We start from the raw sequence: 115,343 nt of genomic DNA, 5'->3' as shown, positions 1-115,343 counted from the left end.
TGCTTTACGCACCGGCGGACAGGGTTCTGTTTATAAGGGTAAAAGAATGGGCACCATCATTACGGCGGTGAAAATCATACCTACTCCTATCCATTCTGAAGATACAGAAGATAAAAACTACAGGAACTTCAAAAATGAAGTAGAAAAACTGGAGAAAGTAAATCAGATTCCAAATCCCAATGTCGTGAAAATCCTCAATTCCGGATTGACAGAAAGTGGTTCATTCCCTTTCATAGAAATGGAATATATAGAAGGCCCCGACCTGGAGGATTTACTAAAACCACCGCACAGCCCGGTATTCACCATAAGGGAAACGATTAAACTGGCAGAACAGCTGTCCAATGCTTTGGCACATTGCCATAAAGTAGGTGTTAAACACGGGGACATTAAAAGTAATAACGTAAAGTTCAATGTGTATACAGGCAATTATATCCTGCTCGACTTCGGTTTGGCGATCATGTCTGATGAACAACGAAGAAGCAGTGTGCGGCATGCGGGTGCGGTAGAATTTATGGCACCGGAACAGCACGACGGAGAGATGTTCTTCCAGACGGATGTCTACAGTTTCGGAGTGATTCTTTATGAACTTCTGGCAGGTACGGTTCCTTTCCCGCTGATCAATAAAGCGGAGAACTCGCGCAACTCGGTCATGCTTTCACATATGGAAAAGCCAGTGCCGGATTTATTAAGCCTTCGCCGCAACCAATTGCCCGAAAGCTGGTCTCCTGCTGTGCGCGATTATGAAATGAAAGTGCCGGTATGGCTCCTGGATCTGATCAAAAGATGCCTGGAGAAAGCACCGGAAAAAAGGTTTGCCAATGGCGAAGCTTTACATGATGCCATTGCCCGTAACAACATAGAAAACATGGCGATACCACCAGTCGCGCCAGTAGTTCCCGTTGCTCCGGTATCTACCCCGGTAATAGCCGAAAGTCCTTCTAATGCGGTAAAGGTATCGAAACCATTGTTTACCCTGATGATACTTGCATTGGTAGGCCTTAGTGCATTTACCGGATATGCTTTACTGTTTAAAGATCAGGTGGATAAAGACAAGGCAAATGCGGCACTGCATAAAGACAGCATCAATACCACTAAGCCTGTTCATGAGGAAGTCGTAACTGAGCCCGAACCGGATACCACAAATGCGGTGAAACCGATCATATTGGATACAACAGATCAGCAGACCAATGTGGATTCTCTGCAAAAGGAATATGAACGACAAATGGGGATAGCGGCCAAAGCAGCGGCAGCACCTAAGAAAGAAGTAAATGCAGAACCCATCATCGTTAGTGAAGGAAAGAAATACAAGCTGCCTAAATCAGCGCTTTATTTTTACGATTCCCCAAGCACGGACGCGCCGAGACATGGCGTTTTAGGCTTATGGGTGAATACTAAGTTCACGGTTGTAGATGAGCAGAATGGTTTTATTTATGTGAGTCATAAAGATAATGATGGTCAGGTAACGAAAGGTTGGTTGAATAAAAGTGATTTGAAAGAACAATAGAATATGAGTACCCTTCAATTTAAGGACAAAAGCTTTACAGCTGAAGAGATCAAAGACATCGCAGCACAGAAAAAACTGCTGGGACTTTCCTTTCAAAACTGCCCGGTTACCGATGAGGATATCCTGGTCTTATCCGGCTTACCCAAACTGGTTAACTTATCACTGGAAAACACCAGTATCACAGACCTGTCGCTGGAGCATTTATCCAGGTTCCCTTCATTAAAGTACCTGTTCATTACGGGGGCTGAGCTCAATGGATCTGGTTTCAAATCATTTGAGAACAATAAAAAGATCGATTGCATCTGGGCATGCAGTACGAAACTCAATGACGAAGGGCTTCGTTTGCTGGCGAACATCCCTAAACTGGGGACTGTCCTGATTCGGGATACGGAAGTCACGTTTGAGGGCTTACTTTCCGTGGCTCATAATCCACGGATCAAGGTGGGTACCGGTGAGCTGTTTAGTCCGGAGCAAGTGGCGCAGTTTGAACAGGAACAAAGAGATCAGGCAAAATCAAAAAAGACCTTCATTCCGGAAGAAGTGGAGAAAGCAAAGACGGTACTCCTCTCCTTTTTTGAGGCCATCACAGAATGGGAAAAGTATGCGGATGAATCCTCCTCAGGACCCCGGCCATTTGCCCCGGACCTTAAGCCCAAATGTGAAGCGATATTTAACCGGTATTGTACCGAGAAAAACAGAGCAGGATACAGGCCCACAGGTGTAACTTTCTCCGGAGGACCGGATTATTCCTATGGAACGCAGCAATTTACAGATGTGGAACAGCCTTCAAAAAACAAAATCCTTTTTTACACTAAGAACCATATAGACTTTCAATACCGCTATATTCTCGTAAAAAAAGAAAACGAATGGAAAGTAGATGAATGCCAATGGCATTCTACGGGTTGGAAGAAGTACGGATTGTAAAGCTTAGTTTATCAAAAAAACAACACTATCCTTAACCACTAAACCGCTCATGTTCTGTCCGGTATAAACAATGCTATATTTCCCTGCTTTTTTTATCGGATAAGCTTTTAACACATCCACATCTACTGAAAGACTATCGCCGGGGTTGAGCTTAAGATAGCTTTCTGCCGGTGGCGGCATCATTCTCTTAGCCATAGGCCCCTGGTACCCTATTTCTGCCCCGCTTTCATCTTTTACATCCAGATACTTACTCAGTAATGGCTCAAAAGGCGTATGCCATTTGCAGAACTGTTTTACACTATCCGTCTGGTTATAGACGGTGAATTTCAACTTTACTGCCGCTCCTTCTTTAATCTTTTCATCAACAGACATCCTGGCAAAAAACTCTTTTTCAGCGGCAGGTTTTGCTGCATTAGGATTTGGCACCCTGGTGTTTTGGCTGCATGCCGATAACAACAGGACTGTGGCAGATAATATAGGAATGATCTTTCTCATGCTATAAATGTATTCATTCTACAGAGATTTATTGAAATGATTTTATGGCGCATCATGAATTTTAAGCCGACTGACAATTCCCCGCTTAAATCCATAAATACGAGGGAATAGCTTGTATTTCAAGCGTATCGGAATTTATCTTCATTTTACTTCATAATTAATTAAACATAAATTTATTCTTGTTTTATGAGCTTTATTGTGTTAAATTAATATTAAATCCCTAACGTAAATTCAAATATCATGAAAACAAACAATCAATTAAGGTCCATTTTATTACCTGCATTATTGCTGCTATGCCTGGCCTCATGTAAAACTAAACAGCCTGATTTTGCTTCACCGGAAGATCAGGCCAGGAACTCAAAGCAGTCGGGCGTTCAGGCCATCGCTGCTGCAGATTTTAAGGTCATAGGTTATGTGCCTTCCTGGGCAGGAGAAGTAAACCAGATCCAGTTCAGTAAACTTACCCACATTAATTACGCTTTTATTCTTCCTACCAGTTCCGGAGGTTTTCAGGCTTTGGAAAACCCATCGAAGCTTCAGGCCTTAGTTACGGCAGCGCATTCCAACAATGTAAAAGTGCTGGTATCGGTAGGCGGTTGGAACAATGGAAACGACAGTGCCTTTGAGTCCTTTGCCGCAAGTGCAGGCGGACGTACCAATTTTACCAATAACGTAGTCAGCCTTGTCAACCAATACGGATTAGACGGGATAGACATCGATTGGGAATACCCCGACAACGGAAGTTCTGCCAACAATTATTCCCTGCTTATGCAGCAGCTCAGTACAGCGATGCACAACATGGGAAAACTGCTTACTGCCGCAGTGGTCTCTTATAATGGTGCCAGTATCCAGAATAATGTGTTTGGATATGTAGATTTCCTAAACATCATGGCTTATGATGAAAGCGGGGCCAACCATTCCACCTACGATCTTGCCGTACAATCCCTCAACTACTGGAAAGGAAGAGGTCTTCCTGCAGCCAAGGCCAATCTGGGCGTACCATTTTATGGAAGGTCGGCAAATGAATATGTAGACTACAAAACCATTCTCTCGAGAGGCGGAAGTGCCAACTCGGATTCCTTTTCCGGCATTGGTTACAATGGGATCCCAACCATTAAAAACAAGACCAATCTGGCATTTGACCAGGGAGGTGGCATCATGATCTGGGAATTGTCGCAGGATGCTACGGGCGGAAATTCACTGCTGAGCGCGATTAACCAGGTGGTGCTTTCCCGGACAGGAAACCCAGGTGGAAATATTCCTATCGGAACAACAGTAACCTTAAAAGGTTTCAATGCCAAATATGTAAGCGGAGAAAATGGCTTGCAGGCTATGACCTGTAACCGTACTACCGCCTCTCCTACAGAGACCTTTACCGTGATTGATGCCGGTGGCGGTAAAATAGCACTGAGAAGCAAAGGTAAATTTGTTTCATCGGAAAACGGAACTGCGGCGATCACCTGCAGCCGTACTGTTATGGGCGACTGGGAGAAATTTGACTGGGTAGCCAATGCCGATGGCAGTATTTCTTTCAGAGGAAACAATGGAAAATACATCTCCTGTGAAAACGGTACTCAGGCCATGACTTGCAACCGGACCACGATTTCCGGATGGGAAGCTTTTCGGATTAATCAATAAAAAATTCTTGTTTACGACGAAAGCCCTGTTATGGGCTTTCGTCATGAACCTTCTGAAAAAGAAGGTCCATCACCTATTTCTGCACTGATCTAATCCTGTTTTGGTTTAATCAAAAATACAGTTAATCATTAGCTCTGCAATACCCAATAACAATGGTTTTGTACTACCTGCTTCCAGGTATTTTTAATATGGAAACCCGCATTTTTCGAAATCTTCCATATACTTGTATACTATGCCTAAATGTATCCCTGTCTTTCTAATCCTTCTCATGGCCATGATGTGGTGTAGCGGACAGGTGCCTCTGAATGAGCGTTTCTACCTGGATAGTTTAGCGACTAAGACTCAAAGGGCTGCAACGGATAGCCTGAAAGCCATGGCAAATTTCGAATTGTCGCAATTCTGGGCTTATAAAGACAGCCTCAAATCAGAAAAGTACCTGGAACAGGGAAAAAGGCTGTCCCGTAACTCCCCCTATTTAAAAATCGTTGCTCAGTATTACGAAGCCTATTTGATCGTCCCGACGCAGCAGGACAGGAGCGAAAAAATGTATAGAGATGTCGAAACCCAGCTTCTTCTGTACCCAAAAAAAGACGCCTTCCTGCTTAGGGCGAAGGCCTGGTATGAGTACGGAATTATACAGTTCAAGAAAGACAATTATGATGTACTCACCGAGATTGTATTTAACAAGTGTATTCCATTGGCCCAAAAAGCAGGAAGCAACGCTTTTCTTGGAACCAGTTATTTAATTCTGGCCAATATTTTCAAGAATGTAGCTCAGTATGAGAAGGCAGAAACCTATTGCCTAAAAGCGATCGGTTATTTAAAAAAGGAGAAAGCCAGTTCCGGTGAATTGATCAGCGCTTATCATGCCCTGGCGGAAAACTATACCTTATCCGGTCAGAATCCTAAGGCAAGGGTCTTGCTGGATGAGATCCGGCAGCTGCTGGCACCCTACCCTGAATCAGAATACCTCTTAGACTATTATGCGGCAGAAGGCTTGTATTTCACGGTAGGTGATCAGTTTAAAAACGCCCTGGCGAGCATTGAAAAAGGCATCACCCTGTCTGAAAAACTAAAGATTCCCTATAAAGAACAACGCCTGCTGCTGCAAAAATTCTACGCGAGTTATTACATCAAAGATTTTGAACAGGCGAAATCGGTATTGCAATACCTGATGAAAAAACCGCCGATGATGAAGTTGTCTGTCAACAGGTTACAGCTCTATCACGGAATGGCCATTACCCATAAAAGCCTTGGAAAAATGGTGTTGGCCTATGATTGGCTGGAACGCTACAGCAAACTCAGCGATAGCGTCGCCCAAAGCAAACTGAAAACAGAGGTGAATGCGCTGGAGTTAAAGTATAAAGACACAGAAAAACAAAAGGAGATCAATAAGCTAAAAGTCAACAATATCCAGGCTGCCCTGGCTGCCAGAAACAACAGGCTGATCAACTGGCTATTGGGCTCCGTAAGTCTGTTTCTCTTGATCGTGGCCGCATTTTCATTTCTGTATTACCGGAACAACAGAAAGTTACTGGCCCAGAAAGAACTGAGCTACCGGCAACATTTAAATGAACTGGAACAACAGCAGCAGCTTCAATACAGTCAGGCCATGCTGGAGGGCGAAGAACAGGAACGCCGCAGACTGGCAAGAGACCTGCACGATGGATTGGGAGGAATGTTAGCCGGTGCGAAGATCAACCTCTCAGGACAACTGGAAAACCCACGCTCAGAAAACCAAAGGGAGAACCTTCAGAAAGTCATCGGACAACTGGACAGTTCAGTAACGGAGCTGCGCCGGATCGCCCACAATATGATGCCGGAGAACCTGCTCAATTTTGGTTTAAAAACAGCCCTGAAAGATCTTTGCGAAACATTGATGACCACAAGGACGAAGATCGAATTTCAGGCATTGGAAATTGACGCACCCATTCCCGAGCAGACCCAGATCAACATTTACCGGATCGTGCAGGAAATGCTGGCCAATGCCATCCGCCATGCCGATGCCACAAAAATCTTATTGCAGTGCAGCAGAAACAACGATGTGTTTTTTATCACTCAGGAGGACAATGGCAAGGGCTTTGATCTGGGCTCAGCGCATACAGAGGCCGGAACAGGCCTCCAAAACATCAGGAACAGAGTAGGTTTCCTCAAGGGGAAAATAGAGATAGAATCAACAATCAATGAGGGCACCGTTATTAATATAGAATTACATGTGGACTAACAAAGCAACATTAGCAATCGTAGATGATCACCTGATTGTCCTGGAAGGACTTCAGCGTTTATTGACAGACCTGGAGGGGATAGAAATCTCCGGATGTTTTACCCTGGGTGCAACTTTCATCGATTTTCTGAAGAAGAATAAAGTAGATGTCGTTTTACTGGACATTACCCTCCCCGATGCCAATGGCATTGAATTGTGTAAAGAGATCAAAAAGATCTCCCCAAAAACACATGTACTTGCCTTGAGTAACCATAGTCAGCGCAGTATGATCCTTCAGATGTTACAAAATGGTGCCACAGGTTATATGCTTAAAAACATCTCTTCAGAAGAACTGATCACTTGTATCCATGAAGCACTGCAGGGCCGGATCACCTTTAGCAATGCGGTCAGGGAAATCATGGCCCAGCCTACCCTGAATGAACTTGATACCCCTGCCCAGCTGACCAAAAGAGAAAAAGAGATCTTATGCCTGATCTCCGAGGGACAAACGACACCGGTTATCGCAGAAAGCCTGCATCTGAGTCCCTTAACGGTAGAAACCCATCGCAAAAACCTGCTGCAGAAATTTCAGGTCAAAAATGTAGCCTCGCTGATAAAAGCAGCGATGGAGCAGGGCCTTGTATAACGCTAAAATGTCATTTCTACCTGTTTTCAGGTAGAAATAAAGCCATGTTTTCAGGTATTGTAAGGGCATGAAATACCCGGTATTTTTGAGGTAAGAACCAGTATTAAACCTCTAAAAATAAACCAACATGAAAATTATTCCGATGATGTGTTTCGCGCTGATGGTATTCGGTGGCACATCGCTTAAAGCACAAGGTGTATTCGACAAAATTGATAAAGCATTAAGCAAGGTAGATAAAGCATCAAATGCGGCAGACCGGACCAAAGGAACAGGCGATAAATTATTAGGCTTCTTCTCCAAAAAGAAGAAAACCGCAGATCCCGCGGCCCCGGTAACGGGCGGTACCACCATCACCCTTAACGGAGTCGACTTTATGACCCTGAAAGCGGTCAATGAAAATATTCAGAAATGCACAGGCGTAGAAAGTACCAAAATTAAATATAGTGCAGCAGGCTCTACCATTGATGTTCAACACACCGGGTCCTCTGAGGAACTCTTAAAACTCATCCAAAAATCAGCTGCTAAAGATACTTTTGCAGATAAAAATCTGGAAGGCCTGGAAGATGGAAAAATTGCAGTTACCGTTGTTAAAAAGAAACCATAAATCTCTCCCTTAACTAATCTTCTTTTCAATTTTGTTTAAGCCGTGTGCGCTGTTTTAATTCCCCCGATTAGAACAGCGCATATGGTTTTTTTCGTGTATTCTTTGTGAGAAAGCAGCCGTCATCCCGATCCCGCTCAGCTGGCAAAAAGATGACCACAGGCACCTTAGAACAAAATAAGCTGATTGAATAGATGGGAATGCCCCTTCTTACCGCAGGTATTGCTCGATAAAAGATTTTCTTGGGATGATGTGCAGGTAAGCATAGTCTCCCGACAGCTGTCTTCGCTGTTTTAACTGGTATAAGAAATGACCACCCAAATCTACAATGATGGGACATTTTGCTTCAAACCATACCCGATGCGGATGTTTCCAGCAAAAGGAATAATAATATGATGTTAAGGGGATTCCTTTTATTTCCGGATGATAGAAGTTTAAAATCTTTGGTTTATCCTGGATCAGGTCCGACTTACGGATCATGGAAAGGTGATCACTATGGCAAAACTCGTATGCGGAGAGCCGGGGATCATCTACATCCGGCAGGCTTTTAAGGACCCGGAATCCTTTAAACTTTTTACCATTGAGAATCCAGACAAGGTTCGGATAAAAAGCCTCCCTGCTTCTGAGTTCCTCCATAGAAATCGGGGAATTCTGAAACTCCAGTGTCGTTCCACAAGGCGTATGTACGTCGGCCCGGTGAAGTTCGCCGAATGTTGCATCCACAAAGCTGACCTCCCGGAAAGCCGGAGGAAATGCTTTCTTCCAGTTGCGGTGCCAGGGTGTTTCTCCAGGATAAAACCTCAATAAAGGAGAATTAGATTCCATATTATAAACTCAATCGAATTTTAGCAAAAACAAAATTATACTAATATAATTAGTAACCAAAAAATAAATAATATTCCCAGAATATTATTTATGATCTTGAATTTTTTATCGCTTAAGCCAGTTTTATCCACTGGAAAGATGGCAAGGCGGTACCTCTCGCCAAAATCAGCGTTCACATTACCGGGATCTTCCTGAAATAAATGTCCTGAAAGTTTTAAGAGGGTTGCCTGCTGAGTTGCTGAATGAAAGCATTGAGGTCATCTTCCTTAGATAGCCCCAGTTTTTGTTTGATCCGGTAACGGCTCATCCGGACACTCTTGGCTTCTACATGCATGAGCTGTGCGATTTGACGGGTATCCATATTGAGGTGCAGACAGGCGCAAAACCTTAGGTCAAGTGGCGTCAGCTTTTGTTGGGAGCGCTCCGTTAACAACTGGAAAAAGTCGGGATGTACCTGTTGGATCTGTAATTTTGCCTGTTCAAAGTTGAGGTCCAGCATCGATTCCGATCTGAGTATTTTCTGCATGTTGATCGGCTCACCCCCATTTAACTGTGTTTTAATGTCCTGCAACATCTGGTTTTTATGGTCCAGTTGCAATACATTGGCCATTACTTCTTTCTTCAGTTGTTGTTGCTCCGCTTCCATGAGCCGCTGCTCTGCGATCAGTCGGGCCTGCGCTTCCTTTTCCAGTTTTACCTGCATATCGGATTCCTGTTTTTCCAATTGTAATTGTTTTTCCAGCTGCAGGGAATAACGCAGTTTAAAATGGTAGGAACGGAACAAAAAGATCAGGCCAACGAGGGAAGCAAGTGCAATACAACCATATAAAACCGATTGTAAATGCCGACTGCTTTCCCGTTCCCGCAGTACGAGCATTTCATTGTTTTTTTTTTCCGTATCGTATTGGATTTCTAACTTCTGGGCATTTGTTGCCTGTGTTTTGTCGAAACTCTTATTGTTATATTCCGTAATCTGTTTTTGAAAACTCAGCGCTTTTGCATATTCTCCTTTCTTCTCATACGCATCTGCCAGTGCCTGCACCACATTGATCAGGGTATGATACGTTGGATCTTTTTCCGTTTTCATGATCTCATAGGCCTGAAGAAGGTAAGTCTCCATCAATCCCAAATCTCCTTCCCTCCTGGCATACTCACTCAAAATTCCCAGGCCATTGGCGATGATCGACTGATTTCTCAAACTATGCTCCATCACCTTCCTTGCCTTATTTGCGTATAGGATCCCGTTGTTTTTTGCCGGTTGATCGCTTTCCGGGAAATACTTAAGGTAATAATTGGCCGTATTGATACAGGCAATGGCATAGGTATGATCGGCTACCCGGCCGGGATGTTGCTGATAAAGTGCTTCCGACCTATTCAGGTAAAACAAAACACTATCCAGATCTGCCGCCTTTTTCGAAGCCGCATAGTTATATTCATAAGCCACCGATAAGCCGGTATAGGCATTGCTTAGGGCATTGTAATCTTCGGCTTTCAGTGCATTTTCCATTGATTTCCGGGCATACAAATTGACTTTGGCCACATTGTTCCAGCCTGAGTTCACCGCATAAAGCTGATAGTAAATCTTGGCAGAGAGGTAAGGATCGTTTAGTTTTTCCAGGGCTTTCAATCCCAGCTGGCAATGCTTTACAACTTCGTCAGCATTGGACAAGGCTTTGTAGAACAATACCCGGCCATACCAGGCATAGGCCATGGCTTCGGGAGTGTTGTGCTGACGTGCGATGACCATCGCGGAGTCACTAGCGGTTTTCATCGCTGCAAACTGCTGGGTAAGGGCGTATATATTTGTGAGCACCACCTGAGCTTTTACGGCCTCTGTATAATTGCGGTTCTTCAATGCGAAGCGGACACTTTCTTTCCCGGTTCTTATCCCCGCCTCATCGTCTTTATTTAACCGGTAAACTTCCGACAAACGGGTCAGTAACCTTGCTTTTTCCTCAGGAGTGATAGAGGGTACATTCAGGGCGGTCTTTAAGCTGTCTGATAAGACAGACTGGGCAGAAGCATTAAGCATCAGTAAACAAAGAAAACTGCAAATAAATAGTTTGAACAGGGAGGATTTCATATCCTGAAATTACTACAAATTGATCAGAATCGATGCAAAATGTAAACATCTTGAAAACCTGTAGACATATTGTAGTCGAGAATCCCTTCGTTGGTAGATGCTATGTAGGATAGCAACCTTGCGAAATCATCATGGAAGAATAAGACCTTTATGGTATACCCCCTTTGCTGCCGCCAGGCCCCTACCTGGTGGTGGCTTTTTAAAACCGGAAATCAATAATGCAGCGCTAATGTTTGGTTTTTTTAAAAATAAATATGACAACCCTGCTTTGCTGGAAGAGATCAGCCGGACGGAAGAAAAATGGTTTGTCTTTCTGGACAAACTGGAAATGCGCCTCCAGCAGTTGTGTTCCGACGCGCTTCCCGAACTTAGTGCCGTATTTAATGAGGACAGCGATCCTTATAAGCGTTCGCACAGCTGTATGCTCAGTGGATTAATCGGACAGGTTAACCAGATCCGGCAGAAAGCCATAGCAGCAAAAGAAGCCCATATTATTCCCTTTATCTATACTTCAAGGATTACCCTGCCTGATTTAATTTCCAGCTCCGGACGTAAGTATCACCATCGGCTTTATCGCTTTCAAATGGCTTGTTTTGAGCGTCATCATCAATTTGAAGGCAAAATAAATGAAGGAATTGCCAAGTTAAGAGCTGTGGAAGGAACAATATAAATTAATCACTACTAACTATAAAAAACATGTCTGAGAATCCATTATTAGCACCCATTCAGGGTATTACTTTAGAAGATTACAGCGCTGCATGCGCAAAAATGGGAAGCGGTCTGAGCGAAGAGCAGGTCGCAAAAGCCCTGGGTGTAGCAATGCCGGTATGGCAGGAAGCCAATCTGGGCTGGCAGGAGCGCATGAAGGAAGATGCTACTTATCAAATTGTTACCCTTTTTGGTCAGCATTTCGGTACCGCAGATCAGCATCCTAAATTCAGCAATCTGCAAGCGGTGCTTTCTCCGGAAGCCACAGCTTATGTAGAGAAAATTAAAACAGATAAAGACTTTTATCAGGAACTTGAAGTGGCCAGGCAGGTGGCTTATGACCACGGTCTGGACGGCGCTGGCTGGGTTGCAGATCAATATGGAATCTCTATTGGTGATTTTCAAATCGCTGCTTCTATATGGAATGAGCAGATTCATCAGGACATTGCTGCCGATTCACAAAAATATGTCCGGACGCAGGACGCTTATAAAGAGAAATATAACCAGCATTTTGCAAATAACGGAACCGGGGATGTTGCCGGCGACATCGAATTTTAAAAGCTCAATTACCTCCTCTTAACGCATTGTTAAGAACCGCACCAATATAACTGCCCCCTCTCTTGCTTACACTCGTGGTAATTAAGGGATACGGGGCAATTGGTGGGAATCCTTTATCGGCAACAACAACCGGCAGGTGATAAAAGACATTCTGCTCATGTTCAAGATCAATGTCCCATTTCCCACGCAGGTTTTCCCGGAATGTTTCCCCAACATAACGGCTCACCAGATCTAAGGTATACTGATGTTCTGCCTTTAGAATTTCCTCTCCGGAGCTGAATTTGATCAGCAGCCATTCTTCTACGTCATTGATGGACTGTGGGCTGTAACTGAGTTTTTTACTCGTTTCCTGTTCAAAAAAAACAGCAAACTCTTCCAGCTTATCTGACATTGCAAATAGCCATTCTTCGAAATCCTCCCGTGTTAAATTTGCGCGCATAACCCAGCTGATATGATGCTTTAACTTCGTGCCAAAACCATGTGGTAAGTTAGGTAATAAATTCAGTTATAAGAACTAAATCACTCATTTTGTCCATGCAAAAAACAACGAAATGTATTAAACGCACAACCGTTGTACGAAATGCTTTTTACTTCGTCCTGCCGGCCTTTTTTTCCGCGTAATCAGAATTTAATTTGTTCATTTTGTTCATCTTACCTGACAGATAACTGATCGTATAAAATCGCATAAGTTAAATCAAAGCCGAATAGGCAGCTAAATCCGAATTAAATTAACATTTATGAACTATTAGTGAACATTATAGAAAACGCCGATTGTTCGTATTTAAAAATGAAGAAACTAATCTTTATTCTACAAAAGCGAAATTCAAAATAGATCAGATCGATAATATCGTTATTCTGGAATAAAAAGAGTTATCTTTAATTACCTACTCTCTCTTAATATGACGCTCTCTTTGTTTTTTACCAGTATTGGCTGTTTCTTTCTCCTCCTCTTTTCCCTGCATTTGTTTTTCGCAAAAAGGGGGATTAAGCTGTTAAACTATTTGCTTGCCCTTCTTTTCCTTTCGAAGTTTGGGCAGGTCCTGATCTCTTTACTGATCCATTCTAATCAGAAGGACATATATCCCGTCTTATATCAGTTATTTACACCGCTATGGTACGTAGCCCCGGCTTGTTTTTATCTCTATACCACCAATTTCATCCAGGGGAACCAGCGGCTCCGTAAACTTCAATGGTTACATTTTATTCCGGCAATTCTCGTCCTTGTCCATTTATTTCCCTGGAATTCAAGCCTTGCGATCAACTGGGCCTCAATAGCTGCACAGATTGAAGAAAATAAGCAGCTGTTTATTACCGAAAGAACAGGATTGTTTTCTGCTTCATTCTACTCCCTGCTGAGACCTGTTCTGGTGCTGGCCTATCTTTTGTCTACCTGGCATGCCGTGTTAAAATCAAACATCCTTGATAAAAACTCAGGCCATTCCGGTAGAAACTGGTTGTTGTTTTTCCTTAAGACGGGTACATTCTTCCAACTGGCAGGCTTTATTCCACTTATTTTCTGGAATATGGATGCGCCTTATATCAATACCATATTCATTACGCTCAATGGGACCCTGCTTTTAGTCATCATGGTTTTTGTATTGCACCAGCCAAGGTTGTTCTATGGTTACCTTTTTGTTTCTGTTAACCTGGATATGCAGGATAAAGAAATCAAACCGGAAGTTCCGGCCCTGGTAAACACGCCAAAAAAGGTAAGCCTTTTGCCGGATCAGCTGGTAAACTACTCGAATGCGATGAAGGAAGTGATGGAAAAGAATAAACCATACCTTCTGGAAGACTTTCAGATCGTAGATCTGGCCGGAGCCCTTAACATCCCTGTGCACCACTGCTCCTTTGTCCTCAATAACCTGATCGGGAAGAATTTTCGCGACTGGATCAACGAATACAGGATTCAATCCTTCATTGAACAATATCCCATCAAAGCACAAAGAATGACGATTGAGTCTATTGCTCATGAGTGTGGCTTTAAAAGTGTAGCCACTTTTTACAATGCCTTTAAAAAAGAAACGGGCATCATGCCCACTGCTTATTTCTCCCGGAAGAAGGTCTCTTAAGGGCTGTATTTTTTACAACTATTGAATGGTTAGACAACTGTAACGTCAAAAACGGGCTTTTAGTATAATAAGCCTGATAACTTTATATACGAAACGTGCGATCTCTCGAGCTATCTCAATTCAGTCATTCCTGAATTAGTTGAAATACTGAACCACTCCTGAACAACAGTAAATCATACATATCTAAATTAATTACCTTTTATTCGCTCATTTATGAAAAAAGTAACTTTTACTCTATTGGTGTTATTTTTATTTGTGCTTAACAGTTTCGCACAAGTCCCACAAAAAATTAATTATCAGGCGGTGATCCGGAATGCTACCGGACTGCCTGTACCCAATCAGGCAGTAGGAATGCGCCTTACGGTGCAAAACGGACCGGTTGGTGCCGCAATCTATACCGAGACCCAGTTGCCCACCACCAATCCCTTTGGTTTGGTCAATCTGCAAATCGGAACAGGAACAGTGGTGACGGGTACATTTGCCCTTATTCCCTGGGCTACCGGCAACAAATACCTTAAAATTGAAGCGGATATCTCCGGAGGTTCTGCTTACGTTTTAGTAGGTACAGTAGAACTGGTGAGCGTTCCTTATGCTTTAAATGCTTCCACTGCAATCACCAGCAACGATAACCGCTGGACAGCTGCGGGCGCAAACATCCTGAACAACAACGTTGGCGGTGTCGGAATCGGTCCCGGATCGGGTACATTCCCCGCAAATGATGCGGTATTGGACATTTGGTCTACCACTAAAGGAATCCTGATCCCAAGGGTTGCCTCTGCTGCTGCAATCTCCTCACCAAGTGATGGCTTACTGGTTTACCAAACCAACGCACCTAAGGGTTTCTATTATTCAAAAACAGGTTCATGGGTAAGACTTACCGATGCCAATGATGCATCCGGCGGTTCTAACGGCGGTGCGATTATTCCTTTCGCCTCAGGTATTCCTGTGGCACTCACCACCATCGCCGGTGGTCTTGCGGGTACACCGAGTTTTGTCGGCTTTGGCAGCAGTGCACCCAGTGTTTCGATTTTAGGTTCAACAATTGACCTCACCGGAGCCGCAGGTACACTTTTAAACTTTGCCTTTTCTATGCCAAGAAGCGGAACGATAAAAAGTATGACTGCTTACTTTAGTACTACAGCGGCATTATCGCTGATCGGCTCCACGGTAACTATCACTGCTCAGCTTTATTCCAGCACTTCCCCAGACAACAGTTTTACTGCTGTTCCGGGAGCAACAGTTACTTTAGCCCCTTCTTTATCAGGTATCATCAGTATCGGTGCCATATCCAATGGAATTACAACAGGACTTAATATTCCCGTAACTGCTCAAACCCGCTTTTTATTGGTGTTCTCTACTCAAGCTGCAGGAATAAGTCTGATAACTACCACAGCTGGCTATGCCAGTGCCGGATTAAGCATTGAGTAAATAAGTACAGCTGTTCATTAAACTTATCATCATGAGATACCTTAAAACAATTATATTGTTATGGGTCGCGATATTGGCTGGCTTAACTGCAAATGCTCAATCCGCGACTAGCCATACGACGAGTGCCGCTGGTGGCAGCCTGGCACTGCCCGGTGGAAATACCATGGGCTTTACCGTCGGCGAACCAGTGATTGCCACCATAGGTTCGAACCCCAGGCTCACACAGGGTTTACATCAGACCTTACTGTTCTTCAATGTAACAGATGTAAACTCCCCGAATACCGTTCTTCTGTATAAAGAAGGAGGAGTAGTTGTCGTAACGGTCACTTTTAATCAACCCGTTGTGGTAACAGGTATTCCTGAACTTGCCTTAAATAGTGGCGGAAAAGCCTTTTATGCTTCCGGATCAGGAACGGAAACCCTGAGCTTCACCTATACCGTAGCGGCGGGAGAAACTTCTGCAGATCTGGATTATGCTGCAGTCGGATCACTTACCCTGCCAGGTGGAGCTACCATACAGAATGGACTCGGTGCAGATGCACCGCTGACCTTACCTGCGCCTGGAACCCCAGGCTCATTGGGTGCAAATAAAGATTTCGTTATCGATACCACTGCACCAAATGCGCCTTCAACACCGGTACTGGCTTCGGCAAGTGACAGTGGCATCCCCGGGGATAACACTACCAATGTCACCCTTCCTGTCTTTACAGGCACTGCAGAAGCAGGTTCTACCGTCACCTTATATGATACGGATGGAACAACTGTCCTCGGAACCGGTGTCGCTACCGGCGGAAACTGGTCAATTACTTCCACAGCGCTGATTGAAGCGGTACATACGATTACGGCGAAAGCAACGGATCCGGCGGGAAATGTCAGTGTTGCTTCAGCAGCACTTGCAGTAACTATAGACCTCACCGCTCCTACCCTGATCATCACGAGCAACGTACCGCAATTGAAGTCCGGTGAAACGGCAACCATCACTTTCACTTTCTCTGAAGATCCCGGAACAACCTTTGCCTGGGATGGCACAACCGGTGATGTCGTGGTTACCGGAGGAACGCTTGGTGCAATATCAGGAACAGGCCTGACCCGCACCGCGACTTTCACGCCAACGGCTGCTACCAATGCAGGTACAGCAAGCATTACTGTAGCCGCGGCAACTTATACTGATATAGCAGGCAACAACGGTGGAGCAGGAACCACTCCGGCACTGACCTTTGATACCTCTGATCCGGCAGCACCATCTACACCGGTTCTTGCTTCAGCAACAGATGCGGGCCCTTCTAATACAGATAACATTACCAACCAGACTACGCATACCTTTTCCGGTACTGCAGAAGCAGGTGCAACGGTAAGGTTATATGATACGGATGGAACCACCGTGCTTGGAACAGGGATAGCCACAGGTGGCAACTGGATCATTTCGGCCAGCCCGCTAACGGCAGGTATACATAACATTACTGCAAAAGCAACTGATGCTGCAGGAAATGAGGGGGTTGCTTCAGGAGTTTTAGTGATGACCATAGACCTCACCGCTCCTACCCTGATCATCACGAGCAACGTACCGCAATTGAAATCCGGCGAAACCGCCACGATCACCTTCACTTTCTCTGAAGATCCATCCACAACCTTTACATGGGATGGCACAACCGGTGATGTCGTGGTTACCGGAGGAACGCTTGGTGCAATATCAGGAACAGGCCTGACCCGCACCGCGACTTTCACGCCAACGGCTGCTACCAATGCAGGTACAGCAAGCATTACTGTAGCCGCGGCAACTTATACTGATATAGCAGGCAACAACGGTGGAGCAGGAACCACTCCGGCACTGACCTTTGATACCTCTGATCCGGCAGCACCATCTACACCGGTTCTTGCTTCAGCAACAGATGCGGGCCCTTCCAATACCGATAACATTACCAACCAGACTACGCATACCTTTTCCGGTACTGCCGAAGCAGGTGCAACGGTAAGGTTATATGATACGGATGGAACCACCGTGCTTGGAACAGGGATAGCCACAGGTGGCAACTGGATCATCTCGGCCAGCCCGCTAACGGCAGGTATACATAACATTACTGCAAAAGCAACTGATGCTGCAGGAAATGAGGGGATTGCTTCAGGAGTTTTAGTGATGACCATAGACCTGACCGCACCAACCCTGGCGATCACAAGCAGTGTTCCTCAATTGAAAACCGGTGAAACGGCAACGATTACCTTCACTTTCAGTGAAGATCCGGGAACAACATTTGCCTGGGACGGAACGACCGGTGATGTCGTAGTTACCGGAGGTACACTGGGCGCAATTTCAGGCTCAGGTCTGACCCGCACAGCGACTTTCACGCCAACGGCTGCTACCAATGCCGGCACGGTAAGCATTACCGTTGCAGCAGCCACTTATACAGATGTTGCAGGTAACAACGGCGGTGCAGGAACAACTCCGGCATTAACCTTTGATACTTCGAACCCTCTTGCACCATCTGCTCCTGTACTGGCTACAGCGAGCGACAACGGTTTCTCAAATACAGACAACATCACCAATGTGGTTACCCCTGTATTCACCGGAACAGCCGAAGCAGGTTCAACAGTAAATTTATATGATACCGACGGCGTAACCGTGATTGGAACAGGCATCGCTACCGGCGGAAACTGGTCGATCAATGCATCCACCCTGGCACCAGGCATCCATACCGTGACCGCAACAGCAACAGATGCAGCGGGTAACGTAAGCCCGCTTTCAACAGGTCTTGCAGTAACGATCGATACCACTTCACCAACATTGGCGATCACCAGCGATGTTCCTCAATTGAAATCAGGGGAAACCGCAACGATTACCTTTACCTTCTCTGAAGATCCGGGAACAACATTTGCCTGGGACGGAACGATCGGTGATATCGTAGTTACAGGTGGTACACTGGGTGCGATTTCAGGCACAGGCCTAACCCGCACAGCGACCTTCACACCAACGGCCGCTACCAACGCAGGTACCGTAAGTATCACTGTAGCAGCAGCTACTTATACAGATATTGCAGGCAACAATGGCGGCGCAGGAACGACTCCGGCACTGACCTTTGATACTTCTAATCCAGCTGCTCCATCTGCACCCGTTTTGGCTACAGCGAGCGACAATGGTTTTTCAAATACGGACAACATCACCAATGTGACTACCCCTGTATTTACCGGCACAGCCGAAGCCGGAGCTACCGTAAACTTATACGATACTGATGGCGTAACGGTGATTGGAACCGGCATCGCTACCGGAGGAAACTGGTCGATCACGGCCTCTACCCTGACTCCGGGCGTACATACCGTTACTGCTAAAGCAACAGATCTGGCAGGCAACGTGAGTGTGGCCTCTACAGGGCTTGCAGTGACCATCGATACGACTTCACCAACATTGGCGATCACGAGCGATGTTCCTCAGTTAAAATCAGGAGAAACGGCAACGATTACCTTTACCTTCTCTGAAGATCCGGGAACTACTTTTGCCTGGAACGGAACTGCGGGTGATGTAGTGGTAACAGGCGGTACACTGGGCGCGATTTCAGGCACAGGTCTGACCCGCAACGCAACCTTTACCCCTACCGCAGGTACCAATGGAGGTACCGCGAGCATCACTGTAGCAGCGGCTACTTATACGGATATTGCAGGTAACAATGGCGGTGCGGGAACTACTCCGGCACTAACCTTTGATACGTCCAATCCAAATGCACCATCTGCACCGGTTCTGGCTGCAGCAAGTGACAGCGGAGTATCTAATTCCGATAACATCACCAACGTAATCACTCCGCAATTTACCGGCACAGCTGAAGCAGGAGCTACCGTAATGTTATATGATACGGACGGTATAACGATGATTGGAAGCGGTATTGCTACCGGTGGAAACTGGTCAATTACTGCCGTTACCCTGACTCCAGGCGTACATACCATTACCGCAACAGCAACAGATGCTGCAGGTAACGTAAGTCCGGCTTCAACAGGTCTTGCAGTAACGATCGATACCACTTCACCAACACTGGCCATCACGAGCGATGTCCCTCAGTTGAAAACGGGTGAAACGGCAACGATTACTTTCACTTTCAGTGAAGATCCCGGAACTACTTTTGCCTGGGATGGAACGACTGGTGATGTAGTGGTTACAGGTGGCACACTGGGCGCAATTTCAGGCGCAGGTCTGACCCGCACAGCGACTTTTACACCAACAGCAGGTACCAATGCCGGAACAGTAAGTATTACTGTTGCTGCGGCAACTTATACAGATGCTGCAGGTAACAATGGAGGCGCAGGAACTACTCCTCCGCTAACCTTTGATACTTCCAATCCAAATGCACCATCAGCGCCTGTTCTTGCTTCAGCGAGTGACGCCGGTTTTTCAAATACAGACAACATCACCAATGTGACTACCCCTGTATTTACCGGAACAGCAGAAGCAGGTGCTACAGTAACGTTATACGATACTGACGGAATCACTGTACTTGGCACAGGAATCGCCACCGGCGGAAACTGGTCGATCACTGCAACCACCCTGACTCCAGGCGTACATACCCTTACTGCAACAGCAACAGATGCAGCAGGCAATGTAAGTCCGGCTTCAACAGGTCTTGCAGTAACCATCGACACGACTTCACCAACACTGGCGATCACAAGCGACGTTCCTCAATTGAAATCAGGGGAAACCGCAACGATTACCTTTACCTTCTCTGAAGATCCGGGAACCACATTTGCATGGGACGGAACAACAGGTGACGTAGTCGTTAGCGGAGGTACTTTAGCGGCGATCTCAGGCACAGGCCTGACCCGCACAGCGACCTTTACCCCAACAGCAGGAACCAATGCCGGTACTGCAAGCATTACGGTACCAGGGGCTACTTATACGGATATTGCAGGTAACAATGGTGGCGCGGGTACAACTCCGGCACTGACCTTTGATACTTCGAATCCTGCTGCCCCTTCTGCACCGGTTCTGGCTACAGCCAGCGACAGCGGAGCATCCAACTCGGATAACATCACCAATGTGATTACCCCTGTATTTACCGGAACAGCAGAAGCAGGTGCAACGGTAACTTTATACGATACAGACGGAACAACAGTGATCGGAACAGGAATCGCCACCGGCGGAAACTGGTCAATCACCGCTTCTACCTTAGCCCCGGGTGTACATACCGTTACTGCAACTGCAACAGATGCAGCAGGTAATGTGAGTCCGGTTTCAACAGGATTAGCGGTAACGATCGACACGAGCATTCCGGTGATCAGCAGCATCGCCCTGGCAGATCCGAACCCTACCCTGGCTACGAGTGTAACCTATACGGTAACTTTCTCGGAACGTGTATCCAATGTAGAGGTGACAGACTTTAGTCTGGCAACTACAGGCGGTACCGCCGGAACAATCGCAGGCGTCAGCACATCGGATTTCACCGTTTACACAATTACTGTCAATGCCATTACCGGCAGCGGAACGATTGGACTGAACCTGAACAACTCAGGAACGGGAATTATCGATGTCGCCGGAAACGACATTGCAACCGGTCTGACTGGTGATTTCTATACTTTTGACCATACTGTACCAACCTTAAGTGCGGTAAATATCGCATCGGACAACAGCAATCCGCTTTTCGCGAAAGTGGGTAACACTGCCACCCTGACGTTTACAGCGAGTGAAACTTTACAAACTCCGGTGGTTACAATCGCAGGTCATGCGGTAACTCCTACAGCTGCAGGCAATAACTGGACGGCTACTTATACTTTTACTTCAACTGATACTGAAGGATTAGTGGCTTACAACATTGCTTTCACTGACCTGATCGGAAATGCAGGTGTTCCTGTTTCCACAGGTACAGGAAGTGTGACATTCGATCGTACTACGCCTACATTAAGCGCAGTAAACATCGCGTCTGATAACGCAAACCCAGTTCTTGGAAAGGTTGGCAACAGCATTTCTCTAACCTTTACCGCAAGTGAAAGCTTACAGGTTCCGGTGGTGACTATCGCAGGTCATACCGTTATCCCAACAGCAGCAGGGAACAACTGGACAGCAACCTATACCCTTGCATCTACTGATACAGAGGGTTTGATTGCTTACAACATTGCTTTCAGTGACCTTGCAGGAAATGCAGGAACTCCGGTTGCTACAGGTACAGGCAGCGTAACCTTTGATCAATCTATGCCGACACTGTCTGCAGTAGAGATTTCATCGAACAATGCCATTCCTTTCCTTGCCATTGTTGGTAACACCGCAACCTTGACCTTTACCTCAAGCGAGCCTTTACTTACTCCGGTGGTGACCATCGCAGGACATACTGTAGTTCCAACAGCGTCAGGTAACAACTGGACGGCTACTTATACCTTTACTTCAGCAGATCCGGATGGTCCGGTTGCTTACAACATCGCTTTCAGTGACCTTTCAGGAAACGCGGGCACACCGGTTTCTACAGGTTCAGGTTCGGTTACTTTAGATAAATCTGTACCAACCTTAAGCGCTGTAAATATTGTTTCAGACCATGCCAATCCTACCCTGGCAAAAGTTGGCAATACAGCAACCTTAACCTTTACCTCAAGCGAAGTGCTGCAAACACCGGAAGTGACCATCGCAGGTCATACGGTAACGCCTACAGCTGCAGGTAATAACTGGACAGCGACTTATACCTTCACCTCTTCAGATCCTGAAGGATTAGTAGCCTACAACATTGCTTTCAGTGATATGGCAGGAAATGCAGGAACTCCGGTTTCTACAGGTACCGGCTCAGTAACATTTGACCGTACCGTTCCTACTTTATCTGCGGTAAACATTGTTTCTGATTATTCGGTTCCTACTCTTGCCAAAACAGGCAACACGGCTACCCTGACCTTTACAGCCAGTGAAACCTTGCAGACTCCTGTGGTGACCATTGCAGGACATGTGGTAACACCTACAGCTGCCGGCAATAACTGGACAGCTGCCTATACCTTTACTTCAACAGATCCGGAAGGTCTGGTAGCCTATAACATTACATTCAGTGATGTGACAGGCAATGCAGGAACTCCGGTTTCTACAGGTACAGGTTCAGTAACCTTTGACCGGACAGCTCCGGCTATCCCTTCCGGCCTGGCAGCAGTATCCGGTGATACGCAAATTGTCCTGAACTGGACCGCCAATACGGAAACAGATCTGGCTAAATACCGGATCTTATACGGAACAAGTCCTAACCCAACTACCTTCCTGGCTGATGTTCCTGCCGGAACAACAACCTTTACGAATGTTGGGTTAACCAATGGTACGACGTACTACTACCGCATTCAGGCCATTGATCAGGCAGACAATGCGAGTACCTTAAGTGCAGACGTTTCGGCAATCCCTAAAGCAAGCCAAAGCATCAGCTTTATCGCGATTGCAGCTAAAACCTATGGAGATCCTTCATTCACCCTGGGCAGTGCAAATTCATCAGCAGGACTTCCGGTAACGTATACCGCAACTGATCCTTCCATCGTTTCTATCGCAGGCAATGTAGCCACGATCTTAAAAGCAGGAAGCACAACGATCACTGCAAGTCAGCCTGGAAATGCATTCTTTAATGCAGCGCCTAACGTACAGCAATCATTAACGGTAAACACCAGAACACTAACGATTGTCAACAACAGCCTTTCGAAAGTCTATGGTAATGTACTGACCAATACTGACCTTACCGGAACCATTACGGGAGTTCAAAGCGGGGACAACATTACCCTGACCAGAACCAGTGCCGGTATCGCAGCAACAGCCAGTGCAGGTACATACCCTATCGTTGGAACATTAGCTGATCCGGATGGCAAACTGTCTAACTACACAGTGAACAACCCGGATGGAATATTGACAGTAACACAAAAAACCCTGACCATTGCGGCTTCAAACCTGAGCAAATTCTACGGTACCGCAACTGTCTTTACCGGTACAGAATTTACTGCTACCGGATTGACCAACGGCAATACAGTTACTTCACTGAGCTTAAGCAGTACCGGTGCAGCCGCCACGGCAAGCGTTGCCGGTTCTGATTACGACATCATTCCAAGCGCGGCAGTGGGAACAGGATTGAGCAATTACAGCATCGTTTATACCAATGGTAAATTAACGGTGAACAAAAAAGGCTTAATCATCACAGCAGATGCCAAAGAGAAATTCTTCGGTGCTGCGAACCCTGCATTTACTGCCAGTTATTTAGGCCTGGCTAACGGAGAGACTAACTCTGTATTAACCACTCAGCCTATATTCAGCACAACTGCAACTACGAGCAGCCCGGTTGGCACCTACGACATCAATGTGAGTGGTGCTGTGGCAGACAACTATGCGATCAGTTATCAAAAAGGAACATTAACGGTTAAAACTGATGCGGTTACCGACATCAGCCTTGCTGCGGTACCTTTATATGAAAACACTGCCGCAGGAGCTTCGGCCGGAACACTGAGCAGCACTTCTGATAATCCTGCTGCCACCTTTACCTACTCACTGGTATCAGGCACAGGAAGTACAGACAATGCTTCGTTTAGCATCAGTGGTAACCAACTCCTCAGCACAGCAAGCCTTGATTTTGAGACAAAAGCTGTTTATAAAGTGAGGGTTCGTTCTACCACGCAAAACAACACTTCGCTGGACAAAGAGCTGACGATTAATTTAACGGATGTTAATGAGATCCCTACCCTTACCGCAATAGGCGACCAAACTTTGTGCGCTACTTCAGCAGCACAGACGGTGGCTTTAGCAGGCATCAGCGCCGGACCGGAAACCGGTCAGACGACTACCCTGAGTGTAAGCAGTACCAATTCTGCTTTGTTCCAGTCCTTAACAGCAAGCGGTAGCGGTGCTACAGGAACCTTAAGCTATACGCTCAGAAGCGGTGCTTCAGGTACTGCCACAGTTACGGTGATGGTGAAAGACAATGGTGGAACCGCTAATGGTGGTGTAGATACCTATACCCGCTCATTCCAGATTACCGTTAATGCTGCACCAATCGTATCGATCAGCAGCAATAAAGGTACTCAGGTGAGTAAAGGAGATGTCGTAACACTGACTGCAACAGGAGGAACAACTTATGTTTGGGCCAACAGTGCCGGTATCCTAAGCGGACAAAACACCGCGGTGCTTACCGTAAGGCCACGTGAAACGACTACCTATACGGTAACGGCAACCAATGCCAACGGTTGTTCACAATCGCAAACCTTTACGCTGGGAATCCTGGACGATCTGGCACTCATCAAGGGTACCAACATCTTGTCTCCTAACGGCGATGGTTTTAATGATAAATGGATCATAGATAACATTGATTTCTATCCTAATAATGAAGTGAAAGTTTTTGATAAAGCCGGACGTATTCTCTACAATAAAAAAGGATACGATAACAGCTGGGAGGGCACAGTAGATGGCCGTCCGCTAGATGAAGGAACCTATTATTACATCATCGATTTCGGAACCAACAGACTTAAATTCAGAGGATTTATCACTGTAATCAGAGAAAATTAACATTTAAGAAGCCTGCATAAGCCCTTTCAAAAAGGGAATGCAGGCTTCATCACAATTACGCAGAGACATGAAAATCGTACACAAAACATGCTTACTGATTGCCTTTATGGCGGCAGCAGCAAATTCAGCAAAAGCGCAGTTAAACCCCTTGTCGGCACAGTATTATACCAACCAGTATGCCATCAATCCTGCTTTCGCTGGTTTTTCACAAGGCATCAGAATAAATGGTTCTTACCGCAAGCTTTGGGATAACGTACCTGGTGCACCGCTTACCCAAAACCTGACCGCAGATTATGGCTTCAGCAGAGTTGGGATTGGCTTAACGCTGAACCATGAAAGCGCGGGACTGCAAAGACAAACCCGGGCCCTGGCCTCCTATGCTTATCACCTGAAACTGAATCAGAACGGAGACGGGCTTCATTTCGGGGTTTCTATGGGGATCTTAAACCAGCGGCTGGAGGATACCGATATTTACGGGAATCCAAATGATCCTATGGTTGGCCAGTACAACAACCGTAAGACCTATCTGGACGGAGATTTTGGCATCGCCTATACCTCGAACAGATTAACTGTACAGGCTTCCATCCCCAACCTCAAAAGCTTCCTCAAAAAGGAAACGATCAAGCTTGCTGATGTGGGTACCTTCTATTCTGCTGTCAGTTACAAATTTCCGATCACCAAAGGGGCTGAAGGAATTGATGCAGAGCCCAAAGTTGCCTACCGCGGCGTTAAAGGATTTGACAACATCTGGGATGCAGGTGTTCAGGTCGGAATTGCCAATCAGCAGGTATTTGCCATGGCCATGTACCATAGTTCTGAGAATGTTACTTTCGGATTGGGAATGGACTTTAGACACAAATATATGATCAGCGGATCCTATAGTACACAAACTTCCGCACTGAGTGCTTATACCAATGGCAGCTTTGAGCTGAACCTGAGGCTAAGCCTGGGCGGAGATAAATAGGCAGGGGAAAAGAAAGGTCGTAACAAGGAAGCTGTTAAAGCGTTCTTGTTACGGCTTTTTTTATTGGCCAATTTCTTCCTGTACCTTCTTTGGCAGGCTCCTGAGGATCAGTTCGTAAGAGTGGTCTATCTGTTCGTTTAACTGCTTCCTTGTCAGGCGGCCATCCATAAACACGGTATTCCAATGCTTCTTGTTCATGTGAAAACCGGGTGTGATCTCCTCAAACTGTTCCCGCAACTCTATGGCCCGTTCAGGGTCGCATTTGGCATTAAAACGATTACCGGTAACCAGGCTGGTCAGCAGGAAGATCTTTTCTCCAACCTTAAAAACCAGGGTATCTTCTCCAAAAGGAAGACCTTCCGTTGCACCTGGCTTCTGCAGGCAATATTCCCGTAATTCTTCTATATTCATATCAATCTCAAATATAGCAATTCGGCTTATTCTGGCGAAACAGATTTTAACACATAAGCTTTAGGGAAGCCCAGTGGCCGGATCCGCTTAATGATGGCTTTCGCTTCCTTCCTGTCTTTAACATTCCTGATCTGGATGTTGTAGTAGACCCATTTGGTAGGAACAATAACCACATTCTGATAATACCTGGATAAAATAGCCTGACAAACCTTAGCCATTGGAAGTTTAAAATGCGCGGCCTGAATGGTAATCGAGCCAGGTGAAGGCGGCCCAACCGGTTCTACAGGAGGAACAGGAGCAGGAACAACCACAGGGGGTGCCGGAACCGGGGCAACGCGGGGAGATGGTTTGGCCGGAATAGCCGGTTTCAGGACATAAGCATCGGGGAAGCCGATCAATTTGATCTTTTTGATGATCTCGTTCGCTTCTTCCAGATCTCTGACACCCCTGATCTGAATGTCGTAATAAACCCATTTGGTAGGAACAATGACTACATTTTTATAGTATTTTAATAAAATACGCTGTGAATTCCTGGCCATTGGAAATTTAAAATGTGCAGCCTGGACTGTCAGTGAACCAATTGGATAAGACTCCGGTTCTTCAACAGGTTTTGCCGGTTGCTCCGGCACTACTTTAACTGCAGGCACAACAGCACTGTCTGCTTTTGATGGTGCAACCGGAGTAGTCCGCATGTCAAGGTTGTTCACCAGATCACCGTCTATAGTCCTCACAATCACAAACGGAATTGCCGGAGTTTCTCCCTTCAGGTCCATCAGTCGCAATTGCGCGGGATCCATTTCCACTTTATACTTACCCGGAAGCAAGCCGAGATAAGAGAAATAGCCATCGGCCTCAGAAACCGTTTGTCCTACTTTTTTAGCATGCTCGTTGTAAAAGTTTAGAATCACATTCCCCTGCCCTGTTTCCTCTGCCCCATCTTTCAGGGTCACCCTTCCAGAGGCTTCTCCAAACACGGAGATGGGAACTTCTACATTCTTTACATAGTTCGGGTCAATCACTACCGTATAATTGGCTTTAGGGAATTTCCAGGCCAGCCTGTCAAAACCAGAGCCATCCAGCTCAATGTTGTAATTGGTATAGGCTTCCAGATCGGTAATCTGAATGGTCGTGTCTTTTACCGATTGTTTGATCCGGCCGCCATTGATCCTCACTTTCAGGCCTTCCGCTTTAGGTTCATCTTTATCGCGCCTGCCGTTCCCGTTCATATCCAGATAAGGAATCAGCAGCACAGCGCCCTTACCTACGCTTGTATAATTGTTAAAATTGGTGAATCCTGATTTCCCGTCATGAATCAGGCTTCCGCTGATGCCTTGTAAAGAGCGGATCAGGTCGTTGCTTTTCCGCACAGATACCCGGGTTTGTGCAAAAGAGAAATCATACCTCAAACCGAGTTCAATATTGGTGATGTCACTGGCAAAATTCTTTTCATAGGAAAGGTTCAGGTAACCACTTCTGAAAACCCGCTTTTCCAGCTCTGTTTTTACACCAATCACTTTGTTGCCCGTATATTCATATTGCAGCTGTTGAGTGATCAGCAGGTTCCTGAAGGCCCTTAACGCAAGGGAATAATTGGTATACACATAAGCATCTGCTCCTTTAAGAAATACAGAATAGGTAGCTGCACTGGCATTGATGCTGCCAACCGCGGCAGAGAGCATCCAGTTGGCCAGTGTATACCTGGTATTCTCGAGCAGGATCTGCTGTAAACTGAGCTGGGTATAGGCCGAAAAATGCCTTCCGCGGATCGGAAAAGAAAGCGCCAGCTTCCGGTCTTCGACAAAAGTATTGTTAATGGCTGTCTGCCCTTTCTTATACCAGCTATTGTTCAGTTCAATCTGCAGGCCAGAAGGCAGGTTATAGCTCAAGATCGCTCTGGAACGCACATCATGGTCGTACTCTGCAGAAAACAACAGATTGGACAGTAAACGAACCGAGGTATTGACAAAAGGGATCTTAGAACCCGAAGTAACCGAGGAAAGGTATTCAATTCCACCTCCAACCGTGATGCTGCGACTCAGGCCGTAATTGGTGCTCAGACGGGCAAACTTTGCATGTCCTGCTTCTTCCAGGATTCCGGAACTCGCCGTATATTCAAACTCCTTCTCCGGCAAAAAATTAAAGGGAATGCTGATGTTCTGTTCCGTAGTACGTTCTTCCCCGTAAGGGCCATAATAACGTAGCTTGATCACGGTATTGCCATACACCAGGGGCACATTAAAGGTGAAGAATCCGGAAGCATCCGCCTTGACATAATTGATGAGTACACCATTTACATAAAGCTCTACCATCCAGTTGGGTTCTGTCTTGTTATTTAAAGTATACGTACCGAAAGAACGCCTATAGGTGGTCGGCGCATTGGTAACCTGGACCCCGATCACCGGTGAGTAAATGGAGGAGATCGACTGCCCCTGAATCTTACCCGCCAAAAACTGTTTGGCATAACGCATGTCGTTGTCCACATACCGCCAGAGGTAATATTGCTGGCGACCGGAGAAGCCCTGATTGTTATGGTAATTCAGCACCACATTCGTTTCCCCTCCGGCCACCATTCCGCCCAAACCCAGGCTTACCCTGGCATCCTGAGGTGTGCCCTTATTTCCCGCCGAAGTCAGTGCCGAATAGTCTGCTGTACCAAAGTAAAACAACGGATAATTTCTGCCGATCACGGTATCTGCTTTAAATATGCCGCTCAGCCTGTTCAGGTTATTCCGCATCTGTTCCTGCCGCATTTCTCGAAGTACGGGTAATTCCAGGTCGGTACTTAGCACTACCGAGAGGTTTCTAAAGCTGAATACACAGTTTAAACCGAATAGCTTAGCAAAAAGATCCGATTGCAGATAAAGTCCGCTGCTGGTTTTGATTAGTTCTCCGGGTTTTAAATCATAATGTTGTTCTCCATATAGGATGACCTGATTCTTTCGGTCGATCAGGTATTTGGAATCAGGGCTGATGAATGTTCCGGAGATGGAATCCCTGCTTTTAGAAAGCTCATACCGAATCTTCAGAAAATTAAAAAGCTCCACTACCGGCAGCCAGACTTTATCCTCCTGAATCACTGCCGGGATTTCCGCAGCACCTACACGCTGTACATTCAGAAAAACAGAAATTTCTTCCTGATCCTGACTCAACTGAGCAACAGCATGACCGGCCGTAAAAGCAAAAAAGCCGAATACCAAAGCACTGAGCTTCAGGAACTGCTTTGTTCTTTCTTTACATATATTGAGGTCGGCTCCATACATAAATCAGGGTTGAATAAAAGTCACAGAAAAAGTACCGCTATAATTTCCGGGTGGATTGGCCAGGGGATTGGTCAGGGTCAGCGTCCCTCCGATTCTGATTTGTGTTCTTCCCGGCGAAGTCTGGGTGGCGATGAAAGGGCTCCCGGGATCGGAACTTCCGATGTGCAGGGTGATGCTCCCACCGTTGCTTCCATTCAGCGTCACATCCGGACCATTAACAATCGTCACGAGTGTACCGGGCTCTGCATCTACCTCAAAAATTGCAGGTGAAAAAGAGACGCCCTGATTGGTCTGAATCACACTTCCCGTTGTCGACCTCGATCCGTTGGGATAAATGATCACCGATCCGCCCGTACCTCCCTGGTAAAAGGCGCCAAACTGCAGGCCCTGTGCCGGATTTACATAGATCACCACTGGTCTCGGAGGATTTTCCGGACCCAGTGCTGCAAACTTGCGCTGTGCCTTTGAAGATACAGCGGCCAGCAACAAGCCTGGTAAAACGATACTGTATATGGTTATTCTTATCTTCCTCATTTTCCGGTGATTTGCACTTTAGTGGTATGTGTCTTTTTAGTGGTAATAAAGCTAACGAGGTAGACGATATTTGGTGTCAGCTGTTCCAGCGGGTACACCCCGTTTCCTTCTATTTTTTTACGTGAGATGACCTGTCCTAAAACATTACTGATCAGTAAATAACCCGATTGTTCGTCCATGAGTTTGATCCTCAGAAATAAACCGCCGTTGGAACCGAAAACGGTATAGACATCTCCACTGCCGTCAATTACATCTTTAGCGGCCATGGTGCGTAAAGAGAAGCGGTTCTCCAGCACACCTTTCTTCAGGCTTACCGTATATACCGGATTCTGCTGCAGGTTCTGGTTAGTTCCGGTTACTGCATCCCTCAGGTAAAGATTTAGCCCCGCAGGCCAGTTCTCCAGGTTCCGCAGGTTAAACACTACATTTCCATCTCTATGGGTTTCTATGCCCAGAGGGATTACTGTGCTGGTGTCCACACCTTCCAGCGCTTTCACGACCAGTTTGGAAGCATCGGCACCGATGGAATATACATTTGGCAAGAGCTCGTCGATGTTCATCAGTTTGATGGCATCGCGGGCTTTGTCGAAGTTGCGTCCTGCGCCCTGGTTTGAATACAATACCAGCGGATCGGAAGAATTGCTGTGGTCAGCAAAACCGGCACTCAATCTTAGCAACATCCTTGGAACGGAATTTTGTGCGTCCATACGGGCGGCCATAGATTTATGGAAAACCGGCGACAAGTCATTTACCCTGACATTGTTGTTCATGGCCAGCGTTCCGGTTACCGGATAGCTGCCATCAGAAACATGGACAAAGAATCCCTGCATCGAGGCAATGACCGGTCCTGCAATCCCATCACTGGATACGCCGTTAATATAAGTGCTGTAAGCACCAGTATATTGACTCACTGTACCTGAATTAAAGAAGTAGACTGCATTGTCGATGTTTGTCTTCGTTAAACCCGAAGCAGCATCCCAGTTGATGGGTGATGGATAAGGATTTCCGACAAGGTTAAAACCTTTGGTGTACAGCTGATTATGGTTGTACAAAGTAGCAGACATGGTTCCGTTATTTACCGGACCGCTTATGCTCACTGTTTTTGGGGCCATAGAAGAACCAAAATCGGCGGCATAGCCTTGTAAAGGAACCAAAGGACTTGAAGGATTGGTATAGGATGTAAATCCGCTGCTTACTTTATCCTCAATATAATTGTAGAAATTCGGGAATGTCGCATTGAGGTCTACTGTCGAAGCAAAGCTATTCACCGTTGCATTCTGTACAGGCGGACTAAAATATTTATAACCAAAACCGGCAATCAGGTAACGTTGCATTGTTACATTTCCGGATACCGTGCCTGTCCCGCTTCCATCGATCAAAGCCGTTTGAGTAGCAGAAGACAGTAGTGTCAGGTTGCCTGCAGAGGCAAACTGCCCATTGCTCACGAGTAAAATATCGCTCAGGCTTAATGGCCCGCCCAGATTCACGCCCGCAGCATTGTTGATCTTTAGGTTTTTAATCAGGTTTCCGGTAAAAGCCGCCGCAGGAATACTTTGCAGCGCTGAGCCGTTCATCTCAATCATTCCATTGCTCACGATAAAACTTCCGCTGTTGCTGATGTTCCCACCTATTTTTAGAGTTCTTGTATTGATGTCCAGCGTTCCGGCAGTTACCGTTACGTTATTGCTTACCGTTAACGCAGATTGCAATGGCACAGTGGTATTGCTGCTTCCTACCGTCAGATTATAGATCGGATTCAGTGCATTGATGTTCATTGTTGTGGCCGCGGCAGTAGATCCATTGCCCATTTGTAAGGTGCCGCCGGTAAAACCTGTTCCTCCTGTACTGAGGTTGGTATAGCCCAGATTCTGACCAGCCGTACCTCCGGAATTCTGGATCACCAGCGTCCCGGCCGACATACTGAAGGCAGCGCCTGCGGCATCCATCTGGAAAGGCGCAAGCCCGGCAGTTGTACTTCCTGCGGTATTCAGCGTGGTTTGTCCTCCCTGCATCTCATATTGCCATGCGGCTGCCGGATTTCCAATGGCAGCGGCAATGTTGAGGTTTCCACCATTTACCGTAATCCTTGCCTGGTCCAGTGCCAGTGCATTGTTTCCGGCTGTAGTTCCGATGTTCATTGTGCCTCCTGTTACCTTAACCTGTCCGGCAATGGTCCAGTTCATATTGGCAGAATTAATCGTTCCTGCATTTACCCACAAGCCGGAGCTGGCAGGAACCAGGTAAGGAACATCAGTAATATCGGCTAAAAACGGACTGATGGTTAATCCGGAGTTGTTCAGGTTAAATGAACCGTTATTTAAAGTCAGAAAACCATTAGGTGCAGAAAAACCTGCCGCAGTTACTTCCAGCGAATTGGTGTTTACGGATCCCATATTGGTGGTAATGTTGTTGAAGGAAGTCACCGCTCCTGCTCCTGAAATCGTCTGGTTTCCATTTTTACTGAAAATCACATTACATAGGCTGTTCGCATCCTGGCGGAGGTTAAAGGTTCCGCTGTTAACTACATTGCCCCCTATCGTTAATAAGTGTGTGGCATCCGAAGAAGCGGAAACGCCAAAGGTTGCGCCACTGGCAACAGACAGGTTTCCATTTACGGTAATTTTCTGTACGGTAGCACTGTTTCCCATGCTCATTGTGCCACTGCTTACCGTCAGGTTATTGCTCAGATTCGCATCCAGCAAGGTTAGCCCTGCCGCATTTGCGCCATCCAGATTGTAATAGTTCATGGACAGCACTGTCTGGGCCGAAGTCCCGTTATAGCTGATGGTTCCGGCATTTGCTACTGCATCTGCTGTGGCTGGCGGACTTATCGTTATGGCTCCCGCAATGCCCGTTACACCGGAAGAAAAGGATTTCAGGCCTCCTGTACTTAACGTTAGCTGGTTGTAAACAGAAGCCGCCACATTTTGTGCCCCCGAACCATTATAGTTAACCGTACTACCTGTAACCGTATAGGCATTTGTTCCGGGACTAAAAGTATTAGAAATGCCGATGGTTCCGGTTGAGGCCAAAACCCTGGCCCCGGTGCCGCTGCTGCTCAGGTTATAATAATTGTAGGCTGGAATGGTCTGAGAAGAAGATCCGGTAAATCCAACCGTTCCGCCCGAAAGGTCGATCAGTCCGGTGACTGTTGGAAATGAAGCTGCCGTATTGAAGGTTCCTGCCGCGAGTGTCATATTTCCCGATACCGACAACGAGTTTCCGGCATTGGTGGTCAGCAAAAGCCCCGGATCACTCAGGATCAGGTCTTTGGTTACTGCGGCAACATTGATGTTGATGGTATAAGGTCCGGTGAGCTGCACATTGTCCGTTGCCACCGGCACCCCGTCAGTATTCCAGTTTGCGGCATCGCCCCAGTTGGCAGTTCCTGCTCCGCCATCCCATGTTTTGATGGAAATGGTCAGCTCTCCAATTTGAAAATCTCCAAATGCGGTTAAACCGGAAGCGGTCAGACTTGTGGATGTAACCGAGCCCACCATTGGATATACCCAGGCACCGCCAGCGTATCCACCCAATACAAAAGCATTGGTATTTGCACCTGCATCTACATCAGCCGCCAGGTAATTCAGTGTGACATTCACCGTAGTAAAAGCGATTCCGCTGTTGCTCATCGTCCAGTACCGGTTTACACTTTTTGATGCGTTGATCCTGGAATTGCCGATACTCGGATGATCCCCGGTAATGGTCGATACGGTCAGGTCTCCGGCGACACTTACGCCTGTAAAGCTCAAAGAAACCGGAAGGTAACTCGATGCATTTCCAATCTCAAAGACCCTGCTGGTATTACCGGTCGCTATGTTTTTCCGGAAATTCCCGTTAACCCATCCGGTCAGTTGTGCCGCTCCGCTAACCGATCCGGAAGCAGGCTGAATGACCACAAAAGAACCTGTTTGTATTTTTCCAAGTGTAAAGGTCAGGGCATCATTTACTGTCACGTTTGAAGAGATGCTCACTGTTCCCCCGCTATTGTTGAGTGTCAGTTTATAAAATGCTGAAGGAGAATAAATGTCCTGAACCGCCGAACCGTTAAGGCTAAAAATAGATGTTCCTGCGTTTATCGTGCCGTTGTTAATGATGTTTCCGGCAATCAGATAGGTTCTGGTACCAGCATTGAGGATGGCTCCCGTGCCGATGCTCAGGTTATTGGTCAGCGTCCAGTTGGAAGAAGGGCTGATTCCGGCGGCATTGGTATTGGAAATCAATACATCTTTCATGCTGCCCGGAGTTCCGGCCATGGTCACTGCTCCCGCTCCACCAAACACAACGGTTCCGGTGCTGGAGAAATTGGTTCCCAGGTTGAGCGTTGCAGTGGCTGGAGGAATAAAATTCAGCGTTCCCGAACTGGAAATGGTTCCGTTATTCGTTACTGATCCCTGAAAATTATGTGTGGAGCTTCCGCCACCAAATAAGGCACCCGTGCCCACGGTAAAGCCAAGTTGCACGGTCCAGTCTACACTGGGGAATACCCCTCCTGTATTGTTGATGTTTAAAATCCCGAACTGTGGTGTGGAGGTAGAATTCAGGACCGGGGAAACGGTTCCGTTAAAGTTCACTGTCATCGCCACCGTTTGCACTGCATTGATCAGGTTCACCGTCTGCACCACATTTCCGGTAAAGGTCGTGGTACCCAGGGTGAATAAGGTGCCGCTGTTGATCAGGTCACTGTTCATCGTGGTATTGATGGTCGATCCTCCACTCAATGAGCCTGTACTGGTAATGTTCAGCAAGCCGTTAAAGGTCACATCATTTAATATCGTATAACTGCCCGGAACGGTGGCCTTATTGAAGGTGGTATTTCCGGTAATATTTTTGGTTGTTCCGGTAAAAAGCACCGTACTTGTGGAAGGCGTAAATGTGCCGTTATTGAGCCAGTTCCCATTTAGGCTAATGGTATTTGATCCTCCGTCCAGTGTTGCCCCGTTATCTATCTGTAAAGTGCCTTTTATCGAAATTGGGGTCAGCAATGATTTAAGTCCGGCATTGCTGAAAGTAATGTTTCCATAGACCAGTCCCGGCAGCAGCAAATGCTGAGTGCTCAGGCCATTGAAAATGACCGTACTGCTGGTACCCAGCACATAATTTGCAAACTTATTGGGTGCATTGTCTGCTCCGATAATCAATGTTCCGGCATTGGCAATCGTTGCCGTTCCACCTGCCACATCCCTGTTAAAGAAAAAGGACTTGATGTCCAGCGTTCCCGAAGTTCCTGTCAGGTTTCCCTTTAAAGTCACATCTCCGGTGAGGACAGCCAGGGAACCCACTGGCTTATTGATTTCCAGATTATTGAAAGTACTGGCAGAAATCGACTGGGTTCCTGTTCCGTTAAAGACCACACTCGTTCCGGAAGCGCTGGAATTATAGGTGCCTGCATTTGTCCAGTTTCCGCCCACCATTAAGGTGCTGTTGTTTTGAAGCGTAGCAGAAGCTGCAATGCTGACATTCCCGGCGATGGTCATCACCGCATTGTTGTCCAGTTCTCCGGCGGTCACTGTCAGGTTTCCATTTACGGACAATGCACTTCCCACGGCAATGTTGGCCGCGCTTTTATTGATCGTGAGGTGGTTGTAATTTACAACCCCGAGTACCTGGTTGGCCGCACCGGAATAGGTAACCGTACCCGTTCCTGCGGTAAAAGTTCCGGAGCTGTAATTAAAATCACCGCCGATACTCAGGTTTCCGGCACCGTTAAAAGTAATGTTTGCCCCTCCGCTTTCGGTCAGTGATCCGGATATCGTTACGCTTCCCGTACCCATGCTCAGGTTAATGGCATGTCCGCTGGTGCCATCGCTCAGTGCCAGATCGCCCCCTATCGATACCGTCTGATTTCCCGCATCTATGCTATGTGTGGCATTTGCAGACCAGGTTCCTTTTACAGCGGTAGAGCTGAGCGAACCTCCCGATACGAGCGAAAGTGCTACTGCTTTTACACTTCCAAAATTGATGTTTCTTACGGTAACGGCAGTATTGATCACCGGCTGATTGGTAAAGGTTACTGTTCCCAGGTTGACCACATCTGTGGCCGCCGGAGGCCTGGATGCAGAACCCTGGGTTACCGTCCAGTTTGCCACCGTATTCCAGTCGCTGCTTACACTGCCGTTCCACTGCACCACATTGGCACTTGCCGAAAGTGTCCAGCGGTTCGAAATATCGAGCAGTAAAGCTTGTTCTACATAGTTCGCTGTTGCATCGTTACCGGTCTTGCCGCTGGAGTTCCATGAGGAGCCATTGTAGCGCCACAGTGCCATGGTTGCCTCCGCATTGCCATTCAGTTCTGCATCTTCATAATGAAGCCTTAGCGTAGCCCCTACATACGTACCTGAAGGCACAGTGATGTTGTAGACCCGGCTGATGGAGCCACCGAAAGGGAAATCGCTGATGGGACCTGTAGCCACAGATACCGTTACACTGTTTATTGCAACGGGAAGGGTAAAAGTGATCAGGTTGTTGGGGCCTTCAAAAGCATAGGCCGTCAATGCCGCAAACGCATGGTTTCTGGTAATGGTTCCCAGGATAATGCCGTTACCTGTACGGGTAGTGGTAATCGTTAGGGTATTTGTTCCGGTGAGGAGCGTTCCGAGCGTCATGTTCACGGTTGCCACAGAGACATTGCTCAATAAGGTCACCGCTACTGTGGCCGCCGAATTGTTCACCGTAAGGATGTTAAAAGTTGTTGCCCCGCTGATATTGGAATTCTGCACCCCCAGAAACTGAACGGTACCTGTTCCGGCCGTGAACGTGCCGTTGTTGTTCCAGTTGTTATAAACCGAATGCGTAAAGTTTCCCGAAACAAAGGTCGTCCCGGTGCCAATGGTGATGTCGTTATTTACAGTGACCCCGCCGGCAGCTGTTTTAGTTCCCCCGGTAGAAAAAGTTAAATTGCTATAAGTGAGCGCATTGATGCTTTGAGCCCCGCTTCCGTTGAAATTCACGGTATTCGGTGTGGAGCTGACATTTAATGTTCCTGCGGTAAGGGTCAATGCCCCTGCTACGCCCAGAACCGCATTTGCCGACAATTGCAATGAAGTTCCGTTGATCGTGGTATTAAAAAGATTTGCCGTACCGCTCAGCGTGGAAGTTCCGGTAAAAGTGGCTGTTCCTGCGGTTCCCGTCAGACTTCCATACACGGTAAGTCCGGAGGCAATACTGAAACTGACCGCTGTGCTGACCGTTCCGGTAACCGATAACATGTAGAGGTTTTTACCACCTGCTCCGGAAATGCTTTTTGTAGTTCCGCTCATGGTGATGGTCCCGGCGCTTGCGGTAAAAGTGCCGCTGATGCTAAGATTTCCTGTAAGAATGATAGATGAAGCTGTCGTAACCGTACCTGTAATGTTCAGGTTGTCCGGTGAAATATCCGTTCCGCTGATGGTGGTTCCGGTTCCGCTCATCGTTAAAGTCCCTCCCGAAGCCTGGGTAAAAGACCCGGCCCCGGTAGTGGCTAAATTTCCCGTTAAGCTCAGTCCTTCGGCAGAGAAGGCCACCATGGAAGCCGCGATCGTCAGGTTATTGAAATTCTGCGTACCTGCACCGCTTACGGTGGTCCCTGCCCCTGTAAAGACCACCGTTCCTGTATTTCCGTTAAAGGTTCCGGCATTTGCCCAGTTTCCGCCTACATTGTGACTAAAACTTGCTCCGTTAAAAGTGGTCCCCGCTCCTATAGATACATTTCCGGTTACCGTTACAGCAGCCGCTGCAGTATAGGTCACAGAAGTACCTGCGCCTTGTACACTAATCAGGTTTCCAAGTACCGTCATCGCCGTAGCGGGAAATGTTTTCACCGCCGCTCCGGAAGAGCTGCTCAGTCTGAGGTTTCCATAACTTTGATTCGATACCGTCTGGCTCGTTCCGGAATATTCTACCGTACTTGCCAGGACCAGGGTGTTTGTACTGTAATTTGTTGGATAGGTATTTGTCCCGCCAACTTTTAGTATCGCATTGTTTGCTACCGTAAGGATTCCGCCAGCTGTGGCACGGTTCGCGGTAAAAGCATCCAGATCCAGTGTCCCGGTGCTGACCGACAGGTTTCCGCTGATGATCTGGTTGATTCCTAAGGTCACGGTGCTTCCTGTATTGAGGATTGTGAGGTTATTAAAGGTAGTTGATGCCGTTCCGGCGATGCTTTGCGCGGTACTGCCGTTGAAGGTCACCGTTCCGGTTCCCCCGGTAAATGCGGTACTGTTCACATTGTTGATCCAGTTTCCGGTCACCGTAAGGTTGAAATTATTGGCATTTAAGATTCCCGCAGCGATGGTCAGGTTGTTGCTGACCGTGGTTGCCGCAGGCAAAAGCAGTCCTGTGCTGTTGCTGGCGGTCAGGTTAAAGAATGAGCTGATGCCGGCGAAAGTCTGCTGTCCGCCCGTTCCGTTAAAGTTAACCGTTCCGGTATTGGTAAAAGTGCCGTTATTCGTCAGCGTTCCGGCTACGTTTAAAGTCCCCGTTCCCGTGAGTGTCAGTGTAGCCCCGCTGTTGATCGTCAGGCTTCTGCTGCTCACACTCGTGCTGATGTTGGGCATTCTCGTTGCTCCCGAAGTGATGACGACATCTGTTGTGGAAGTTGGCAGCACACCATCACACCAGTTTGCCGCATTTGCCCAGTCGGTGCTGATATTTCCTGTCCATTGTCCGGAGGTTCCCGTAGACAAGACCCGTACATAGGCAACGGAAGGCACTGCACAACCCGGGATTGTTACCTGCACCGTATAAGTTCCGGCAAAAGCTGCTGAGTAAGTGATCACTGGATTTTGTAAGGCAGAAGTAAAACCATTTGGCCCTGTCCAGGCATAAGTTGCTCCGGAAACCGTAGTTGCGGTCAGGTTCAGGGAGGATCCGGCACATACCGGCGCATTGCTGCCCGCACCATCTGCCGAATTGTACAAGACTCCGATCTCTGACGCGCTTAATTCTCTCTGATACAATACTGCATCATCGAGAGTTCCCTGGAAAAAGTCGCTCGAAGGTTCTGAGGGCCAGGTGCTGATGTCATCATGCCCGATTCTCCAGTAGCCGGTATAACTTTCTCCCGTTGTCACTGTCGGATCATTTGCCGCCAGACTGCCATCTACATATAACCTCATTCCCCCTGCGCCCAGGGTCGCTGTGGCCATATGCCAGTTGCCATCATTATAGGCGGCAGTCGTATTCACATATTTTTTTACCGATCCCGGAGCCAGTCCGAAATACAGCACTCCTGTGCCTGTCATGTAAATTACCCGATCTCTGTTGCCCCCTGTCCCGGTTTGTAAAGAGGAGAAACCACCCAGGACACCACCGATGCTGGTATTCGTTTTAAACCAGATGGAGATACTAAAGGTGTTGGGATTGGTGTAAGCTGTAGTTGTAGAGATGTAATTCGTTGTTCCGTTTAAGGTATAGGCTTTATTGGTAATTCCGTAACGGTCTGTGGTTTGCACCGGAGTTCCACCCTGAAAGGTGCCGCTATTGCTGCCTGCCGCATCATTCGCATTGCCTTCAAACTTATAATAGGAAGTTAGTCCCGAAGGGAACTGCGAGATGACTGGTCCGTTACAGCTCGTAGCCTGCGTTCCACTCAATGCGGTACTGAGCCCTCCTTCTGTGATGGCGTAAACCCGCCAGTAATAAGTTGTTCCTGTAGTTAATCCCGATTGTACCGAGCTTGTGGCTCCGGCGGCAACCTGAGTTACAAAAGAATAATTTGTTCCATCTGTAGAACGGTAAATGACAAATCCCCGTTCATTGCTGGAAAGGTCCGTCCAGTTCAGTGTCATCGTCAGGTTTCCTATTGCTGTAAAGCTCAGGCTACCCGGTGCTATAGGAATGGGAGGCGTAAAAGTGTAGGTTCTTCCCGTGATTCTTTTTGTCGTCACGCTTGCTTCGGCCGTAGAACTCACGCTAGTTCCGGGATTATTTACCGAGAGGTAATTTCCCGAACCTGTTGTTGTTGCGGTGAGCCCTATCGATGCGGTGGGACTCAATGCCGCCAGGGCATCCGAGCGGTAGACATATTCCACTTTACCACTGCTCTCATAAAAGTTCACCTGAAAGGAACAGACCGCACCCAGGGCAAGGTAGTTCCATTTTACATTCAGGTATTGCAGGGTAAAGATTCTGGAACCCGCTGTTCCGGAAGTTTTATAGGTTACGTTTGCGGTTGAAACGATGTCCAGATCGTCCCATAAGGGCGCGATGACAGGTCTGGGAGAACCCCCGGTAGACAAGCTGTTCGTATATACAAAATCTGTGGGAACGCTGCCCATGGCTACCCATCCGTTTGTACTTGCAGATACATTGGTATACCTGACACCCATATACCAGAAGTCGAAACCTATTGGAATCAAGGCCGATACACCATCGTCAGTAGAACCCGTCCAGGTGGTCGCATTCGGGCTCGTTAAGGCGGTAAATGTGCCATTCGTGCCTGCAAAAGTATAATTGGTTACGGATTGAGCACCTGCCTGAAAACTGAGGAAAATGAGCACAACACAGGCGATTACTCCCTTATAAAGTATATTCTTTTTCATTTTCTGAGCGCTTAGGGCAGATGTAGAGAATCGGTTTTACCAGGGCCTTTTATTGCAGGCTGATGGTTGACTCTGTAATGATCACCGGTTTTTTGTCAGAAGAGGTGGTATAAAGTACCTGTAGTTTTCCTTTATTATAATTTATAGCGGTATTTTGAATCAGATTGAGCGTAAAAAGGCGGGTTAAATTGGGGGTGTAAATGGCAAATCCTTTCGCTATGCCTACCTGCGTGGACTTTCCCTGATCAGAGATATAGTTGACCAGGAGGTCGCCATATACCGATACATTTCCTGAACGTGTAAAACCGAGGTTTACCTTTGGAATGCCGTCAGCTCCTGCATCAAATTCAGTTTTATTGATGGTTACCGTCGTTTTTGCAGCACCTACCCTGATGATTACCGGAATGGCAATCCCAAAAGTAGGCACCAGATGTACGGTCATCGTTTTTGCAAACTTCACCGCAGTTTTATCCTCTGGTTTTTCTTTCGCTACCGCTCTGAAGTATAAATGTGAGCGGTATTCCCCCGATTTCAATTCAGAAGTATTGATCACCTGTACCTTTACTGTTTGAGATTCGTTGGGTGCCAGAACCACACTTCGGGGGAAAAACCTAAAATTCTTATCTGCAAAGTATTGTCCTGAGTCTGGCGTCTGGATCTCTTCAAAATTTCCATTTTCCAGCATTCTGTACTGAAGAACAGAGATCAGGTATTTGGCGGTATCCTTTCCGGTATTCGCCACATTAAGTTCCTGTGTTCTTTTTGTCCCCTCAAAAGTCACCCTTCTCGGCATAATGATCAGGTTTCCCTGAGCTTTAACTTCCGGCAGGCCCCAAAATTGTCCTGTTAAAAAAATGGCAACGGCTATTAATAAACGAGTTCCGGCTTTTCTAATCATAGGTACGCCCGATCTTAATTATAATTCACTGTAACCGTAAAAGGAGTTGCCGAAGTATAGGATCCTTCTGCCTGTGATGCTACTAAATTCAGGGTCGCTCCTACTTTAATCACTTGTGAACCTGCTGTCAGTGCACCGGTAGTACTTGGTGTACTGGTAAAAGTGTTCACGATCATGTTGTCGGTACCGCTGGTAATGGTCACAGAACTAGGCAAAGTGATGGCATAGGTATACGATCCCGAACCAGATACGGTAAAGGAAGCTGCAGTAACTGTACCCGTTGTTGCAGGCAGTGTCACACCTCCGGTAAATGATCTCGTTCCTGCCGGTGTCAATACCACTGTACCCACTGTACCATTGGTTGCTACATTACCGAAATCCATATCCGCAGTTTTGGAAATACTAATCGGCGTAACGATTGTTGCAGAAGCATTTGCTGTTGCAGAAGCCTGAGCGAAAGCAGAAGATGCGATAAAAAGGGCTGAGAAACAGATGCCCGCAGAGATAATTAACTTTTTCATGATGCTATATATTTGGTGAACTGTTACTATTTAATCATCAAGCTCCGTCATATGCCGGGTTTGATTCATCATAATTGTTCAGAGCGGGGAAAGAGTCGTTTTCAATTGGGTTCAGCGGAGCACTCTGATGTTATTTCTTGTATACCCTAATATACGTTAAATATTAGGATTCAATATCCTTAAAATTCTTAAATTTTTGCTATAATAAAATTAAAAAACTAAGATTTCATTCATTCATCGTTAAATGTTATTCATTGAAAATAAATATCCCAAATATTGCATTTGCAGTAATTAATATGAATTTTTCCTCAACTGGGACTTATAGTCACATTTGTTATTTTTCATCACTATTTTTCAACATCTGCCCCGGACTAAACATCAGGCTGAATCTTAGGGTATTTGACAGCGGACTATTCTTTGTTTCTGCGATCATATAGGCCAGATCTATCCTCATCGACTGGTAGTTAAATCCTCCTCCGAGGGTAAAGTAACGGCGGTCACCCTTATCAGGATGTTCGTAAAAATAGCCGCAACGCAATGCCAGTTGTTTATTATAGGTGTATTCAAATCCTGTAGCGATGCTCATTTCCCTAAATTCCTCTCCTATGCCTCCCGGTGCATCCGAAAAAGAGCCGAAGATTCCGGCCGGAACAGATACATTAGGGTCTTTACCTTTTACAATCTTTCCGTTGCTGTCGTATATCGGTTGTGTGGGCACCAGGAGTTTATTCAGATCCAGGGCCACTGTAAACTCGTTCAGGTCATCAAGTATAAAAGTAGAAGCTGCCCCTAATTTAAGATTGCTGGGCAGAAAGAACTTTTCTACGTTATCATTATAGCTCATTTTGGTTCCGATATTGGAAATGTTAAGGCCAAAGGCGAGCAAGGCATCTTTGCCGAAGAAGTGAGTTGGTTTGCGGAGATAAGCGGAAGCATCCACGGCAAGTGCATTTCCTGCTTTACTATTCTGACTGGAAGAGAAATTCCCCGATGAGAGATTGGAACGGATATACCTCATTGCCGTTCCTAAAGAAAAGCTCTCGCCAAACTTTCTGGAGAAAGTAAAATCAAAGGCAAATTCATTCGGGCTGTAAAATCCCAGGTCCTGCTGGTTGTTGTCAAACAGCTGTACTTTACCAATAGAAAAATACCTTAAAGAGGTGCCCAGTGTATTCCGGTCGCTGACCTTGTAATATCCGCTCAGATAGGCCAGGTTAATGTCTGCTTTCAGGCTATTTAACCAGGGACTGTAGGAACCGGCAATTCCGTATTGGTTTTCTAAAAACGCCAGTTTCGAAGGGTTAATGGCCATTGAATTTACATCAGGCAGGCTGGCTACCCCTGCATCCCCCATTCCACCTGTCCGCGCATCAGGGACAATCAATAAAAAGGGAACTGCAGTAATTACATTTGTGGTCTGGCTTCCGTTGGTCAGCACCTGGGGATTCACTTGTGCCCTTAGCTCAACTGTTGCGGGATTTACGATCAAACTAACACCAAGAAGAGCTACTAAAGACTTGACATTCATAGATTTTGAGCATTAACTTATTCTCTTATCAGCGTCTGTTTTCTTCAATGAAGAAAGCTTCGTCGATGGAAACCTCCAGTAATTGCGCAATCTTTATGGCCAATTCCTGGGAGGGCAATACTTTTCCATTTTCCAAGCTACGGAATTTATATGGTGTTAATTGAAGTATTTTTGCAAATCGCAATTGCGTGAACCCTTTTTCTTTTCGATAGAGCCGTATGCGATTTTTCATCATAAAACTTCTCATGACCAAATATATATACAACAGTATTTACCTGTATATCGACAGGAGGCTTTCCCGCATAATGAATAAAATGAATAGGCTAAACGATGTTTTGCATGATGCTTCTAATGGCAAGATCCAGCTCCTGAGCTGATGTTTTTAGGTGTTTTACGCAATCTTCCCTGTCATTATTTACCGGAAAATCATCCAATAAGTCTATCAAACCCATGATTCTTGCTAATGGAGCACGGATTTCATGCGACTGAATCCATGCGATCTCTTTCAGGCGGGCATTTTGAGACTCAATGGCGTGCAAATGTCTGTCTCTTTCTGTAATGTCCTGCATAGATCCGATCATTCTGACCGGTTCTCCGTTCTCGTCAAATAAGACAAAGGAACGGTCCAGGACCGATTTATAGCTGCCATCTTTGCAACGGAAACGATATTCAATCTGTAACCTGTTTTTTTTATGCCTGATGACCAGTTCAAACGCTGTTAAAACTTGCTCAAGGTCGTCGGGATGGATCTTTATACTCCACCAGTCGCGTGAAAACGTATTTTTAGCGTATCCGAAAATGCCCTGAATTCCTTTATTCCAAACAGTTTTTCCGGTTAGCATATTCCAATCCCAAATGACATCACTTGTGGCCTTGGAAACGATATTATACCTGCTGATGCTTTCTTCCATTTTGATCTTGCTTTCGATCCGTTCGGTGATGTCTCTGGAATTACAGATCATCCCTTCAATCGCCGGATCGTCGATCATATTGGTGATGATGGTTTCGATCCATCGGTATTCGCCCTCGGCATTTTTAAACCTGAACGGAAGCAGCTGAAGTTGTTTTTGATATTTCAGGTGTTGAAAATCTTTGAGGGTTGCTTTTTTATCCTCGGGGTGCATCATATCAAATACATTTTTCCCGATCAGGTCTGTGGCTTTGATGCCCAATATCCGCAAAGAAGTAGGACTCACATATTTATACTTCCCTGCCGTATCAATAATCGCAATTAAGTCAGAGCCATCCTGTACCAGGGCTTTAAATCTCTGTTCGCTGGCAACGAGTGCCTGCTCTACTTTGATCTGTTCGGTATGATCGATTACCAAAACCAAACGGGCCTCTCTATCTTCAAACCTGAGGGAATTGCCCTCTACGGTTACATAAATCAATTCTCCGTTCTTTTTGCAATGTCGTACGGCAACACGGTTGCTGTCTCCCAGGTTGATCTTATTGCTGAGGATCATGCGCAATCTGTCCAGGTCTTCTGCCGGACGGATGTCATTAATGGTCATCTGTAAAAATTCGGCCCTGGTATATCCATAATGATTTATTGCGGCTTCATTAACATCCAAAAATGCTAAAGTTTCAAAATCATACACCCATTGCGGTAGCGGACTCAAATTAAACAGGTCGAGGTATCTTTGTTTTTCTTTTTGCAATTGTTCTGTAGCGAGTTTATGTGCGGTGATGTCTTTAAAATAGACGGACAAACCTTCACCCGAAGGAAAGGCAGCTACCTCTATCCACATTTTAAGGGGTTCAAAATATTCCTGAAACCGCACTGCGACATTTTCTATTACCGCACGGTGGTATTCTGTATAAAATTTTAACGGAATTGCTTCCTCATAAACCTCCCAGATATTTTTGCCTATCATGTCCTCTCTGGATCTTAGCAGAAGACGCTCTGCCTCTTTATTCCAGTAAGTGACCACCCAATTTGAATCCAGCTCAAAAAAAGCGTCGGTAAAACTCTCCAGTATATTGGAAATTCTACGTTTATAGTTCTGCAGTTGTTTTTCAAAACTTAACTCCATAATTGATTAATACTATCCCCCATTTTGTTTAATCATTAGTACATAATATTAAACCAGTTTTTCTGTTTTTTGTTTCAATTATAATTATTAATGAGAAAACAACTGATGTTAGCTTAGGCGATAGCTTTAGTGCCAATTGACCGATTAGGGCCTTTTATTGCAGTTCTAATCAGGTTCATTGCATTGCCTGGCAAAAGATCCAGGCCCGGAATGGGATCAGCGCAGGAAATAAAAAAAAATATCAATGATATAATGACAACCTTTGACAACAAACGAATATTTTAAATCAATCAAAATTATGAGAGTACCTAGAAAACAAAAGAAAGAAGCACAAAAGAAAGCTATTGTTCTTGCTGCACAAGAAGTAGCACCAGTTGCTAAAGCTAAAGCGCCTAAAAAAGCGACGAAATAAGAAAAGAATAAATGACACATCGAACGATGTTGTCTGATAAAGCCCTCATTACTAGTGTTTTGTGTTAGTGTTGAGGGCTTATTAGTTATTTTAGCGCTGCCGGCAATATTTTTTCAATAATTACCTGTTGCAGCTTTTCCGGTTCACTATTGAAAACCGTATGTCCGGATTTTTCAAACCAAAACAGTTCTTTCTTTGGCGCTTTTAGAAACTTATAATAATCCTCCACAATGTAATGAGACTTTTGCTGGTCGCCGATTCCTTCAATAAAGTAAACCGGACATTTTAAAGCAGGCAGGGTTTTGAAGAGATTACTGGTTACTGAATTCTTCCACATCGGAAACCAGACGGCCAGCCATTCATGATATTTTGCTTTAAATCCATCTTCCTTTGCAAAATCAACACCATTATGTACAAACAGCCATTTTTGAGAATAGAATAAGTCGTCTTCCTTTTCAAAAGGTAGATTTACCATGGTCAGCTCTTTTATAGCGGTTTCATTCTTTGTTTCACCTGCCCATTTCACCAACATCTCCATCGTTAATGTCGCATTTTTCTTTTGATCTACGATCGCACTGATCGGAATGAAAGCATACAGCAATTCAGGATGTTTTTCTGCAATGTCAAAACCTAACATGGAACCAAAAGAATGAGAAACCAGGAACAGCTTTTTGCGTTTAAACCTTTGCAACAGGTATTTCACCACTTCATAAGTATCTTTTTGCAATAAGCCGAGAGAAAGCTTTTCTGTGGAATGGTTTAATTTTAAAGTTTCACCAACCTCTCTTTGATCCCATTGAACCACCACAAAGTTCTCTTTAAGTTTATCGGTGAATTTATCGGCAACCGGGATGAGTGAAGTCCCCGGGCCGCCATGAAGAAACAACAACAATGGCTTTGTATCGTCTATTCCCTGAAGCTTTATAAATTGATTTATTCCACCGATTTTAATTACCGCTGTTGTATCGATCTTAACTGCGCCTTTTTTACCTGCCAATTCCGCTTTCCCTATTGAAATTGAAAGAACAACGAGAATAGTGGTCATTATTTGCTTCATATTTACTTATGGTTAATTACCTCGCCGGAAATTTATGCAAATAATATTGGAAATAGACGGTGTATTTACAAGAAAGGAATATTAAATTATTAAAAGGACATTGGTTCCTGACGATTGTCCCAGAAGAAAAGTATTTCAATTCTATCGGACTTAATTTCATAAAATACAGAAGACATTTTTTTAATTAACGCACATCTTGATGTTAGCATCATAAGAAGTTGCCTTATATGCCAGAGGAGAAGAACTAATAAGATCTAGTGTTTTGACTGTATTTCTCTTAAAACCTTTGACTGACGCAGGTCCTAATCTCCGCAAAATCTGTTCGCAAATTGCTTCAAAGCTTTCAACTGCAGTTTCTGATAGGATAACTGGTAGGCTCACAACGCTATGAGATTTTTTTCTTAAATTCGTCTAATGTAATACTACGTCCAGATTTAATGTCTAACTGACCTTTTTCAATACTAGTCAATACATGAGCAGGAAACGATTTATCTGCCTTTTTCTTTTCAAAAGGAACCCCTAAGGCTTTAAGAAAAGCTCTTAGCGCTTTTTCTTGTAATTTATCTGGATGTACGATATAGGTTTCCATATTTATTTAATTTGTGGCTATCAAGTACCGATATACAAATCTACAGAATATCTTCTGTAATTGCCGCCATCTTCTGTAAATGCATTTGGAAGCTTTTTCTCTCCCTTCAACTTGAAGTCGCATTCTGCGACTTCAAGACTGCAAATCCATCGTCCCGAAAAACTTCATCCAGAATAACTATAGCCCCTCACATCAAATCAATTGATTATCATCGACATAAGGAGTTAATTTTATATTAAAATTTCAAGGTAACCGAACCGATAAATCTGGCTGGTGCCTGAGGGGTTAGTCTTACCGACCATGCTTTTTCGCTCGTCAGGTTATCTACCTTAAAACCTACACGGTATTTTGGCTGATCGTAGAAAATGCTTGCATCCAGCATGGTATAAGCAGGAATCGTAATTTTTGTCGTATTGGTATTGGTATGGTAAGATGAACTGCCATAATTACCACCAAAACCCAGTCCCAGACCTTGTAACTGGCCATAAGGAACGCGGTAACTCATCCAGAAGTTTAAGGAATGTGCCGGTCCCGATAAACCCGGACGTAAACCATTGATATTTGCATTTGCTTTGGTCATCTTGCTGTCGTTGTAGGCATATCCTGCTACCAGGTTAACACCTTCAAAAGGATTGGCGGTTAATTCTACCTCTACTCCTCTGCTCAATTGTGTTCCGTCCTGAATCTGATAAGCATTTGTCGGATCATTAGGATCATTGCGCAACACATCTTTCACCTTGATGTCGTAATAGCTGATCGTTCCTACCAGTTTGTGGTTGAATACATCTCCTTTAACCCCAAGTTCCAGCTGATTGGCTTGTTCCGGTTTAACAGCACTACCGTCGGCAGTGACACCGCTTTTATTGAAAAATCCACTCATATAGTTACCAAATAAGGAAACATGGTCTTTGGAAAGTTCATAAACCAATCCGAATTTCTGTGATAAGGAAGTTTGTTTGTAAGGACCGGTTTGTAATCCGGCAGTGCTCAAACCACCTGAAGTTTCTCCTTTAGTAATGTCGTAAACACCTTGATTCCGGAAGTGGTTTACACGTAAGCTCAGCATCGCCAGAAAACGATCGGTAATGTTGATCACATCCGAAGCATAGGCAGAATAGGCATTGTCTCCATTGCTTTCTCTCCTCAGCGCACCTTTACTTGTTAGTGAATCCACTTTAAAGCGGCTCAGACGATAAGTTGCAGGGGTATTCACAAAGTCTACCGCCGGATAGTTCACCGTTACCCGGTCAAAATCATTGGAGTTGTTATAATAATCCAAACCTACCACCAGGCGGTTGCGTAATTTCGCGATTTTGAAATCACCGATAAAGTTCTGCTGTAAGTTAGTGGCAATAAATGCGGTACTTCCGGTAATGATCTGAGGACTGATTTTGGTTTCTGCCGTTCCTCTTAATGCCGTGATATAGCCGTTTATTGAAGAACGGGCACGGGAAATGATGGTCTGTGAAGTCCAGCTTTCGGACATCTTATAGTTTGCCTGCGCAAAGATGTTCAGCATTTGGGTCTGATAAGGCAAATCGTTTCCTATAAAAGTCTTCTTATAAGGAAACTGTAAGTCTACAATTGATTTTTCAGACACGACTGTCGGGCTCACGAAAGGATTAAAACGAACTACTGAAGTTCCTTTCGCCTGACCAAATTCTACATCAAACAGTAAGGACAACCGATCTGTTACCTGGTAAGAGAAGCTTGGTGCCACACTTACGCTATTGGTAAAGCCTTGATCCTGAAAGCTTTTTTCAAAACTTGTTGCGCCATTTAAACGGAACAATACGGTTTTATCCGCGTTTACCGGTGTGTTGACATCTACTGCGATCCTGTTAAAGTTCCAGCTTCCACCAAAATAGCTTACTTCTCCGCCAAAGCCATTATAAGGTTTCTTGGTAACACGGTTGTACAAACCACCATAACTGCTGGCAATATTGGTTCCGAACAAAGTGGTTGAAGGTCCTTTGATCACTTCCACCCGCTCGATATTTGCGGGATCTATAGAAGAGAAAGCTGCCCCTGCCACCCCATTACGCGCATTGGGCTCGGTATCAAAACCTCTGGAGCGGAAGGTCACCCTACCCTGATTGGCAATCATCGGAACGCCTGCTCCGGGAACATTTTTAGCGATGCTCCCCAGATCTGTAGCCATTTGCTCCTGAATTAATTCCTTTGGAATGGAAGAATACACCTGTGGATTTTCCAGGTTTTTCAATGGCAACCTGGCGATGTAAACGCTTTCTTTCTTTGAAAAACGGTTTACTGTTCCTGCAATCGTCACTTCCTGCAAAGCGAGGACATTTTCTCTGGTCAACTGGTAGTCGGCCATTGCTGTTTGTCCGGCAAGTACGTTTACCTGCAGGTCTTTCTGTGCCGCACCAAGGACCTGAATCCTTACGGTATAGCTTCCAGGTTCCAGGCTGCTGAATGAATATTTCCCCTTTTCGTCTGTAAGTGTTGTTTTCTTTGTTCCTACCAGGGTTACCGAAGCGGAACCGTAGGCTTGTCCGTCGAAGAGTGTGATTTTGCCCGAGATCCCTCCCGAAGACTGGGCAAAAGAACTGAGATAACCGAATGTAAATAAGGTCATCAGAATAATACGTAAAGATTTCATCTATAATCTAAATATGAGTTGTTGTAAAAAATACAGCGACAAATATAGAAGTATTATTTATAATTAATCTAATTAAGTACATTACCTGTTGCGCACAGCTTATTTCAACGAGGTTATTCGATCAGAAGGAAATAATTACAACGGTGTCGGACGGCGACATAGGAAACACCTTTATAATTTCCCGCCCGCGGATCTTCCCAATCTTCCCTGATAATATATAGCCCCTTCATCGTTGCCTACCGGAATCCGGTTCCCCTCTCCGTCAACTACCGAAATTCTGAAATCCCCGGTAAGGCCCAGTTCTTCTCCGGTTTGAGGCTTTCGCTGCCCATCTTCCGTAATGTTACCATAATATATGCTGATCAGCACCGGTTAATTGACCTTTCCGTTTCCTTTTACATGCATCCAATAGCTGCTGGCCCGGCTAATCGCGGGCAAAATTAACAGCAAGACTATAAAATAAACTATTTCCCGCTTTCTCATTCCAGATTGTTCCTTTTGAGCGGCTAAATTAGGGTTTATTCCCTGGAAAGAGATGAGAATTCTGAGGCCCGGCCTAGTGATAGAAATCCAGTTCTTTGATTCCGGTTGATGCTGGTTTCTGCTGGAATGAATTGATGTAATGAATAATTTCTTCAGTAGATTTAGACAGTCCGCTGATGTCTATTTTTTTCAGAGAATTGTTGTAGCTCATTTTAATATAGATGGAATTGAACAACCTTCGGTCTTCATCGAACTCTTCTGCACAAACCAATTCCTGTATGTTTTCCCAGGCGAAACAGGAATTTCTGTAGGTAATTCCGGCTTTGCTGATTCGTAACAATGGTTTTTTCAGGAAATTGTACTTATAATTCCAGATAAAGATCAGCAACAGCAGGAACATGTTGAACGAAAACAAGGCCAGCATGCTGCTGTCAACGAAATAGAATATAACGGAAAGCCCTCCCATGATCATCACTGGCCATGAAAAATTCGCTTTTTGAGCAAACACGATTAATTCGTCGTTTTGGGTAACCGATGAAAACTGAGCGTATGACTTGATTTCAATCTCCTTGTCCAGCGCAGCGATACTTATTTTTGCAGGGTAATTTTTCAATTTATTTTACTGACAGTTCTATAAAAACTCAGTAGGCAAATTTATCATAAAGGCTTGGGCGGTTCAACTGAGTAAATACACATATAATCTGCTTTTCTCTGGCAGAATTAAGTTAATCGTGTTCGCTTATGAAACATATTCATCAGATTGAATATTACGATTAACCTCAGTAAAAGTTTTCCTTCTATGAGTATGCCCATTCTATAATCTGCTTTATGGCTTTCTTCATTTCGAACTTGCCTTCTGCGGTATTGATATCAATGCCGCACATCGTTTCTCCGCTCATCTTTGCCTGGAGGGTCATGTAATAGATCCCTCCTACCAAAATGCCTTCTATAGCTCTAAAATTCTTGCCTTTGTCTTTAAAATGATCGTCTGTAACTCTGGTAAAAAATACTTCTCCTAACCGTTCGCGCTCTTGATTTAGTTCTACCAGCGGTTTGAGATTTTCACTTAGCCCCCAGTTAATTATTCTACGCATTTCTTCGTTCTCCATAAGGGCATCAAACTGATTCTCCAAAAGCGTATACGCCATTTCTCTGCCGAAATCTGCCTTACTTGCCTCCATAATTTCATCGATCTGGCTCAGGCTGACTTTAAAATAATCCTTACTGTTCAAATATTCCTTTACCAGATTTTCCATCCCTCCAAAATAATCATAGATCAGTTTTCGGTGGACATTGGCTTTTTTTGCCACATTGCTCACATTTAAACCGGTAAACCCGTCTTTTTTTAAAATGCTGCCTACGGCCGCCAGGAGTTTCAGTTTAGTTCGCTCTTTATCTCTTATAGGTCCACTGGTAACTTTTCTAATCATTCTGTTACGTTTTAAATGGCCAAATTGCATTTTTTAGGATACTATTCAAAGAGATTTAAACTTTTAATCATTCCGGAGATTGGAGGGAAACTGGCTTTCTCTTCAATCTGATGGCGATATTGGTACGGGAACTGCTTATTTTGTGGGTTTGAAAACAGTTAGTTATGCGTAACTTTAGTACAAGAGTTACCTCAAAAATTAATAAATAAAACTATGGCAAAAAGCAAATTATTACGGATGGACAATATGGGCATCGTTGTAGAATCTCTCGATGAGGCCATTTCTTTTTTCACTGAGATAGGCCTGACGCTCGAAGGACGGGCCAGGGTTGAAGGAGAATGGGCCGGTCGCATTACCGGACTGGGCGATCAATCTGTAGAGATTGCGATGATGGTTACACCAGATGGCCACAGCCGCCTCGAGATTTCACAATTTCTAAGTCCATCTGTTATTTCAGATCACAGGAATGCTCCGGTAAATGCGCTTGGTTACCTGCGCGCAATGTTTACCGTTGAGGACATTGATGAGCTGATATCCAGGCTCATCAAACAAGGCGCTCAACTGGTTGGTGAAGTTGTTCAGTATGAGAATTCCTATAAACTCTGCTACATTAGAGCAAAGGATGGATTGCTAATTGGTTTGGCGGAACAGCTCAGTAATAAATGACATCCCATATTCCTTTATTGCTTTTTGTTTCAGCGGATTTGTACTCCATTCCTCCCATTCATTGGTATAAGGGCTGTAGCCACATTTTAATGGTTTAGAGGTATCAAGCCCCGATTTATTGATGTGGGTTTGTTCTGTATATGCCCTGCAGTCTGTGCAGACATGACGGAACTCACAATCCTTACATCCTTCAATTTGATCTTTGGTCAGGTTCCAGTATTTTTTAAAATCGGGATGGTGTAATGCTTCTTCCAGAGTCGTTTCCTTGATATTCCCAAAACTCTGCGGCATCGCAGGACAGTTTTTGATGTTACCATTGCGGTCTATACCGATTTTTTTGTGAAGACAGGAGTTGTGATTAACAGCCTCCAGTACTTTCGTAAGATTGGTGCTAAAATACTTCAAATCCACTTTTCCGCAGCAAGATATTTTTAAATCCTGATCACTGAAGTTGAGGGTAAATCTAAAAATATCTTTTACTTCAAAAGGAGCTTTTTGGCAATTGTAAAAAACCAAACTATGGATTCTTGCTGTTTTTAGATTCAGGTTTTGAAAAAAGGCTTCATTAACATTGGTGTTAAATGAAGAAAAGATTTCAATACTTTCTATCGCAGAATCTTTAAAATGATTGTCGATCTCGTAAAAATCATCAAAGGACAGGTCTTTGCTGCAATAGATTACAATGTGCTTTATCTTAAGGTTGATTATCGCATTCTTTATTTTATTCAGGACGGATATGTCTTCCAGTTCTATAAAAATATCAGATATGATATTGTAATCATGAAAATCATAGGAAAGTGGTGGAAAGTTATGGTCCCAGTTGCCCGAAGTAATAAACCCATACTCCTTTTCCAGTAAGAAGTCCAGATATTCCTGAGCGATTTCTTTGGATTCATTGTCATAGAAGCCCAATACCTCTTCAATAGCACTGGTTTTTAATTCTTCGATGAGTTCATGTAACTCCAATGAGTGTAGTTCTGATACATTTCTTTGTAAATCAGAGATCAAAATCCTGCTGGCACCTTTTGTGATCAGGATATCGCTAAATAAATTAAAATACCTCATAACATCCTGACAAGGGCTTTATGTGGTTTTACCTGCATGAGAAAATCCGTTTGATACTTTTCACATTTTACATAAGCAGTCTCCTCAGTATTTTCATTGGATTTTTTAGCTCTGTATTCATCTACAAATTTGAATGTAAGCGGTAATTTGTATTTTTCTTCTATTTGATATCTCATAAATAATCGGCTATTTCTTTTTCTAAAGCATAATTACAGACAGTGGAGACTCCTAAAAATTGCCCTACAGTGTTGACTTCTAAAAAGTAATATTTATCTCCACTTTTGATAAAATCGATAGAACCACAATTGATGTCTAATGACCGCATCAGCTGACGTGTTTTTTCTTCAACATCCTTGGGAAGATTGTACCGCACGTTTCTGTTAGGCTTTTCAAGATTATATTTTCTGAAATCTATTTTGGTTTGCTCGTCATTTTGAGAAATGATGGCTGTTGAATATATTTTTCCGTCAAGATAAAAGCTCCGGATCTCAAAGTCCTTTTCTATTTTTTCCTGAAAAAAAGAGATGAAAAAATCATTGGGCTCTTTCTCTTCTATCACAGAGGTATACATAATGCTATCTGCGTAATCGCGAAAGCCATTTATTGTAATATTTCCCGTTATGGGTTTTGTAATGGTTTTGTTTAAAATGACATCATTTGTATGTTCTGCAAGAAAGTATTCAGGGACGTCTAAGTCTGCTTTTTTAGCCTGTTCTAATATCCATAATTTATTAACATGACTTGTGCTTTGTTTATTGATGTGCTTTTTAGATTCTATTGTTTTTATAATATAATCTTCCAGCCAATGCTGATGCTCATTCATGTGAATGTCAACAGAAGGATGATCATATTTAAAACGTTTAAATTTTAATCCTCCTCTCCTATACCAGACGCTGGTTATTTCATCAATAAAAAAGCAGTTTCTCTTGCTTTCTATATAAACACGTTTTTCTTTGGTTTTAATCTCAAAAAATTCGTCTTCATGCACGCGGATAAATTTCTTTTCCATTGCCAAAAGCCATTTGATCACCTCATTGGTTGTAGTTTCCTGGTTTTTGGAGAGGATTAATATCATTTTTATGATTTGAGCAAATGTATCAGACTAGAGAATTGTATACTTTTTCAATAGCAGTACCAACATTAGGTTCTGCCGATGGCACTGATATTTAGATAGCTACCAAACATAAATCAAAAAACAAATAAACGCAAATTTATATCACATATTTGTGATATAACGAATAATGCCGCTATTTTGAGATTACATTTTTTACCCGTGTTTAACCCTTTTTAATAAAAAAGCCCCAAGATTGGGGCTTCCAATTGAATATCCCTTATAAAAGACCTTTATTGGCGAAGCTGTAATAACCGCTTTCCGTCACAATCAAATGATCCACTACTGCGACATTCAGCGAAGCTGCTGCTTTTTTTATGGTCTTTGTTAATGCAATATCCCGCTCGCTGGGAAATAATCTTGAACTGGGGTGATTGTGCGCCAGAATAACCCCACTTGCTTTTGCTAATATGGCTGCTGTAACTACTATTCTATGATCAACGATCACTGAATCCATGCCCCCACTGGAGATGTTTATCACGCCTAATACCGCACTCCCCTTATCTAACACGATCATTTTAAATTCTTCAATCAGTTCAATCTTGCCCTTGTCCCAGCATTGCATAAAAATTCCATATACATCCTCCATACATTTTATGACCGGCCGTTCGGATGCTTTCACTTTAGGTTTATATGTTAGTTCAATCTGCGATACATTATATAAGTTGTTTTTCATTTGGATCGGGTTCATTAGGAGTAATCGGATATATTTTTTTGATTTGAGCCGCGGAAGGAACCAATGCTCTTTGTAACTGTGCAATGCTCAGGAAAGAACTGTCGAAAAACAGATCCGGATCAAGTTCATTTTTTAAGATATGGACACAGTTCATGAGGTGAATCAGGTCGAACTGCAGATCCTCAATAAAATCATGTTCATAGTTTTTGAGGTGATCTATTTCAATTATTATTTTTTGGCTTTCTATTTTGACCATAACATGGCGTTTAAATGGTAAATACGATGTTTTTAGGGATATAGCGTACGTATTTGTGGCCCATCAAACTGGCGCTGGAAATTTAATTCCAGGCACTTTGTTTCTTAGCATCGAAGGATCGATAAATAAGGTAGCTTCCAGTAGATTGTTTCTTGATTTCATGGCTCATAAAGTTTAATGAGCCTTATAGAAGTGATCACAAATAAATGTGAGGACTACCAACCACAGTTGTATTATAAAGTATCTGACACCTTACGCAAAATGGAATTACAGCAGCCCTCACATCTACCTTTTGGGACGCGCAAATATAGCACATCTATATATAATAGATATAGCATTCTACTGTCTTACTTTGCGGTGTCAGATTTTTACAACTGCAAGACTCGTTTAAATACTTATTGTTATGTCTAATATATTTAATTTAAAATAAAATAACAAACTTATTAATTAATAATTAACACTGTTTGATTGAATTTTAGCTAAGAAAAAAAATCCTGCTGAAATCCGGTTGAAATGCTTTGTATATGCGTTATCCTCCTATTGACCGTCATATAACCATCAACAGGTGGTTGATAGGTCTATTATTGGTTTCTAACACCTTTGAACGATGTTTCCAAGGTCAAGCTACAGTTTGTCCCAGGATAACACATATTAACACGATATGAAAAACATTTCGTAAATTGTTTTCAATCAATTAAATAATTAATTAAAAACATGAAAAAAAGATGGGAACATTAAGAAATGGGTTATTTGGCGGATTCCATGGCAGAGTCGGCAACCTGGTTGGTTATACCTTAAAAGGTAAACATGTCATCAGAATGATTGGCAAAAGCAATAAACCGCTTACCCCGGCAAGAAAGGCAAACTGTGAAAAGATGAAGGTGGTCAATGAGATCCTCAAGCCATCCCTTCATGCGATCCGTATAGGATTTCGCCTTGCCGTTGCGGGAACAGACAGAAACGAGTACAATGAAGCGGTTTCTTACAATAAAAAGAACGCAGTTCAGGGCGAATATCCAAACATCAGCCTGGACTATACCAAAGTATTAATGAGCATGGGAACACTTCCTGTGGCCGCTAATCCAACCGTCAGCCAGGTGGAGGAGAATATCACCTTTAGCTGGGATAAATCAGACATCCCGATGAGCCAGTATGATACAGACCGTGCCATGCTGGTGATTTATTTCCCTGATTTAAAGGAGACCAGTTGCCAGTTAATCGGGGCAAAAAGAGTAGAAGGAAAAGATGTAATTGCGATCAGTTCACAACATATAAATGAACGTATGGAAGCCTATATCTCTTTTGCTAAACAGGATGGCAGAGAGATCTCCAATAGTGTTTATGTGGGCTCTTTGAATTTAGACTCTAAAGCAACAATTGCAGCCGAAAGTACGTCTGAGGTTAAAGATATCCCTGAATTTGTTCATTTGCTGCAGGATGAGCTGAATCAAAAAGTAAGCGGAGATTGCGGGTTAAAGCTCAGTGAACATGACGCGCGTATTGCGGAACTCAGCATCAACTCCTCTCCTGGGGAAGAAGCAAATGTTAAAGAAACGCTGTCTTCGACACTGACACTTTTATTTCAAAAAGCACAGGTTAACCGGGTTGTTGTGAAGCTAAGTACGCATGATAAGGAAATGATCGGGTTGTTAAAAGATCTGGGCTTTAAAAAGGAAGGTTATTTTGTTGAAAACCGCTTTGTAAATGACAGCTGGGTCAATGAATATCAGTTTGCGATACTGAAATCGGAATGGAACATGTTGAACTAGTCGTTTAGCAGTACAATTTTGATTGTTTTATCAGGTGTGGTATACCAGGAGATCTTAAGAATTTCCCCTGGCTGAAATTGCTATGGATGGACCCAGTGAATATTGCTGTTTGTATCAATCCCTTTATTTTTTGCCAGCCGGGCTCATTTCTTTTAAATATGCTTCCAGTTCACATTGACCTGTTCCAAAATCAATTATTCCGTTTTGGTTGTCCCAATAACAGGTTTTAGATAGGTTTTTGCTATTCAGAATGATCAGCCTATCGTAATCTGGCGCAAAGAAAATATACTTGTTTTCTTTTTTTACATTCCAGTATAAGCCGTTATCTGTATTCGGGTTTTTTGTTCCATTGCCGTAGGTTTTGATCAGCAGTTTCTTTATTTCGCTTTTGCTTTTTGGGTCTTCAATCTCTGCCCTGAAACCAAAGATTTCATTGCTAATGTTTTGTTTTTTCAGTTCGCTCAGATTGTTCAGAAGTTGTTCTTTCGTTTTGAAAATCGTTCCCTCAAAATGTCCGCCTCCTAATTTAGAAAGGCTGTCGTTGTTAATTTTGGCCGCTAAAAGAAAATAAACCCGTTTGACAGGAATATTTAAGAATGTAAATTTTTTAGGGTCGGTATCTTCTACCAAAATCGCAAATGGATATTCTACATTATCTATTCCAATACTTTTCCTGGAGGTTTCACTCATGAGCTGCTCAACAGGCTCATTTAAATTCAGTTTAGCAAGCTCTGTTTTTTCCTGCCCGTTGCAGGACGTTATAAAAGGCAAAATTGCAAGTAATAATAAATAGTTTCTCATCATATCTTAATTGTTAACGGACCCTGTTATACTTATCCCATTCAGTTACAGCTTTCGTTAAAGCCATATTTTCAATATGAAATTCCATATCCTGAAAATTCCAATTGCGCTTTCCATCCATAATTTTAGCTAATTCCACTTTCTCTACTGTAACCTGTTCTTTATCAAAGCGGACTTTTAAAAAAGTCTTAATTGTTGGTGTAAAAAGTTTGGTCTGTTTTCCATGATGTCCTTCACCGGTTGTCGTGCTGATTATTTCCAGAAACAAAATATCACCACTAATATGATAATTACATACATATGCCCTTCTGATGTCAGATTCCTGAACAATTTCGGCTTGCCCAAACAATGTAAAACGAATGGCATCATGCGATGAATTTTTGCCTTTATACCAATACTGGTCTGTAGTTACTCCCACTCTTCTGCTCATCGTAATCAGCTTGGAACTGTCATTTCCAAAGGAAACCGTCAATGTTGTATCATTTAGGTTTTTCAGTTCTATTTTATTCGATGTTGGTTCTGTTAAAGCGGTTATTTTACCGCTAACTTCCTTATCGGTCTGTAACCTGATTTCTTTGCTTAGGGAGTCGTATGTATATTTTCCCTCGCTGGAATTTACAGCATATATCCCACCCGAATATCCATTGCTGTAAATAAACCGCCCATCATTACCGAAGTAATAATTTTTAAAATAAGGGCCTTTAGACCAGGACCAATATTCATTAGAAAAATAAGTATGCTTCATTGCTCCTGTACTTTTGGACTGTCCATAGGCGGTGATACTTATTAGGAGTATGAGTTTTAGTAAGCCAATTTTTGTAGTCATTTAGCAATTAGTTTGAATGTCTACTGATAAAGCCTGATGGGTTAAATACAAATATAGTATATATCACCAAATGGTGATAAAAAAAAACATTAAATTTAAAAAATGTTTTATCACACAGCATGTAAGCACTAATGGAACGAAAAATTGTAGAAGGGGTTGTCAGAAATAAGGAAAAAAGCAAGGAAAAGTTTTTGAATGCTGTAGGGAAAATACTCAGAACTAAAGGTTTCTCTGCCCTAAAAGTCAATGATATAGCCGCAGTTGCCGGATTGGACAAGAAGCTGATTTATAATTACTTTGGCGGTACGGACCAGCTGATTGATGAGTACATCAAATCTCAGGATTTTTGGAGCAATGTGAAGAATGAGCCTGATTTAGATATTAATGACGGTGGACAGGGGCTTTCAAAAGCGATGCTGTTATGGCAGTTCGATTACGTTTTTAAAAATAAGGAATTGCAGAAAATCATTCTTTGGGGCCTGCTTGAGAATAGAAGTTCACTTAAAAAGCTTGCAGACGACAGGGAAGAAAGTGGAGATGCATTGTTCAAAAACATTTCAGATCCACATTTTGGAGAACACTCATGGCGGTACCGCGCAATTATGGCTTTACTCATTTCGGGCATTTACTACCTGGACATTTATGCAAGTACAAATGACAATACATTCTGCGGCCTGAATGTCAAAACTGAAGAAGGACGAAAGGAAATTGAGGAAGCACTGTCTTTTATGATTGATAAGGTTTACGAAAGTAAATAATCCGCAAGCTGATGTGCATTCCGTTTTTCATGTTCTTATAAGATTATTGTTATAAGACAGGAATAACGTTAAAGTTGCTCAAAGGCAAGGCCTAGATCCTGGATCAGGTCATCTGCATGCTCTACCCCTATACTTAGCCTGATTAGATTATCGGCTATGCCGATTTTCAGTTTTTGTTCTGCAGGTAAAGAGCTATGGGACATGGTTGCAGGATGGTTGATCAGCGATTCGACACCTCCCAGCCCTTCAGCAACGGAAAACAGCTTTACTAAAGACAAAAACCTAAAAACTTTCTGGACATCTGCTTCAGCCAATGTAAAGCTTACCACCCCGCCAAAGCCCCTCATTTGTCGCTTTGCAAGCTCAAAGCCAGGATGGTCCTCAAAGCCGCACCAAAACACTTTCTCAACCAGGGGGTGTTGATGCAGAAATCGGGCGATCTTTTCCGCATTTTCACAATGCCGCTGCATCCGGAGATGCAATGTTTTAATACCTCTTAAGACTAAGAAGCAATCCTGTGGCCCAGGCACTGCGCCACAGCTATTTTGAATCGCATGCAGCTTTTTGTACAATTCTTCTTCCTTCAATACCAATGCACCGAGCAGCACATCGCTATGACCACCAAGGTATTTAGTTGCAGAATGAACGATGATGTCGGCACCGAAATCGATTGGGTTTTGCAAATAGGGACTTGCAAATGTATTGTCTACGCACAACAGCAGATTGTTCTTTTTAGCCAGTGTTGTTAAAGCAACAAGATCGGTAATTGTTAATAGCGGATTGGACGGACTTTCTGCCCAAATCAGTTTTGTGGCAGGGTTAATATGTGCGTTAACCTCATCAGGATCATTCAGATTAACGAAATGAAATCTAATGCCAAATTTCTGATAAATGGTGGTGAATAACCGGTAACTCCCCCCGTAGATCTTATCGGACGCGATCACTTCATCGCCGGATTCCAGCAATCTGATCACCGCATCAATAGCTGCTACACCACTACTGAATGCAAGCGCCTGGGTACCATTTTCCAAACTAGCCAGTGCATCTTCCAATGCCTTTCGGGTTGGATTGGCAGAACGGGAGTAATTATAGTCCTGTGGCTGTCCCGGGCATACCTGGACAAAAGTTGAGGTCTGATAGATGGGCGTCATAATTGCACCGGTCAGCGCGTCCGGTACGATCCCTGCATGGATCATTTTCGTATCTAATTTATAGGTATTCATCTTTTTGCTGTTAAAATGGTTCTTCCAATGTTCATCACCTGCTTACAAAGAATACGGATTCGAGTCCAGGGTTCGCAAGATCCAATACTCTGTCTTTCTGATCAGTACTGCATCTTCCGGAACAGCTGCAGTTATTTTTAACCGGGGACCGATCACTACCCGGTTTCCGATATGTATGTTGCCAAGTATTTCGGTAAAGGCGCCTACCTGGACGTCATTTCCTAAAGTGGGATGCCTTTTACCATTACCATTTCCTGCGATCCCCCGGGCACCAAGTACAACTCCGTTAAGGAGACAGCACCTTGAACCAATTTCGGCAGTTTCGCCTATTACTGTTCCCCAGCCATGGTCGATCATAAAAGGCGTTTTAATCTCAGCGGATGGATGAATCTCCACCCCGGTCATCACTTTTGCCTTCTCCGATAAATACCTGGCATACTGAAAAAGCCTGTCGTCATTTTGCGCTGCTGCAATCTTCACCAGATGGTGTGCAATTCTGTAGGTGGCCACCGCCTGAAAAGAGAGGTAGGCATTCTGAACCAGCTCGGGAGAATTGCGTGCCGCAGGATCGCATTTTACATAAAAATCCAGATCTTCAACAATCTGAGCTTTAATGAAGGCTACATCCTTTCTTCTAAATATCTGGTTAGACCTCTGGCCAGGTATTGTCCTGATCAGGCCGTTAACCATTTTTGTTAAACTGTGGCTATATTTCATAAAATTCTGGAATTTGATAGTCTTTAAATGTAAATGAGATGCGCTGCATTGACCTGCCGAGGCTCTTCTTTTTAACACTGACAGTACCGATATAGCCCGTTTCTGTCAAATGGCATCCGCCACAAGGGATGATGTAATCATCCATTTGCCAAAACCAGGCTTCGGGTTCGGCAGCATGCTGATAAACAAACATTTGTTTATTGAGCAGGATTTGGTTCTGCACAAAATCCTGTACAAAACATACATCTTCATCCGTAAATTTCTGATCGGTGGAAAAGTCAAGCCTCGCCCCTTCAGGTTTAATACTGCATCCCCTGATAGCAGAATAGAGACCTGGATATTTTGCTTCTAAACCCATCAAAACCAAATGGATTCCACTATGGGAGATGGTCAGCAAAAGCCTTCTCTGAAAGTCTACCTGCACTTTTACTTTCTGCCCAACGTAGAATTTAGACAGGTGTTCCGGACTAAGCTGATGGTAAGTTGGCGTTTGAACAGGTATCGCCGGAAAATCTTTCAAAAGCAATAATCTCCCCTCTCCTTTTTGGGTATCATGAAAAGGCAGTTCTTTGTTCGTATTGCCGTTTTTAAAGCTAATTTTACCCTGATCGCCTAGCTGGCCGCCGGATTCGGCATATGCTACGCTTTGGTCCAGAACGAGACCCCTTATCTGATCAATGTGAATCACTTCAGCTTCGTTCGAAAGCAGGAAAGGATGAAGGTGGTGTAATTTAATAGTTTCCATAATGTGCATTTTTTTGATTTAAATAATTAGATAAATAGATCTGGCCGCCATCAGGTGCCATGGTGATCATTCTCTTATCATATCCAACTTGTTCAGAGAGTTTTTCAGCGGCAAGAACATTTGCACAAGCCGAGATCCCCAGAAAAAGCCCCTCTTTTCTAACCAGGTAATGCCCCAGCTCCATCGCTTCCTCATAATTTATGCTGATCACCTCATCGACAATTTCGCGCGAGAAGACGCCGGGGATCAGTCCCACTGCAGTTCCCTGGATCTTGTGAACTATTGCTGTGCCCTTCAGGATGTCACAGCCTTCCGGCTGGACCGCCACAATTTTAACTTCAGGGTATGCTTCCCTGATGCGGGTACCTGTGCCGCTCAGTGTCCCGCCCGAACCAACCACGGAAACAAAATAATCCGGAGATTTCAGCTGCCTGATGATCTCCTTACCTGTAGTCAGGTAATGGGCCAAAGGATTTGCCGGATTGTTCAGCTGGTCAACGTAATAATGCCCCGGAATGCGCTGGATAGTGGCAGCCATTTTAAAATGGCTGTCATTGCCTAAGGTATGATCGCTTAACAGCACTTCGGCACCATAAACGGGCAGCTGCCTGATCCGTTCCGGATTGTAGTTGTCTGGCAGCACCAGCTTTAATTTATAGCCCCTTCTGGCGGCGAGAATAGCTAACGACACGCCCATACTTCCTCCGCTTGCTTCAATAATGGTGTTGCCTTTAAAAGGTGTCAATGCCCCAATTCTTTCGGCTTGTTTGATGGCCTCTGTGGCTACTCTCATTTTGATAGTCCCTCCATCCTGGAAGTATTCCAGCTTCACCCATATGTTTTTATGGGCAAAGCGGGAACTTTTAAGTTTAACTATCGGTGTGATTTGTGTTTTCATGGGTTTACATCTTTAAATTATGACCAGATAATCAATTGATCGCTTTCTTCCAGGTGGCCTACAAAGCCCCCTAAAGTGTACCTTCTGCCTTCCACAACAGGCTCCACGGCATGGAAGCAGGTACAGTCAAACAGGATCAGTGTACCGATTTCACCTTTAAAGATTACTTCCGGATAATCCTCTACCACTACTTCATCATAAGAGTAGCCGTCTTCCTGATTGAAGTACTGTTCGTCTTCTGTCTTCCACTGGCGTGGGAACCAGCGCGTAGTTCCTCCAATACAGCTGGTTAATTTCAGCACAAAAGCATACTGCCTTTTTACGTCCCGGATCGGCACCCAATTCGCCGCTTCGCGATAAGCCAAGTCATTATGTAACTTTAATGAAGACAAAAATTCACGGATGATTGCCGGGCAATAAGACTGTTTCCTGTTAGGTTCGTAAGCAACGCTTACCTGCTTCCCACTCGATTTCAACAGGTTGATGATGGCATCTATCCCTTGTAAAAGTGCATCTTCCTTTAGCAAAGGATGAGTAGCTGCACCGGCAAAATAATCATCAGGCCTGTCCTGGCGATTATGTTGACTCTCGAGCACCTTAGCCGCCTGGTTATGGAGATAAGTCGTATCCAGCGGGTAACGTTGAACCGTATTTACCAGCTCCCTGCAAGACTCCGGGCTTGCAAAATTTGAGATTTCCAATGCCATCAAATTGCCATTGATCAGCCGAAAGACAGCTTCGTTCAGTTCAGAAGAACTGAAGTCTATTTTTTTTACTTTTACTTCCTGCAGGCTGGTCTTAACCAGGTCATTGCTTTTTTTACTTCCTTTTTTCATTTTGAAAAAAATTAACTGTTACACCCTCCTCCTTTCCTCTCTTCCCAAAATGCGAGGAAGGAGTTTACCTCGTATTTCAGATCTGATGTACAGGCATAAAAAAAATGCCTCTATATCCTGATTGATATAGAGGCAAAAAAAGTATATAAATTATTTACCCTTGTTTTCCGTTTTTAACCACCGAATTTCTGCAATATCTCTTCAATGTGTTTTTTTAACTCCTGAGACAGTGATTTATAGTCGGCCCTCAAATTAGCGTCGTCATCGATTTTAAAATCGGATAAATGCTGATAGATATCTTTACGCAACTCGCTGTTGCTGTTCATTCTTGCTTCCGAAGCCAGCAAGGAAATTACTTTTAAAGCTGATTTTTCATCAAATTCAAAGGCATTACTGACGACCTGCGTATAATCATTTTTAAAAAAACGTTTTCTATTTTCGGTTTCTTCGATAACGTTACAGAGGATGCCATATAATAAGTTGCAGAAGTGTTGGTTCTCTTCAAAAAATGATTCAAACCTTTCTTCGCGCAGATCTGGATGTCGTTTGATCCACTCCACCTCCATATCAAACAGTTCGTTGTATTCCAAGGTAAAATATATTTTCTCGTCTGTTGATTTAGGCTTTTTAGGTTCCGTATACTTTGTGCTAAAACCAAGAACAGAACAATATGAAGTGGCATCAGACATTGGCTTAGTCTTCCAAAAAGGAAAATCTATATAGGACTTCTTAGGATGATGCGCATCCTTATAGGTAACGCGTTGATTATTGGCATACTGAGAAATCAGCATCAGCCGGTTGATCAATAACAGCTTTAAAAAAGATATTTCGTGACGGCCTTTGATATTCTCCGTTTTTCCAAAACTTCCGTTTATAGTTCCGGAGTCCGGATCATTCCTGCAAGATTCAACAATTTGATAAACGTCATTCCACATTTCTCTGAAAACTTCCGGTTGTGTTTTCTCCAGCTCGAAATAATAGATGATCAATCTGCCATCTTTCGCATTCCAAACCGCTTTATCAGGGCCCGGATGTCTTCTGAATATGCTTTGCTTACGAATTCCCTGATCCAGTCTCGATAGTAAATCCGGCATCAACTGTTCCATTCCGAAGTTTTCAATCAGAGATTTGTGCAGGATATCTACGTAGTTTAGATCGGGCAATAATTCCCTAACCCCTTTTCGGGTAAGGTTGGTAATGACTTTAACCATAATATGCGGGCGATTTTCACGGGCATAGTCCAATACCTCGATACCTTGTACCGGCTGCCAAAGCATGGTTCCTTCCTGCAGCAAAAGTAAATCACAAATAAGGCCATCATATAAATGGCCTCCAATTTTAAGTTCTTCAAGCGCTTCTGCACCATCGGTTATTGGTACCACCTCATAATAGGGAGTAAACAATTCCGAAAGTTTACTTAACGTTTCGCGTTCATCTTCCAGCAAGAGTAATCTTTTTTTGGCCTTGGTTTCTTTTTGTTTATACACCACGGTGTTATTGATTGCGGTAAGCCGTTCCACGGTGAGTTGCTGTAAATCTTTCAGGAACTTTGTCAAGAGAACAGGAGTCATCTCCTGAACCTGAAAAGATCCACAATAAGCTAAAATATCAGCACCGGCAATCTCAGTTATCCCCAGAAAACGTTCTACTATTCCACGTATTTTTTTTAACTGGGTCTCATATTCTATTTTGATTAAATTTTCCAGGTCATGAAGTAAAACATCCAGAATTCCTGATGTTGTCAACAGGTATTTTTTTAGGTAAGACCATTTTCGCTTGTTAAAGCGATCAATATTTGGCTGAAAATCCCGCAGATCATGGTGCCGAAAAGCGGCTATGAAGCTATTGGCAAATGCGGATTTATATTTCCTTTTATACAATATTTCCTGATTGTCGACAGACACGAATTGAATGTTAGGTGTGTAGTCACCTGAAACATCCAGCATGATCTTCTCTGCAATGTCGTAACCATTAAATTCTAATTTGTTTTCTGTCCAGTATAGTTCTGATAAGATAAAGATCAAATCAGGAAGGTTATCTGTTATGTTGTATAATTTTAATTCCCCTAAGGATCTGACCAGCTCAATACCGGGTTTCTTCACTTTACCTCTTTCTAATTCCAGTTGAATAGGAACACTAATTGCCTCGGCAATATATTCATTGGTGATGATAAGTGTTTTCATAAATTAAATCATTTTAATTCAGAGAGTTTATCCAGATAATTAAACAAATACTGCCATTGGCGGTCACTACCAGGTTCAAGTTGAATGTTGGTCAAAATTCCATTAAGCTCATTCTTTTGAGCAACTGATAAATAGTTGCCTGACAGAATATGTTTATGTATCCCGGAAGTATCCAATAGTGGTTTGGCTTCTAAAGCCACTAGTTTTAAAATATTGATAAATTTCGATCTCTCAATATTTGTTCGGCTATTGAATAGTTCTGCTATCAATTGATCCAGCCTTAGCTCCCTGCTTAGGAAACGATGTATAATTTCAGATCTTCGATCAGCAATGTGATTATTGAAAGGTACCCAATCGGCGATTTGATTTCCAAATCGCTTTGTGAAAACCGTTTCCCATTCAGGCATGCTTTCCTCGTTGGCATGACAACATATACAAATCTTCGCCGTTTTGGAAATTGCCTGTCTCAATGTCCGGCAAATATCAGTACGATCGATTGCCCCTTCGTCAATTCCATCGTAAACAAGCAGCAGGCCATCCGAAATCGTCTCGGGAAGATAATCTTCATGATCAGAATCCTCGTTATACAGTATGGGATCTTCTCCATTAGCCTTAAACAAACAGAAAACGAAACCATTTTGGAAAAAATTGGAATCCCTGACAATTTCCAAATTTTTAGGATAAAATATCGGCGCACCTCTATTTAGTAAAATAACAACTGTTTCATCCATATTATAACAATTTTAAAGTATTTACCAATTCGTATTTAGAAGGTCTGTTGATCAGTACCCTTTGTAGCGTGGAAAGGTTAATGAATAAATGATTTTTGATGTTTAAATCTTTACGTACGCTTCCTGAACAAAAAACGAGTTTGTTAGGATAAGTTTCGGTAAGCATCTTCATATAGTCTCTTATATTTATTTTTTCGGGGATAATTTTCTCAAATAATGAGTAATGAATGATGACATAGTCGTCTTTGATCATTCTGCTTTCGAATAAATCACGAAACCGGTCTTTATATCTGGCATCTATCTGGTCAAGATCTATCGCGTCCATCTCATATTTCATTTTTCTCCAGTGCGGTTTGACAGGAATGTATATTCCGCCAAGTTCATGAATGTCACGTAAAGTTAGGTTTGGTTGGTTTTTCCAAACTTTACCAGAGTTGTTCTGAATCCGTTCGTCGAATACGGAAACCTTTATTAATGCGGTCTCCTTAAGCCGGAAAGGGAGCAGACATTTATTCTCGCCCCCAAAGGAACTACAGGTAAGCACCGTTTGCGGAAATGTTGGCATATCGCTCGACTGTACAAAATACGCATCATAGCCAGCTGACTTTATGTCTTCCATTCCCGAGTTCGCGAAGCTTCTTCCATGGTCATCTACCACTACGTTAACCTGATTTCCCGATAAGGTAGTCTTGACTGGCAGTTGAAAAAAAACTTTCAGGGGTTTAGGAGACAATTGATCTGTATACAATTTCCAACAATGTTCCATCAAAGCCCCGTATTCCATGTTTTGATCGAGTAGTGTCCTTACGACCCGCTGATTGGTTGCCGGCAGCTTTTTGTTGGTCACCAAAATCTCATGGTCGGTACGTTCCAATGGGATGTCATCTCTTTGGTCATAGCCGTAAAACCTTGGCGATATACCACCTTTGGAATTTCGGATTTCTGGGTTTTTGTTAAACACGTTTGTATCAATTAAGAGATTCTTTACTTTTTTAAGGTAAAAGCGAAAACCTAAATTGTATTGCATCTCATCTGAAGCTTCTTCGGGGCTTGAGAAGCGTTTCATTTTTTTACTCTGTGCGTCGAAATTATAATAACCAACCTCCAGTAATTTTGCGGGAAATTGTTTGGAGCCGGGATCGGAATCCAGGTTAATCAGGGGATAGTTGATCAGAAAGCAGGCTGCCGCCTTCATTTCAATAAAACCGAGCCCGGTTGTCCGAAGTCGTCCTGTATGATCAATAACCGGCTGGTCAATGTAAGATTGCAACTGCTGTATCAGACTAAATTCCCCTGAACCGTCGATATCTGCTCTTCTTAATTCGTTTATCCCACCATGAAGGTCACAGAAATCAATACACCAATAGGATTTTCTGAGTGCCTCTTGCTCTGGTTCAGTGATTTCCAGATTGAATTTATATCTTCGGGAAGCTACTTTGTTGGCATGCTTATAGTAGTTCCGGAGGATATTCTCCATAATAAGATAAAGCGCGGAAATCCCCAGCTGACCTCCCGGAATCAAAACAGGGTTTTTGTTAGATTGATAAAATATCTTAATGGCAACACCACTTTGCTCTTTTGTGTGAAAAGCATCAAACAAGCCAAGCCCCGCTCCGTGAAGATACTCTTGAAATGGTTTCAACAGGTCCGTTTCCAAGACAAATGCAAATGCAGACCTCGAACTTTCTGATAAAGTGATATCAGCGATGAGCTCCATCCGGTTTTGCAGAAAATCCAGAAATGTAACGATATATCCGCGGCCGGAATCATCAAATGTTTTTAATTTTTTAAAATAATTTCTGATATCCGGCAAAATGTGACTGCCATGGTAATGACTTAACGATCTGGCTAAAACGGATGCTATTGCGGATTGCCGGGCTTCATTACTTAGGTCATGAAATTGCTTTTGCAATACGTTTTGATTGTAGATTTCCCTAAATTCTATCTCCCCTAAAATCTTGACCATCAACTTATAGTTACTAAGTAAGCTTTTAAATTCGCTGTGTGCTTCAGGACATTCACCCATCGTGGCGTAATTCCTTCCTTCTGCAGTAGCATCCCGAAACAAGCCCAAAAAATAGCCTACATTTTCATATAACCGTGCTTTCTTAGAATAGCTATTATCGTCAAGTAAACGTTGTTTGAATGCAGTAAATGCAAATAATCCCCTGCATGCAGTTTCAACTTTCCCATCTCTTTTGCTGTACCTCATAATGAAATGCACGGGAAGTCTAAACCGGCAGTCTCTAACGAAATCTTCTAACAGTTCGTCAAATGAAGTACCGGTGCTTTCATATTTATTCAACAGGCTGAACAGCCCTTCTATATCGTTCACTTTATGGTCTGGCTTGATCAACAGGTAAGCTTTTTTAAAATCAGCATTTACGGTAAACAGGGCATCCTCCGTATCCTTCGTCAGGAGTTTTTGCAGCCAGTAAAACATAGCCTCACCTCGTTCGGTTAAATTACCATTGTCAGTAATGCCGAATCTATCCATCCAGATGCCTAAGGTTACTGGTTGTTCTTTGAAAAAAAAGTCGACCTCCAATTCTTTGGGACATTCTTCAATTAGCAAACTTCTGATATCGTACCGGGTAGTAAGATTTACGGGACTTCCTTCATTGCTTCTACGAATCAGTAATACCAGCCACTGCAGGAGGCAAAAATCGAATTCCCCGCTCGGAACATAATACAGTTCATTTTCCCGCTCAAACCGGCTCAGTCTAGCAGGATCATTGATGTGAATAAAAAAGTCCTGCGAGGTAGCCGGAAAGCGTGACCGATCGTCCAGGTTTACTTTCAGGAATTTGTCAATAAATTCCAGCGGTTCCGGCTTGTATTTTTGCTGATTATCCTCAAGCTCATAGTAATGTGGCTGAAGGATAAAAGAGGGTTTTTCCTGGGTATGCTGAAATGCATCCCTGTTACCCAATAAGTAAAACGGCCCTCCTTTGAGGTCAAATGGATTTCGAAAAATAAAGATGCCCAGTAAAAGTTTTAACTTCTCTTCCTGATAGGCTATAAATTCTTCAGAAAGGATGAAATTATGCAATTTCAACAAAGGATCCTTTGAATTGTCAACTATATGCTTATAAGATACAGAACCAGGGATCCGTTCTTTTTCTTCCAGGCTGGCGGGATTTAGCAGTGCTTCGAAAATGCCGGTGTATTTATCTTGGAGGACTGACATATTACTTTTTTTTGATAATGTGAAGGGTATGAAACTCAATTGCTGCAGGCTGATCAAATCCCATCAGATAGGTTTGTAATACATGAAAGCCATTCTTTTCAAAATGCATGTTCCAGTCTGATGGTGTCCCAAAATTGTAGGGAACATTGATGTTTTCATTTAAAAAAATGCGGTTATAGAGCCAGTCGAAGAAAATGCCATACAGCATTTTGTCATCGTCATTCATCGCAAAGTATTCCAGTTGGTCATCCTGTATATTGCCTTGCTGGTCGAATAAGGTTTGGTATGGGATCACCATAGACTGCAGGTGATTTCTCACTTCAGCAACACTAACTCCAACGCATGACTCTACTACCATTAAAACCGCACCGGGCGCCAAACGGTCTGCAAGTGTCGAAAACACTTTCAGGGGCTCATCACAATGGTGTAAGGTATTGGTGATGATACCTATCTGGTACAATTCATCACAATCAATTTTTTCGAAGGGCGGTTTGAAAAGCCTGAAATCCATACCTCTTGTATGTCTGACGTCGGGATAGCGGTAATCAACCACATCGGTTAAAAAAGCATATTGCAGTTCCAGTTCATCTTTGAGCATTTGAGCAACCACTCCGGAACCAGCGCCGACGTCGATTAATTTGTCGCCAGGACTAAAATGGAGACCTAAATCTTTGATTCCTGCCATCAACTGGTCCTTGATGCGAAAGCATCTTTCACGAAGCCTGTTTTGGATGAAGCCATTATGATTCTGACTGTAATGGATCTGGTGTTCAACTGCCAGTTCGACATCAAAGATGCTCCTGCCAGTGGTATTGCTCAATTCATTTATAGCAACCCGGGCAATCTCGTCAAACATCTGATATTTATCTGCGAAAAGATATTTTACAGCATCTTCCCGGATTTTCTTTCTGAGCGTCTCTTTACCTGGAGTAAATACTGTTAAAGGACTGAATCGCGGATAACCGAAGCAGTTGGGTGTTCTTGTAAGTTTGAATCCGTTTTCCATGGTTATTTCTCCTGGTAATTAAGGTTTACGCCGAATGTTTCTTTCATTAAAAAGGCAGATAGTATGGATAAAGAAGTGCAAACCAATCCAACTGTCATTGCTGAATGGACTGTCCCCAGCCTGCTCTCAAAAAATGTAAAGCAAAGGGCAATAGGGATAAATGCAGAACGGATAAAATTCGGCACCGAAGTGGTGACCGTAGCGCGAAGATTAGTACCAAAAGATTCAGCTGCGATGGTCACAGTCAGTGCCCAGTAACCTACACTAAAACCGAGTATCGGACAGTAGATATAATGGTATTGCCATGCATTCTGAGGTGGATAATACACAAAAAGCAGTACCGCAAACAGGTTCAGTGCATTGAAAATATAGAATGGTTTTTTTCTGCTTTTCATTATCTGGCTTAAGTAATTGCAGACGAAGTCGCCCAATGCCAGAAACAAATAGCACATCATGATCGCTATGGGAACAGAGGTCCCTGATATGTTGAAAGCTGCCCCGAAATTGGTAGCAAATTTTATGGGAAGCCCCACAACAAAATAAACAGGTAAACCCAAGCCGATACATCTTATAAACTTCTTAAAACGCCCGGAATTGGTAAACAGTGAGAGGAACTCCCCTCTTGCTACATTTGTTTCCGGTTGGTTCAAATACAGGTCTGATTCGATTACGCGGATGCGCAAAAGCAAGAGTACAAAGCCTGAGATTCCGCCAGCGATGAACAAAGTTTGCCATGATATTTCAGTGTAGGCGCTTAAGAAAGCAGCGAGTGCACAACCCAACAGTCCAAAACCTGCGATGATCATAGTCCCCAGCCCACGTTTTTCTGCTTTCATCGCCTCAGATACCAATGTTATTGCTGCGCCAAGTTCCCCTGCGAGGCCTAATCCACTAAAAAATCTCAACATGGAGTAGAAAGTCAAGGTATGAGCTCCGGGAGTCAGCAGGCCGTTTAACAGATTTGCGGCGGAGTAAACAGCGATGGAACCAAAAAGTACTTTTAACCGGCCCAGACGATCCCCAAAAACTCCCCAAAAGACACCTCCAATCAGCAAGCCTAAGGCTTGCCAGTTTTCAAGGCTAAGGCCTACATTCTTAATTTCTGCAGGGGTTTCTGCCAATTTCAAGGCCACTACACTGGTGTTTCGAACCGCGCTAAACACGACCAGATCGAAGGCATCGACAAAATAGCCCAGCGAGGTGACCAGCAAGAGAAACACTGGAAAATTGTTGCTTAATTTTTTCATGATTTTGTTTTTGCGGAAAATAAGTGATAAAAAAAATTTCCCTTATTTTCCCTTGAAAACGATACCCTAAATCATGTGTTGATCAACAACAAATTCCAGCACACTGTGCTGAATAAAAATTACATAAAAGACTTACTGAGAGTGATGAGAGCGCTGAGTTCATAAACGTTTTTTTGACTAATATAAATATTCTTTGTTAAAAACAAAATCGAATCACACTAAGGTAATACTACTGATAATGAGCACTATCGACTAGTGTGCTTCGAAGGGGAAATTCGGGAAAATTAAACAGCCTGCACCTTTGCAAGTAATAAATTCACACCTACTAAACTAAAAATCTATGTCAAAGTTCATCGTAGAAATTCCAAATGAGATGACCACGGTCATCAATGGTTGTGCGGCTTCGCTTGGTGGCGTCGGAGCATTTTCCGGCATGATCGGCGCGGGGACTGATTTGGGCATCATTGGTCCTGTATGGGTCGGAATGACCATTTCTTTAGCCAACAAGGCTGGTTCAGATCTGTCGGAACAGGCGCTTCAAAAAATAGCGATTGCAGTATTTACCGGCGCAGGAAGCTTCATTGCAGGTGCTAAAATCGCGTCAGCAGGTCTTGGCTGGATTGCCGCTGTATTCACCGGAGGTTTGTCACTGGCAGCGAGTGCAGCAGCTAATGCTGCGCTAAATGTAGCTTTTACCCGTTCGTATGGCAGGGCTGTCGCCCGGTTTTTCCTTGCCAAAGAACCCATCAGCAGCACTGAGATTGTAGTTAAAATGCTGATTGCGTTACTTGGCGCAGATTATGGAATTAAGACGTCTCATGATCATCTGCTTTGCTAAGGAACTTTTTAAACTAAGCACTAAAAGCTCCTGGTATTTAGGAGCTTTTTTTCGTCCCATGCGAATACGCGCGGTATCAATTCGATTTGAAAAGTGTCAGCAGGGTTATCTTTTTGAGTCATTGCGTTGAAAAAACAGCATTCAAGTAGTGTCTGGCGGATGTTTTTAGTAAAAAAGACAAAATTTTTCTCCCTATATATCAAGAGATTAGAAAGGAAATTAATTCCGGTTTCATTATTTAGTAATCTGAAAGCACAATATTTGAGAAAAAATTATACTTTTGCAACCCCAAACAAGGGGAATAAATGATTCCGTAGCTCAGCTGGTAGAGCATTACACTTTTAATGTAGTGGTCCTGGGTTCGAATCCCAGCGGGATCACGAAATGCCTCAATGCAAATTGGGGCATTTTGTATCAAAAGCTATATATAGCTAAACAGATTATTCAAGAATGGATTTCAACGTTAAGGCCAGGATATATGCTTTGCGCATTGATATAATAAAGCTGATAAAGCACCTCCTCTGGTAGATGAATCCCCTTAAATGTACCATTTACCTCTATGGATTCACATTGTTTGTTTGTTGTGAAATACTTCCAGTCATTAATTAGAGAGCTTGTCAGTTTCTCAGGATTGTTATAGGCGTCCGTTCCATACATAATGCGATCAGCATATTTAATAAAAAAATTACGCACTCCCTCATAATCGTTAACGGACTGCATCTGCAAATGTCCTAAACGCGAAGATAAATCAACGTAAAAGTTAGAATATTGATCAAAACGTTTGGCAAGCTCTTCATAACTCCATTCTAAACTTCCCAGATGAGCACCAATCAATGTCAGATCCGGATATTTAGTAATTAAATAATCCCTTGCATCTATCTGACGTTTATATGTGGGAATCTCAGGATGTAAATATGCATGGAATTCCGGATTTTTGATGTAATAGGCCTTATTTCGCTCAGAGGTCATTTCTTCAATAGGTAACCAGCAATTCTTCGGTTCTCCCAAATGTGTGAGCACAGGAATCTTATTTTTACTTAAATAGACGAAGAGCGGGTCAAAAAATGGATCGTCAATCATTAAATATGATTGATCATCAGGTTTCAATATCTCCATTCCAATATTTTTCCAGATTTTAACACCAACTGCTCCTTGATCAATCGATTTTTTTAAGCGCTCGAATACATCGCGATACCAATTCGGGTTCTCCCAACCTTGCATTTCAAAACTGGCAATATAGGCGAAGTGCACAGGAGCTCTTTTAACATATGCAAAAGCCACATTTTCCTGAATTTCCATACTAGGGAAAACACCTGCATTTGTATTGATATTGATGTATTTTACATGATAATCGTTCGCTATTTTTTCATACAAAGGATCATAAAAAGTCGAGTGAAAATGCGCATCTATTTTCGGGAAAGTTTCAAGTCTAAGCATAAGAATCGGTACTTAAAACCATTCTGTAAACATTGGTCTCCTTTGGTTGGAAACCGGCTTTTTTGTATAAATTATTAGCTGCGACTCTAGCAGGAGATGATGTTAGGTTTAAAACATCCACATTATGCCGCCTGGCGAACTGGATAGCAAATGTTATTAGATTCTCACCTATACTTTGTCCTCTAAAAAATTCATCAACGGCAACATCTTCAATCCAAGCTTTCTTGCCAGTTGGCGACTGATAAATTCCTATCGTCAACATACCCATACATACATCTTGGGCATTAGCAGCGAGAAAAAGATAACTGTTCTCAGACGCTATTATTTCTCTCAACTTGTGATCGGAGATACCGCTGTCGCTACCTTGTAATAATTTCAGTAAATGCTCAACTGAATTTTTTATTTCATTACTATAGTTCGTAATCACTTTAATCTGTAAATCCATTTTTAATTTAATAGTTTTGTTTGCAAATTGTTTCGGACAATAATAACTAGGTTAAGCCAAGACAACGCTTAATTTAAAATAATGAAATGAAGGTACAAAACAAACATTAGTAATTTCAACGCAAACGATTGATCAATTTCTGATCTTCAATTCGGCAAGAGAAATAACAACAATAAGCCCGACGATCAATATGTTATATTGTTTATTCGCAAGAATACTAGCCAAGATTTAGCTATCGTCTTGTAGACGAAATTGGTATGTCACTGCCATTCGAGGTATCCAATTGATACTGTATAGCTATTAAATTACACCCTGATGCTTTGAAAAATTTTCACGAAAAAGTAGTTAACTGAAAAGTTTTTTTTAATATATTTTGTTTGTTTATGAATATACATATTGGTATATTAGAAGATAGCATTTGCGGCTAAATGTATTAAATAAAAGGTGCGTGATTCGGGGAGTTGAATTTTAAAACCTATCCAGATATTGTCTAATCGCTATTTTTCTGACTAGGTTCGAACCCCAGCGGGATCACCAGAAAAAATACAAAGGAAAATTAAAAACCTGCAATCATTTGATTTGCAGGTTTTTTTGCTTTTACGGGATATATAAAAATATGCAATAAATCGCGGATAGCGGAATCCCTGCCCGATCCAGCGATATTGACGTCTTTATCATTCCGGGGTAATCGTCATAAGTGGTCAAATCTATCGTAGGCTGTAAAACCTGGCTGTGGGGATTATATCTGTTCCGTCTGATAAATTGCAAAGCCCGGTGAACGTATTGAGGGCTGTTTTTTTACATGATAACTTGATTTAATAAAGGGTAATGGGCTAAAAAAATAATTCGTTAGAATTAATTAGTACCGGCATATACAATATAATTTACGGCATAATAGGGCTGCATGTTGTTGTGGGATGCGGTGGTACCCGGTGCGGTTCCGGCGACGGAGCCATTGTCTACTGAAATTGTTGGCACCGCCGGATTTGCCTCTGCATACTGGCCGCCTGCGAAGGTTGATCCAAAGAGGCTATTGTCGCTGTCAGTATTATGACTTCCTGTATAGCCCTGACCGCTTGAGTAGCCGGAAACACCCCAGTTGTTCCCGCCATGTTCGCCCCAGCCAAAGTGCTGGTGTGAGGGAATTTGCTGGATGTTAAGAGTTTGGTTATATTCACCGCCGGTATAGTTCATGGGCCAATTATTTGCGGCGTCGAAGTTTGGCGTCGTACCATCGTTTTGCGTTGTATTAGACGGGATTCCCGTCCCTATTAACGTACGTCCGGCTAAATTCGGCGTATTACTCCCAAACAAGGCTTTTAGTTGTCCGTATTGCGCGGGTATTGCCGCGCCGTTACATAACAACCAATCCTGTGGTGCAGACGTGCCTAAATAGGCTACAACAGTTCCAATCTGAATGGTTCCTCCAACCGGAGCGGCTCCCAGATCTGTGTGCAGATCCGCTTTTTCTTCATTTTCCATTTTTTTTGAGTTTGATTTAGATTTATTTATTGATAAGTGAATTACAGTGGATGTTAACTCCAAGAAATAACCGAAAGTCCTAAAGATAGGATTTTGGTCATATTTGGAAATGGACATGGTTCCATTCTCAGGCAACTACTGGAAAGCTCACCAGAATATGAATGGGTAGAGTTTGACAAACTAAAATAAGCTGGATATGATGAGATATTTTATAATAGAACAAAGATTAAACCATCGCATCAGCGACTAACTGGCTAAAAAAATTATTAGTTTCAAGTAATTTTGAAGGCGTACCATTAGCTGTAATTATACCATTTTCGATTACGTAAATTCTATCAGCAATTTTAGCAGTCTGCATTTTATGCGTAATCAAAACAATGGCCATTTCATTTTTTAATTGATTTAACAGCTGTAGAATAAACTTTTCAGTATTTCTGTCCATTGCGGCAGTAGCTTCATCTAACAATAACACCTGGGGTTTGCGATATAGGGCTCTTGCCAACGCCACTAGTTGTTTTTGCCCACCTGATAAATTGATACCTTCTTCGCCAACTAAAGTGAAATAGCCCTGGGGCATTGTTTCAAAGTATTTGTCAAAACCTTTTGCATTGCAAAAATTTACAATTGCTAAGACCTCTTCTTGGGTATTTCCAATGGCGATGTTTTCTATTAGGGTGCCATTAAACAACTTTATTTCTTGTGGTACGGTGGCTACAATATTACGCCAGGTTGGGGTATATATACATTCGATCTGTATATTATTTACCAATATTTCTCCCTTTTCTGCCTGATAAAATTTCTCCAAAATTGCTATTGTTGTGCTTTTACCACAGCCACTTTCTCCCAGGATAGCAATCATTTCACCTTTGCTAATCTCAAAACTAATGTTGTTTAAAATTGCTTTACGGCCGGCAAAGCGGAAAGAAATATTTTTAACGTCTAATCTTTGAAAATCAATAAAAGTAATCTCCTGCTTATCAAATTCAGGCTTAATCGAAGTGAAATCGTACATTCTATCAAAGGCAACCTTAGCTTCCTGCAATTGCAAATTAATTTGCGAAAGCCTGGCCACGGCAGGAATCAAGGTGCCGGCCAAAGAGATAATAGCCATCATTTCCCCTACTTTTAGTTGCTTGCTGAGCACCATAAACGAGGCTATGGTAATTAGCACAGTACTTAAAACGACACTGATTATATCTGTGGTTATGGCAAAACGGTTACCCAATTTACCCAATGAAAAAGACTGATTTTGTAAGTTACCATAAACTGAATTTATTTTGTTTGTAAATAGGCTTTCTTGACTATGCGCTTTAATTACCATGATGCCATTAATGGTATCTATGTAGTTGCTCTCGTTTAATGCACTGGCTGCCATAACAGCCGATTGATGTTTTTTTATGGGTTTGGTATAACTTAATATAACTAATGCCACAATTGGTATAAAGGAAAATGTAACCAACGCAATTGTTAATGAATAGTTGATCAGGAAAAAGGAAGTGGTTAATATGATAATGATATCAATAAATACGGAGCCGGAAATATAGGCAATGTTTTTCTGAATACGGGCAGTATCGTTCATCCTTGTTATCATGTCTCCTGTTTTACGGCTATCAAAGAAAGATTTGGGCAAATGAACTAATGCTTTAAAGAAACTGCCAACTATCCTATTATTAAAATCTTTGCTTTGCAATAATAGAAAATGCTGACGCATAAAACTTAGGCCTGCTCTAATCAATAAGACTAAAAACAATAGAATTAAGCTGATTATTAACTTTTGCTGATCTCCGGATGGCAATATTTTATCGATTAGTTTCTGAGAAAATATAGCTGTAGCTAAGTTTAAAATTGTAGCCAGCACGCCTAACACCATAGTTATTGTTAAGATATTTAGGTCACCTTTGATTAATTGTTTAAACCAAAGCCATTTGGCATTTTGTTGCTCATTTTTAAATACGAAACTGTTATTGGGTTTGAGCTGTAGCAGGGCTTTGCTTTGCCAAATGTTTTCAAGTTCAGTTTCATTTAGTTCGATTAAACCTTTGGCAGGATCACCGATAATAAATATCCCTGAATAAGCATCATAACCGTAAGAAATTATATAATGCTGTAGGTTGCCCCCTATCACAACATGTAAAATACTAGGTTCATTTAATGTTTTAAGGTTAGATATATCAGCTTCAAAAGCTTCGGCAGTAAAACCAATTTTATTGGCACATTGATACAAACCTAATAAAGTAGTACCGGTTATGTTTGTCCCGCTTAACTCACGTAGTTTTTCTAAGGTATTTATACCTTGGTGATACCTAACTACAGAGAGCAGACAAGCAACTCCACAATCACTTTGGTCCTGCTGTAGGGTAAACGTTTTTTTTATGGTGTTTGTGGAAAGCATTTTTAGATAGGTGTTTTTAAAATATTAGGCAACATAATTACTGCCTATCCATTTTATTGGTTATTATGAATTGAACTAAGAACAAGAAATAAGTTTTTACAGATGTTTTGTAATGGCTTCTATTTTAGTTTCGCCATGGTATTCTTTTACTAAATCGTGTTTTGAATTGTAAATAAAAACAGCGGGCACATTTGTCTTACCAAACCACTGCTTAAACTCGTGCTTAGGGTCTTGCAAAAAAGTAATATTGGGATAGATGAGGTTGTATTCTTTTTTAAACTGCTTAATCTCTTGTATGGAATTGAAGCTTACCATTACAATTTGAGTCCTTTTAAATAGCACTATATTTTTGTTTATCTCTTTTGCCCCGTACTGGCAATGTTCACAATCTGCATTAAAATAGAAAATGCAAATAGGTTTGTCTTTTGGTATAAAATTATTGGTTGTAGCAATACTATCTAAATTGTAAAAAGTAAAATTGGGTAAGGTTTGTTTAGTTGCAATAATATTGGTTAAATATTGCTGTTTCTTTACAATTTTTGTGAGCATAAATACACTTGTGCCTAACAAGAGGAATATTGCAAAATACAGGATGTTCTTTTTCATTTTAAGCATTACTAATCTGAATAAATGTTGCAAATATTAACCATAGCAGTAACGGAAGCCCATAAGATAAAATTACCAAGCCAAATGATTGTAACATTGAGCGGTTCAGCATTTCTTTTAGAAGATAAGCCAAGATCATCATGTATAAAATTTCCCACAAATTCGCTGTTGTAGCAGCATAAAAAAGATATGAAGGAACGTTTTTAAGGAGATTATAAATGGAAAAAGATTGGAAATCAATAATCTCAGTAATTGTAAGTTGTTCTTTGTGGCTAAAAACCCAAACCAAATCAAATATACTTTGTAAAATAAATATAAATTCAGCAGATATTACAACATATAGTATTCGGGTAAAATGTATTTTTACATTGATTAATTTTAATAATGCACTTAGCAATAGACTTACAACTAAAATAGTTTTGGTTAATTGAAAAGCTAAGAACAATGCACTCTTAAAGTTAAAAACAGACACAGCCAACTTCTCTTTATCATTGCTATGTTTAATTCCATAAAGCCAGCTATTACCAATGAAATTAATTAAGAGGGCAGTTATCAGAAGCAAAAGAAAAATCAATAATGCCTTTGTAGAATAATTCAAGCTTCTATTTTCTTTCATTGCAATACCTCAATTCCAAATTGTACATTAACCTTATAACAATTTAACCCCGCAAAAAACATTGATAGGTAAATAAATGTTTTTATAATAATTTTAAAGCCATGGTTAAAACCATGACTTTTTACTTTAGCTTACCCCTTCGTAACAAAATCTTCCATCTTCTTCACTACTTACTTTAATTCCAAGCACCCAGTACTCTTTATAACCAACAACAGCCCATCCAGATGCGCAATTAGGGTCCATTTCCCATGAAGAACTATATCCAGTACCCCAAAATTTGCCACCCTCAATCACTTCCATTTGTTCTAAATTTAATGTTTTCATCTTGTTTTAAATTAGGTTAAAATTTCTGTTAATTACATACTTAGTTTCTCGAGAACTTTGCATAGTCTAATTTAGATTAGCTATTATCCTGTTACAACAACTACAGGTTATAATTTCATTTTTGTAATTGTTGTTTAAATCCATTATTTTTAGAGTAACAAAATTGTTATGAAAAGAATTGGAGAGACCATCCGAGATATTCGAGAATCTAAAAAAATATCACAATATGCTGTAGCCTACTCTATGGGTATATCACAAGCAGCTTATTCTAAAATTGAACGGGGAAAAACAGAGGCTAAGGCCAGCCACCTGTATTTAATTGCAGATATACTCAACGTTTCTATTTACGAGCTTTTACCTCCTTCATCGACGAACAATGGAATTGACGGTCGTGATTACCTGTTAAAATCCCTTGGCTTTTTGGTGTTTGGCGAGTTATTTCTACTATGTTGATCTTTAATCTTTCATGAGTTTGAAAAACGCTTCTTTATTTGATCTTGAAATGGGTATAGAAACCTGATCTGACATTTGTACCATCCCTTCCCTAGAGTAGCTGATGATATAGTGGGTGTTAATAAGATGAGATTGGTGTACTCTGAAAAAATGTGGTGGCAAAAGAATTTCTTCGTATTGCTTCAAGGTTTTGGAGACTATAATTCTCTTTTCATTCGTTAAAAAAAAAGTGGTGTAAGAACCCGAGGTTTCGCAGCGAATAATGTCGTCGATTTTGACAACGTGCATAGCTTCCTGTGTGGGCAGTACAATTCGTTTGGGCATTTTCCCAGGGTTCAAAGCAAGTTGGCTGGGCTGGGTCTCTAATATAAATTGTTGCTGCCGTTCGGCAATGCGTTCAATTGAATCTTTCAACTCTTCAGCGTCTATGGGTTTAAGCAGGTAATCAATGGCATTAAACTTAAAGGCGCGTATGGCATGCTCTTCGTAGGCTGTGGTAAATATCAGATGAAATTTTTTATGTGCAATTTGATGTAGAATATCAAATCCGGTACCTCTTCTCAACATAATATCCATAAAAACCAAGTCAGGTTTTAACCTGTCAATAATTTTGATCGCTTCGTCAGCATTTTCGGCATAACCCACAATCTGTATTTTATCGGAGGCTACAATTTCTAATAAAATAGAGAGCGCTTCTCTCAGGTGGTATTCGTCTTCTACAATAATCGTTTTGTACATAATTTTCAAATAATGGGGATACGTAGTTTAATCAGGCAACCGGAAGTCTCGGTTTTTGGGTTGCGGTTAATCACTTCCATGCCGATGTGCGGATTATGCTCAAGCATAAGTGCCAGCCGTTCGTCCGTTATTTTGGTCGATAGCGAATGGTGTTTGGTGTCTGTTTTTCGATTTTTTGATTCTTCGAGACCAATTCCATTGTCAAGGATACTGCACTCCAAAATGTTAAGATCCCGATCCCAACGCAGGTATATATCCAGTAGTCCGCGTCGCGTATCTGAAAATGGTTTCAGGCCGTGTTCGATTGCATTTTCTACAAAAGGTTGAATGAGGAGCGGTGGTATACGGAGGCCAGCGTCGAGATCATCCTTATAGTCGATTTGATAGTCAAAGCTGTTATTCAATCGCAGTTGCTGTAATTCGATATAGTTTTTTAATGTACTTATCTCTTCTTCTAAGGTAATATGCTCCATACGGGATTGTTCAAGTACCTGCCGGGTTAGTTTGGCAAATTTGCCCAAATAGGATACTGCGATTATACGATCATTTTGAAGAATCATACTTTGTATACTGCCTAACAGGTTGAAAATAAAATGAGGATCCATCTGCGACTGGAGTAGTCTCCTTTCGAGTGCAATTTTTTCGGCAAGGGTTTCTAATGTTTCCCGCTCCATTAACTCTACCTTCAGCTCGCTGTTGGCTTGTTGTTGCTGCAGTACCTCTTCCCTATTTTGGTAATACCGCTGCCTGTAGTAGTAAGACCGGTATATGAAAATGAGGCCGATAAGTAACACGGCTGATATTCCATAACTTAGGAGTTTATTTTTTTTCTGAAGTTTGTTTTCCTTTTCTAGCTGACTGATCCGGGAAAGCTTTTTCTCGGATTCAAACATGGCATCCGTATTTTGCAATATTTGCTGCATGTTTTCATCGTACTTTAACTTATTGTATTTGCTATAATGTTTGTCGTATTCATAGTAAGATTCGTAATCCCGCCTCCGGGCAGCGAGGTCTTTCAGGCAACCGTAAAAAGTAGCAAAAAGATCGTTGTCTTTGTATGGGAGCGTGTGCTGATAAGCGATACCTTCTTTGAACAGGCTTTCTGCAATGCGATACTGTCCTTTTTGGACAAAAAACTGACCCCGCAAACCCAACGAACTTCTGTATATGTTGCGCAAACTATACTTTTGGCCAATACTGGTGGCTTTTTGCAGGTTAACCAGGAAAGCCTGTTCGTTAATGGGTTTTGGGCCATTCATATAAAGCACGGCCAGGTTGATGTGTGCAATGCCGATGTTGCTCTTGCTTATAATGCGGTCTCCGGCGTTTTCGGCTAAGGCAATACTTTGCTTAAAAAACTCAAGAACGTGTTGCCAGGTAATCTGTTTTCCTGACGACAGATCGTCGGACAGGTAGCTGCCCACTGCCAGCCTTGCGTGTAGGATGCTTTCGGGATCTGCTGATTTTTCGGCATAGCTAAGGGCTTCGTCAGCATATTTTTTGGCCTGGGCACCAGACGAAAACAGGTACGATATATCTGAGCCTAATTTGGCGCAATGTTCGTATTCGTGTAGTTGTTCAAACAATCTGTATGCTTTTAGCATATAGTTTAATGCTCCGGATCGGTCGTCGATATAAGATCGCAGCAAACCCATTGCCCAATTGGCATAGGCAGTAGCCCTGTTGTTTTGCGTTTGGTTTGCAATGTCGTATGATCTTTCGGCATAACGGGTAAATTCTTTAAGGTGTAATAAACGTCGGTAAGTCATGGCCAGGTAGGCATAACAAATGGCCTCGTCTGGTTTGTTGCGTTCTTTTTGCGCAAGTTGAAGTGCTTCGCGTTGTGTTTGCAGGCTGGCAAGCGTATCGGTAAATCGCTTGGCATAGCCTTGTTTGGCTTTTTTTTCTATAGCTGTACTTTGCTGCGCCCATACCTGGCTAATGGGTAGCATAAACAATAGCAATAACCGAAACAAGTGGGTATGATTAGATCCTTCCATCAGGTTAAATAAAAGGCGCAATTTAGTGAAAGGAGGCGAGAAGTTGGAAGAGGGTGTTGTAAGATGCCCGTTAATTTTAGCCATTCACTTCTGCTTTTAGCACTGAATTTACCAAATACAAAGCCAGGTACCCCAAATGCAAATTGAATTAAAATATCGATAAACAAATCTTTAAGATTACTCAATAAAAAAATACATCTATGATTACTTTTGTGAAATTCAAAACCCTGATTTGCGCCATTATGTTAACAGGCGCAACCTTTATGTCTGCCAGCGCACAGCAAGCCGATAACCAACGGATGGAAATGCAATTCGTTGTAAGCAATGGTACAACACGCGTTGTTTCAAAATTGATTAACTTTTCTCTATCCTACAATAAGCCGATAGCCGCTGTTTCTACAGATGAAACTGCGAAGTCTGCTAGTGTAGACGATTACAAATCCTGTTATGTTGTCATCAGTTTTGAACGCTTAGACATCCCCCTGTTAAAAGCGTTTACAGAAACCAAAGCAAAACTTGATGCTGAAGTTATTACAACGGATACTTATCACAAGCTGCCTACCCGTAAAATTGAACTCAAAGGGATAGTGATGGACGGGATGAACGACCAGCTTACGGGCGATTACAGTACGGCTTTCATGAATTTGAGCTGCAAAGAACTGGTTGTTGATGGTGTAAAACTTAGATGAGATATTTCATCAACATTCAAAACAATGAAACAAAGCGAACTTATAGCCCTATTGGGCTTGCCATCTACAGATTTGAAAATGATTGAAAGCAGTTTCTACTGCGCTAACGGCCAAATTGGAGGTGTATAACAAATTAAAAATAGAATAACCTATCCTGAGAATTTGGGTTTACGAATTTATCGAAACCTTAAAACAACTACATGATGAGAGAACAAATAGAATTACAGGCAAAGGAAGCATTGTTGCAGGGTAATTATGCTTTAGCTGCCAAAAACTGGATCCAGGGCAACTGTATGCCTACAGATGAGGACGAATTGAAGGAGATTTTTGAACAGGTTAATAAGCTGAACGAGGCATCGCCAAGTCCTGATCTGTGTGCAATATTAGGACTTATTGCCTTAGACAATAACGATGTTTTTAATGCCAACCGCGAAGAAGCACTGATACAATGTGTACAATGGAGCCTGCTGGGGATCAAAATAGACCCTGATCATTACAACTGCAACCGGCATGCAGGATCTGCACTTTATTGGTTGGATGATTGGGAAGCTGCAACAAAATATTACGAAAAGGCTGCACAACTTGCTCCTTCTCCTGTTTTGCAGATACGCCTGTTTAACATACTCAACAAAGGGGCTAATGAACCCGATTTTTCTGCCCTAAAAATACAGCCAGAGAGCGATACTGCCATGGAAGCCTATAATGCCGGTGTAGAGATCAACCGCCTTTTGGAATGGCACGCAAGCATGCCGGCTGTACAAAGTGAAAGATTGACTGCCCTGAAACGAGCGTGCTATTCGCATGCCTACAAGCTTTACCGGGGCGCAGTTGTAGAGAAAAACGGTGATTTGCTCAATTACGACCCACATACATTTTCGATGTGCTGTAACAACTTTGCCAAAGAGGCAATAATGCAGGGCCAGTACGAAAGCGCTATTGCCATTACCACAGAGGGTATGGACTACAGTAGTTTCTTGTATATTCTGCAGAACAGGTTTGGCGCTCATGTTGAGGCCGGGCATATAGAAGATATCATTGAAGACGGTACACGGCTGATTGATGAGTATGCTGAGGAAATGGATTTATTGACCTATTTCAATATAGTAGATCATATCTGTAACGCTTGCATGGAGTTAAAAAGCTATGAAGAAGCACTTGAATGGATAAACCTGGGACTCGAGGTATATTACACCCTGGATCCTTCAGATCCCTTTACTCAGGAGCAGGAAGTGATACGTTGTTTTACCAATTTCTTTATCTATAAAGCTAAAGCCGAAAATGCTTTAGGCATAAAGCATCCGCATGAATCAACTTCTGAGAACACCGATCAGCTTTTGGAAAAAATGCCCGATAACCCAAGCATACTCATCAGCAGAGCCAATACATTTATAGAAGCTGGTAATTTCGAAAAAGCAGAGGAATGTTACCAGTATGCCATTCATTTCGCTTCAGAAAAAGGAATGGACAGGTCTGTTCAGGTAGCCTTTTATAACCTGGGTTATATGCAGATTGTACATATTCAGAATACCGGGCATGCATTAGAAAGCCTCGAACAGAGTATAGCTGCCGGAAATCAGGATTTTTGGTGTTATTACTGGGTATTGCACTGTGCTTATCACCTAAGTGAAAACGACCGTACCATACACTATGCGAAACTGGCCTTACAGGCTTTAGTTAATCAGGAGGGTATAACAGGAGATGTAATTGGCGAGATATACGAACATATGGGGACCGCTCAATTGGATATGGAACAGTATGATGATGCTATAGAAAATCTGGAGCATGCATTGCGATACCATGAAATGAAAACGGCCAGAGAGAATCTCATAACTGCACAGGCAAATAAAAAATCTTCAACAGGTTTCCTTAGAAAATTGTTTGGATAATATGGAGATGTGAGAATGTCTCACATCTCCTGCTCAAAACGATCTGTATAAGTAAACAGACTCACTTATCATTCTCAGATGTAAACAAAATCACAAAATATATTGGGTATCAAAATAAAAAAACTATGTTTGTAATAACTTGACAACTCAAATACTTTTCAATGATTAGTGAAAACTTAAATTCAGCTTTAGCTATTATAAAAACTCAAGCAATTCTTTCAAAAAAATTTGATAAACTGAATATTCATGGTCTGGGCCTGAGCGATTTCATCATACTTTATCTTTTGAAAAATAGCCCTAACAACCAATGTCGGAGAATTGATCTGGCGGATAGAATGGGTATTACTGCATCTGGAATTACAAGGTTACTTGCTCCGATGGAGAAAATAGGTTTGGTCGATCGTCAATCCAATACCAGGGATGCACGGGTAAGCTATGCGGTATTAACTAACGTTGGTGAACAGATTTTTGAAGAAGCTAAAATAACCGCCGAAGAAGTTGCCGAAGAAATCTTTTCATCGTTGAAAAAGAAAAATCAAGGCATACTGCTGGATGTTTTAAACGATTTGATTGCAAAGTTTAATTAAAATACAATGGATAAACAGGTAAAAAAGAAATATAGAGAAGACTTTGAAAACAAAAAAGTAGTGATGGGGATTCTTGCTATAAGAAATAGTCAAAATGGAAAAGTATTTTTAAAACCTACCCTTAATGCAGAGGCCTGGATTAATAAAACCAAGTTTATGTTGAAACACGGGCAATTTGAAAATACTGAACTCCAATATGACTGGAACACCTTTGGGGAAGATTTGTTCAGCTTCGAGATGCTTGAAGTACTAAGAGAAAATGAAAATCCATTTTTTGACCATCAAAAAGAATTGAGTAAAATGAAACAGGCTGTGTCTGAAAGCTTGTTGAAAAGAAAGATTGAACATTATTAAAACCCTAAAAAATGCCGATTGCCGAGCTAAATAAAATTGACCTCTTCTATGATGTTATGGGGGGAGAAAATTCTGAAACTGTATTGTTGATTTCAGGATTAGGAAGTCAAATGACGAGTTGGAGCCATTCATTTTGTCAGGAATTCGTAGATAAAGGATTTAGAGTAATTCGTTTTGACAATAGAGATTCAGGTTTATCTAGTTTTATTGAATATGACATAAAGAATGTGACTGAACTGGTAGGCCTTCTGCAACTGGGAAAATATCCAAAAAACTCTTACAGATTGGTAGATATGGCTAATGATGTTATTTCTCTATTGGACGAATTGAAAGTCGAAAAAGTGCATGTAGTGGGTCGTTCTTTAGGTGGAGTAATTGCACAAATCATCGCTTCAGATTTTTCAGAAAGGATAAAAAGCTTAACGATTATTATGTCAACTTCTTTAAATCCAACTTTACCCCAGCCCAAAGCCGAAGTAATGGAGTTAATGCTTCGTCCAATGCCTGATTTTAAAGAAAAATTGGATTTATATTTAGGTCAGCGGCTGGAATTTGTTAAGGCCATAGCGGGAAGCCGTTTTCCAATTAACATAGAGGAAGAAAAAGAAAATATTTTAAAAGACTTGCAAAGGGCACCGTCAGCCAATATTTTAGGCCAAATTTGTGCAATGACATTAACATCTTACGATTTAAATCAATTGCAAAAAATCAAAACACCTACATTAGTAGTCCATGGATCAGAAGATTCTATATTTCCCCCGGCCTGTGGCAAAGACATCGCCAATTCAATCTCGAATGCACATTTTATGGAAATCGAAGGAATGGGACATTCTCTGCCTAATGAACTGAATACTGTAGTAATAGATGCATTTATGAAGAATAATGTACCCTATAAAATTTAAAAATCAATATCTGATCGAAGCAGAAAATATCTGTTTATAATCTTTTTTTGGCCGTATTATTTGATATTCTTTAGCCACTGCTCAGCCAGCATTTCCACATAATCTACAAATGTCTCTACATCATTAATGGTATGATAGGTATATTCAGGCTGCCCTGGCAGAAATGTTACGTTATCAAAGCTGTGGTCATGGGAAAACAAATAAACTTTTCCATTCTTCCCGTCATACATCATCTGTGCACCGTTAGCCTCTTTCGCAAAAACCATAAAATTCGAGCTATCAATTTGATCGAAACCTGTTTCTTCACACCTCATTTCATAATAACCCTCATAATCCCGGAGCCCAAGAGAACATTCCGATCCAAGAAACATCCACTCCTGGTTATCGCTCAATGCTGAAGCAGATAAGCCAAAGTTTTCCTTGATTCCTCCAATGCATCGTACCAGTACCTCATGTTCAGCACTCAACTCACCGGAATAGCTTTCCGGATCCTCTACGCTATTGAGCCAACCACAGATCCTGTCGCTTTTTCCTTCCCAGTCGAAAAGCAGGTAATTAACACCATTAATTTCAAGACACCTGGCTCTTGCCTTTTGAATTAGAGTGGTCAATACTGGAAATATCGATTTAAATTCTTCGCTCAACCTCGGACTTTCTTCGTTAAACAGCATCTTTAAACCCGGCTTAAAAAGCCAGGGAATCTCCTCTTTAAAGATGTCCAGATTCCTGTTCTCCATTTCCAGATTCCGTTTTAAACTACCATCGATATTGATAAATCTAAACTCATATTCCTCTAATACCTTTCCGCCCATGGTCACAAAGTTAGACCATATCCCACGCCAGTCTTCCGTATCCTGAGGCCTATCTGTATCCCATCTGATTAAACCAAAAAGCCCACCTTCAAAATCCTGTAACACTACACCATATTCTCCGTTTAAACAAACGATACTGCCCGGCAGAAAATCCTGATTGCGCTTCCAGCGATCGACTCTTTTGTAAATGGATTTCCCCAGCTCAAGTCCTCTCCTTCCCATCAACCTGTCCCAATTTCCATCCGGACTGAACCACAACCAGACCTTAGAAAAATCAGGGTAGTTCGCCCATTCAAGTTCTTCCAGTTCCTCGATAAAGCAATCCTTAAAAGCGATAAACTCAATGTGAGTATCATCAGTTTGCCCGAGGGCAGCACTTACCATATTCAGATCATCGAAAAGTGCGCTCAGTTCCAGCTCCTTCCAATCATCCACTTTGGATAGAACAGGCTTAAATTTTTTCTTACTGAAGAGCCAATTAAACATCTAGCGTTAATATAATAGATAATAAGCAAATAAAAGATCAATATATTCTATTTAGGCAGCTAAAATTATACCTTCCGGTATTCATATTCTTATCATTTAATGCGTAAATTTTTCCATACAGTAATACCACCTGCAGGCCATTGGCTGCCAGATGTTACAATATCAAGATCACCATCATTATCAATATCCTGCAGTTCAATATTAGTTAAATCTGAAACGGGGAATAAAGTTTTTGGTGTAAAATTCCCTGACTTATCGTTGAGCAAACAGACGATTGAATATTTATAGCTAAAAGCTATGTCTTTATTATATCCTTCCGCTAAGGTATATTTATTTGCCAAACAGATCAGATCATCGTATCCATCTCCATTGATATCTCCAACTCTTAGCATATTAATTCCAAAATCATTTTGGAGCGCTTTATCTTGCCATTGTTCCTTATTATTATATTCCAACCATTTGAGCTTACCACTTGAAAGCACCAGGTAGTCTGGCGAATCATTGTTATCCAGTTTTGCCTTATAAAGGCCATTAATAAACCGATCCTGAAATGGACTAGGTCGTTTCTCCCATTTTTCATTTCCAATATAGTTGAACCAGTTTCCTGATCCGTGATCGATGAGGTCGTCGATCTTGTTTCCATTCACATCACATACATCGAGAACAGGAAATGAATCTGTGGTTTCTGTAACCATAGTTCGGGTCTTGCTAAAAATACCCTTTCCGGTATTTTTATAAATATAAAAACCACGGGTTTTGTCGTTCCAGTAATTTACAACCACATCTTTATTCCCATCGTTGTCATAATCTAAAACTTCAAAACTAATCAGCCTTTCTTTTTCATTGTGAATAACGCTAAAAGGCTTAAATTTCGGACCTCCTTCATTTTTATACCATCCCAGTTTTCCATTGTCCCGATCATCGGAACGTATCAGCAAATCATCTTTTCCATCATTGTCAATATCGGCACATTTCAGGTTTTCAATTTTAAATGGACTTTTTAACAATTCTACCGGTTTAGAATACTTTCCCTTGTTATCTATTAAAATATAGAACAACTCATTGTTGTAATACCCCACAAGATCTTTAGTCCCATTTTTATCCAAATCAGTCAAAACAAAGCCGGAACAATTAGATTTTATAAACCAGGTGTTCTTTTCTTTTATCTGATTGTTCTTTTGCTGTAAGGCTATGGTGTATCGTGGCCTGATTTGTTCTTTATCGTCTTCATAAAAGAGAACATCCTTTATCTTGTCGCCGTCGAAATCTTCGAAAACAAATGATTGAGATTCTTTGATATTTGGCAATAAGCTTTTCTGACTTTTGACAAAGACGTTTTTCCCTTTATTTTCAGCCCACTTGATGAAGGTGTATTGGTTTTGCTGAGTAAAATATGCCAGGTCAAGGTCTCCGTCTGAGTCAAAATCTCCAAGTTGAAAATCCTCCAGGTCAAGCGGACTAATTAAGGTATGGGTTTTCCCAAAACCACCTTTACTATTTCTTTCTATCCAAAATATACCATCATTTGAATAACCATCTGAATACACCAGGTCCTGATCCCCATCTTTATCCATATCTATTAACTTCATATTAGTTATTCCGGCACTTGATAGAAGAATAGTCTCGATAATTACATATTTATTGCCTTTGAAAGAATAAACATTCAGGGGAACCTTCCCTCCTTTTCTATTTGAATAATCAGGCACCAGCAGTTCTTGAATGCCATCTTTATTCGTATCAATTCCCAGTACATCACTTAAACGGGGAAAAGATCCATTGAAGGCATTAAAATAAGTGAATTGCTGATTACTAGAGCCGGTGTAAGCAATTGGAACCCCTCTCAGGCCAGAAATAATAATGTCACAAATACCGTCTGCATTGGCGTCATATAAATACAATTTTGCGTACTCGGACGGAAGATAAGTTACTTTATTTTTTTGCTCTTTCTTATTAAAACCCTTGGTGTCATTAATAAAGACTGCTATATCTCCATTTTTATATAATACTACAATATCTTTATCTTTATCACCGTCAATATCTTCAATACTATAGCTTTCGTATTCTTTTTTACTATCTCCTATGACAATCATTTTTTCTTTTCTGCCATGACCGTCATTAAAATACAGATATGGAAAAGATAAAATATCCAGGTCACCATCACGATCGGCATCAAAAGTTTCAACAGGGGCATATCCAAAACCAGGGCCGTTAATAGCTTCACCACGGTCAAAAGTTTGGGCAGAACACAGGTTATTATAACCTAATGAAAAAAGAAAAATGAATAAATGGTATAAAGTGATATTGGGTAACTTCATGTTATTAAGATTGCGTTAATTAAGTTTGTTGTGTTTTTTTGAATTGCAAGAATAAGATAAATTTTTAGTTAAACTGCAATGCCCTTACGTCGAATTTTATCATACCATCAATAATATGTTTCCGGTTTTTACCTCCTAATTCTCCTCTTGCGATATCTTCTTCAATTACATCATCCTGTGGGGAGTAATAAACAAACTCAAGAACGGAAATTTTATCAATCACGATGGAATAGAAGGATAAAGTCTTGTTTATATCGGCCGTAAACGCTGATTCTTCGATCAGTTTTTTTAGCCTTTCGTTACTTTTATAATCAATTTTTTCCCCAAACTGATCAAGATATTTTCTGGTAATACTCAGCGATAATTTCTTAAATGACCGCATAGACATCTTAATTTCTTTTAGTCTGTTTATCTTATAATCTTTCGAAATGAAATTCAAAATAGATCTCAATTCTTTATGCTGCTCTTCATAAGACAATTCTCTGTACGCCTTTTTTATACTTTTATGTTCAGAAACTGCACTCGTATCTGTTAATGAAAAGGAAGTTGCTGTTTTCCTATCTGGTGAATATTCGAAACGCATTGAAAGGTATTTACTAATCTTGTTTTCAGAGAGGATACAGGAAAAACCTGAAGTGTCATTTTGGTTAATCAGAAAATATTCTCTTTCCGTATAATTTTCAGACGATAACTCCTTTGGTATATTGTGCACTGCAACCAGAGCATCATTCTGGCCTCTTTTTGTAGATGCCGAAATACAACCTAATAACTGTGACCATATTAGTAAAACAAAAAATGTTTTCATTTTTGACGGCAGCATTTAAAAACGGTTTAAATTATGATTAGCTTCCATTTTGTATCGTTTTTTAAACGCCAGCAGCATAGATTCTTATCGTAAAAAAGGAGAATAAAAGCGTGATATTATTGAAAATCAGTGCAGCAAAAATAAGTGATTAATTCACATAACAAAATTATCATTACGTTAATGATTCAATAAATTAAGTACAGGGATACACTCCTTATTTCTTTGCTACGATCTTCATATTGAATTCAATGGAATCCGACATGGTTTGATCAGCCAAAAGATCATAGAACTTTCCTGATTTATAACGTACATCCCATTTTGTCCGGTCGATGACCAGCCTGCCATTCGCCTGGACAACTCCGTTCTTAACTTCTACCTTGGCCGGAAAAGTAACCGGATGTGTGACTCCTTTAATGGTTAAATTTCCTGTAATTTTTTTATACGCTGCATTTGTTGATTCGGCCCTGATAATTGCGATCATAGAAATGGGAAATCTCTTAACATCAAAAAAATCAGGATCTTTTAAATGCTTAATCAGTCCGTTATTACGCCCATGGGTTTCATCTTCAATTGTATTCATGTCGACTTCAGCTGTACCACCTACAAGCTCACCGTTTTCTATCATCAGTTCTCCTTTTGATATATAGACGTAGCCTGTATGAAAGTTAGGTCCGATTTGCATAGCACCTTTCCACGTTACAACACTTCCCTTCGTATCAATGGTATATTTATCACCGGTAACGTCTCCCGGGGATACAAGGCTTGCCGATACATTATTTTTGTTTTCCTCTTTTACAGGTCCGCGACAGCCGAAGAACAGAGAAGTAATGATTAAAATTAAGCAGGTGATTGATAGTTTGTTGTTCATAATACAGAAATAAATATTGATTAATAATAATTGACAAATGATTTTAAAATCAGCGATACACGCTATTGCTTACCCTCTTTACTTTTTAAGTCTGTGATGGTCTTTCCATCGTAACGATACACACCGAAAAAGGATCCATACCAAATACTGCCGTCATTAGCTTCTAAGATCCCACAGAGCATTCCTTTTCCTCCTTTATATTTTGACTTTATTTCGGTTATGCTGGGGGTTTTATTGTATAGGGACTTTTGATCATAGCGGCTAAGTGCCCAATCCCCGTTGGGTATTATTTCACCGGTAGTCCAGATGTTTCCTTTTTTATCTTCGATTATTGCAGAGGCACCTCTCTGCGCTATCGTAGTAAATGTACGGCCGTCATAGCGCCAGAGGCCATTATTGCCACCAAGCCAGATATTGCCTTTTTTATCTTCGGTGATACCCCAAACGTTTTCAAAAGTCTTTCCTTTATGGGCTAATGCGGTAAATGTTTTTCCATCATAAACGAAGGCCTCTCCCCTTGTGCCAATCCATAATTTCCCGGTTTTGTCTTCAATGATTTTAGTGATGTCATTATTCAAATGTCCTTCTTTCGTTGTGAAATTTCGAAAAGATGTCCCATCATAGCGACTTACCCCAGTTCCGGTACCGAACCAAATAAAGCCGGCTCTATCTTCATAAATAGACATCACACGATTATTAGCCAGTCCCTCCCTGGTTGTAAAATGTTTAAAGGATTTCCCATTGTAATGATAAACACCTGAATCAGTAGAAGCGAACCAAAGGTTTCCGCGCCGGTCTTCCAGAACATCCCAGAATCTTCGTGAACCTATTTTACCTGTGAGATTGGTAAAAGATTTTCCATCGTATCGAAAAACACCACTAAATGATGCAGCAATCAAAATGGTGCCATTTCTGCCTTTTTTTATATTACGAACCATTGTGTTAGGCACCTGGGAAGTGATTGAATTCCCGGTTTCGGACTTGATATTATTCTTAGGTACATTTGTTTGGTTTTGTCCACAAGAGCTGCAAAAAACAGAGATTAGGAACAACGCATATAGGTGTGTGTATTTCATCATTTATTTAATATTGATAATAGCTGCAGGGATCAGGATATCTTATTTTTCATACGATATCAATTTGATTCAGCGAAATTACTTTGATATCTTTCAGCGCGGGGAATCTGGATTGTAAATTAAAATGTAAACTTTGTAAATTAAACGTCAACGTTATGCGCAACAGCCAAAAACTCCTCTTCGGGAAATGGAATTACCTTAACGTACTCCTACTGCTATCATTTTCCTTTGTGATTTGCGCAGCCTTCAGCATGGTGGACAATGACGATTTTGATCTGGCAAGGAAAGAAGTGTTGCTCCGTAAGATCGGCCACGAACTCCTTTTACAGTCGGGCGACAGCACATCAAGGGTGCTTCCGGTACAGAAAATTGCAGAGAATGAATACCTGATCAGGTTTGAGCAGAACTTTACTTTTCAAACCGACTCCCTGGTAAATACGACTCAGCGTTTGTTAGCTAAAGACCCGCTGGCAAGTGATTATGTGGTGAACGTACTGAACTGTGGCGATGCCAGTGTGGCTTATGGATATGCGATATCAAAAAATAAGAAAGATGATGTTGTTGCCTGTATAGGAAGAACGCAACCCAGCGCATGTTATATGATCAACATTAAATTCAAACCGACAGGAATAAACACAGCAAAGAATGGATATCTTCTGGGCAGCCTGCCATTTCTGGCATTTGTCGGTTTTATTTTTTTCAGATCGGTTAAGCCGCGAAGAAGTTTGCCAGACGCTCAGCATACCGGTATGTTCAGTTTGGGCTCAGTGTTGTTCGACACGAACAAGCGGACGCTAAGCATAAATGGAGAGAGAATAGACCTGACCGGAACGGAAACCCGTGTATTGCACATTTTCGCGTCCTCTCCCAATGAGACTATAGAGCGAAGCCGATTGCAAAAAGAAATATGGGAAGATGAAGGCGTGATTGTGGGGCGTAGTCTGGATATGTTCATCTCAAAACTTAGAAAGAAACTGGAATTTGATCCAAATATCAAAATCGTTGTGATCCGCGGAAAGGGATATAAGCTTGAAATTAGTGCTTAAGGAGTATTTTTGCATCAAGACGCAAAAATCTCCATTTTTGATAGCAAGTACTAAATATTTACCCGATCTCCATGCGACATGGGTTCAGATATGACCAGAAAGCTCAAGACTTCTCCTGTGTCATTCTTGATCAGATGTTTTGTCTCTTTGGGAATATGAAGACTTTCCCCCGCACTAACGAGATGAGTTTCATCCTCTATATAAAAAGTAATAGAAGCAAATGAAGATCTAAAGATCGCTACACAACCTCTGGAACACCGTGTTATCAAAAAAAGCATTTGCTTTACAAGTTTTCGATTTATTTCCTAAATTGCCTTAGATTAACCGCCTCAGTCTAAATTTAACATCCAAACGAAAAGATTCTCTTTCGTTAAGATATGTCTTATGTTCCTGTTTACAGGTAAAACTCTGCGCAGTAGTCGGCTATAAGTATTCTATTTAAACTAAGATGAAGATACCAGCCGTATGTATAAAAAATCCGGCCTCGCTTGAAGGAAGCGCTGGGATTGACCTTACAACCAAACCGCTTTGTCCGACAGAAATCTTTGCAGCCACCGGAGCTCCAAGACCTGAAAAATCAACCATTTTTGAAGAATTGTGTCAATCCTGCTACCAACATGCTACGCGGCGGCAACAGACCGTCTGATTCAATAACATAAGTGGAGACCAGCAACCATTTCAAAAACGGGGCGATACCGAAAAGCCATACGAGTAGGAAAAATTAGACTAAAATTATAATGTCAGAAACCAAAATTAACGCTCTTAAAAACCAACAAAAAACTATTTTGAATAGTAAATTGATTGCCACTGTTAACGTAGGTGTGAATCCTACGGCAATGGCAATAACATCTGATTCGGCTAAATTGTATGTGGCAAATGGGAATAACTATGGTATCGCTGGAAGCGATACTGTGACGTTGATCGATTTAAAGACCTTGATGCCAATCTCAACAATATCCAGCGGAACATTTAATCAACCCTACACCATAACGTTATCCAAAGATGAAACCAAGGCTTACGTTACCAATTCAAATGCTTCAACAATTAGCATCATCGACACTGCAACAAATAAAGTTACCGGAACAATTGATGGATTTAACGGGCCATCAGGCATGGTAATTACTCCTGACGGGACTAAAGCTTATGTTAACAACTATGGTGCAAGTACAGCAATTCCATCCGGATCTGGTAATACTGTTAGTGTAGTAGATTTAATAAGTGAAAAAATTATTGAGGAAATCACTTTAAATGAATATGGACCAGCTGCAGCGCCGTCTGCAATCGCGATTAATCCAAAAGGTGATTTTGTTTATACCGCAAACTATGTAAATGGAGAACCATGGCAAGGAACATTGTCAAAGATCTCAACGCTTACGAATACTGTTGTTGATGTTATAGGAGGATCTCCTTTCTTTGGAAAAGTTCCTCTCCTCTTTGGGATATTTTCAATAAAGATTGATGCTTCCGGTAAATTTGCATACGTCACTAATTTCGGAAGTAATAATTTTGCACCTTACGGGACAACGGTCTGTGTTATAGATCTTGAAACAAAAACGCAGTTTGGATTGATTGAACTGGGGATTCAACCAGCCGGATTTGCGATCACTCCCGATGGGTATTATGGCTTTGTTTCGAATTACAACACATTATACAGCTCGGGTGCACCTAATTATTCCGGTTTAACTGCCGGACAAGGAACGGTGAATATCATTGATTTATCTACAAATTTGTTGGTTCCGATCACCATTAATGTAGGGCAGTCTCCGGGATCCATAGTGATGAGCCCTGATGGTAAATATGCTATTGTTTCAAACTATACCGCTAACACAGTTAGCATTATTAGTTTATATGGGGAATAATTAAGTTCGAATCTCAGCGGGATCAACAGACCCACCGAAAAATAAAGCCCTGGAAACTTAATGTTAACAGGGCTTTGTTTTAATGGTACCAAAAAATTACACTATTGTGTAGCTTTAAAAGATATTTTTACATTCACTTTTATAGAAATAAATCTCATAATGAAGAAACTATCAGAATTAAGCTTAAATGAATTGGTCAGCAGGAAATCAACGATAAAGGCCTGTTTGATCGCATTTGCAATATTGGGTGTGTTGGCGACTTTAACATTAATCTTCCTTAAAGCCAAACCGATCCTATTTGTTGCTTTAATCCCGCTCCTTATCACATGGTTGCCAATACTTATTTCATTAAAATCGATAAACGATGAAATAAAACTCCGTAATTCAAAAAATCCGGTAACTCAATAATGACTTACGCTACAAGTGATTGAGCAAATGTAGCTCCTTAAAAACTGATAAGTATTAAGTTTTTTTTCAAAATCATCAGCATATCTAATACTTAATCTGCATTAACCGTAAAAGAGAGAATGCCTTAAGGACATTCTCCTTCACATAAAGTATGTAAATAGTCCCCAAAAGCATTATTTAATATTTTAATTTATGGCATGCTTATTGTATGTAAATTACTGAGAGCGTTAATTTAAGATTGAGGTCCTGCCAACCCTGGCTAGGGCCTCTTTCGTTTTCTTATCTATCCACAAACTGTTCAGTCGGGCAGAACCAAAGCACTGGCCTTAAAGGACACCTCCTCTATTTCTACTTTACCGGGTAAAAATGAAATGATATGTGGTTTTTTTTCCCCAGGCCTGGACAAGGAGGATTGCCAGTAAGTTGTTATACCCTTATCTTAAGTATCGCAAAGGGATTTGATACCCATTTCACTGATGCCATTATGTTACCAGAAGAAATTCAGTATCTTTAATCGAAGATCTCATAAAATTAATATCCCTAACTGTAAACCATAACTAAACGATGAAAAAATTAATTCTCTCTCTTCTTACCGCTTTTTTTTCATTGTGCGCGCTGGCTCAAATGGACAATAAAGTGACCATTGGAACAATTGACAGCATCCAATCGAAAATTCTGAACGAACGAAGAAAAATCTGGATCCATGTACCAGGTAGTTGGAATGCTGATTCTAAACAGCGATACCCTGTATTATATTTATTGGATGGTGACGCACATTTTAATTCCGTAGTAGGCATGATTCAACAACTCAGTTCGGTAAATGGCAATACTCTTATCCCCGAAATGATTGTAGTCGGTATTCCAAATACCGACAGAACCCGAGACCTGACGCCAACACATGTGGATACTGATCCTCCTTTTATCGATAGTGCATTTGCAAAAACATCAGGAGGCGGCGAACGTTTTGTTTCCTTTATTGAAAAGGAACTGATGCCACATATTGATTCTCTATATCCAACCCAAGCTTACAAAATATTAACCGGACATTCATTTGGAGGCCTAACAGTGATGAATGTGGTCATAAACCATACAAAATTGTTCAACTCCTACATTTGCATAGATCCAAGCATGTGGTGGGATAAAATGAATTTTTTACATACAGCGAAGAAATCTCTGAAAGAGAGAAATTTTTCAGGTACCGCTTTGTTTGTAGGAATTGCAAATACCATGGATGAGGGCATGGATATCAATAAAGTCCAGAAGGACACCTCTGGTGATGCCAGGCATATCCGTTCGATTCTTGATATGGATAAATACATTAAAGCTCAAAAGCAGAACGGGTTAAGGTATGAAAGTAAATATTATAGTAATGATGACCACGCATCTGTACCCTTAATTACAGAATATGATGCTTTGCGTTTCATTTTTAACAAGTATCGTTTTAAACTTGCTCCTAAAGACCTTACAGATCCGAGGGTAGACCTGGTCAATAAATTCGAAAAACATTATCAGGAAGTTTCAAAATTGCTTGGTTATAAGCTTTCCCCACCCGAAAATGTGATAAACTCTCTGGGATATGAACTTTTGCAGCGAAAGCAATACACCAAAGCCGGCGGGGTATTTAAATTAAATGTTGACAATTATCCCGAAAGTTTTAATGTCTACGACTCTTATGGCGATTATTTTCTGGCAATTGGCGATACATCAAAAGCGATCGAATATTTCAAAAAGACTTTGTCTATAAAAGAAAATCCGGAATCCAGGAAAAAATTAGACAAATTATTGTCAGGAGAATAATGGGTTCTACAACCGGGTTTCTCCTGTTACTTTCCGATTAAAATGTTGTAATCGGCTGGAATTTGAACTCCCTGAAATCGATTTGTCAAACCATAAAATATCAACAGTGTTAAGACAAGTCCAAATATAAGAATGGACTTCGCCTGCTGGTTTGGTGTCAAATAAAAAATACGGTACTTCATTTTTTTATGGTGAACAGAAGCGATATGTCCAAAAAACGACATGATTGCCAGGCCGTAATAGGGAATAAAAAAGAGATTAAACGGAAAGGAATTTAGTCCGGCAACGCCAAAATAAAAATTCGTGTCGAGATGTAAAAAAAACCGTCCTGTAAATACGGCACTAAGATGAATAGTAAGAAAAATTGCCAGATACAATCCTGTCCAAAGATGTAATTTTTCAAAGCCGGTAATCGCAGTTTTCCTGCTTCTTTTAAAAAGTGAAATCCCTGAAATAATTTGAATGAATACTGAAAAAAGTAATACTGTTTCCACAAAAGGGTTACGATAGAAATTTCGCAGCATCGTCATTACTTCGATGTGCTTGTCAGCACTAATAATACTGTAAAAATGATTGGACAAATGTAGTCCTATGAAAATTGTAAGTATTAATCCTGATATGTAATGGATAGGTTTCATTTTAACCGATTTTTTGTAAAATTGAAGTTCCAGAATTGAGGCGTTGCAGATCTTGCTATTTTATGCCTAAATGATAGAAAATATAAGCGAGCAGTATTAAAACCATCCGGAAAGAGATCGTCCCTAGTACACAGCATATTAGCGATTTAACATAATTTATAAGCTGTCTTTCACCAAAAAACTGTCCTATTGACCAAAAAACATAAAAATACCCTATAAAGGTTCCAATTAATACGAGTGCATTTATTTTAAAAGCGAAGGCCAGTAAAGCAAATAAACTCATGATCAATAATGCCTGACCAATTGAATAGCAAAGTAAAACTGTAATTTCAAAAATGTTATACTTATGCTTTTTAAAAAATATTCTTGTCCATAACGCGATAAGGAATCCTATAGCAAGTGAAGTATAACCAATGTGAGCATTGACCCATTCACTAATTGCTTTCTTTTCTAAAAAGCTGTCAATATTCCCTATCTTTTGATTTAAAGAGAAGAATTCATATTTGACATGAAAAAAGTGAAAAGTAAGCGTTAATAATGCCGCTGAAAATATTAAAAATATCACCGGCTTTGTAATTTTACTTCTGTCTTCAAAAATGAAACTCCTGACTAATTTCCCCGGTTTAAGGAGCAGCTGTTTTACAGTGAATAAAAATCCACTTTCCAGGTGTAAAAGGTGCTGTATTTCATGAATTATATAAGATGAATTGATTCGTTTCAGTGTTTGATTTTTCTCAGTAGGATCAAGCCCGTTCATGTAATTATCTGCTTTTGCTTTGTAAATTTTACTGTTGCGTTTTACAAGTGGTTTTACCGCCTTTTATGTAGCATAAATACTTGAATTGAGCGTAGTATGGTTGTTCATTTAAATCGGCACAAGATATTAATTTTCATTGAAAGTGGAAGATCTAAAATTCAGCTGGCCTCAAATACATTTCTTGCAGGTCTTTTTGTTCAATTTATTCATTTTTCATCCTTTAAATGGCCCAGATTAACATATTGCTATCTTAGTTAGATGAACGCAATCAATGTCATTGCCTATTTTAAGGAACGGTTTCCTCCGGTTCACATCATGCTGTTTGCAATTGTTTTTTTTACAGCCTACTCTGTGGCCTCCTACTTTGCCATTTCCCCCAGTCCTGTCAGTATCAGGGAATTGCTGGGTGTCATAGCCGCAATCTCCTTCTTTTTCAGGCTCCGGGTATTTGATGAAGTAAAAGATCTCCAGATTGACAACCTCAATCATCCCGGCCGGGTATTACAGTCGGGCCGCATTACCTTAAAACAATTGTTTATTATTTCGGCAGTCCTTTCCGTATTTGAACTCCTGTGGAGTTATTGGAACGGGCCTGCGACTATTATTTGCTGGCTGGTAGCCCTGGCTTACAGTGTACTGATGCGTTATGAGTTTTTTGTCAGCTCCTTTTTAAAGCCCAGGCTATTTTTATACGCCTGTACCCATATGTTGATTATGCCGCTTATTATGTTGTGGGTATGGTCTGCCTATAATCCTGACCTGCTACATCCCTCTTTATTTTTTTTAGGGGGATTAAGTCTGTTTGGCGGCTTTTGCTTTGAACTTGCGAGAAAGATCCACGCACCAAATGCCGAAAGAGCAACCGTCGACTCCTATTCTCAATCGATAGGTTATAAAACTTCCATTGTCTGTGTACTCTTATTTTTGCTTGGAGGTGTTTTTGTTCAGTACTATTTGCTCCACAGTATTCAGGCAGCCCTTTGGGCTTACCTCATCATCTGTTTGTTGTACCTGCTTACCTGTATCCTATATGCAAAAATGGTTAAACATCCGGTAGAAAAAAACCTCCGGCTGGCCGAATTATTTGTGTCTTTATTTATGCTGGTCAGCTACCTGTCTATTATTATAGAAACACAATTCACATGACGATCCTCTATCCGGTAAAAAGAGACAGTGGGCTCACCATTGGCGGTAAGGCTAAAGGCCTGGTCAAACTGCTGGAGACAGGAATCAATGTACCCGATTTTCTTGTCATACCTGCTGAAAATTTTAGTCCCCTGATTTCGCAACAAGGTTTAGCTGTGAGTAATATCAAAGATGCACTGCTTCAATTTACACTTCATGAAGAAGATCAGCAAAGACTAAAAAAAATATTAGCCGGATGGGGCTTTCCAGAACAAAGCGTGATTGTGCGTTCCTCCATTGCTGATGAAGATGGTGCACAGGATGCTTTTGCCGGTATCATGAGCTCTTATCCCAATCTCAGGGATTTTAATGACCTTCTGCAGGCTATTGCACACTGCGCCGCAAGTGCCTACTCACAGGAGGCGATTGCCTACCGGGCGCAGCGGTCATTGTCAAACCTGGCCCAACCTGCCGTAATTGTACAAAAACAGTTAAATTCAGATTCAAGCGGCGTGGTTTTTTCCACCTATCCACAGTATCCCGAAGAAATGGCAATTCATGCCGTATGGGGTTTAGGTGAGGGTTTGGTGGATGGGGAACTGGATCCGGATGAGTTTTATTTATTAAAGAAGGACGGTTCCGTTACACATCAAATTATAGCCGTTAAGGAGCAACAATTTAAGCTTGACCAGCAGCGAGGTGCTCAGTTGGTGGATGTTGATCCTATCCGGAAAAATATTCCATGTCTTACAGATGCACAACTGCAGCAGTTGTTTACGGTCTCAATAGCGCTGGAAAAATGGAACGGCCATCCACAGGACATAGAATTTGTGATAGAGGACAATGAACTGTACTTTGTGCAGTCGCGCCATATCACTCAGGTTATTCCCCAGATTATCGTTTACGATAATTCAAATATACAGGAGAGCTATTGCGGCGTGACTACACCTTTAACTTTTAGCTTCGCCCAAAGGGTTTATTTTACTGTATACCAACAAACTATGATCTTGCTTTCTGTGCCGGAAAAGATGGCCAAAACCTATCAGCCTGTGTTGGAGAACCTGCTCGGTCTGGTGAAAGGCCGGATCTATTATAACATCAACAACTGGTATCGGGGCCTGCAGGTTCTGCCCTCTTTTAAGCAGAATAAGGAAGATATGGAACGCATGATGGGGCTGGAAGATCCTGTAGATTTCATCAGTGATACTAAAAAATCATTTGCCGAAAAGCTGAAATTAATGCCCATGTTTTTGACAAGCTTATCGAGGCTCCTGCTTGCCTTCAGAAAGCTGGATAGGCTCGTAGTTATCTTTCACGATCATTTTAGCGCTTACTATGATCTTTTTTACCAGCGGTTACCGACCTGGACCAAAGGTTCGGAAATAGTGGAACAGATAAAAGCGCTGGATGAGGCATTGCTTAAACACTGGACCACTCCTATTGTGAACGATTTTTATGTCATGATGATGAACGGGAAGGTACGGCGAAAGTTAATCAAAGCGGGAATCCAGGAGCCTGAAGAGTTTGTAAGCAGGTATTTTTCCGGTAATCAGCAAATTGAAAGTGCCCAGCCTGCTGTGGTGATGCAAAAAATTGCACTTGAAGCGATGCCGCAACCTGAGTTGAAGGCACTGATCATTCAACTGCCGGCAGATGTACATGAGTTAATAAAAATGCAATTCCCAAAGTTTTACGCTACAGTAAATGATTTTATACATACTTACGGCGACAGAACCGTAGGTGAATTGAAACTAGAGACGGTGACCATGCGGTTATCGCCCCGCATCTTTTACAGTTACCTGCGCAACTACCTGAGTACCGAAAACACCTTTCAAACATCCGCTTCAGCGCACCTGCATGAGTCTGCAGCGCGGGAACTGGAGGATCTCCTGCAAAACCGGTCCTATTTCTTAAAGCGGGGCCTTCACCGCAGTTTACGCAAGCTGCAGGAAGGGATCCAATACCGGGAAGCGATGCGCCTGGAAAGGACCCGTATGTTTGGAATGTACCGTACACTTTACCTGAAAGCAGGAAGCCTTCTTATGCAATCCGGCGTTTTATCATCAGCGGATGATATTTTCTACCTGACAGAACCTGAAATCCATACGTTGCTCCTTCATGAAGAACTGCCTCAGACAGCAGCTGTTATAGCGGAGCGAAAGAAAACATTTGAGGGCTACAAGCTTGAAGAAGTACCTGCGCGTGTTATTGTTCCGGCTCCCCGCAATAAACTGGTTGAAGTAATTGATGATGATCCATATACGTTGCGTGGAACTGGCTGTGTACCTGGAGCGGTTACTGCCGAAGTGATCATTATCAGAGGGCCGGAAGATGACCTGGATGTGAACGGAAAAATTGTCTGCGCTTTACGTACTGATCCGGGTTGGGTTGCACTTTTTCCCACATGTAAAGCGGTTCTGATAGAAAAAGGCTCTGCGCTTTCACATTCTGTTATCCTGCTCCGCGAATTTGGGATCCCTGCAATTATCAATATCCCCGGTCTGACCAATAAACTAAGCAGCGGACAGCGCATCAGCATGAACGGAACATCTGGTATCATAAAAATAATTGATGATGAGCCGAATTGAGCGCATTGTATATCAAGACAGTATCCCGGATAGCTTTTTTGAGATCCCAGAGAAAATTTATGGAAAATCATTGGTAAAACCGATGGAAGAAGCGGAAGCCATCAGGTCACTTTTTGAGATGGAGGCCGCTCATCATGACATTATTATATATACCGATCATGAACACTTCAGGTTAACGGGAATCTTCCCAAAGAAAGCAGCAAACGCATATTTTGGCTTTTGGGAAAGTATGGATGATCAGAAACTGCACACTGAAGCATTCGGTTTATTGAAGAATGATGCCTTGAAAAAAGGAAGCCTCAGTCTGACTGGCCCAATCAATTTCAATACATTTCAGCCTAATCGCCTGCGTGTGGGAGATGTACCGAGCTGGGGAATGTTTGACAAGGAACCGGTTAACCCCGGCTACTACCCTGACCTTTTATCGGCCATTGGTTTCCGGGAGAAACTGACCTACGAAACGCGTCTGATCTTCAGAAAAAACCTGCCTGCCCTTTTTGCCAGTAAGGATTCATTTGTAAAGACAATTGGTCAGATCCCATTCGATTTTATAACTTTGAACCCGGAAAACTGGGCATTATACGCGCATGATATCTTTGAATTGATGCACCTCATTTTTAAGGCAAACCCTTTTTATAAGGCCATTTCTTATGAACAGTTTCAATTGATCTACAGCGATCAGTTTTCTGAAAAATTATGCCCACACAGTTCCCTGCTCGTCAGAGATCAGGAATCCGGGCAATTGGTGGCGATCAGCTTGTGCCAGCCGAATTATCATGCTTTATATCCGTTGATAAAGGAGCCTCATTTTATCAGGGATTTTGAAAAACTACCTCATAAAACTTTAATGGCCAAGACCTTTGGTGTACATCCTGATTTCAGGAGACAGGGATTATTAAATTACATGGGTGCCTATGGAATGACCTCACTGATAGAGGGGATTTATGAGGATGTCCTGGTTTGCCTGATGCGCTCAGATAATTATTCAGCTCATTTTTCAAATCATGTCCCTTATGAATCTGCTAAATATGCCTTGTACGAAAAAATACTTAGGGATTAACGCCCTTTCATTTAGGTTACTATAGGTTTTACCCTTTCAGGGATACATTCCAGCCGGATGATATTTTTAAAATAGAAACTGCTTTCGGGAGATAAGGGTCTCCTTTTGATTAGGATGTGATTATCGATGGGCTGCCGGCCTTCCCCCTGACCATTCAGCAGGTTCCAGAATACGATCCGAAGATGATCTTCCCGTTCTTTAGCCAGCGCTCTGCAAATACAACCGAACTCTTCCTGACTGATGTATTCAAATATATTGGAAAGTGCAGCCTTATTGATGGCTCTACCGTACTTAGAGAGCAGGTAGCCCATGGCTTCCCCTTCAATCACCTGCATTTTACCAAGCTGTTCTCTTAAAAATGTATAATTTACCCTTTGGTAACAGGGAGGCAGCAGCTCTTCGGGTAGGTTTTGCTGCCCAAAGAAGAAAAAACGAAAATGGAAATTATCCCTCACTAAGGCAGATTTGACCTGTTTTAAAAGCCGGTCATAAAAAGTTGGCCCTATCGGTTCCGAAGCATATCTCAGTAAGGTTGAATCACGCCCCTGCTGTAAATTCTCGTCGCTGTAATAGGTGATGAATGCAGATTTAAAAGCACTGTTATCCAACTCGGCCTTAAAGAAGGTGTATTGCGCCTGAATATCGTCGAAACGAACCAGCTGCTGAAGCTTCTGCCGGAGGTTCTCATCAAGTGTATCATAAAATGAGGTAATGTATTTTTCAAGCTTTCCGGAAGTCAGCAGGCCGTCTGGATGTTCCTCAAAGAATGCGGACCAGAATGACCTTTCGTCCGGAGCCAGCGTTTTCAGTAAGGCATTCAGGGCATCATTCAGGGCTGTTTTACCGGCGAAACCCAATAAGGCATAAAACACCTCGTAGTCATGGTTTAGAATGATGTGTGTTTTTAACAGCAGCAACTTGTTTTGAAAAGGATTCAGATCGATAGCAGTGACACTGGCGGGTCCTTTCAGCAATGTATTTAACACATTGCATCCGGCAGAAGTAATCACCAGCAGATGGTCAGCAGGGTCAATTTCGAGTGCATCATACAAGGCACAACTGTCTTCCCATACGAGGGAATAACGAATGAGATCCAGGTTGAGCTGTGTAAATTCTGATTTCATTTATTTCAGTTTATGGTAAAGCACTTTGGAATAATGCCTGTTGTCCATTGGCATTTGGGCGATGAATGAGATACTTTTAATAATTTCCGGCGAAAAATGTGTGTATAGAATTTGTTGTATTTCGACCTTGCCAAGTTGTCCCTGGACAAAGATTTTGAAACCCTCTTCCTCAGCTATTGCAGCAGCCTGATGTACTCCTGTCTGTATTACCAGCAGGTGTTCAATCTGGAAATGCATGATCCCCTGATGTGCTTTTTCGTTGCCGATCCTGGCCGTGAGGAAAAGCTTATTTTCCGTACTGAGATAACCGATATCTCCTGTACTTAACCAGCCTCCTGCTTTAGTGGTGGCTACATGCTTCCCTTTTACTTCGATCTCTCCTGCACTAAAAGATCCCGCGGGTGTTTGTATGTTAACCGTCCTGCAAATCCTGAACTCCAGTTCTTCAACAGGCGTACCAACTGCGTAACCGTTCAATGGATCTTCCGGCAGTGCGTTTACCTGCCTTATCGCAATAGGTTCGGCTTCGGAGGAACCGTAAACGATATAAAACGAAGCCTCAGGAAAGTATGGGCGCAATGCAGGTATAAGGTCTAAAGGCACCGGAGCGCCACCGATAACCACTGTCATTACGGAAGGAAATGACCAGGTTGCATCTTTTAAAAAACGGAGGAGATTTTTTAAATAGAATACGTTACCTGTGAGCCGTTCGATCCGTTGAGATTCGAGTTGTGCAATGATCCTGGCCGGATCTAATGCAGCCATTTGGAATCCTGGTATATCCGGTAAAATGCTCACCAGACCAGAGGCCAGATTGTGCAGGATTACATTAGGAAATAAGGGGAAATCACGAAGTCCTTTGTCGGCAGGAAACAGTTTTTTGATCAGCAGATGCTGGGCAGAAAATACCTGATGGCTCCGGAAAATCCCCTTAGGTTCCCCTGTTGTTCCGGAACTATAGGTAACCAATGCAGGCTGCTCAGGTAATACCTGTTGCGGTTGCCATGTTGTAGATCTTTTGAGGGTATGATCAACATACAGGTATTTGATCCCGATCAGCTTCAGGAGAAAGTATGGTAATACTCCCGCTTTTTTTTTCCCGACGACCACCTTAATGTGTTGTTTTTTGATGGTAGACAGGAGTACCTTTAAACCTGCTTTTGCCGGAGGAATAACAGCCACTGCGCCGATACTTTGTATCGCCAACACTGCGTTGATGGAATCAACACTAGCCGGAATTGCCAGCAAAACAGTGGCTCCCGGTTGCAGATGTGGTTGTAATAAATGACGAAAGTTAGAGACCTGCTGCAGTAAATCTCCGTTAGTGAGCCCTCTGCTATGATCCGGTCCCGGCCAGAAGATGAGTTCATCACCTTGTGATTCGACAAGCGTACTATGGATGTAATTATAAAAATTAACCACCTGATGATGATAGGTTTAACTAGGTTTATGATTATAATAAAAGTAATAAATTATGAATATTAAGTATATCTTTTTCGAATAGTGAACAAAATGAACATTAGGCGCTATTACACCAATATATAATTTGGATGTTCATTTGCTAAAAAATTCAGACATTTTGGCAAGGATTCTTTGAGTGCATGGGTTAAAGGGAGCGTGCTGTGATCTAAAAGATCTTTTACAGAATTCAGGGTACAAAGGTATAGGCCTACAACTTCGTTGTCTTTAAAATTGATTGCCGAGATTGATTTACTATCTATTTCGGCGATATATAATTCTCTCTGTTCATAGTTGTATAAATTCATTTCAGGTTTTATATCTTCTACCATATAGCTGTTGATATGGTGAAAATTTGAGTTTAATAATAAGCCTAATGGAATGCCTAACTCCTCTTCCATCTCCTTCAATACCGTTCTATGAGAGGATTCACGGCCAACAACGTGTCCTCCTACAGAGATGTCTAAATGGCCAGGATATTCAAACTTTGTAAAAGACCTGACCTGTAAAATAAAAACCAGGTCCATCACATCATTCCTGCTATAGAGTAATAAATGAACGGCTTTATGTTTCAGGCCTAATAAATGACACATCCATCTTGGGGCTTCAATATTTAAACTCTCACCGTTTTTATCAACGATCAGTAAGGGCTCGGCGCCGTCATTAGGCACTAAAATGTTTTTAAATGGGGCAATTTCGGTTACGATCTTATCAATTTCAGCCTGCCTTAACTGCTTATTATAAAGCTGCTTTCTAAGTTCCTTAACTCTTTCCATCAAGAAAAACTCATTCATGATCCGTTTAATTAAAATACCTAAATGTATTTACTATTAATATACAATTTATTTTTAAATCTTAAGTAAGGACGAGATAGGTTCGTACTTAGAAAATGAGACTATTTGGCTGGATTTTGAGACGATTTGATCAAGCTCAGACAGGCTATTTATTTAATTTTAGCCCTCCGTTAACAGTAACTTAAATTTTAAGCCTGTTGTTGTTAAACCCTACGTTCCAGATACAGAGACTAATGAATAACAATCAGCTTTCCGCAAAACCGCATTACCCAATATTGGATGGATTACGTGGGGTCGCAGCCATTATCGTTGTTACCTTTCACCTGACTGAGCCCTTGGGAACCGGGCATCTGGATATTCTGGTGAACCATGGCTACCTTGCCGTTGACTTTTTCTTTCTGTTGTCGGGTTTTGTGATCGGTTATGCTTATGACGACCGCTGGCATAAAATGAGCATGGGCACTTTCTTTAAACGCCGGATCGAACGGCTTCAGCCGATGGTGGTATTGGGGATGACGCTTGGGGCCATTGGGTTCTATTTTACAGATTCTACGATCTGGCCGCTTATCCATACCGTTCCGCTATGGAAAATGCTGCTGGTGATGCTCATTGGTTATACTGTTCTGCCTGTTCCCTTGTCAATGGATATCCGTGGCTGGCAGGAAATGCACCCGCTCAATAGTGTAGGCTGGTCATTGTTCTTTGAATACCTTGCCAATATTATGTACGCCATCGGCATCAGAAAGTTGTCAAAAACAGCGCTGGGGATCCTGGTTTTGATTGCGGCTATAGCGCTTGCACATTTGGCCATCACCAGCCCCGCCGGAGATGTCAGTGGTGGCTGGACATTAAACCTGGAACAGGTACGTGTGGGAGTTACCCGGACGATGTTTCCTTTCTTTGCAGGTCTGCTGCTTTCAAGGGTAGCTAAGCCGATTCGCATTAAGCATGCCTTTTTATGGTGCAGCCTTATGATCGCCCTGGTATTATATATGCCGCGTATAGGTGGTGCCGAACATGTTTGGATGAACGGGATTTATGAATCAGTATGTATCATCATTATTTTTCCACTCATTGTTTATCTGGGTGCCAGCGGTGTAGTACATAGTCGGGCTGAACGTAGAACCTGCCAATTCTTAGGTGATATATCTTATCCGCTTTACCTGTTGCATTATCCGCTGGTGTATTTTTACGTGGCCTGGATCAGCAATCATAAAGTTACGACCATCGTGCAGGCCTGGCCTTACGCGTTGTTGATCCTGGTAGCCAGTATTATTTTGGCCTATGTCAGTTTGAAATGGTATGATGAGCCGGTTCGTAAATGGCTGAGAAAAAAACTTGGTTAATGCGCTTCTTCAATCCCTTCTTCCATTTGGGATTGTAGGTTTCAGATGTTACCTTCATAGGTAAAAATTGGCAAATGGAATTCAACCCCTTCAATAATGTAGTTAAACTCTGCCTTCAAGGCATGGCAATGGAAGAAAATGGCAAAGCTGAAGAAGCAGGAAAACTTTTTCTTCAAGCCTGGAATGAGGCGACAGAAGACCTGGAAAAATTTATTGCTGCTCATTATGTAGCCAGGCATCAAAAAAATACTTCTGATAAATTACAATGGCTGGAAACGGCGCTCCAGTTTGCACTGAAAGTAAATAACAACACAGTAGCGAGTGCCTTTCCTGCCCTTTATTCGAATATTGCCAAATGTTATGAAGAATCAGGTGATCCTGAAAAGGCAAAAGAAAATTATGAATTGGCAACTTCGTTTAATGAAAACCCATCTGATAATGGTCCTTTTTATCATGGAACAAAAGCAGATTTGCAAGTTGGCGATTCGTTGATCGCAGGAGGCAATTCTAACTATAAACCTGAACTCAAAATGAATCACATCTACTTCACCGCTCTTGTTAATGGTGCAGGGCTCGCTGCTGCACTGGCAAAAAGTGATGGACCTGAACGTGTTTATATCGTTGAACCGACAGGAAGTTTTGAAAATGATCCGAATGTTACAGATAAGAAATTTCCGGGTAATCCAACACGTTCCTATCGTTCAGAATCACCATTGAAGATTGTTGGTGAAGTGACAGACTGGGAAAGAACAGCGCCTGAAGAACTCCGGAAATGGCGCGAAAAGCTGGCCAATAATCATGGAGAAATTATCAATTAAGCCAACACAAAATAAGGGGCCTGTAGCGCACAGGGTAAAAGCATAAAACTTTTTTATTTAGTGCTAACGTACATTGTCCGGTAATTTATAATCTGTAAACCTTTTTAGTGCGTATCGATAAAGTTAATACTTGATAGATTGAAGAATAAAACTAATTTTATCAAAAATTACAAATTATCACTCCATGGGATTATTTAGCAGATTATTAGACGAATTTATAGATGTTATCGAGTGGGTAGACAGCAGTCAGGACACTTTAGTTTGGAAATTTCCCCGTAATGACAACGCGATAAAAATGGGCGCTAAACTTACAGTGCGAGAATCGCAGGTTGCCATTTTTATGAACGAAGGCCAAATAGCTGATGTATTCAGTCCGGGGATGTACGAGCTAAGTACTCAGAACATCCCGATTTTGACAACGCTGAAAAGTTGGAAATACGGGTTTAACAGTCCCTTTCAGGCAGATGTTTATTTTGTGAGCATGCGTCTTTTTGTAAATCAGAAATGGGGTACTAAAAATCCGGTGATGGTACGTGACGCTGAGTTCGGACCTGTTCGCCTGCGTGCTTTTGGCTCATTTAGCTTTAAAGTACTGGATGCTAAAGCATTTCTTACTCAAATCGCTGCAACGAATCCTAATTTTAGTACCGAAGATATTAATGAGCAGCTGCGTAATACAGTCATCTCCCGTACTATGGATGCAATAGCCGAGTCTAAAATACCGGTACTTGATCTTGCAGCCAATTACACTGAAATGGGCCTCCTGATTACGCAAAATATACAGCCTGATTTTACCGAACTCGGGCTTAGCCTGAGCAAGTTACTTGTTGAAAATGTCTCTTTGCCACCTGAAGTAGAACAGGCACTTGACAAACGCAGTCAAATGGGCATCATAGGAAACCTGGGTGCTTATGCACAGTTTCAGGCAGCAAATGCGATAGAAAAGTCGGCGGAAAACTCCATCGGGGGGAACCTTGGTGCAGCAGGTATGGGACTTGGCGTTGGTGCAGCTATGATGGGACAGGTAGGCAATATTTTTCAGCAAAACCAGTTTGACCCCAATACAAAAGCCCCTGACCTGCCACCAGCGCTGGATGTGGTGGAATATCATTTTGCAAAAGAAGGAAAGCCAGATGGCCCTCACACTCTTGCTACAATAAAAACCCTGATTGCCTCTAATGTGATCAACAGAGAAACTCAGGTTTGGAAAAAAGGAATGGCGACATGGGCTCCGGCCGGGTCGGTGACTGAACTTTTTGACCATGAACCACCACCCCTAGCTTAATTTCATGAACAATACGATTAGTCCGGGTACCATTAATCCATCTCTAAAATGCAATGGTTGTGGTGCATTGCTGTACTTTGCACCAGGCAGCAGGAGCCTCAAATGCGATCATTGCGGCGAGCGCAATGCTATTGAAACTGATCAAACAGATAGGGCAATCCAATCTGTTGATTATGATCGTTTTATAGATCATCTCAGTGAGAATAAAAAGAGCGACGATATGAAAGTAGTCAACTGCAGTAATTGCGGTTCACAAACTACATTAAGCGCTTTTACCACATCAGATAAATGCTCGTTTTGTGCAGCGCCATTGGTATTGAGTCCGGAAGATGGACAGCAGTATTTGCCGCCACATTACATTTTACCCTTTGAAATTAACAAGCAACAAGGCATTGACTATTTTCAAAAATGGCTCAAGGGGCTTTGGTGGGCACCAAAGGATCTGGCAAAAGAGGTAAACAGCAGTTCTTCCGGCCTTCAAGGAATTTACCTGCCACACTGGACCTATGATACGGACACCACTACCGGTTATAACGGAAGGCGTGGCGAGTATTACTACACAACAGAAAATTATACGGTTACGGTTGAAGGCAAAACAGAAAACAGGACAAGGGAGGTACAACATACCCAATGGTGGGCGGTCTCAGGTAAGGTAAACTGCAGCTTTAATGACCTCATTGTACCTGCCAGTAAATCGCTTCCACCTAAAACATTAAACAAACTGGCTCCCTGGAATTTCAAGATGTTGGTTAAGTTCGACGAACGTTACATGAGTGGTTTCCGCTCTGAAACCTATCAGGTTGATCCTCAACAAGGGTTATTGATGGCTATTGAACAGACAAAAGACCAAATCAGGTATGCTATAAACCAGGATATTGGCGGCGACCGACAGGAGATTGGCGACATCGAAACGGATTACCTTAACAAGGCCATAAAATACATCATGCTGCCAGTATGGGCCAGTGCTTATTCTTACAACAACAAAGTTTATCAGTTTACGGTTAATGCCAGTACCGGAGAAGTAATCGGACAGCGCCCCATCAGCTGGATTAGAATTTTATTTTTTATATTAAAGATATTGGCGGTTATTGTTGCTGGAATGTTGCTTTTGTAGTGACAGATAAAATTGTTAAAAAGACGAACCACCTTAAGCCTTTAAAAACAATGCTTTACAAATCAGGGGAAGGATAGAACATTTGAATCTCTATCCTTCTTTAATCCTAAACTCGGAAGCATTGTTTCCGGAATACTGTTTGAAAAAACGACTGAAATGCGCGGGCGTTTCAAATCCCAGTTCATAGGCGATTTCCTTCACCGATTTATCGGTATAATGCAGGTACCTTTTGGCTTCGAGGACGATCCTTTTTCGTATAAGGACTGAGGGTGCAGGTTGCTTTAGCAGTGCAAAGGAATTGCTGAGCGTCTTAGGCGATTTGTTCAATACTCCGGCATAAAACCTAACCTCATGCTGCTGTTTGAAATTCCCTTCAAGGATTAGTGAAAACTGTCTGATCAGGTCCATTTTCTCATCCGGGAATAGCTGGTAGCTTTCGCTTTGCTGTTTGGCAATCCGGGTAGTCTTGATAATCACCCTTTTGAGCAATGTCCGGAGCATTTCCCCCTGAAAGTTATCTCTTACCTGAAGCTCACGGGAAAATACACTGGACAAGTGCTCTATTTCTGCCATCTCTCCAGGCTCCAGTTCGATAAACATCGGATGCTGGATTCCATAGAAAAGAAAGCCCACACATCCTACCTCCTTATCGTGGTTAAGGATACAGTAAAATTCGCGGTTGAATTGCCAGGCCACCAGTTCTTCCGGACGTTCGAACTGAAAGTGCTGGTTAGAAACCAATGGCAGAATGCTGCCTCCGGGCATGGTGTAGGTTACCTCATCTATTTTTACCTGTTGCTGAGCTCCGTTGTTGTAGACGAAAGTATTGACGGGTTCCGGATCAAGATCCCGCAAGCCCCTACCGGACAACAGTTCATTGTTGCTGTGCAT

General features: G+C 42.2%; 91 protein-coding genes and 1 tRNA gene (2 of these 92 only partly in view). 36 read left to right on the top strand and 56 right to left on the bottom strand.

Going from position 1 to position 115,343, the window contains the following annotated elements; genetic code table 11:
- Together DBR43_RS27580 and DBR43_RS27575 are read left to right on the top strand one after the other, a co-directional pair.
- Positions 1-1,504, top strand: partial view of a serine/threonine protein kinase gene (locus DBR43_RS27580; RefSeq protein ID WP_124586560.1) — the 3' portion only. 44 nt of this gene lie to the left of the window's left edge; only the last 1,504 of its 1,548 coding nucleotides appear in the window; the start codon falls outside the window, past its left edge; the stop codon is at positions 1,502-1,504.
- Between the two features lie 3 nt (positions 1,505-1,507).
- Positions 1,508-2,428, top strand: a complete 921-nt coding sequence (locus DBR43_RS27575) for an NTF2 fold immunity protein (protein WP_124586559.1) — start codon at positions 1,508-1,510, stop codon at positions 2,426-2,428.
- A gap of 3 nt (positions 2,429-2,431) precedes the next feature.
- Here DBR43_RS27575 and DBR43_RS33075 read toward each other — a convergent pair whose 3' ends face one another.
- Complete coding sequence (locus DBR43_RS33075) at positions 2,432-2,923, bottom strand: protease (RefSeq protein ID WP_158622613.1); 492 nt, start codon at positions 2,921-2,923, stop codon at positions 2,432-2,434.
- A 240-nt stretch (positions 2,924-3,163) separates the two neighbouring features.
- Between DBR43_RS33075 and DBR43_RS27565 the strand changes: the two genes are divergently transcribed.
- The 4 genes from DBR43_RS27565 to DBR43_RS27550 all read left to right on the top strand — a co-directional run bounded on the left by DBR43_RS27565 (position 3,164) and on the right by DBR43_RS27550 (position 8,014).
- Positions 3,164-4,561, top strand: coding sequence for a glycosyl hydrolase family 18 protein (locus DBR43_RS27565; protein ID WP_124586558.1), 1,398 nt, complete (start codon positions 3,164-3,166; stop codon positions 4,559-4,561).
- 232 nt (positions 4,562-4,793) lie between these two features.
- A complete protein-coding gene (locus tag DBR43_RS27560) occupies positions 4,794-6,785 on the top strand; it encodes a sensor histidine kinase (RefSeq protein WP_124586557.1) in 1,992 nt (663 codons plus the stop codon).
- Positions 6,775-7,410 carry a response regulator transcription factor gene (locus DBR43_RS27555; RefSeq protein WP_124586556.1) on the top strand — a complete coding sequence of 212 codons (636 nt, stop codon included), beginning with the start codon at positions 6,775-6,777 and terminating at the stop codon, positions 7,408-7,410. The genes DBR43_RS27560 and DBR43_RS27555 overlap by 11 nt, the downstream gene beginning before the upstream one ends.
- A 127-nt stretch (positions 7,411-7,537) precedes the next feature.
- On the top strand, positions 7,538-8,014 hold the full coding sequence (locus tag DBR43_RS27550) for a hypothetical protein (protein ID WP_124586555.1): 477 nt from the start codon (positions 7,538-7,540) through the stop codon (positions 8,012-8,014).
- A 207-nt stretch (positions 8,015-8,221) separates the two neighbouring features.
- On the opposite strand, the gene DBR43_RS27545 is transcribed toward DBR43_RS27550, so the two are convergent.
- Both DBR43_RS27545 and DBR43_RS27540 read right to left on the bottom strand, forming a co-directional pair.
- Positions 8,222-8,836 carry a competence protein gene (locus DBR43_RS27545; RefSeq protein ID WP_124586554.1) on the bottom strand — a complete coding sequence of 205 codons (615 nt, stop codon included), beginning with the start codon at positions 8,834-8,836 and terminating at the stop codon, positions 8,222-8,224.
- Between the two features lie 214 nt (positions 8,837-9,050).
- On the bottom strand, positions 9,051-10,868 hold the full coding sequence (locus DBR43_RS27540; protein WP_233603241.1) for a transcriptional regulator: 1,818 nt from the start codon (positions 10,866-10,868) through the stop codon (positions 9,051-9,053).
- 169 nt (positions 10,869-11,037) lie between these two features.
- Here DBR43_RS27540 and DBR43_RS27535 point away from each other — a divergent pair, with 169 nt between their 5' ends.
- Positions 11,038-11,589: a hypothetical protein gene (locus DBR43_RS27535; RefSeq protein WP_124586552.1), complete on the top strand. Its 552-nt coding sequence runs from the start codon at positions 11,038-11,040 to the stop codon at positions 11,587-11,589.
- 26 nt (positions 11,590-11,615) lie between these two features.
- Complete coding sequence (locus tag DBR43_RS27530) at positions 11,616-12,185, top strand: DUF6620 family protein (protein WP_124586551.1); 570 nt, start codon at positions 11,616-11,618, stop codon at positions 12,183-12,185.
- 4 nt (positions 12,186-12,189) lie between these two features.
- Here the strand turns inward: DBR43_RS27530 and DBR43_RS27525 are convergent, their stop codons facing one another.
- Entirely contained in the window at positions 12,190-12,624 is a 435-nt protein-coding gene (locus tag DBR43_RS27525; RefSeq protein ID WP_124586550.1) for a hypothetical protein, read from the bottom strand.
- Positions 12,625-13,084: 460 nt separating this feature from the next.
- Between DBR43_RS27525 and DBR43_RS27520 the strand changes: the two genes are divergently transcribed.
- The 4 genes from DBR43_RS27520 to DBR43_RS27505 all read left to right on the top strand — a co-directional run bounded on the left by DBR43_RS27520 (position 13,085) and on the right by DBR43_RS27505 (position 26,118).
- Positions 13,085-14,257: a helix-turn-helix domain-containing protein gene (locus DBR43_RS27520; protein ID WP_124586549.1), complete on the top strand. Its 1,173-nt coding sequence runs from the start codon at positions 13,085-13,087 to the stop codon at positions 14,255-14,257.
- Between the two features lie 213 nt (positions 14,258-14,470).
- A complete protein-coding gene (locus DBR43_RS33500; protein WP_124586548.1) occupies positions 14,471-15,685 on the top strand; it encodes an exosporium glycoprotein BclB-related protein in 1,215 nt (404 codons plus the stop codon).
- Positions 15,686-15,716: 31 nt separating this feature from the next.
- Positions 15,717-25,154 carry an Ig-like domain-containing protein gene (locus DBR43_RS27510; protein WP_124586547.1) on the top strand — a complete coding sequence of 3,146 codons (9,438 nt, stop codon included), beginning with the start codon at positions 15,717-15,719 and terminating at the stop codon, positions 25,152-25,154.
- Between the two features lie 67 nt (positions 25,155-25,221).
- Positions 25,222-26,118: a PorP/SprF family type IX secretion system membrane protein gene (locus DBR43_RS27505; RefSeq protein WP_124586546.1), complete on the top strand. Its 897-nt coding sequence runs from the start codon at positions 25,222-25,224 to the stop codon at positions 26,116-26,118.
- A 60-nt stretch (positions 26,119-26,178) separates the two neighbouring features.
- On the opposite strand, the gene DBR43_RS27500 is transcribed toward DBR43_RS27505, so the two are convergent.
- The 9 genes from DBR43_RS27500 to DBR43_RS27460 all read right to left on the bottom strand — a co-directional run bounded on the left by DBR43_RS27500 (position 26,179) and on the right by DBR43_RS27460 (position 45,826).
- Entirely contained in the window at positions 26,179-26,529 is a 351-nt protein-coding gene (locus tag DBR43_RS27500) for an MmcQ/YjbR family DNA-binding protein (protein WP_124586545.1), read from the bottom strand.
- A 26-nt stretch (positions 26,530-26,555) separates the two neighbouring features.
- Entirely contained in the window at positions 26,556-29,789 is a 3,234-nt protein-coding gene (locus tag DBR43_RS27495) for a hypothetical protein (protein WP_124586544.1), read from the bottom strand.
- 3 nt (positions 29,790-29,792) lie between these two features.
- Positions 29,793-30,323, bottom strand: coding sequence for a DUF4402 domain-containing protein (locus tag DBR43_RS27490; protein ID WP_124586543.1), 531 nt, complete (start codon positions 30,321-30,323; stop codon positions 29,793-29,795).
- Positions 30,320-40,843: a fibronectin type III domain-containing protein gene (locus DBR43_RS27485; RefSeq protein ID WP_124586542.1), complete on the bottom strand. Its 10,524-nt coding sequence runs from the start codon at positions 40,841-40,843 to the stop codon at positions 30,320-30,322. The genes DBR43_RS27490 and DBR43_RS27485 overlap by 4 nt, the downstream gene beginning before the upstream one ends.
- A 49-nt stretch (positions 40,844-40,892) precedes the next feature.
- Positions 40,893-41,741 (bottom strand): fimbria/pilus periplasmic chaperone, encoded by an 849-nt coding sequence (locus DBR43_RS27480; RefSeq protein ID WP_124586541.1) that lies wholly within the window; start codon positions 41,739-41,741, stop codon positions 40,893-40,895.
- Positions 41,742-41,755: 14 nt separating this feature from the next.
- The gene (locus tag DBR43_RS27475) at positions 41,756-42,262 is read right to left on the bottom strand and encodes a DUF4402 domain-containing protein (RefSeq protein ID WP_124586540.1); all 507 of its coding nucleotides are present in this window, start codon (positions 42,260-42,262) and stop codon (positions 41,756-41,758) included.
- A 334-nt stretch (positions 42,263-42,596) separates the two neighbouring features.
- Positions 42,597-43,790, bottom strand: a complete 1,194-nt coding sequence (gene porV, locus DBR43_RS27470; RefSeq protein ID WP_124586539.1) for a type IX secretion system outer membrane channel protein PorV — start codon at positions 43,788-43,790, stop codon at positions 42,597-42,599.
- A gap of 28 nt (positions 43,791-43,818) precedes the next feature.
- A complete protein-coding gene (locus tag DBR43_RS27465) occupies positions 43,819-44,022 on the bottom strand; it encodes a helix-turn-helix transcriptional regulator (protein ID WP_124587004.1) in 204 nt (67 codons plus the stop codon).
- A gap of 91 nt (positions 44,023-44,113) precedes the next feature.
- Positions 44,114-45,826, bottom strand: coding sequence for a PAS domain S-box protein (locus tag DBR43_RS27460; protein WP_124586538.1), 1,713 nt, complete (start codon positions 45,824-45,826; stop codon positions 44,114-44,116).
- Between the two features lie 262 nt (positions 45,827-46,088).
- Here DBR43_RS27460 and DBR43_RS33070 point away from each other — a divergent pair, with 262 nt between their 5' ends.
- On the top strand, positions 46,089-46,238 hold the full coding sequence (locus DBR43_RS33070) for a hypothetical protein (RefSeq protein WP_158622612.1): 150 nt from the start codon (positions 46,089-46,091) through the stop codon (positions 46,236-46,238).
- 85 nt (positions 46,239-46,323) lie between these two features.
- Here the strand turns inward: DBR43_RS33070 and DBR43_RS27455 are convergent, their stop codons facing one another.
- The 6 genes from DBR43_RS27455 to DBR43_RS27430 form a co-directional block, all read right to left on the bottom strand.
- The gene (locus DBR43_RS27455; RefSeq protein ID WP_124586537.1) at positions 46,324-47,295 is read right to left on the bottom strand and encodes an alpha/beta fold hydrolase; all 972 of its coding nucleotides are present in this window, start codon (positions 47,293-47,295) and stop codon (positions 46,324-46,326) included.
- Positions 47,296-47,680: 385 nt separating this feature from the next.
- The gene (locus tag DBR43_RS27450) at positions 47,681-47,884 is read right to left on the bottom strand and encodes a DUF2683 family protein (RefSeq protein ID WP_124586536.1); all 204 of its coding nucleotides are present in this window, start codon (positions 47,882-47,884) and stop codon (positions 47,681-47,683) included.
- 235 nt (positions 47,885-48,119) lie between these two features.
- The gene (locus tag DBR43_RS27445; RefSeq protein ID WP_124586535.1) at positions 48,120-50,507 is read right to left on the bottom strand and encodes a TonB-dependent receptor; all 2,388 of its coding nucleotides are present in this window, start codon (positions 50,505-50,507) and stop codon (positions 48,120-48,122) included.
- A 171-nt stretch (positions 50,508-50,678) separates the two neighbouring features.
- Entirely contained in the window at positions 50,679-50,876 is a 198-nt protein-coding gene (locus DBR43_RS27440; protein WP_124586534.1) for a hypothetical protein, read from the bottom strand.
- A 187-nt stretch (positions 50,877-51,063) separates the two neighbouring features.
- The gene (locus DBR43_RS27435; protein WP_124586533.1) at positions 51,064-51,603 is read right to left on the bottom strand and encodes a hypothetical protein; all 540 of its coding nucleotides are present in this window, start codon (positions 51,601-51,603) and stop codon (positions 51,064-51,066) included.
- A gap of 184 nt (positions 51,604-51,787) precedes the next feature.
- Positions 51,788-52,420, bottom strand: coding sequence for a TetR/AcrR family transcriptional regulator (locus tag DBR43_RS27430; RefSeq protein ID WP_124586532.1), 633 nt, complete (start codon positions 52,418-52,420; stop codon positions 51,788-51,790).
- A 213-nt stretch (positions 52,421-52,633) separates the two neighbouring features.
- Here DBR43_RS27430 and DBR43_RS27425 point away from each other — a divergent pair, with 213 nt between their 5' ends.
- Entirely contained in the window at positions 52,634-53,086 is a 453-nt protein-coding gene (locus DBR43_RS27425) for a VOC family protein (RefSeq protein ID WP_124586531.1), read from the top strand.
- Here DBR43_RS27425 and gwsS read toward each other — a convergent pair.
- From gwsS to DBR43_RS27405, 4 genes are all read right to left on the bottom strand, one after another.
- Positions 53,051-54,151 (bottom strand): grasp-with-spasm system SPASM domain peptide maturase, encoded by a 1,101-nt coding sequence (gwsS, locus tag DBR43_RS27420; protein WP_124586530.1) that lies wholly within the window; start codon positions 54,149-54,151, stop codon positions 53,051-53,053. The two genes, DBR43_RS27425 and gwsS, sit on opposite strands and share 36 nt — an antisense overlap.
- A gap of 172 nt (positions 54,152-54,323) precedes the next feature.
- The gene (gene gwsG, locus DBR43_RS27415; RefSeq protein ID WP_124586529.1) at positions 54,324-55,226 is read right to left on the bottom strand and encodes a grasp-with-spasm system ATP-grasp peptide maturase; all 903 of its coding nucleotides are present in this window, start codon (positions 55,224-55,226) and stop codon (positions 54,324-54,326) included.
- A 256-nt stretch (positions 55,227-55,482) separates the two neighbouring features.
- A complete protein-coding gene (locus tag DBR43_RS27410; RefSeq protein ID WP_233603240.1) occupies positions 55,483-55,938 on the bottom strand; it encodes a JAB domain-containing protein in 456 nt (151 codons plus the stop codon).
- Entirely contained in the window at positions 55,919-56,194 is a 276-nt protein-coding gene (locus DBR43_RS27405) for a hypothetical protein (RefSeq protein ID WP_124586527.1), read from the bottom strand. The genes DBR43_RS27410 and DBR43_RS27405 overlap by 20 nt, the downstream gene beginning before the upstream one ends.
- A 725-nt stretch (positions 56,195-56,919) precedes the next feature.
- Between DBR43_RS27405 and DBR43_RS27400 the strand changes: the two genes are divergently transcribed.
- A complete protein-coding gene (locus DBR43_RS27400) occupies positions 56,920-57,963 on the top strand; it encodes a GNAT family N-acetyltransferase (RefSeq protein WP_124586526.1) in 1,044 nt (347 codons plus the stop codon).
- A gap of 123 nt (positions 57,964-58,086) precedes the next feature.
- Here the strand turns inward: DBR43_RS27400 and DBR43_RS27395 are convergent, their stop codons facing one another.
- On the bottom strand, positions 58,087-58,767 hold the full coding sequence (locus tag DBR43_RS27395; RefSeq protein ID WP_124586525.1) for a hypothetical protein: 681 nt from the start codon (positions 58,765-58,767) through the stop codon (positions 58,087-58,089).
- A 10-nt stretch (positions 58,768-58,777) separates the two neighbouring features.
- Positions 58,778-59,590 carry a hypothetical protein gene (locus DBR43_RS27390; RefSeq protein ID WP_124586524.1) on the bottom strand — a complete coding sequence of 271 codons (813 nt, stop codon included), beginning with the start codon at positions 59,588-59,590 and terminating at the stop codon, positions 58,778-58,780.
- Positions 59,591-59,721: 131 nt separating this feature from the next.
- Between DBR43_RS27390 and DBR43_RS27385 the strand changes: the two genes are divergently transcribed.
- Positions 59,722-60,348 (top strand): TetR/AcrR family transcriptional regulator, encoded by a 627-nt coding sequence (locus tag DBR43_RS27385; RefSeq protein ID WP_124586523.1) that lies wholly within the window; start codon positions 59,722-59,724, stop codon positions 60,346-60,348.
- Positions 60,349-60,416: 68 nt separating this feature from the next.
- Here DBR43_RS27385 and DBR43_RS27380 read toward each other — a convergent pair whose 3' ends face one another.
- From DBR43_RS27380 to DBR43_RS27335, 10 genes are all read right to left on the bottom strand, one after another.
- Positions 60,417-61,571, bottom strand: a complete 1,155-nt coding sequence (locus tag DBR43_RS27380; protein WP_124586522.1) for a trans-sulfuration enzyme family protein — start codon at positions 61,569-61,571, stop codon at positions 60,417-60,419.
- 42 nt (positions 61,572-61,613) lie between these two features.
- The gene (locus tag DBR43_RS27375; protein WP_124586521.1) at positions 61,614-62,288 is read right to left on the bottom strand and encodes a serine O-acetyltransferase; all 675 of its coding nucleotides are present in this window, start codon (positions 62,286-62,288) and stop codon (positions 61,614-61,616) included.
- The gene (locus DBR43_RS27370; RefSeq protein WP_158622611.1) at positions 62,278-63,033 is read right to left on the bottom strand and encodes a hypothetical protein; all 756 of its coding nucleotides are present in this window, start codon (positions 63,031-63,033) and stop codon (positions 62,278-62,280) included. The genes DBR43_RS27375 and DBR43_RS27370 overlap by 11 nt, the downstream gene beginning before the upstream one ends.
- The gene (locus tag DBR43_RS27365; protein WP_124586519.1) at positions 63,020-63,931 is read right to left on the bottom strand and encodes a cysteine synthase family protein; all 912 of its coding nucleotides are present in this window, start codon (positions 63,929-63,931) and stop codon (positions 63,020-63,022) included. Before DBR43_RS27365 ends, DBR43_RS27370 begins: the two co-directional genes overlap by 14 nt.
- 17 nt (positions 63,932-63,948) lie before the next feature.
- Positions 63,949-64,767, bottom strand: a complete 819-nt coding sequence (locus DBR43_RS27360) for a 2OG-Fe(II) oxygenase (RefSeq protein ID WP_124586518.1) — start codon at positions 64,765-64,767, stop codon at positions 63,949-63,951.
- Between the two features lie 173 nt (positions 64,768-64,940).
- The gene (locus DBR43_RS27355) at positions 64,941-66,950 is read right to left on the bottom strand and encodes a response regulator (protein ID WP_124586517.1); all 2,010 of its coding nucleotides are present in this window, start codon (positions 66,948-66,950) and stop codon (positions 64,941-64,943) included.
- A gap of 8 nt (positions 66,951-66,958) precedes the next feature.
- Positions 66,959-67,681: a hypothetical protein gene (locus DBR43_RS27350; protein ID WP_124586516.1), complete on the bottom strand. Its 723-nt coding sequence runs from the start codon at positions 67,679-67,681 to the stop codon at positions 66,959-66,961.
- A gap of 1 nt (position 67,682) precedes the next feature.
- Positions 67,683-70,871, bottom strand: coding sequence for a hypothetical protein (locus tag DBR43_RS27345; RefSeq protein ID WP_124586515.1), 3,189 nt, complete (start codon positions 70,869-70,871; stop codon positions 67,683-67,685).
- 1 nt (position 70,872) lies between these two features.
- Positions 70,873-71,877 carry a class I SAM-dependent methyltransferase gene (locus DBR43_RS27340; protein ID WP_124586514.1) on the bottom strand — a complete coding sequence of 335 codons (1,005 nt, stop codon included), beginning with the start codon at positions 71,875-71,877 and terminating at the stop codon, positions 70,873-70,875.
- 2 nt (positions 71,878-71,879) lie between these two features.
- A complete protein-coding gene (locus DBR43_RS27335; RefSeq protein ID WP_124586513.1) occupies positions 71,880-73,124 on the bottom strand; it encodes an MFS transporter in 1,245 nt (414 codons plus the stop codon).
- Positions 73,125-73,464: 340 nt separating this feature from the next.
- Here DBR43_RS27335 and DBR43_RS27330 point away from each other — a divergent pair, with 340 nt between their 5' ends.
- Together DBR43_RS27330 and DBR43_RS27325 are read left to right on the top strand one after the other, a co-directional pair.
- Entirely contained in the window at positions 73,465-73,962 is a 498-nt protein-coding gene (locus DBR43_RS27330; protein WP_124586512.1) for a hypothetical protein, read from the top strand.
- Between the two features lie 307 nt (positions 73,963-74,269).
- Positions 74,270-74,342 (top strand) — tRNA-Lys (locus DBR43_RS27325).
- 64 nt (positions 74,343-74,406) lie between these two features.
- Here DBR43_RS27325 and DBR43_RS27320 read toward each other — a convergent pair.
- From DBR43_RS27320 to DBR43_RS27310, 3 genes are all read right to left on the bottom strand, one after another.
- Positions 74,407-75,399: an amidohydrolase family protein gene (locus DBR43_RS27320; protein WP_124586511.1), complete on the bottom strand. Its 993-nt coding sequence runs from the start codon at positions 75,397-75,399 to the stop codon at positions 74,407-74,409.
- Positions 75,392-75,844, bottom strand: coding sequence for a GNAT family N-acetyltransferase (locus DBR43_RS27315; RefSeq protein ID WP_124586510.1), 453 nt, complete (start codon positions 75,842-75,844; stop codon positions 75,392-75,394). Before DBR43_RS27315 ends, DBR43_RS27320 begins: the two co-directional genes overlap by 8 nt.
- Positions 75,845-76,699: 855 nt before the next feature.
- Positions 76,700-77,326, bottom strand: coding sequence for a phage tail protein (locus DBR43_RS27310; RefSeq protein WP_158622610.1), 627 nt, complete (start codon positions 77,324-77,326; stop codon positions 76,700-76,702).
- 66 nt (positions 77,327-77,392) lie between these two features.
- On the opposite strand from DBR43_RS27310, the gene DBR43_RS33550 reads away from it, so the two are divergent.
- On the top strand, positions 77,393-77,515 hold the full coding sequence (locus DBR43_RS33550) for a DUF5694 domain-containing protein (RefSeq protein WP_410522661.1): 123 nt from the start codon (positions 77,393-77,395) through the stop codon (positions 77,513-77,515).
- A 37-nt stretch (positions 77,516-77,552) separates the two neighbouring features.
- Here DBR43_RS33550 and DBR43_RS27305 read toward each other — a convergent pair whose 3' ends face one another.
- The 4 genes from DBR43_RS27305 to DBR43_RS27290 all read right to left on the bottom strand — a co-directional run bounded on the left by DBR43_RS27305 (position 77,553) and on the right by DBR43_RS27290 (position 81,264).
- Positions 77,553-79,718: a peptidase domain-containing ABC transporter gene (locus tag DBR43_RS27305; RefSeq protein ID WP_124586508.1), complete on the bottom strand. Its 2,166-nt coding sequence runs from the start codon at positions 79,716-79,718 to the stop codon at positions 77,553-77,555.
- 96 nt (positions 79,719-79,814) lie between these two features.
- A complete protein-coding gene (locus DBR43_RS27300; RefSeq protein ID WP_158622609.1) occupies positions 79,815-80,324 on the bottom strand; it encodes a peroxiredoxin family protein in 510 nt (169 codons plus the stop codon).
- Between the two features lies 1 nt (position 80,325).
- Entirely contained in the window at positions 80,326-80,940 is a 615-nt protein-coding gene (locus DBR43_RS27295) for a hypothetical protein (RefSeq protein ID WP_124586506.1), read from the bottom strand.
- A 126-nt stretch (positions 80,941-81,066) separates the two neighbouring features.
- On the bottom strand, positions 81,067-81,264 hold the full coding sequence (locus tag DBR43_RS27290; RefSeq protein WP_124586505.1) for a hypothetical protein: 198 nt from the start codon (positions 81,262-81,264) through the stop codon (positions 81,067-81,069).
- Positions 81,265-81,432: 168 nt separating this feature from the next.
- Between DBR43_RS27290 and DBR43_RS27285 the strand changes: the two genes are divergently transcribed.
- A complete protein-coding gene (locus DBR43_RS27285; protein WP_124586504.1) occupies positions 81,433-81,717 on the top strand; it encodes a helix-turn-helix domain-containing protein in 285 nt (94 codons plus the stop codon).
- A gap of 3 nt (positions 81,718-81,720) precedes the next feature.
- Here the strand turns inward: DBR43_RS27285 and DBR43_RS27280 are convergent, their stop codons facing one another.
- Together DBR43_RS27280 and DBR43_RS27275 are read right to left on the bottom strand one after the other, a co-directional pair.
- The gene (locus DBR43_RS27280) at positions 81,721-82,455 is read right to left on the bottom strand and encodes a LytR/AlgR family response regulator transcription factor (protein WP_124586503.1); all 735 of its coding nucleotides are present in this window, start codon (positions 82,453-82,455) and stop codon (positions 81,721-81,723) included.
- 5 nt (positions 82,456-82,460) lie between these two features.
- Positions 82,461-84,539 carry a sensor histidine kinase gene (locus DBR43_RS27275; RefSeq protein WP_233603238.1) on the bottom strand — a complete coding sequence of 693 codons (2,079 nt, stop codon included), beginning with the start codon at positions 84,537-84,539 and terminating at the stop codon, positions 82,461-82,463.
- A 116-nt stretch (positions 84,540-84,655) separates the two neighbouring features.
- Here DBR43_RS27275 and DBR43_RS27270 point away from each other — a divergent pair, with 116 nt between their 5' ends.
- The 5 genes from DBR43_RS27270 (at position 84,656) to DBR43_RS27250 (ending at position 88,873) form a co-directional block, all read left to right on the top strand.
- Positions 84,656-85,144, top strand: a complete 489-nt coding sequence (locus DBR43_RS27270; protein ID WP_124586502.1) for a hypothetical protein — start codon at positions 84,656-84,658, stop codon at positions 85,142-85,144.
- 200 nt (positions 85,145-85,344) lie between these two features.
- Entirely contained in the window at positions 85,345-87,030 is a 1,686-nt protein-coding gene (locus tag DBR43_RS27265; protein ID WP_124586501.1) for a tetratricopeptide repeat protein, read from the top strand.
- 161 nt (positions 87,031-87,191) lie between these two features.
- Positions 87,192-87,617, top strand: coding sequence for a MarR family winged helix-turn-helix transcriptional regulator (locus tag DBR43_RS27260; RefSeq protein WP_124586500.1), 426 nt, complete (start codon positions 87,192-87,194; stop codon positions 87,615-87,617).
- A 6-nt stretch (positions 87,618-87,623) separates the two neighbouring features.
- Entirely contained in the window at positions 87,624-87,971 is a 348-nt protein-coding gene (locus DBR43_RS27255) for a GIY-YIG nuclease family protein (protein WP_124586499.1), read from the top strand.
- A gap of 11 nt (positions 87,972-87,982) precedes the next feature.
- Positions 87,983-88,873 (top strand): alpha/beta fold hydrolase, encoded by an 891-nt coding sequence (locus DBR43_RS27250; protein ID WP_124586498.1) that lies wholly within the window; start codon positions 87,983-87,985, stop codon positions 88,871-88,873.
- Positions 88,874-88,929: 56 nt separating this feature from the next.
- On the opposite strand, the gene DBR43_RS27245 is transcribed toward DBR43_RS27250, so the two are convergent.
- The 5 genes from DBR43_RS27245 to DBR43_RS27225 form a co-directional block, all read right to left on the bottom strand.
- Complete coding sequence (locus DBR43_RS27245) at positions 88,930-90,171, bottom strand: hypothetical protein (protein ID WP_124586497.1); 1,242 nt, start codon at positions 90,169-90,171, stop codon at positions 88,930-88,932.
- A 92-nt stretch (positions 90,172-90,263) separates the two neighbouring features.
- Complete coding sequence (locus DBR43_RS27240; protein WP_124586496.1) at positions 90,264-92,486, bottom strand: FG-GAP repeat domain-containing protein; 2,223 nt, start codon at positions 92,484-92,486, stop codon at positions 90,264-90,266.
- A 64-nt stretch (positions 92,487-92,550) separates the two neighbouring features.
- Positions 92,551-93,291: a hypothetical protein gene (locus DBR43_RS27235; RefSeq protein ID WP_124586495.1), complete on the bottom strand. Its 741-nt coding sequence runs from the start codon at positions 93,289-93,291 to the stop codon at positions 92,551-92,553.
- Positions 93,292-93,505: 214 nt separating this feature from the next.
- Complete coding sequence (locus DBR43_RS27230) at positions 93,506-94,159, bottom strand: YceI family protein (protein ID WP_124586494.1); 654 nt, start codon at positions 94,157-94,159, stop codon at positions 93,506-93,508.
- A gap of 62 nt (positions 94,160-94,221) precedes the next feature.
- Positions 94,222-95,097 (bottom strand): two-component regulator propeller domain-containing protein, encoded by an 876-nt coding sequence (locus DBR43_RS27225; protein ID WP_233603236.1) that lies wholly within the window; start codon positions 95,095-95,097, stop codon positions 94,222-94,224.
- Positions 95,098-95,390: 293 nt separating this feature from the next.
- On the opposite strand from DBR43_RS27225, the gene DBR43_RS27220 reads away from it, so the two are divergent.
- Complete coding sequence (locus tag DBR43_RS27220; protein ID WP_124586493.1) at positions 95,391-96,281, top strand: winged helix-turn-helix domain-containing protein; 891 nt, start codon at positions 95,391-95,393, stop codon at positions 96,279-96,281.
- Between the two features lie 50 nt (positions 96,282-96,331).
- On the opposite strand, the gene DBR43_RS33545 is transcribed toward DBR43_RS27220, so the two are convergent.
- Entirely contained in the window at positions 96,332-96,559 is a 228-nt protein-coding gene (locus tag DBR43_RS33545; RefSeq protein ID WP_124586492.1) for a cupin domain-containing protein, read from the bottom strand.
- A 459-nt stretch (positions 96,560-97,018) separates the two neighbouring features.
- Here DBR43_RS33545 and DBR43_RS27210 point away from each other — a divergent pair, with 459 nt between their 5' ends.
- From DBR43_RS27210 to DBR43_RS27200, 3 genes are all read left to right on the top strand, one after another.
- Positions 97,019-98,140, top strand: a complete 1,122-nt coding sequence (locus DBR43_RS27210) for a YncE family protein (RefSeq protein WP_124586491.1) — start codon at positions 97,019-97,021, stop codon at positions 98,138-98,140.
- Between the two features lie 159 nt (positions 98,141-98,299).
- The gene (locus DBR43_RS27205) at positions 98,300-98,548 is read left to right on the top strand and encodes a hypothetical protein (protein WP_124586490.1); all 249 of its coding nucleotides are present in this window, start codon (positions 98,300-98,302) and stop codon (positions 98,546-98,548) included.
- A gap of 564 nt (positions 98,549-99,112) precedes the next feature.
- Entirely contained in the window at positions 99,113-100,345 is a 1,233-nt protein-coding gene (locus DBR43_RS27200; protein ID WP_124586489.1) for an alpha/beta hydrolase-fold protein, read from the top strand.
- 26 nt (positions 100,346-100,371) lie between these two features.
- Here DBR43_RS27200 and DBR43_RS27195 read toward each other — a convergent pair whose 3' ends face one another.
- Together DBR43_RS27195 and DBR43_RS27190 are read right to left on the bottom strand one after the other, a co-directional pair.
- Positions 100,372-100,983 (bottom strand): hypothetical protein, encoded by a 612-nt coding sequence (locus tag DBR43_RS27195; RefSeq protein ID WP_124586488.1) that lies wholly within the window; start codon positions 100,981-100,983, stop codon positions 100,372-100,374.
- 55 nt (positions 100,984-101,038) lie between these two features.
- Entirely contained in the window at positions 101,039-101,740 is a 702-nt protein-coding gene (locus DBR43_RS27190) for a DUF3667 domain-containing protein (protein WP_124586487.1), read from the bottom strand.
- A gap of 258 nt (positions 101,741-101,998) precedes the next feature.
- Here DBR43_RS27190 and DBR43_RS27185 point away from each other — a divergent pair, with 258 nt between their 5' ends.
- The 3 genes from DBR43_RS27185 to DBR43_RS27175 are packed head-to-tail and all read left to right on the top strand — an operon-like array spanning position 101,999 to position 106,513.
- Positions 101,999-102,886 carry a UbiA family prenyltransferase gene (locus DBR43_RS27185; protein WP_124586486.1) on the top strand — a complete coding sequence of 296 codons (888 nt, stop codon included), beginning with the start codon at positions 101,999-102,001 and terminating at the stop codon, positions 102,884-102,886.
- Positions 102,883-105,453 (top strand): PEP/pyruvate-binding domain-containing protein, encoded by a 2,571-nt coding sequence (locus DBR43_RS27180; RefSeq protein ID WP_124586485.1) that lies wholly within the window; start codon positions 102,883-102,885, stop codon positions 105,451-105,453. Before DBR43_RS27185 ends, DBR43_RS27180 begins: the two co-directional genes overlap by 4 nt.
- Positions 105,437-106,513 carry a hypothetical protein gene (locus DBR43_RS27175; protein ID WP_124586484.1) on the top strand — a complete coding sequence of 359 codons (1,077 nt, stop codon included), beginning with the start codon at positions 105,437-105,439 and terminating at the stop codon, positions 106,511-106,513. The genes DBR43_RS27180 and DBR43_RS27175 overlap by 17 nt, the downstream gene beginning before the upstream one ends.
- 11 nt (positions 106,514-106,524) lie before the next feature.
- Here DBR43_RS27175 and DBR43_RS27170 read toward each other — a convergent pair whose 3' ends face one another.
- The 3 genes from DBR43_RS27170 to DBR43_RS27160 form a co-directional block, all read right to left on the bottom strand.
- Positions 106,525-107,637 carry a DUF3419 family protein gene (locus DBR43_RS27170; RefSeq protein WP_124586483.1) on the bottom strand — a complete coding sequence of 371 codons (1,113 nt, stop codon included), beginning with the start codon at positions 107,635-107,637 and terminating at the stop codon, positions 106,525-106,527.
- Positions 107,638-109,059 (bottom strand): AMP-binding protein, encoded by a 1,422-nt coding sequence (locus DBR43_RS27165; protein WP_124586482.1) that lies wholly within the window; start codon positions 109,057-109,059, stop codon positions 107,638-107,640.
- Positions 109,060-109,166: 107 nt separating this feature from the next.
- A complete protein-coding gene (locus tag DBR43_RS27160) occupies positions 109,167-109,889 on the bottom strand; it encodes an NUDIX domain-containing protein (RefSeq protein WP_124586481.1) in 723 nt (240 codons plus the stop codon).
- Between the two features lie 233 nt (positions 109,890-110,122).
- Between DBR43_RS27160 and DBR43_RS27155 the strand changes: the two genes are divergently transcribed.
- The 4 genes from DBR43_RS27155 to DBR43_RS27140 all read left to right on the top strand — a co-directional run bounded on the left by DBR43_RS27155 (position 110,123) and on the right by DBR43_RS27140 (position 114,452).
- A complete protein-coding gene (locus DBR43_RS27155) occupies positions 110,123-111,235 on the top strand; it encodes an acyltransferase family protein (protein ID WP_124586480.1) in 1,113 nt (370 codons plus the stop codon).
- A gap of 74 nt (positions 111,236-111,309) precedes the next feature.
- Positions 111,310-112,053, top strand: a complete 744-nt coding sequence (gene arr / locus DBR43_RS27150) for an NAD(+)--rifampin ADP-ribosyltransferase (protein WP_124586479.1) — start codon at positions 111,310-111,312, stop codon at positions 112,051-112,053.
- A 184-nt stretch (positions 112,054-112,237) separates the two neighbouring features.
- A complete protein-coding gene (locus tag DBR43_RS27145) occupies positions 112,238-113,338 on the top strand; it encodes an SPFH domain-containing protein (protein WP_124586478.1) in 1,101 nt (366 codons plus the stop codon).
- Between the two features lie 4 nt (positions 113,339-113,342).
- Positions 113,343-114,452: a zinc finger domain-containing protein gene (locus DBR43_RS27140; protein ID WP_124586477.1), complete on the top strand. Its 1,110-nt coding sequence runs from the start codon at positions 113,343-113,345 to the stop codon at positions 114,450-114,452.
- 90 nt (positions 114,453-114,542) lie between these two features.
- Here DBR43_RS27140 and DBR43_RS27135 read toward each other — a convergent pair whose 3' ends face one another.
- Positions 114,543-115,343, bottom strand: partial view of an AraC family transcriptional regulator gene (locus DBR43_RS27135; RefSeq protein ID WP_124586476.1) — the 3' portion only. The gene runs 45 nt beyond the window's last position; only the last 801 of its 846 coding nucleotides appear in the window; its start codon lies off the right edge, out of view — the gene reads right to left on this strand; its stop codon occupies positions 114,543-114,545.

Origin of the sequence: Pedobacter sp. KBW06 (assembly GCF_003852525.1) — a bacterium.
Taxonomy (GTDB): domain Bacteria; phylum Bacteroidota; class Bacteroidia; order Sphingobacteriales; family Sphingobacteriaceae; genus Pedobacter.
This window is presented reverse-complemented; position numbering and strand designations above follow the sequence as displayed.

Bases quoted from the DNA above. Each gene is read 5' to 3' on its own strand.
- DBR43_RS27160 (WP_124586481.1), bottom strand. From the start codon at position 109,889: ATGAATGAGTTTTTCTTGATGGAAAGAGTTAAGGAACTTAGAAAGCAG.
- DBR43_RS27530 (WP_124586551.1), top strand. From the start codon at position 11,616: ATGTCTGAGAATCCATTATTAGCACCCATTCAGGGTATTACTTTAGAA.
- DBR43_RS27275 (WP_233603238.1), bottom strand. From the start codon at position 84,539: ATGGCTAAAATTAACGGGCATCTTACAACACCCTCTTCCAACTTCTCG.
- DBR43_RS27400 (WP_124586526.1), top strand. From the start codon at position 56,920: ATGGGAACATTAAGAAATGGGTTATTTGGCGGATTCCATGGCAGAGTC.
- DBR43_RS27145 (WP_124586478.1), top strand. From the start codon at position 112,238: ATGGGATTATTTAGCAGATTATTAGACGAATTTATAGATGTTATCGAG.
- DBR43_RS27300 (WP_158622609.1), bottom strand. From the start codon at position 80,324: ATGAAAAAGAACATCCTGTATTTTGCAATATTCCTCTTGTTAGGCACA.
- DBR43_RS27260 (WP_124586500.1), top strand. From the start codon at position 87,192: ATGATTAGTGAAAACTTAAATTCAGCTTTAGCTATTATAAAAACTCAA.
- DBR43_RS27560 (WP_124586557.1), top strand. From the start codon at position 4,794: ATGCCTAAATGTATCCCTGTCTTTCTAATCCTTCTCATGGCCATGATG.
- DBR43_RS27295 (WP_124586506.1), bottom strand. From the start codon at position 80,940: ATGAAAGAAAATAGAAGCTTGAATTATTCTACAAAGGCATTATTGATT.
- DBR43_RS27355 (WP_124586517.1), bottom strand. From the start codon at position 66,950: ATGAAAACACTTATCATCACCAATGAATATATTGCCGAGGCAATTAGT.
- DBR43_RS27395 (WP_124586525.1), bottom strand. From the start codon at position 58,767: ATGATGAGAAACTATTTATTATTACTTGCAATTTTGCCTTTTATAACG.
- DBR43_RS27230 (WP_124586494.1), bottom strand. From the start codon at position 94,159: ATGAACAACAAACTATCAATCACCTGCTTAATTTTAATCATTACTTCT.
- DBR43_RS27180 (WP_124586485.1), top strand. From the start codon at position 102,883: ATGACGATCCTCTATCCGGTAAAAAGAGACAGTGGGCTCACCATTGGC.
- DBR43_RS27235 (WP_124586495.1), bottom strand. From the start codon at position 93,291: ATGAAAACATTTTTTGTTTTACTAATATGGTCACAGTTATTAGGTTGT.
- DBR43_RS27170 (WP_124586483.1), bottom strand. From the start codon at position 107,637: ATGAAATCAGAATTTACACAGCTCAACCTGGATCTCATTCGTTATTCC.
- DBR43_RS27220 (WP_124586493.1), top strand. From the start codon at position 95,391: ATGCGCAACAGCCAAAAACTCCTCTTCGGGAAATGGAATTACCTTAAC.
- DBR43_RS27350 (WP_124586516.1), bottom strand. From the start codon at position 67,681: ATGGATGAAACAGTTGTTATTTTACTAAATAGAGGTGCGCCGATATTT.
- DBR43_RS27390 (WP_124586524.1), bottom strand. From the start codon at position 59,590: ATGACTACAAAAATTGGCTTACTAAAACTCATACTCCTAATAAGTATC.
- DBR43_RS27460 (WP_124586538.1), bottom strand. From the start codon at position 45,826: ATGGAGTTAAGTTTTGAAAAACAACTGCAGAACTATAAACGTAGAATT.
- gwsG (WP_124586529.1), bottom strand. From the start codon at position 55,226: ATGATATTAATCCTCTCCAAAAACCAGGAAACTACAACCAATGAGGTG.
- DBR43_RS27500 (WP_124586545.1), bottom strand. From the start codon at position 26,529: ATGAATATAGAAGAATTACGGGAATATTGCCTGCAGAAGCCAGGTGCA.
- DBR43_RS27380 (WP_124586522.1), bottom strand. From the start codon at position 61,571: ATGAATACCTATAAATTAGATACGAAAATGATCCATGCAGGGATCGTA.
- DBR43_RS27430 (WP_124586532.1), bottom strand. From the start codon at position 52,420: ATGATTAGAAAAGTTACCAGTGGACCTATAAGAGATAAAGAGCGAACT.
- DBR43_RS27565 (WP_124586558.1), top strand. From the start codon at position 3,164: ATGAAAACAAACAATCAATTAAGGTCCATTTTATTACCTGCATTATTG.
- DBR43_RS27525 (WP_124586550.1), bottom strand. From the start codon at position 12,624: ATGCGCGCAAATTTAACACGGGAGGATTTCGAAGAATGGCTATTTGCA.
- DBR43_RS27190 (WP_124586487.1), bottom strand. From the start codon at position 101,740: ATGAACGGGCTTGATCCTACTGAGAAAAATCAAACACTGAAACGAATC.
- DBR43_RS27505 (WP_124586546.1), top strand. From the start codon at position 25,222: ATGAAAATCGTACACAAAACATGCTTACTGATTGCCTTTATGGCGGCA.
- DBR43_RS27495 (WP_124586544.1), bottom strand. From the start codon at position 29,789: ATGTATGGAGCCGACCTCAATATATGTAAAGAAAGAACAAAGCAGTTC.
- DBR43_RS27255 (WP_124586499.1), top strand. From the start codon at position 87,624: ATGGATAAACAGGTAAAAAAGAAATATAGAGAAGACTTTGAAAACAAA.
- DBR43_RS27340 (WP_124586514.1), bottom strand. From the start codon at position 71,877: ATGGAAAACGGATTCAAACTTACAAGAACACCCAACTGCTTCGGTTAT.
- DBR43_RS27280 (WP_124586503.1), bottom strand. From the start codon at position 82,455: ATGTACAAAACGATTATTGTAGAAGACGAATACCACCTGAGAGAAGCG.
- DBR43_RS27195 (WP_124586488.1), bottom strand. From the start codon at position 100,983: ATGAAACCTATCCATTACATATCAGGATTAATACTTACAATTTTCATA.
- DBR43_RS27385 (WP_124586523.1), top strand. From the start codon at position 59,722: ATGGAACGAAAAATTGTAGAAGGGGTTGTCAGAAATAAGGAAAAAAGC.
- DBR43_RS27175 (WP_124586484.1), top strand. From the start codon at position 105,437: ATGATGAGCCGAATTGAGCGCATTGTATATCAAGACAGTATCCCGGAT.
- DBR43_RS27240 (WP_124586496.1), bottom strand. From the start codon at position 92,486: ATGAAGTTACCCAATATCACTTTATACCATTTATTCATTTTTCTTTTT.
- DBR43_RS27245 (WP_124586497.1), bottom strand. From the start codon at position 90,171: ATGTTTAATTGGCTCTTCAGTAAGAAAAAATTTAAGCCTGTTCTATCC.
- DBR43_RS27555 (WP_124586556.1), top strand. From the start codon at position 6,775: ATGTGGACTAACAAAGCAACATTAGCAATCGTAGATGATCACCTGATT.
- DBR43_RS27360 (WP_124586518.1), bottom strand. From the start codon at position 64,767: ATGAAAAAAGGAAGTAAAAAAAGCAATGACCTGGTTAAGACCAGCCTG.
- DBR43_RS27405 (WP_124586527.1), bottom strand. From the start codon at position 56,194: ATGGTCAAAATAGAAAGCCAAAAAATAATAATTGAAATAGATCACCTC.
- DBR43_RS27510 (WP_124586547.1), top strand. From the start codon at position 15,717: ATGAGATACCTTAAAACAATTATATTGTTATGGGTCGCGATATTGGCT.
- DBR43_RS27185 (WP_124586486.1), top strand. From the start codon at position 101,999: ATGAACGCAATCAATGTCATTGCCTATTTTAAGGAACGGTTTCCTCCG.
- DBR43_RS27310 (WP_158622610.1), bottom strand. From the start codon at position 77,326: ATGGAAAATGAAGAAAAAGCGGATCTGCACACAGATCTGGGAGCCGCT.
- DBR43_RS27345 (WP_124586515.1), bottom strand. From the start codon at position 70,871: ATGTCAGTCCTCCAAGATAAATACACCGGCATTTTCGAAGCACTGCTA.
- DBR43_RS27250 (WP_124586498.1), top strand. From the start codon at position 87,983: ATGCCGATTGCCGAGCTAAATAAAATTGACCTCTTCTATGATGTTATG.
- DBR43_RS27540 (WP_233603241.1), bottom strand. From the start codon at position 10,868: ATGCTTAATGCTTCTGCCCAGTCTGTCTTATCAGACAGCTTAAAGACC.
- DBR43_RS27210 (WP_124586491.1), top strand. From the start codon at position 97,019: ATGTCAGAAACCAAAATTAACGCTCTTAAAAACCAACAAAAAACTATT.
- DBR43_RS27475 (WP_124586540.1), bottom strand. From the start codon at position 42,262: ATGAAAAAGTTAATTATCTCTGCGGGCATCTGTTTCTCAGCCCTTTTT.
- DBR43_RS27315 (WP_124586510.1), bottom strand. From the start codon at position 75,844: ATGGATTTACAGATTAAAGTGATTACGAACTATAGTAATGAAATAAAA.
- DBR43_RS27370 (WP_158622611.1), bottom strand. From the start codon at position 63,033: ATGGAAACTATTAAATTACACCACCTTCATCCTTTCCTGCTTTCGAAC.
- DBR43_RS27485 (WP_124586542.1), bottom strand. From the start codon at position 40,843: ATGAAAAAGAATATACTTTATAAGGGAGTAATCGCCTGTGTTGTGCTC.
- DBR43_RS27205 (WP_124586490.1), top strand. From the start codon at position 98,300: ATGAAGAAACTATCAGAATTAAGCTTAAATGAATTGGTCAGCAGGAAA.
- DBR43_RS27270 (WP_124586502.1), top strand. From the start codon at position 84,656: ATGATTACTTTTGTGAAATTCAAAACCCTGATTTGCGCCATTATGTTA.
- DBR43_RS27450 (WP_124586536.1), bottom strand. From the start codon at position 47,884: ATGGAAACCTATATCGTACATCCAGATAAATTACAAGAAAAAGCGCTA.
- arr (WP_124586479.1), top strand. From the start codon at position 111,310: ATGGAATTCAACCCCTTCAATAATGTAGTTAAACTCTGCCTTCAAGGC.
- DBR43_RS27285 (WP_124586504.1), top strand. From the start codon at position 81,433: ATGAAAAGAATTGGAGAGACCATCCGAGATATTCGAGAATCTAAAAAA.
- DBR43_RS27445 (WP_124586535.1), bottom strand. From the start codon at position 50,507: ATGAAATCTTTACGTATTATTCTGATGACCTTATTTACATTCGGTTAT.
- DBR43_RS27140 (WP_124586477.1), top strand. From the start codon at position 113,343: ATGAACAATACGATTAGTCCGGGTACCATTAATCCATCTCTAAAATGC.
- DBR43_RS27545 (WP_124586554.1), bottom strand. From the start codon at position 8,836: ATGGAATCTAATTCTCCTTTATTGAGGTTTTATCCTGGAGAAACACCC.
- DBR43_RS27520 (WP_124586549.1), top strand. From the start codon at position 13,085: ATGACGCTCTCTTTGTTTTTTACCAGTATTGGCTGTTTCTTTCTCCTC.
- DBR43_RS27200 (WP_124586489.1), top strand. From the start codon at position 99,113: ATGAAAAAATTAATTCTCTCTCTTCTTACCGCTTTTTTTTCATTGTGC.
- DBR43_RS27155 (WP_124586480.1), top strand. From the start codon at position 110,123: ATGAATAACAATCAGCTTTCCGCAAAACCGCATTACCCAATATTGGAT.
- DBR43_RS27335 (WP_124586513.1), bottom strand. From the start codon at position 73,124: ATGAAAAAATTAAGCAACAATTTTCCAGTGTTTCTCTTGCTGGTCACC.
- DBR43_RS27410 (WP_233603240.1), bottom strand. From the start codon at position 55,938: ATGAAAAACAACTTATATAATGTATCGCAGATTGAACTAACATATAAA.
- DBR43_RS27330 (WP_124586512.1), top strand. From the start codon at position 73,465: ATGTCAAAGTTCATCGTAGAAATTCCAAATGAGATGACCACGGTCATC.
- DBR43_RS27455 (WP_124586537.1), bottom strand. From the start codon at position 47,295: ATGAAGCAAATAATGACCACTATTCTCGTTGTTCTTTCAATTTCAATA.
- DBR43_RS27320 (WP_124586511.1), bottom strand. From the start codon at position 75,399: ATGCTTAGACTTGAAACTTTCCCGAAAATAGATGCGCATTTTCACTCG.
- DBR43_RS27305 (WP_124586508.1), bottom strand. From the start codon at position 79,718: ATGCTTTCCACAAACACCATAAAAAAAACGTTTACCCTACAGCAGGAC.
- DBR43_RS27465 (WP_124587004.1), bottom strand. From the start codon at position 44,022: ATGAAAAATCGCATACGGCTCTATCGAAAAGAAAAAGGGTTCACGCAA.
- gwsS (WP_124586530.1), bottom strand. From the start codon at position 54,151: ATGAGGTATTTTAATTTATTTAGCGATATCCTGATCACAAAAGGTGCC.
- DBR43_RS27550 (WP_124586555.1), top strand. From the start codon at position 7,538: ATGAAAATTATTCCGATGATGTGTTTCGCGCTGATGGTATTCGGTGGC.
- DBR43_RS27425 (WP_124586531.1), top strand. From the start codon at position 52,634: ATGGCAAAAAGCAAATTATTACGGATGGACAATATGGGCATCGTTGTA.
- DBR43_RS27490 (WP_124586543.1), bottom strand. From the start codon at position 30,323: ATGAGGAAGATAAGAATAACCATATACAGTATCGTTTTACCAGGCTTG.
- DBR43_RS27265 (WP_124586501.1), top strand. From the start codon at position 85,345: ATGATGAGAGAACAAATAGAATTACAGGCAAAGGAAGCATTGTTGCAG.
- DBR43_RS27575 (WP_124586559.1), top strand. From the start codon at position 1,508: ATGAGTACCCTTCAATTTAAGGACAAAAGCTTTACAGCTGAAGAGATC.
- DBR43_RS33500 (WP_124586548.1), top strand. From the start codon at position 14,471: ATGAAAAAAGTAACTTTTACTCTATTGGTGTTATTTTTATTTGTGCTT.
- DBR43_RS33075 (WP_158622613.1), bottom strand. From the start codon at position 2,923: ATGAGAAAGATCATTCCTATATTATCTGCCACAGTCCTGTTGTTATCG.
- porV (WP_124586539.1), bottom strand. From the start codon at position 43,790: ATGAATGTCAAGTCTTTAGTAGCTCTTCTTGGTGTTAGTTTGATCGTA.
- DBR43_RS27225 (WP_233603236.1), bottom strand. From the start codon at position 95,097: ATGGTTCGTAATATAAAAAAAGGCAGAAATGGCACCATTTTGATTGCT.
- DBR43_RS27290 (WP_124586505.1), bottom strand. From the start codon at position 81,264: ATGAAAACATTAAATTTAGAACAAATGGAAGTGATTGAGGGTGGCAAA.
- DBR43_RS27480 (WP_124586541.1), bottom strand. From the start codon at position 41,741: ATGATTAGAAAAGCCGGAACTCGTTTATTAATAGCCGTTGCCATTTTT.
- DBR43_RS33545 (WP_124586492.1), bottom strand. From the start codon at position 96,559: ATGCTTTTTTTGATAACACGGTGTTCCAGAGGTTGTGTAGCGATCTTT.
- DBR43_RS27375 (WP_124586521.1), bottom strand. From the start codon at position 62,288: ATGAAATATAGCCACAGTTTAACAAAAATGGTTAACGGCCTGATCAGG.
- DBR43_RS27365 (WP_124586519.1), bottom strand. From the start codon at position 63,931: ATGAAAACACAAATCACACCGATAGTTAAACTTAAAAGTTCCCGCTTT.